Annotated in this window: 89 protein-coding genes and 2 pseudogenes; 46 read left to right on the plus strand and 45 right to left on the minus strand. The window is 73.6% G+C overall.

All coding sequences use genetic code 11. The annotated features are described in order from the left end of the window. Positions 1-133: 133 nt before the first annotated feature. The 8 genes from ABZ719_RS18910 to ABZ719_RS18945 form a co-directional block, all read right to left on the minus strand. Positions 134-511 (minus strand): peptidase inhibitor family I36 protein, encoded by a 378-nt coding sequence (locus tag ABZ719_RS18910; protein WP_366726314.1) that lies wholly within the window; start codon positions 509-511, stop codon positions 134-136. A gap of 142 nt (positions 512-653) precedes the next feature. Continuing rightward, on the minus strand, positions 654-1,388 hold the full coding sequence (locus ABZ719_RS18915; RefSeq protein WP_366726315.1) for a polysaccharide deacetylase family protein: 735 nt from the start codon (positions 1,386-1,388) through the stop codon (positions 654-656). Further along, positions 1,378-2,670: a lysylphosphatidylglycerol synthase domain-containing protein gene (locus tag ABZ719_RS18920; protein ID WP_366726316.1), complete on the minus strand. Its 1,293-nt coding sequence runs from the start codon at positions 2,668-2,670 to the stop codon at positions 1,378-1,380. Before ABZ719_RS18920 ends, ABZ719_RS18915 begins: the two co-directional genes overlap by 11 nt. Then, positions 2,667-3,794 carry a glycosyltransferase gene (locus ABZ719_RS18925; protein ID WP_366726317.1) on the minus strand — a complete coding sequence of 376 codons (1,128 nt, stop codon included), beginning with the start codon at positions 3,792-3,794 and terminating at the stop codon, positions 2,667-2,669. The genes ABZ719_RS18920 and ABZ719_RS18925 overlap by 4 nt, the downstream gene beginning before the upstream one ends. After that, entirely contained in the window at positions 3,791-5,320 is a 1,530-nt protein-coding gene (locus ABZ719_RS18930) for an endonuclease/exonuclease/phosphatase family protein (RefSeq protein ID WP_366726318.1), read from the minus strand. The genes ABZ719_RS18925 and ABZ719_RS18930 overlap by 4 nt, the downstream gene beginning before the upstream one ends. Continuing rightward, positions 5,317-6,345, minus strand: coding sequence for a glycosyltransferase family 2 protein (locus tag ABZ719_RS18935; protein WP_366726319.1), 1,029 nt, complete (start codon positions 6,343-6,345; stop codon positions 5,317-5,319). The genes ABZ719_RS18930 and ABZ719_RS18935 overlap by 4 nt, the downstream gene beginning before the upstream one ends. Positions 6,346-6,485: 140 nt before the next feature. Continuing rightward, positions 6,486-7,538, minus strand: a complete 1,053-nt coding sequence (locus tag ABZ719_RS18940) for a UbiA prenyltransferase family protein (RefSeq protein WP_366726320.1) — start codon at positions 7,536-7,538, stop codon at positions 6,486-6,488. A gap of 58 nt (positions 7,539-7,596) precedes the next feature. Then, positions 7,597-8,634: an NAD-dependent epimerase/dehydratase family protein gene (locus ABZ719_RS18945; protein WP_366726321.1), complete on the minus strand. Its 1,038-nt coding sequence runs from the start codon at positions 8,632-8,634 to the stop codon at positions 7,597-7,599. A 496-nt stretch (positions 8,635-9,130) separates the two neighbouring features. On the opposite strand from ABZ719_RS18945, the gene ABZ719_RS18950 reads away from it, so the two are divergent. From ABZ719_RS18950 to ABZ719_RS18965, 4 genes are all read left to right on the plus strand, one after another. Further along, complete coding sequence (locus ABZ719_RS18950) at positions 9,131-10,123, plus strand: aldo/keto reductase (protein WP_366726322.1); 993 nt, start codon at positions 9,131-9,133, stop codon at positions 10,121-10,123. 156 nt (positions 10,124-10,279) lie between these two features. Further along, a complete protein-coding gene (locus ABZ719_RS18955) occupies positions 10,280-11,077 on the plus strand; it encodes a phytanoyl-CoA dioxygenase family protein (RefSeq protein WP_366726323.1) in 798 nt (265 codons plus the stop codon). A gap of 5 nt (positions 11,078-11,082) precedes the next feature. Further along, the gene (locus ABZ719_RS18960) at positions 11,083-11,700 is read left to right on the plus strand and encodes a DUF6309 family protein (protein WP_366726324.1); all 618 of its coding nucleotides are present in this window, start codon (positions 11,083-11,085) and stop codon (positions 11,698-11,700) included. Next, positions 11,697-13,031, plus strand: a complete 1,335-nt coding sequence (locus ABZ719_RS18965; RefSeq protein WP_366726325.1) for a glutamate-1-semialdehyde 2,1-aminomutase — start codon at positions 11,697-11,699, stop codon at positions 13,029-13,031. Before ABZ719_RS18960 ends, ABZ719_RS18965 begins: the two co-directional genes overlap by 4 nt. A gap of 90 nt (positions 13,032-13,121) precedes the next feature. On the opposite strand, the gene ABZ719_RS18970 is transcribed toward ABZ719_RS18965, so the two are convergent. After that, positions 13,122-13,697, minus strand: coding sequence for a TetR/AcrR family transcriptional regulator (locus ABZ719_RS18970; RefSeq protein ID WP_366726326.1), 576 nt, complete (start codon positions 13,695-13,697; stop codon positions 13,122-13,124). Between the two features lie 419 nt (positions 13,698-14,116). On the opposite strand from ABZ719_RS18970, the gene ABZ719_RS18975 reads away from it, so the two are divergent. After that, entirely contained in the window at positions 14,117-14,551 is a 435-nt protein-coding gene (locus ABZ719_RS18975) for a hypothetical protein (RefSeq protein ID WP_366726327.1), read from the plus strand. A 162-nt stretch (positions 14,552-14,713) separates the two neighbouring features. Beyond that, a complete protein-coding gene (locus ABZ719_RS18980) occupies positions 14,714-17,440 on the plus strand; it encodes an AAA family ATPase (RefSeq protein WP_366726328.1) in 2,727 nt (908 codons plus the stop codon). Positions 17,441-17,814: 374 nt separating this feature from the next. Here the strand turns inward: ABZ719_RS18980 and ABZ719_RS18985 are convergent, their stop codons facing one another. Continuing rightward, positions 17,815-20,610, minus strand: a complete 2,796-nt coding sequence (locus ABZ719_RS18985) for an AAA family ATPase (RefSeq protein WP_366726329.1) — start codon at positions 20,608-20,610, stop codon at positions 17,815-17,817. 297 nt (positions 20,611-20,907) lie between these two features. Then, positions 20,908-23,163 (minus strand): tetratricopeptide repeat protein, encoded by a 2,256-nt coding sequence (locus ABZ719_RS18990; RefSeq protein WP_366726330.1) that lies wholly within the window; start codon positions 23,161-23,163, stop codon positions 20,908-20,910. Positions 23,164-23,388: 225 nt separating this feature from the next. Here ABZ719_RS18990 and ABZ719_RS18995 point away from each other — a divergent pair, with 225 nt between their 5' ends. Continuing rightward, positions 23,389-23,862 carry a DNA starvation/stationary phase protection protein gene (locus tag ABZ719_RS18995; RefSeq protein WP_366726331.1) on the plus strand — a complete coding sequence of 158 codons (474 nt, stop codon included), beginning with the start codon at positions 23,389-23,391 and terminating at the stop codon, positions 23,860-23,862. A gap of 81 nt (positions 23,863-23,943) precedes the next feature. Then, positions 23,944-25,677, plus strand: a complete 1,734-nt coding sequence (gene poxB / locus ABZ719_RS19000) for a ubiquinone-dependent pyruvate dehydrogenase (RefSeq protein WP_366726332.1) — start codon at positions 23,944-23,946, stop codon at positions 25,675-25,677. A gap of 122 nt (positions 25,678-25,799) precedes the next feature. Here poxB and ABZ719_RS19005 read toward each other — a convergent pair whose 3' ends face one another. The 3 genes from ABZ719_RS19005 to ABZ719_RS19015 form a co-directional block, all read right to left on the minus strand. Next, positions 25,800-26,186 carry a hypothetical protein gene (locus tag ABZ719_RS19005; protein ID WP_366726333.1) on the minus strand — a complete coding sequence of 129 codons (387 nt, stop codon included), beginning with the start codon at positions 26,184-26,186 and terminating at the stop codon, positions 25,800-25,802. Positions 26,187-26,289: 103 nt separating this feature from the next. Next, the gene (locus ABZ719_RS19010) at positions 26,290-26,658 is read right to left on the minus strand and encodes a DUF2255 family protein (protein WP_366726334.1); all 369 of its coding nucleotides are present in this window, start codon (positions 26,656-26,658) and stop codon (positions 26,290-26,292) included. Next, positions 26,655-27,527, minus strand: a complete 873-nt coding sequence (locus tag ABZ719_RS19015) for a helix-turn-helix domain-containing protein (RefSeq protein WP_366726335.1) — start codon at positions 27,525-27,527, stop codon at positions 26,655-26,657. Before ABZ719_RS19015 ends, ABZ719_RS19010 begins: the two co-directional genes overlap by 4 nt. Positions 27,528-27,815: 288 nt before the next feature. Here ABZ719_RS19015 and ABZ719_RS19020 point away from each other — a divergent pair, with 288 nt between their 5' ends. Then, on the plus strand, positions 27,816-28,742 hold the full coding sequence (locus ABZ719_RS19020) for an alpha/beta hydrolase (protein WP_366726336.1): 927 nt from the start codon (positions 27,816-27,818) through the stop codon (positions 28,740-28,742). A 122-nt stretch (positions 28,743-28,864) separates the two neighbouring features. Here ABZ719_RS19020 and ABZ719_RS19025 read toward each other — a convergent pair whose 3' ends face one another. From ABZ719_RS19025 to ABZ719_RS19035, 3 genes are all read right to left on the minus strand, one after another. After that, entirely contained in the window at positions 28,865-30,262 is a 1,398-nt protein-coding gene (locus ABZ719_RS19025; protein WP_366726337.1) for an FAD-binding oxidoreductase, read from the minus strand. Between the two features lie 428 nt (positions 30,263-30,690). Then, positions 30,691-32,943, minus strand: a complete 2,253-nt coding sequence (locus ABZ719_RS19030) for a tetratricopeptide repeat protein (RefSeq protein ID WP_366726338.1) — start codon at positions 32,941-32,943, stop codon at positions 30,691-30,693. A 276-nt stretch (positions 32,944-33,219) separates the two neighbouring features. Then, positions 33,220-33,654 (minus strand): acyl-CoA thioesterase, encoded by a 435-nt coding sequence (locus tag ABZ719_RS19035; RefSeq protein ID WP_366726339.1) that lies wholly within the window; start codon positions 33,652-33,654, stop codon positions 33,220-33,222. 332 nt (positions 33,655-33,986) lie between these two features. Here ABZ719_RS19035 and ABZ719_RS19040 point away from each other — a divergent pair, with 332 nt between their 5' ends. Further along, positions 33,987-34,373: a hypothetical protein gene (locus ABZ719_RS19040; RefSeq protein ID WP_366726340.1), complete on the plus strand. Its 387-nt coding sequence runs from the start codon at positions 33,987-33,989 to the stop codon at positions 34,371-34,373. A gap of 10 nt (positions 34,374-34,383) precedes the next feature. On the opposite strand, the gene ABZ719_RS19045 is transcribed toward ABZ719_RS19040, so the two are convergent. Next, positions 34,384-34,989 (minus strand): dihydrofolate reductase family protein, encoded by a 606-nt coding sequence (locus ABZ719_RS19045; RefSeq protein WP_366726341.1) that lies wholly within the window; start codon positions 34,987-34,989, stop codon positions 34,384-34,386. Between the two features lie 412 nt (positions 34,990-35,401). Here ABZ719_RS19045 and ABZ719_RS19050 point away from each other — a divergent pair, with 412 nt between their 5' ends. Together ABZ719_RS19050 and ABZ719_RS19055 are read left to right on the plus strand one after the other, a co-directional pair. Then, entirely contained in the window at positions 35,402-35,743 is a 342-nt protein-coding gene (locus ABZ719_RS19050; protein ID WP_366726342.1) for a hypothetical protein, read from the plus strand. 364 nt (positions 35,744-36,107) lie between these two features. After that, positions 36,108-36,686: a flavoprotein gene (locus ABZ719_RS19055; RefSeq protein WP_366726343.1), complete on the plus strand. Its 579-nt coding sequence runs from the start codon at positions 36,108-36,110 to the stop codon at positions 36,684-36,686. 81 nt (positions 36,687-36,767) lie between these two features. Here ABZ719_RS19055 and ABZ719_RS19060 read toward each other — a convergent pair whose 3' ends face one another. The 3 genes from ABZ719_RS19060 to ABZ719_RS19070 all read right to left on the minus strand — a co-directional run bounded on the left by ABZ719_RS19060 (position 36,768) and on the right by ABZ719_RS19070 (position 39,564). Beyond that, a complete protein-coding gene (locus ABZ719_RS19060; protein WP_366726344.1) occupies positions 36,768-37,286 on the minus strand; it encodes a hypothetical protein in 519 nt (172 codons plus the stop codon). Between the two features lie 13 nt (positions 37,287-37,299). Then, complete coding sequence (locus ABZ719_RS19065; RefSeq protein WP_366726346.1) at positions 37,300-37,473, minus strand: hypothetical protein; 174 nt, start codon at positions 37,471-37,473, stop codon at positions 37,300-37,302. A gap of 285 nt (positions 37,474-37,758) precedes the next feature. Next, a complete protein-coding gene (locus tag ABZ719_RS19070) occupies positions 37,759-39,564 on the minus strand; it encodes a 2-isopropylmalate synthase (protein ID WP_366726347.1) in 1,806 nt (601 codons plus the stop codon). A gap of 185 nt (positions 39,565-39,749) precedes the next feature. Between ABZ719_RS19070 and ABZ719_RS19075 the strand changes: the two genes are divergently transcribed. Continuing rightward, complete coding sequence (locus ABZ719_RS19075; protein ID WP_366726348.1) at positions 39,750-40,430, plus strand: FadR/GntR family transcriptional regulator; 681 nt, start codon at positions 39,750-39,752, stop codon at positions 40,428-40,430. A gap of 318 nt (positions 40,431-40,748) precedes the next feature. On the opposite strand, the gene ABZ719_RS19080 is transcribed toward ABZ719_RS19075, so the two are convergent. Continuing rightward, positions 40,749-41,666: an AraC family transcriptional regulator gene (locus ABZ719_RS19080; protein ID WP_366726349.1), complete on the minus strand. Its 918-nt coding sequence runs from the start codon at positions 41,664-41,666 to the stop codon at positions 40,749-40,751. Positions 41,667-41,762: 96 nt separating this feature from the next. On the opposite strand from ABZ719_RS19080, the gene ABZ719_RS19085 reads away from it, so the two are divergent. From ABZ719_RS19085 to ABZ719_RS19095, 3 genes are all read left to right on the plus strand, one after another. Then, positions 41,763-42,353, plus strand: a complete 591-nt coding sequence (locus ABZ719_RS19085) for a non-oxidative hydroxyarylic acid decarboxylases subunit B (RefSeq protein WP_037855359.1) — start codon at positions 41,763-41,765, stop codon at positions 42,351-42,353. Between the two features lie 193 nt (positions 42,354-42,546). Next, complete coding sequence (locus ABZ719_RS19090; RefSeq protein ID WP_366726350.1) at positions 42,547-43,974, plus strand: non-oxidative hydroxyarylic acid decarboxylases subunit C; 1,428 nt, start codon at positions 42,547-42,549, stop codon at positions 43,972-43,974. Between the two features lie 130 nt (positions 43,975-44,104). Beyond that, the gene (locus ABZ719_RS19095) at positions 44,105-44,338 is read left to right on the plus strand and encodes a non-oxidative hydroxyarylic acid decarboxylases subunit D (protein ID WP_366726351.1); all 234 of its coding nucleotides are present in this window, start codon (positions 44,105-44,107) and stop codon (positions 44,336-44,338) included. A 243-nt stretch (positions 44,339-44,581) separates the two neighbouring features. Here the strand turns inward: ABZ719_RS19095 and ABZ719_RS19100 are convergent, their stop codons facing one another. Together ABZ719_RS19100 and ABZ719_RS19105 are read right to left on the minus strand one after the other, a co-directional pair. Further along, positions 44,582-45,523 (minus strand): helix-turn-helix domain-containing protein, encoded by a 942-nt coding sequence (locus ABZ719_RS19100; RefSeq protein ID WP_366726352.1) that lies wholly within the window; start codon positions 45,521-45,523, stop codon positions 44,582-44,584. A gap of 342 nt (positions 45,524-45,865) precedes the next feature. Continuing rightward, positions 45,866-46,849 (minus strand): LuxR C-terminal-related transcriptional regulator, encoded by a 984-nt coding sequence (locus ABZ719_RS19105; protein ID WP_366726353.1) that lies wholly within the window; start codon positions 46,847-46,849, stop codon positions 45,866-45,868. A 232-nt stretch (positions 46,850-47,081) separates the two neighbouring features. On the opposite strand from ABZ719_RS19105, the gene ABZ719_RS19110 reads away from it, so the two are divergent. The 5 genes from ABZ719_RS19110 (at position 47,082) to ABZ719_RS19130 (ending at position 53,959) form a co-directional block, all read left to right on the plus strand. Next, complete coding sequence (locus ABZ719_RS19110; RefSeq protein WP_366726354.1) at positions 47,082-50,126, plus strand: S8 family peptidase; 3,045 nt, start codon at positions 47,082-47,084, stop codon at positions 50,124-50,126. 155 nt (positions 50,127-50,281) lie between these two features. Continuing rightward, positions 50,282-50,644 carry a DUF1304 domain-containing protein gene (locus tag ABZ719_RS19115; protein WP_366726355.1) on the plus strand — a complete coding sequence of 121 codons (363 nt, stop codon included), beginning with the start codon at positions 50,282-50,284 and terminating at the stop codon, positions 50,642-50,644. Between the two features lie 258 nt (positions 50,645-50,902). Next, a complete protein-coding gene (locus ABZ719_RS19120; protein WP_366726356.1) occupies positions 50,903-52,399 on the plus strand; it encodes a catalase in 1,497 nt (498 codons plus the stop codon). 139 nt (positions 52,400-52,538) lie between these two features. Continuing rightward, positions 52,539-52,871, plus strand: a complete 333-nt coding sequence (locus tag ABZ719_RS19125; protein ID WP_366726404.1) for an ankyrin repeat domain-containing protein — start codon at positions 52,539-52,541, stop codon at positions 52,869-52,871. Positions 52,872-53,179: 308 nt separating this feature from the next. After that, positions 53,180-53,959 (plus strand): SDR family NAD(P)-dependent oxidoreductase, encoded by a 780-nt coding sequence (locus tag ABZ719_RS19130; protein WP_366726357.1) that lies wholly within the window; start codon positions 53,180-53,182, stop codon positions 53,957-53,959. A gap of 196 nt (positions 53,960-54,155) precedes the next feature. On the opposite strand, the gene ABZ719_RS19135 is transcribed toward ABZ719_RS19130, so the two are convergent. Beyond that, a complete protein-coding gene (locus tag ABZ719_RS19135) occupies positions 54,156-54,920 on the minus strand; it encodes a hypothetical protein (RefSeq protein ID WP_366726358.1) in 765 nt (254 codons plus the stop codon). Between the two features lie 309 nt (positions 54,921-55,229). Here ABZ719_RS19135 and ABZ719_RS19140 point away from each other — a divergent pair, with 309 nt between their 5' ends. Both ABZ719_RS19140 and ABZ719_RS19145 read left to right on the plus strand, forming a co-directional pair. Then, positions 55,230-56,420: a GDSL-type esterase/lipase family protein gene (locus ABZ719_RS19140; RefSeq protein ID WP_366726359.1), complete on the plus strand. Its 1,191-nt coding sequence runs from the start codon at positions 55,230-55,232 to the stop codon at positions 56,418-56,420. Positions 56,421-56,569: 149 nt separating this feature from the next. Then, positions 56,570-57,553: an L-threonylcarbamoyladenylate synthase gene (locus tag ABZ719_RS19145; RefSeq protein WP_366726360.1), complete on the plus strand. Its 984-nt coding sequence runs from the start codon at positions 56,570-56,572 to the stop codon at positions 57,551-57,553. Between the two features lie 124 nt (positions 57,554-57,677). Here ABZ719_RS19145 and ABZ719_RS19150 read toward each other — a convergent pair whose 3' ends face one another. From ABZ719_RS19150 to ABZ719_RS19160, 3 genes are all read right to left on the minus strand, one after another. Beyond that, positions 57,678-58,700: a MerR family transcriptional regulator gene (locus ABZ719_RS19150; RefSeq protein WP_366726361.1), complete on the minus strand. Its 1,023-nt coding sequence runs from the start codon at positions 58,698-58,700 to the stop codon at positions 57,678-57,680. An 85-nt stretch (positions 58,701-58,785) separates the two neighbouring features. Further along, the gene (locus tag ABZ719_RS19155) at positions 58,786-59,433 is read right to left on the minus strand and encodes a HEAT repeat domain-containing protein (protein WP_366726405.1); all 648 of its coding nucleotides are present in this window, start codon (positions 59,431-59,433) and stop codon (positions 58,786-58,788) included. 212 nt (positions 59,434-59,645) lie between these two features. Further along, positions 59,646-61,361, minus strand: a complete 1,716-nt coding sequence (locus tag ABZ719_RS19160; protein WP_366726362.1) for an MFS transporter — start codon at positions 61,359-61,361, stop codon at positions 59,646-59,648. A gap of 285 nt (positions 61,362-61,646) precedes the next feature. Here ABZ719_RS19160 and ABZ719_RS19165 point away from each other — a divergent pair, with 285 nt between their 5' ends. Further along, positions 61,647-62,564: a TetR/AcrR family transcriptional regulator gene (locus ABZ719_RS19165; RefSeq protein ID WP_366726363.1), complete on the plus strand. Its 918-nt coding sequence runs from the start codon at positions 61,647-61,649 to the stop codon at positions 62,562-62,564. 1 nt (position 62,565) lies between these two features. Here ABZ719_RS19165 and ABZ719_RS19170 read toward each other — a convergent pair whose 3' ends face one another. The 5 genes from ABZ719_RS19170 to ABZ719_RS19190 all read right to left on the minus strand — a co-directional run bounded on the left by ABZ719_RS19170 (position 62,566) and on the right by ABZ719_RS19190 (position 71,602). Further along, positions 62,566-64,482 carry a DUF2264 domain-containing protein gene (locus ABZ719_RS19170; protein WP_366726364.1) on the minus strand — a complete coding sequence of 639 codons (1,917 nt, stop codon included), beginning with the start codon at positions 64,480-64,482 and terminating at the stop codon, positions 62,566-62,568. Between the two features lie 116 nt (positions 64,483-64,598). After that, positions 64,599-67,007: a polysaccharide lyase 8 family protein gene (locus ABZ719_RS19175; RefSeq protein ID WP_366726365.1), complete on the minus strand. Its 2,409-nt coding sequence runs from the start codon at positions 67,005-67,007 to the stop codon at positions 64,599-64,601. A 21-nt stretch (positions 67,008-67,028) separates the two neighbouring features. Continuing rightward, complete coding sequence (locus ABZ719_RS19180; protein WP_366726366.1) at positions 67,029-68,393, minus strand: M60 family metallopeptidase; 1,365 nt, start codon at positions 68,391-68,393, stop codon at positions 67,029-67,031. A 696-nt stretch (positions 68,394-69,089) separates the two neighbouring features. Beyond that, positions 69,090-70,346 (minus strand): LacI family DNA-binding transcriptional regulator, encoded by a 1,257-nt coding sequence (locus ABZ719_RS19185; protein WP_366726367.1) that lies wholly within the window; start codon positions 70,344-70,346, stop codon positions 69,090-69,092. A 269-nt stretch (positions 70,347-70,615) separates the two neighbouring features. Further along, on the minus strand, positions 70,616-71,602 hold the full coding sequence (locus ABZ719_RS19190) for a hydroxyacid dehydrogenase (protein ID WP_366726406.1): 987 nt from the start codon (positions 71,600-71,602) through the stop codon (positions 70,616-70,618). Positions 71,603-71,965: 363 nt separating this feature from the next. Here ABZ719_RS19190 and ABZ719_RS19195 point away from each other — a divergent pair, with 363 nt between their 5' ends. The 7 genes and pseudogenes from ABZ719_RS19195 (at position 71,966) to ABZ719_RS19225 (ending at position 81,171) form a co-directional block, all read left to right on the plus strand. Further along, a complete protein-coding gene (locus ABZ719_RS19195; protein WP_366726368.1) occupies positions 71,966-72,925 on the plus strand; it encodes an ABC transporter permease subunit in 960 nt (319 codons plus the stop codon). Positions 72,926-73,016: 91 nt separating this feature from the next. Continuing rightward, a complete protein-coding gene (locus ABZ719_RS19200; protein WP_366726407.1) occupies positions 73,017-73,877 on the plus strand; it encodes a carbohydrate ABC transporter permease in 861 nt (286 codons plus the stop codon). A gap of 143 nt (positions 73,878-74,020) precedes the next feature. Further along, positions 74,021-75,703 carry an extracellular solute-binding protein gene (locus ABZ719_RS19205; RefSeq protein ID WP_366726369.1) on the plus strand — a complete coding sequence of 561 codons (1,683 nt, stop codon included), beginning with the start codon at positions 74,021-74,023 and terminating at the stop codon, positions 75,701-75,703. Next, on the plus strand, positions 75,700-77,154 hold the full coding sequence (locus ABZ719_RS19210; RefSeq protein ID WP_366726370.1) for a M1 family metallopeptidase: 1,455 nt from the start codon (positions 75,700-75,702) through the stop codon (positions 77,152-77,154). Before ABZ719_RS19205 ends, ABZ719_RS19210 begins: the two co-directional genes overlap by 4 nt. 94 nt (positions 77,155-77,248) lie before the next feature. Then, complete coding sequence (locus tag ABZ719_RS19215; protein WP_366726371.1) at positions 77,249-79,570, plus strand: right-handed parallel beta-helix repeat-containing protein; 2,322 nt, start codon at positions 77,249-77,251, stop codon at positions 79,568-79,570. 126 nt (positions 79,571-79,696) lie between these two features. After that, positions 79,697-80,213, plus strand: a pseudogene (locus tag ABZ719_RS19220) (gfo/Idh/MocA family oxidoreductase); the annotation flags it as partial. A 199-nt stretch (positions 80,214-80,412) separates the two neighbouring features. Beyond that, positions 80,413-81,171, plus strand: coding sequence for a DUF4232 domain-containing protein (locus ABZ719_RS19225; RefSeq protein ID WP_366726372.1), 759 nt, complete (start codon positions 80,413-80,415; stop codon positions 81,169-81,171). A gap of 91 nt (positions 81,172-81,262) precedes the next feature. Here the strand turns inward: ABZ719_RS19225 and ABZ719_RS19230 are convergent, their stop codons facing one another. After that, positions 81,263-81,985 carry a TetR/AcrR family transcriptional regulator gene (locus ABZ719_RS19230; protein WP_366726373.1) on the minus strand — a complete coding sequence of 241 codons (723 nt, stop codon included), beginning with the start codon at positions 81,983-81,985 and terminating at the stop codon, positions 81,263-81,265. On the opposite strand from ABZ719_RS19230, the gene ABZ719_RS19235 reads away from it, so the two are divergent. Beyond that, positions 81,984-82,166 (plus strand): hypothetical protein, encoded by a 183-nt coding sequence (locus ABZ719_RS19235; protein WP_366726374.1) that lies wholly within the window; start codon positions 81,984-81,986, stop codon positions 82,164-82,166. The genes ABZ719_RS19230 and ABZ719_RS19235 overlap by 2 nt on opposite strands. After that, a complete protein-coding gene (locus tag ABZ719_RS19240; RefSeq protein ID WP_366726375.1) occupies positions 82,159-83,526 on the plus strand; it encodes an APC family permease in 1,368 nt (455 codons plus the stop codon). Before ABZ719_RS19235 ends, ABZ719_RS19240 begins: the two co-directional genes overlap by 8 nt. 258 nt (positions 83,527-83,784) lie before the next feature. Here ABZ719_RS19240 and ABZ719_RS19245 read toward each other — a convergent pair whose 3' ends face one another. From ABZ719_RS19245 to ABZ719_RS19255, 3 genes are all read right to left on the minus strand, one after another. Further along, positions 83,785-84,630: a copper homeostasis protein CutC gene (locus ABZ719_RS19245; protein ID WP_366726376.1), complete on the minus strand. Its 846-nt coding sequence runs from the start codon at positions 84,628-84,630 to the stop codon at positions 83,785-83,787. Continuing rightward, positions 84,627-86,150, minus strand: coding sequence for a M81 family metallopeptidase (locus tag ABZ719_RS19250; RefSeq protein ID WP_366726377.1), 1,524 nt, complete (start codon positions 86,148-86,150; stop codon positions 84,627-84,629). The genes ABZ719_RS19245 and ABZ719_RS19250 overlap by 4 nt, the downstream gene beginning before the upstream one ends. Before the next feature lie 140 nt (positions 86,151-86,290). Next, on the minus strand, positions 86,291-87,610 hold the full coding sequence (locus ABZ719_RS19255) for an ROK family protein (protein WP_366726378.1): 1,320 nt from the start codon (positions 87,608-87,610) through the stop codon (positions 86,291-86,293). A gap of 319 nt (positions 87,611-87,929) precedes the next feature. On the opposite strand from ABZ719_RS19255, the gene ABZ719_RS19260 reads away from it, so the two are divergent. Next, positions 87,930-89,744: a peptide ABC transporter substrate-binding protein gene (locus tag ABZ719_RS19260; RefSeq protein ID WP_366726379.1), complete on the plus strand. Its 1,815-nt coding sequence runs from the start codon at positions 87,930-87,932 to the stop codon at positions 89,742-89,744. A 200-nt stretch (positions 89,745-89,944) separates the two neighbouring features. After that, entirely contained in the window at positions 89,945-90,505 is a 561-nt protein-coding gene (gene fxsA / locus ABZ719_RS19265; protein WP_366726380.1) for an FxsA family membrane protein, read from the plus strand. Between the two features lie 154 nt (positions 90,506-90,659). Here fxsA and ABZ719_RS19270 read toward each other — a convergent pair whose 3' ends face one another. The 4 genes and pseudogenes from ABZ719_RS19270 to ABZ719_RS19285 all read right to left on the minus strand — a co-directional run bounded on the left by ABZ719_RS19270 (position 90,660) and on the right by ABZ719_RS19285 (position 92,969). Then, on the minus strand, positions 90,660-91,034 hold the full coding sequence (locus tag ABZ719_RS19270) for an RNA polymerase-binding protein RbpA (protein WP_003977404.1): 375 nt from the start codon (positions 91,032-91,034) through the stop codon (positions 90,660-90,662). Between the two features lie 173 nt (positions 91,035-91,207). Beyond that, positions 91,208-91,507: pseudogene (locus ABZ719_RS19275) on the minus strand (hypothetical protein); the annotation flags it as partial. 44 nt (positions 91,508-91,551) lie between these two features. Further along, positions 91,552-92,319 carry a glycerophosphodiester phosphodiesterase gene (locus ABZ719_RS19280; protein WP_366726381.1) on the minus strand — a complete coding sequence of 256 codons (768 nt, stop codon included), beginning with the start codon at positions 92,317-92,319 and terminating at the stop codon, positions 91,552-91,554. Further along, positions 92,316-92,969, minus strand: coding sequence for a hypothetical protein (locus tag ABZ719_RS19285; RefSeq protein WP_366726382.1), 654 nt, complete (start codon positions 92,967-92,969; stop codon positions 92,316-92,318). The genes ABZ719_RS19280 and ABZ719_RS19285 overlap by 4 nt, the downstream gene beginning before the upstream one ends. Positions 92,970-93,232: 263 nt before the next feature. On the opposite strand from ABZ719_RS19285, the gene ABZ719_RS19290 reads away from it, so the two are divergent. After that, positions 93,233-94,732: a PLP-dependent aminotransferase family protein gene (locus ABZ719_RS19290; RefSeq protein ID WP_366726383.1), complete on the plus strand. Its 1,500-nt coding sequence runs from the start codon at positions 93,233-93,235 to the stop codon at positions 94,730-94,732. A gap of 130 nt (positions 94,733-94,862) precedes the next feature. Here ABZ719_RS19290 and ABZ719_RS19295 read toward each other — a convergent pair whose 3' ends face one another. Both ABZ719_RS19295 and ABZ719_RS19300 read right to left on the minus strand, forming a co-directional pair. Beyond that, positions 94,863-96,662, minus strand: coding sequence for a hypothetical protein (locus tag ABZ719_RS19295; protein WP_366726384.1), 1,800 nt, complete (start codon positions 96,660-96,662; stop codon positions 94,863-94,865). Between the two features lie 79 nt (positions 96,663-96,741). Then, on the minus strand, positions 96,742-96,936 hold the full coding sequence (locus ABZ719_RS19300; RefSeq protein ID WP_019983932.1) for a hypothetical protein: 195 nt from the start codon (positions 96,934-96,936) through the stop codon (positions 96,742-96,744). Between the two features lie 380 nt (positions 96,937-97,316). Between ABZ719_RS19300 and ABZ719_RS19305 the strand changes: the two genes are divergently transcribed. The 6 genes from ABZ719_RS19305 to ABZ719_RS19330 all read left to right on the plus strand — a co-directional run bounded on the left by ABZ719_RS19305 (position 97,317) and on the right by ABZ719_RS19330 (position 107,902). Further along, positions 97,317-97,709, plus strand: a complete 393-nt coding sequence (locus ABZ719_RS19305; protein ID WP_037859898.1) for an ankyrin repeat domain-containing protein — start codon at positions 97,317-97,319, stop codon at positions 97,707-97,709. A gap of 323 nt (positions 97,710-98,032) precedes the next feature. Continuing rightward, positions 98,033-99,451 (plus strand): HEAT repeat domain-containing protein, encoded by a 1,419-nt coding sequence (locus ABZ719_RS19310; RefSeq protein WP_366726385.1) that lies wholly within the window; start codon positions 98,033-98,035, stop codon positions 99,449-99,451. Between the two features lie 196 nt (positions 99,452-99,647). Further along, positions 99,648-100,343, plus strand: coding sequence for a GntR family transcriptional regulator (locus tag ABZ719_RS19315; RefSeq protein WP_037859893.1), 696 nt, complete (start codon positions 99,648-99,650; stop codon positions 100,341-100,343). Positions 100,344-100,546: 203 nt separating this feature from the next. Continuing rightward, on the plus strand, positions 100,547-102,073 hold the full coding sequence (locus tag ABZ719_RS19320; RefSeq protein ID WP_366726386.1) for a hypothetical protein: 1,527 nt from the start codon (positions 100,547-100,549) through the stop codon (positions 102,071-102,073). A gap of 169 nt (positions 102,074-102,242) precedes the next feature. Continuing rightward, the gene (locus ABZ719_RS19325) at positions 102,243-103,133 is read left to right on the plus strand and encodes a hypothetical protein (RefSeq protein ID WP_366726387.1); all 891 of its coding nucleotides are present in this window, start codon (positions 102,243-102,245) and stop codon (positions 103,131-103,133) included. An 89-nt stretch (positions 103,134-103,222) separates the two neighbouring features. Next, on the plus strand, positions 103,223-107,902 hold the full coding sequence (locus tag ABZ719_RS19330; RefSeq protein ID WP_366726388.1) for a hypothetical protein: 4,680 nt from the start codon (positions 103,223-103,225) through the stop codon (positions 107,900-107,902). Positions 107,903-107,970: 68 nt separating this feature from the next. Here the strand turns inward: ABZ719_RS19330 and ABZ719_RS19335 are convergent, their stop codons facing one another. Beyond that, complete coding sequence (locus ABZ719_RS19335; RefSeq protein WP_366726389.1) at positions 107,971-108,549, minus strand: hypothetical protein; 579 nt, start codon at positions 108,547-108,549, stop codon at positions 107,971-107,973. 416 nt (positions 108,550-108,965) lie between these two features. On the opposite strand from ABZ719_RS19335, the gene ABZ719_RS19340 reads away from it, so the two are divergent. The 4 genes from ABZ719_RS19340 (at position 108,966) to ABZ719_RS19355 (ending at position 113,403) form a co-directional block, all read left to right on the plus strand. Beyond that, positions 108,966-111,869: a nitrate- and nitrite sensing domain-containing protein gene (locus ABZ719_RS19340; protein ID WP_366726390.1), complete on the plus strand. Its 2,904-nt coding sequence runs from the start codon at positions 108,966-108,968 to the stop codon at positions 111,867-111,869. Beyond that, a complete protein-coding gene (locus ABZ719_RS19345) occupies positions 111,866-112,300 on the plus strand; it encodes a roadblock/LC7 domain-containing protein (protein ID WP_366726391.1) in 435 nt (144 codons plus the stop codon). The genes ABZ719_RS19340 and ABZ719_RS19345 overlap by 4 nt, the downstream gene beginning before the upstream one ends. Positions 112,301-112,309: 9 nt before the next feature. Beyond that, positions 112,310-112,705: a DUF742 domain-containing protein gene (locus ABZ719_RS19350; protein ID WP_366726392.1), complete on the plus strand. Its 396-nt coding sequence runs from the start codon at positions 112,310-112,312 to the stop codon at positions 112,703-112,705. A gap of 92 nt (positions 112,706-112,797) precedes the next feature. Continuing rightward, positions 112,798-113,403: an ATP/GTP-binding protein gene (locus tag ABZ719_RS19355; RefSeq protein ID WP_366726393.1), complete on the plus strand. Its 606-nt coding sequence runs from the start codon at positions 112,798-112,800 to the stop codon at positions 113,401-113,403. Between the two features lie 91 nt (positions 113,404-113,494). On the opposite strand, the gene glpK is transcribed toward ABZ719_RS19355, so the two are convergent. Next, a complete protein-coding gene (gene glpK, locus ABZ719_RS19360; RefSeq protein ID WP_366726394.1) occupies positions 113,495-115,015 on the minus strand; it encodes a glycerol kinase GlpK in 1,521 nt (506 codons plus the stop codon). Positions 115,016-115,343: the final 328 nt, after the last annotated feature.

Consider the following 115,343-nt stretch of genomic DNA (forward strand, 5'->3'; position numbering starts at 1 on the left):
GGACCCGCAGGTGTCCTTCCCGTTCGCGGAACTGCCGGGCGGCGGCCAGGTTGACCGCGCGCATCAGGAGGCGGCCCGGCCGGCGACTACGGCTGGACCCGTCCGGTCACGGGCACTTGGACCCCGCAGGCCCTCAGCAGAAGTCGTAGGACGAGATCTGGTCGTCGATCCAGTCCGGGAGGGTGTACCACCACTCCCAGGCGTGGATCTGGAACACCTTGCCCTTGTTGTTCGCGTCGCTGTAGAAGCAGAGCGTGTTCGGGGTGCGGTTCTTCAGCGAGGAGATCGTGTCGTTGAAGCCCAGGTTCCGCAGATCCCCGACCTGGGGGTACGAGGAGGCCCGGCACTCCCCTCCGTAGTCGCGGTCGGCGAACGTGACGAGGACACCGTCGTGGTCGTGCGCGGCATCGCAGTGGTAGGCGGCGGGCGCCGCCTGGGACGGCCAGGCGGTGCCGCTGAACAGGGCCGCCGTCACCCCGAGGACGAGAAGCATGTTCCGGATTCTTCGCATGGGTTTTCCTCTCTGTGCTGTCCGTCGCCGCCACGGCCCTGTTGCCGGGGCGGGCGGACATGTCCGTGTCGGACCCGGACGGGGGAACCGGGCGCGCCGGCGGCCGTGCGCGTGACGCGGCCGGCGCGTCCGGGGCCGGGTCCTACAGGGGCGCGAATCGCGTCCCGCGGGCGCGCAGCGAAGCCAGCGCCGTGTCCAGCGCCGTGACGGTGTGCGAGCGGTCACCGCCGCCGTCGTGGCAGAGGACGATGTCGCCCGCCCGCGCGCGGGCCACCCGCTGCGCGATGCGTCCGGCGGGGGGCCGGCGCCAGTCCTTCGGATCCACCGTCCAGTCCACCGGCGTCAGGCCGTGGTGCCGTACGGCGGCGAGGACCGACCGCGACCAGCCGCCGGCCGGGGCCCGGAAGAGGACCGGGGTGACGCCGGTCTCGTCCGCCACCACGCGCTGGGTCTCCGCGATCTCGTGGTCGAGCGCGCCGGCGGTCAGCGCGGCGAACGGCTGGCGGTGGGTCAGGGAGTGGTTGCCGAGCCGGTGTCCGGCGGCCAGGACCCGGCGCAGCAGCGCGGGATGCGCTCTCGCCCGGGTGCCGACCACGAAGAAGGTGGCCCGCACCCCGTGGGAGTCGAGGACGTCGAGCAGGGCCGGCGTCCAGCGGGGGTCGGGGCCGTCGTCGACGGTGAGGGCCAGCGGCGGATCAGGGTCCCGCCCACCGGCAGGACCGGGCGGGACGCGGAAGACGGGACCCCGCCCGAGGGCGGGACCGGTTTCCGCGCCGCCGGTGAACCGGGCGCGCAGTGCCTCGGCCCGGCGCACCAGGCTCCAGGCCGCCTGTGCCCCCAGGGCCCGTACCGCCCGAGCGGACGTCTCAGGTGCCATGGGACGCCTCCCCCGCGAGGGCGAGGGCGCGCCCGCCACGGCGTCCGGTCGCCAGGCGGCCCGCCAGGACGGCCGTGCCGGCGCCCAGGACCTCGGTGACGGTGCAGCACAGGCGGCTGGCCAGGGCGGCGGCCCCCGCCTGCGCCCAGGGCAGGTCCGCCGTCAGGACCACCATCAGGACGACCTCGCGCACGCCCGCTCCGCCGGGCACGACCAGAGCGGCGGCGCCCGCCGCGGCGGCCAGGGCGAATCCGCCCACGCACAGACCGAGCGAGGCGGCGCCGGAGGCTCCGAGCACCACCGAGATCATCCACAGGTGCGCACCGCCGACGACCCAGGACAGCACCTCCCACACGACGGCCCGGCGCAGGTCGCCGTCCGCCACCCGCAGGTCGGGCGCGGGCCTGCGCAGGAGCTTGGCCGCGCCGCGTGCTGCCCGCAGGACGGCCCCCGGTCTCCAGAGCAGGCCCGCGAGGGCGAGGGCCACCGGCAGCAGCCACCACGCGCCGTCGCCCATCACCCGGGGGGCGGCGAGGACGCCCACGACGGCGGCCGTGAGCAGCACCACCACCGAGTTGAGGACGTACGCGGTGACCATGCGCTGCGCCGGGACGCCGTTGCGCCGTCCCAGGTGCACCCCGGCCAGGGCGCTCCAGAAGGGGCCGGGCAGGTACTTGCCGAGGACGGTCGCACCGAAGATCTCGGCGGTGGGCCCCCAGCGCAGGACGGTTCCCACGCCGGCCAGCGTGCTGCGCCAGGACGCCATGCTCAGCGCCAGTCCCGCGAGGTTGACCACGGCCGAGCCGGCAAGCCAGGGGGCCGCGCCCTCGCGGGTCAGCAGGTCGGCGATGACCGGGCCGCTGCCGTCCAGGGCCCGCCACATGCCGTACGCGGCACCCCCGACCAGCACCGCGGCCAGCGACCGCCGCACGGGCCGGGACCACTTTCGTCTCCCGGTCCGGGAGTCGGGGTCCGGGCCGGTCCCTGTCCGGGAGTCGGCGTGCGAGCCGGTCCCTGTACGGGAGTCGGCGTCCGGGCCGGTCCCCGAGCCGGACCCGGGTGCGGAGTCGGTGTCCGAGGGAAGGCCGGAGTCGGAGCCGGCGTCCGTGCCGAGGCCGGAGCCGCCGTCAGGACCTGAGCCCGGACCGGGCACCGCGACGCGTATCCCCGCCGGCTTCCGGCCGGCGCCACCGCCTGCCCCGGTGCGGCCGAGGCCGACGGTCACCGGCTGCTCGGGGCACTCGGCCCCGGCCGCGTTCTCGTCACGGCGGGCCACGGTCATCCGGTGCCCCCTTCCGCGTGCTCGGAGGCCGGGACGGGCACCGTGTCACGCGGCTCGCGGGGCGGACCGGCCGGCGCGGGACGGTGGCCGGCCGGAGCGCCGAAGCCGCGGTCGAGCTTGCTGCGCAGCCACCCGGTACCGGCCCCCAGCGCGATCTGGAGGTTCACCAGCAGGTGCAGGGCGACGAACAGGGGCACGAAACCGGTCCCGCGCCGCCGCCGGACGAACCGCAGCAGCGGCAGATCGGCGCAGGCGAAGGCCAGCAGCCCGAGAAGGGGCAGGGCAGCGAACCGGGGGACGGCGAGAGCGGGCAGCGTCGCCACGGTGAACAGCGCCGCCGCGACCCCCGCCATGCTGTTGGCCCGCAGCGCGCCCGGCCGGCGCCGGTGGGCGGCGGCGAACGGGAGCAGGTACTGGGCCCGGCGGAACTGCTCGCGCAGCATCGGCCCGAGCCGGTACTCCTCGTCGTGGGCGGCCTCCACCTGCGCGGTGAGCAGGATGCGGTAGCGGGCGGACAGCCGCTCGCTGTACTCCACGTCCTCGCTGTCGCGCAGCGCGGGGTGGAAGGGGCCGACATCCTCGAAAACCCGTCGGGGCACCGCCGCCGCCGCGAAGAACGCGGTGGGGGTGGGGCCCACACCCTTGAGCCGCCAGTGGTGGGCGTGCAGGGTGCGATACCACTCCACCGGGCCGTCGTCCACGAGGGGTTCGGGGGCGATGACGCCGTGCACGCACCCGAGTCCCGGGTCCTCGGCCAGGAGCCGTACGGCGTTCTCCAGGGAACGGGGCGAGAGGGCCTCGTCGGAGTCGAGGAAGAAGAGGATGTCACCGCGTGCGGCGGCGGCCCCCGCGTTCCGCGCGGCGGAGACCCCCTGGTTGGTGGTCGCGCGCAGCACCCGGCAGCCGAAGCGTTCGGCGATGTCGGCGGACCCGTCGGTGCTGGCGTCGTCCGACACGATGATCTCGAAGGGCGGGAGGGTCTGCCGGCGCAGCGATTCCAGGCACAGCGGCAGCGTCTTGGCGTAGTTGTAGTTCGGGATGACCACCGAGACGCGGGGCGGCGGGGCGCCGCCGGCGCCGTCGTCGCGTTCCGGTGGGGCGGGGTGCGGGCCGGATCCGGTCACAGGGACACCTCCAGGACCTGGGCTCGGTGATCGGACAGGTGGTGCATGTCGTCGAAGCGGTAGCGGTCGACGGTGACCGGGCCGGTGGAGAACGCCCAGTCAAGCCGCCACAGCCCGAGCACGGGGACCAGCTCGTTCCACGAATGGGGGTACAGGTCGGTGCCGCTGTCCGCGGCGTCCCGCATGGTGCTGCGCAGCTCCTGCATCTCGCCCATGGCGGGACTGCTGTTGAAGTCCCCCGCGACGAGGGCGGCCGCGCTCTTCGCGCGCTGCTCGCGCAGTTCCGCGTTCAGCCCCCGGAACTGCGCCGTCCTGGTGCGCTGACGGTCACGCAGCATGCCGAAGACGCTGGGGGAGATGAGCTGGGGGCCGGGGTCGATCTGCACGGGGATGTGGACGTTGTAGAGCGACAGGGGCCGCCCGTGCACCCGGATGTCGACGCGCAGCGTCTTGACCGCCCGGTACACCTCCAGCCAGGGCGCGTCGGGCCGGCCGGCGACCGACTGGCCCGTGCCGACGAGCTTCGAGCCGATGACCGGGTACCGCGAGAGGGTGATGAGTTCCCCGCGGGTCACGACGTGGTACCCGGGGAACTCGCGGTGGATACGGGCCAGGTCGTCGACGGGCCGGAGGTTCTCCTGCCGGTAGTCGACGCCGTGGAGGTACTCCTGGAGCAGGTAGACGTCGGCCCGCTGGGCCCGCAGGGTCCGCCAGAAGCTGTCCTTGTCGACGTCCTGTCCCCACCAGGTGGTGTTCCAGGAGACGATGCGCAGGTCCCCGGCGGTGGAGGACACGTGGTGGGTCAGTGCGGCGAGCCGGACCCCGTTGCGCGGCCAGCTGACGCAGGCGGAGACCAGCGCCAGGGCGCACACCAGGAGCAGCGCGGCACGGCGGGAGGCGAACTGCGGCACCCGGCGCCCGGCCACCCGGGAGCCACCGGACCCGCCGCCGCTCGCACCCGCCCGCGGACCTGGGCCGGCGGCCGGGTCACTCGAGCCGGCGGTGGCTCTCGCTCCGGGCCCTTGGACACCGGCGGTGGCTCTCGCTCCGGGCCCTTGGACACCGGCGGTGGCTCTCGCTCCGGGCCCTTGGACACCGGCGGTGGCTCTCGCTCCGGGCCCCTGGGCACCGGCGGTGGCTTGCGCAGCATGCCCCTCGGTACCGGCGGGGGCCTTCACTCCGTCCCCGGCTGCGTCCCCTTCGGCACCGGCGGTGGCGTTCCGCCCGTCCCGTCCCTTCCGCCGCAGCCCGCTGACGCCGGCCCACACCATCAGGAGCACCGGGACGAGCAGGAAGGCGATGGGCGGTACGAGGTCGGGGACGAGCATGACCCACCACCGGCCGCTGAGCAGCCGCTGCACGAGCGCGAAACAGGTCCAGAGCACGGCCAGGGCGGTCAGCAGCCGGGGGCGGCGGTGCCGCCGGACCCGGTCGGTGCGCGCCTTTTGCTGCCGGCCGCCGCCGGCCGCCGTCCCGGTCCGCGGGGCGGCGGTGGCCCGCGCCGCCGCCCCTTCGGCGGGCGTCACAGCGCCGGGGCGACGGACGGGACCGTCCGGTCGCGGTCGTACAGCCTGCGGAACGAGGGCGAGCAGAGCCAGTGCACCACGCCGAAGACCACGCCCACCGCCACGGTGAGGTTGAAGGCCAGCTGGACTCCGATGAAGCTGGGCATGAAGGCGAGGCCGCGGCGGGCGGCGACGAACCGGTACATGCCGAAGTCGAGGCCGATCACGGTGCACAGCAGCAGTACCGGCAGCAGCCAGGCGGCAGGTCCCAGCAGGGCGGGGGCCGCGAGGGAGACCGCAGCCAGCAGCGAGACCAGGCTGGCCCAGGAACGGGAGGCCGTCTCGAAGCCCTTGGCGAACCTCCTGCGCCGGGCGTAGAGGGGGATGCGGAGCCGGGCCCGGGTGAAGATCTTGCGTATCAGCGGCCACATCTCGTGGTCGTCGTCGTGGAAGCCCCGGATGACGGGGGTCAGGAGCAGGTCGTAGCGCCGGCTCAGCCGCTGCCCGTAGTCGACCTCCTCGGTCTGCCGCAGGTTCGGGTTGAACGGGCCGATCTCCTCGAAGACCTCCACCCGCAGGGCGCACATCGCGGAGATGAGGAAGCTGACCGTGCCCTCGGAGCTGGTGCGCCAGTAGTAGGCCTGCAGGCACCGGCACTCCTCGACGAGGCTGTCCCGGATCAGCGGCTCCGGCTCGTACATGCCGCAGACCGCGCCCGCCTCCGGGTGGGCGGCGAGCAGGTCGACCGCGGCCCGGACGGCACCGGGCCGCAGCGCGACGTCGGAGTCCAGGAAGAAGAGGATGCTGCCGCGGGCGTGCGCCGCCCCGGTGTTCCTGGCGGTGGCCACGCCGCTGTTGGTGCCGGTGCTCACCACCCGCACGCCGTGCGACCGGGCGATCTCCAAGGAGCCGTCGGTGCTGCAGTCGTCCACGACGATGATCTCGAGGTTCGGGTAGTCCTGGTCCTTGGCGGACTGGATGGACAGGCCCAGGGACCGCGCGTAGTTGTAGTTCGGGATGATCAGTGACACCAGTGGTTCTTCCACGGTGGTCCTTTCCGGGTTCTCGGGTCGTGTCGACGGGTTCTCGGGTCGTGTCCACGGGCTCTCGGGTCGTGTCCACGGGCTCTCGGGCCGGTGGCCCGGGAGCGGGCGCCCCGGGGCGGGCGCCGGAAGGCTCGGGTCCGTCAGGACAGGAACGCGAACAGGCCCGCCCATGCCACGCCGCAGCCGATGAGCAGCCGGTCCCTGAACAGGGTCCGCACGGGGTCGGCGCCGCCGCCGCCGACCAGCAGCACCTGGAGGTAGCGGAAGACCGCGAAGACCGACACGGTCAGGGTGAGGAAGGCGAACGCGGTGGCGGTGCCGCTCGGTTCGGGTGCGGCCGTCAGGTAGATGCCCACGGCGACCGCGGTCAGCGTGGCGCTGATCATGGTCAGGCAGTCGATGAACTGGACGGAGTACCCGGCGAGGGCCGGCCGGTGCTCGCCCGCCACGTCCAGCAGTTCCCTGCGCCGCTTGCCGAGGACCAGCAGCATGCAGCTGCTCAGCACCGTCAGCAGCAGCCAGCAGGAGGGCCGGGCACCGATGGCCAGGTAGCCCTGGACGGCACGCAGGACGAAGCCGAGTGCGACCACGAACGAGTCGACGAGCGCCACGTGTTTGAGGTGGTAGCTGTAGGCGAGGTTGAGTGCGAGGTACGCCAGGACCGGCCACGCCCTGGCCGGTGAGGCGAGGACGACGCCGGCGGCCAGCGCGGCGGCGACCCCGGCGAGGTACGTCCAGGCGGCACGGGGTGACAGGGCGCCCGAGGCGAGCGGCCGGTGGCTCTTGGCGGGGTTGAGCCGGTCACGCTCGCGGTCGGTGAGGTCGTTGAGCACGTAGACCGCGACCGAGGCGAGGGTGAACAGGGCGGTGGCCCACAGGACCGCGAGGCCCGCGTGCACCGCGCTGGGGTGGACGAGCACCGCGGGCACGACGATGACCAGGGGGTTCTTGGCCCACTGGTAGGGGCGGGACAGGCGCAGCAGGGCACGGGCTGTGCCCGGCGCGTGTTTCTCGCCGGCGGTTGCCTGCCCCGGGGCGGGGGAGGCGGTGGCCGGAGCGGCCGGCGGGCCGGCGAGGGCGGGTGAAGCGATGGGAGGTGGAGCGATGGGAGGTGAAGCGCTGGGGGGTGAAGCCGGGGGGACGGTGGGGGACGACGGACGGGCGGCGGGGGCCACCGGGTTGACACCGTGCATGGCTCTCCTCGAACCGGCGGGAGGGGGGAGTGGGTTGCTGACCCGTTCTCGCGACGGTTCAGAAGACCGCCTTGGCGAGCCGGAGGGCGCCCTGCTGCCAGGGGTCACGGCTGGTCCGGCCGCCCGGCCGGCCGTCGGCGCCGCGGTGTTCGGACCGCCACCACTCGAAGCTGCGGGAGATCGCCTCGCGGTTGGAGTAGCGGGGCTCGAAACCGAGCCGCTCGCGGATGCGGGAGATGTCCATGCAACTGTCGGCGCGGAGCTTGTGGATGAGCCGCATGTAGACCGGCGACAGACGGGCGTGCGCCAGCAGTTCGAGCACCGCGACGGCGGGCCGCATGGGCAGTCCGATGACCCGCTTGCCGTGTCCGGCGGCGTCCAGAACGGTCTGGAAGTCCTCGCGCAGGGTGCCGTACCGGGCCGCGCCGACGTTGAACTCCGTGTTGACCACGTCGGCCGGGGCCTCGGCGGCCAGCAGGACGGCGTCGACGAGGTCCTCGACGTCCAGCATCTGGCTGCGTACCCGGCCGGAGCCGAGCACGGGGAAGTGGTGGCCCTCGGCGGCCCATTCGAAGAGCATGGCGAAGATGCCCAGCCGGCCGGGGCCCAGGAAGGTCTTGGGACGCAGCACGGGCACCACCAGGCCGTCGGCCCGGGCCTTCTCCACGAGTTCCTCGGCCCGGGCCTTGGCCCTGCCGTAGGGGTCGATCGGGCTGCGGGGGTAGGTCTCCGGCGTCGGGACCTGCGAGGGCAGCCCGTAGACGGAGCCGGTGGAGAGGTGGACGACGCGGGGGACGTCCTGGCTCGCGGCGGCGGCCAGGACCGTACGGGTTCCCTCCACGACGATCGAGTCGATCTGCGTGGTGGCGTAGCTGGGCAGGGCCGAGGCGCTGTGCACCAGCAGGTCGGCGCCGCGTACGGCACGCCGGACGGCGGCACCGTCGCGGATGTCGCACGTCACCAGCCGGCCGGCCGTGGCGTCGGCGCGGTGGGTGAGGTCGAGGCCCACGACCTCGCAGCCGTTCTCGGCCAGCCGCCGGGCCAGCGCGGTGCCGAGCATGCCGCTGCTGCCGGTGATCACCACACGACGGAGCACAGGGTCACCTCCCGTACAGGAGCGGGCATGGAGATACGTGTGAACGCGGACTGTTTCATTGATGTTTCCGTTCAGTGAATCGGACGGAAAAGCCAGCTCAACACCGGGTGTGAGCCGTGCCGGAGTCGGTCGGACACGTGTCGGAACGATGGCATGGCACTCAGTGCCGAGTGAAGACACGTCATGATCTGATGAGGCGTCAGAAAAATCTTCCGGTCAGTCTGGCGAGCCGGAATTCGCCGCTCCGGTCCCCGGGTTCCTGTTCCGCAGCGCCGTCGTGCGGGGGAACAAGTGCGAAGAATGTTCTGACCTCCGCGGCCGCTCGCACTCAAAGGAGCGCGTGCACCGTGCAGGTGAGGCGGGGGAGTGTCCGAAAGGCGCTCCGCCGATCCCGGGCGGAAGTCATCCGAAGAGTGGCCGGATCGGAACCGCGTGATCACGGAACGTCATCTGCCACTTGCATATGTGTGTGTCTCCCGACGTAATGTGCCGGGCCATGGACACCTGGAGAGACAGACGGCTGGGCGGCAGCGACATCAGCACCGGGGCGCTCGGCCTGGGGTGCTGGGCCATCGGCGGCCCCTGGCAGGACCGGGACGGCAACCCGCTGGGCTGGGGAGCCGTCGACGACGACGAGTCCGTGGCCGCCGTCCGCCGCGCCCTGGACCTCGGCATCACCTTCTTCGACACCGCCGACACCTACGGCGCCGGTCACAGCGAGCGCGTCCTCGGCCGGGCGCTGCGGGGACGCAGGAGCGAGGCCGTGATCGCCACCAAGTGGGGGAACGTCTTCGACGAACGGACGAAGACCCTGACCGGCAGCGACGACTCACCCGGACACGTGCGCCGCGCGCTCCTCGCCTCGCTGGAGCGCCTGGGCACCGACTACGTCGACCTGTACCAGCTCCATCTGTCCGACACACCGCCCGAACGGGCCCTCGCACTGCGGGAGACCTGCGAGGACCTGGTCCAGGAGGGCCTGGTGCGGGGCTACGCCTGGAGCACCGACGACCCGCGGCGCGCGGCGCTCTTCGCCGACGGGACGAACTGTCTCGCCGTCCAGCATGCGGCCAACGTCCTCCAGGACGCTCCCGAGCTGTTCGCCCTCTGCGCGGCCCGGGGACTGACCAGCGTCAACCGCAGTCCCCTGGCGATGGGGCTGCTGGCGAAGGCGGCGGGGGCCGGGAGCGGGGCCGGCGCCGGTGACATCCGCGCGGTGCCGCCCGCCTGGCTGACGTGGTACGGCCCCGGCGGCGTGCCCGCACCCGACTGGGCCCGGCGCGTGGCGGCCGTCCGGGAGGTGCTGACGAGCGGGGGACGGACCCTGGCCCAGGGAGCCCTCGCCTGGCTGTGGGCGCGCAGCCCGCGGACGCTGCCGATCCCCGGGTTCCGCTCCGTCGCGCAGGTCGAGGAGAACGCCGGGGCGCTGGAGCACGGTCCGCTGGAGGAGAACCTGATGAAGGAGATCCAGGTCCTGCTGGGCGCGTGAGGGCCGGGGTGCGCGGCCGGCGGTCAGGTCGCGCACCCCGGAGCGGTGAAACACATGTGTCCAGCGCCCGGACCGCCGTACCGAGCCCTGAAGGGCGGCGCCGCGGACGGATTCCGGCGGCGCGAGGACAGCCGACTGAACCAGGGGTTCCCACCTATGACAGACGTTCGTGCCATCGATGCCCCGGTGGAGGAGTTCACCGAGGACGGCTTCCTCGTCCTCCCCGGCTTCCTGCCGTCCGGCCTCGTCGACCGCCTGGTGCCCGAGGTCGACCAGTGGGTGGACTCGGGCCGGCGGCAGCACTCCATCGACGCGTGCCGGCCCGGCGCACGGCCCCCGCTGACCGTCGAACTGGACCTGGAGGCACACGGGGAGCTGGCGGTGTACCCGCCGCTCATGGACCTGCTCGCCCACCCCGCCCTGCTGGGCGAGTCCTTCGTCTTCCACCACCTGCACAGCGACAGGCGGCCCGCCTGTGCCCCCGGCAAGAACTGGCACCACGACTACGAGCAGCGGCCCCAGCGGGACCGGCGCCTGCCGATGGTCCACGCCCTGCACTACATCCGCGGCCTCCGGCCGGAACAGGGGCCGCTCGCGGTCCTGCCCGGGTCGCACCGGCAGGTCGCGGAGAAGGGCGCCCTCGGTCACCGGGGCACGGATGTCCTTCCGGGGGAGACGGTCATCGACATGCTGCCACCGGGCTCCACGGTGATCCTGCACTCGGCGCTCTTCCACACGCGCCGGCCCGCCCGTCCCCCGCACTCCGGCGCGGAACCGCGCTACATGATCGACGGCTCCTACTGCCGCACGGGCACCCCGTGGCCGCCGGTCAAACCGTACTGGAGACAGGTGCTGGCCGTGGCGCGCTCGCGCGGACTGGACGCGGGGCGGCCCGAACTGTTCGCCGAACGGCACTTCGGCGAGTACCGGGGAGCGGAGGGCCGCGGGCGGTGAGGGTCATGCAGAGCCTGCCGTTCGAGGCCGTACTGCGCCGCTTCCTCCGGCACCACACCCACGATCCCGCAGACCCCACCGACTTCGACGACCGGGCCGAACGGCACATCCGCACCGCCCGGCAGGAGTTCCCCGGCCCCTGGCGGCGGCTTCTGCTGGAGGGGCCGGAGGTACGGGAGGTGGTGCTGCCCTGGCACCTGGGCGAGGACGGCGAGCGGGAACTCGTCCCCGCCACCGGCCTGACCGTGGCCGAGGCGGCGGGCCGGCTCACCGTCCTGGGCGCCTCCTACGAGCGGTCCAACCCCCTGTGCGCCGTGAAACTAGCCCGGCAGCGCCGGGCGGCTCACCTGCCGCTGTTCCTCAGCACCCGCCCGGTGAGCGGCCCCGACTACGACCGCCTGACGACCCGTCAGGGACTGATCCACCTGGACGGCCTGCACCGCATGCTCGCCTGGGCCACGACGGGCCGGCTGACCCGCGGCCGGTGGTTCGAGGAGTACGTGGCCGGACCGCCGCCGCACGGCGCGCGGCACGCCGCCGGAGCCCGCACCAGCGGACCGTCCCTCTCCAGCGGACCGCCCCTCCCCAGCGGACCGTCCCCCTCCAGAGCGGAGTCCTCATGAACACCCGTGTACCGGCGCTGCCCGGAACCGAAGGCAGCCGCGCCTGGTTCGAGCGCGCCCGGGCCTCGCTGGCCGGGGGTGTCAGTTCCTCCTCCCGGGCGACCTCGACCGGGCCGCACCCCTACCCGCTGTACATGGCCCGCGGATCCGGCAGCCGCATCTGGGACGTCGACGGCAACGAGTACATCGACTACCTGATCTCGTACGGCAGCGCGGTCCTCGGCCACGCCCCCGAGCACCTCACCGAGACGCTGACCGGCGTCCTGCGGAGCGGCACGATGTTCGGCACCTGCAACACCGTCGAGGTGGAGCTGGCCGAACTGATCCGCGACATGGTGCCCTGCGCGGAACTCGTCCGGTTCGCCAACTCGGGGAGCGAGGCGGTGCAGGGCGCCGTCCGCGCGGCCCGCGCGCACACGGGACGCTCGAAGATCCTCAAGTTCGAGGGGCACTACCACGGCTGGACCGACACGCTGGCCGTCTCCAACCGTCCGACGGCCGCCGAAGCCGGCCCCGGCACCGCTCCGTTCCCTGTGCCCCACTCCCCGGGGATCCCCCGAGGAGTGCTGGACGACGTCGTCGTCTGTCCGTGGAACGACCCGGCGGCCCTGCGCGCCGCCCTCGACGCCCACCGCGGCGAACTGGCCGCCGTCGTCTGCGAGCCGATCGTCGCCAACAACGCCTGCACCATGCCCGCACCCGGCTACCTGGACCTGCTCAGGGACGAATGCACGGCACGCGGGATCGTGCTCGTCTTCGACGAGGTGTGCACCGGTTTCCGCACCGGACCCGGCGGCGCCCAGGCCATGTTCGGGGTCGTCCCGGACCTCGCCGTCTTCTCCAAGGCACTCGGCGGCGGCCTGCCCGTCGCCGCCTTCGCCGGACGCGCGGACGTGATGGAAGCCCTCGCCGAGGGCCGGGTCAAGCACGGCGGCACCTACAACGCCTCGCCGCTGTGCGCGGCCTCCGCACTGCACACCCTGCGCCGGCTGAACCAGCCGGGGACCGTCGCACACATCGAGGAGAGCGGCACACGTGTCATGGAGGCGATCCGCCGCGCCGCGCACGACCGGCGCGTCCCGTGCGCGGTCCAGGGCGTGGGCGCCATGTTCCAGGCCGTCTTCACCCCCGACGGCACACCCACCCGCGGGTACCGCGACCTCTTCGCCGCCGACCGGGCCCGGCACGACGCCTTCCGCCACGCCCTCCTGGAACGCGGCATCCACACCAACGCCTTCGGCATGGCCTGCTGGTTCGTCCCGGCCTGCGTCACCGAAGCGGAACTGGAGGCGACGTGCGAGGCGGTCCACGCCGCGTTCGCCGCGCTGTGAAGCGGCGGCGGGCGGCGTGGGAAGAGGCCACGGGACGCGGACCGGGGGCCCGCAGGGGTGGAAGCCGGGCGCCCCTTTTGTCCGCAGCTCTCAGTCCAGCACCCTCAGCGCTCCTGACACCGCGTTCTCCAGGAAACCCCGGTCGGCGCGCGCGTTCCCCATCACGTGCAGGCCCTGGATGAACGTCAGGAGGAACCGGGCGAGTTCGACCGGGCTTCGGCCGGTGGCCAGCTCACCGCGCTCCCGGGCGTGCTCCAGCGCACCTGTCAGCACGGCCTCGACCGCGGCCATGGCGGCCCTCACCTGGGCCACCGTCCCCTCGTGCGCCGCGCGCTCCGTCGCGGCGCTGACCAGCAGGCAGCCGCGCTCGGGGTCCGTCAGGTCGTCGGTGACCACGGCGAGAAGTAACGTGCGCAGTGCCGTCCGGACGTCGGTCCCGCTCCCCATCCGCCGGGCGAGATCGGCGACCAGGCCGGCGCAGTAGTGCTCCAGGGCCCGCGCGTAGAGGCCGTCCTTGGAACCGAAGGCCGCGTACAGACTGCCGCTGCCGATGCCCAGCCGATCCGTGAGCAGGGGCAGCGGTGTGCCGTGGTAACCCTTCGACCGGAAGAGGCTCATGGCCCGTTCCACTGCCAGGTCGGTGTCGAACGCGCGGGGGCGTGCCATGGCTGAGTCCTTCCTTCGCCGGGGGCTGCGCAGACGGATTGATCCGGTGGTGTCCGGCCGGATCCGGACGAGCGCGGAGGGCCCTGGGCCCTGACGGCACACAGGGAAAACCCTCGGAGCCGGCGACGGAACACGGTCCGACTCTGGCAGCCGGACAACCGGAAGGCATGAGTCGATCGACTGTCCTCCTGGAGCCGGGCACGGCGATCACGGCACCTCTGCACCGCATATGTGCCGGTGTGTCCGCCCGGCGGGCGCCGGCGGGGCTCGACGTGCCCGGCGCCGCGGTGCACCATGTGCCGCCGGGACCCGCGGAACGGAACCCGGCTGAGGTTCGGACCGGCGGACACAGGGGCATGCTGCGCGGGTGTTATCAAGCTAGCCTCGAAGACAGTGACGGCATCAGCCCGAGGACGAACATGCAGCTGCACCTGACACACCCACTGGAGCCCGACAGCGCGCCCCGGCACGCAGCTGCCATCGTCGCGACCGCAGCCGACATCAGCGGCGCGGAACTCGACTACACCCCCGAGAGCCTCGATCTGGTGGAGGGCATCGTCGACGGCTTCCGCGCCGAAGGAGCCACGGGCGAGGAGATGTCCGAGTCGCTCGTCGCCTTCGGCTGCTACATCGGCGAGATCCTGACCCGCCGGGCCGGGGGAGTATGGCGTCACGCGCCCGCGTCCACCCCGACCGCCGCCCCCCTCGTCGTGGAACTTCCCGGCGCCCGCCGGTGCTGTCCCATCGACTGGGTCTTCCACCGCCTCGAATGCGGGGACGACGTCAGCATCCGCGGTCTCTACGCCGCCGCCGACCCCGGAGCGGGACCGGTCGGTGCGCCGACCGGGTGTTAGCATCTGGCCTGCCCTTTCGGCGTCGGACGGGAAGGCGGGCGCTGCCGCGCGGCGGCCTGTCCGGCCTCCGGACCGAGCACTGAGCCGGCCCCCGGGACGCGCGTCGCGTCGGGCGGGAACGCACAGCGACCTGGCTGGAGGGATGTTGGAGGAGGGAACCGGATGAGCGCGCGGTCCGGTTCTGACGACCCCCGCCTCCTCGGGCGCGCCCGCGAACAGGACCTGGTGGCCACCCTGCTGGCCGCCCTGCGCGGCGGCGGAGGTGTGCTGCACCTGAGCGGAGCCCCCGGCACGGGCAAGTCCGCCCTCCTGCGGTTCGCCGCCCGCACCGCGGCGGACCAGGGAGTACGCGTGCTCACCACGTCCTCGGCACCGGCCGAACGCGACGTCCCGCACGCCGCACTCCACAGCCTCCTGCGGCCCCGCCCGGCCCCGCTCGACGACCTGCCCGCCGCCGGCCACGAGACGCTGGACGCGGCGTTCGGCGGCGACAGCGCCCCGGCACCCGACCGGCTGGCGGCGGCCGTGCTCGACCTGCTCGCCCGGATCCCGCAGCCGGTCCTGGTCTGCGTGGACGACCTCGACCGCATCGACGCCGCGAGCCGGGACACCGTACGGGAGCTGGCCCGCCTGTGCGCCGGAACCCGGGTGGCCATGATCGTCACCGAACGGACCCTGCCCGCCGCCCCCGCCGCCACCCCGCTCACCCCCGACGCGCTCGCCGCCACCCTGGGACCGCTGCCCGAGCCCGAGGCCCGCGCCCTCGTCGAACACGCCGGACGGGCCACGGGATACGCCGAGACGGAACTCGTCCTCGCCGCCGCCGAGGGCAACCCCCTGGCCCTCACCGAACTGTCCTTGGGCGACGGCGCCCCCGGCGACGCCGCCGTGCTCGGCACGCTCCCCGCGACCCCGCGCATGGCCGAGGCGTACGCGCAGGAGCTGGCGGAACTGCCGGAGGCCGCGCGCCGCGCGCTGCTCACCGCCGCGCTCAGCACCTCGTCCCTCACCTGGGACGTACTGGGCGCCACCCGGTACGTCCTGGGCAGCGGCGACGCGGCACGCGACGGACTGACCGAGGCCGTCCGGCGGGGGCTGCTCGTCGAGGACGGCCGCCGTCTGCGGTTTCCCCGCCCCTTCTTGCGCACGGCCGTGCTGCACCTGGAGTCGGCGGCACGGCGCCTGGCCGCCCACGCGGCCCTCGGCCGCAGCGTCACCAGCCCGCCCCACGCGGCCTGGCACGCGGCCCAGTGCGCGGTGGGCACCGACGAGGACCTCGCCGTGCTGCTGGAGGACCTGGCCGGGCAGAGCCGTCCGGGAACCGGCGTCCTGACCGCCCTGGCCGCGCTCGAATGCGCGGCCCGCCTCTCCCCGGACCCGGCCCGCCGGGCGGCCCGGCTGCTGCGCGCCACCGAGCTGGCCTGCGACCACGGCCTGCGCGAACAGGCCCTGCGGCTGGCCCGCGGGATCGACCCGGCCGGACTGGGCGCCTACGGCCGCGCCCTGCTGCTGTGGGTGCACGAACTCCTGCCGGGCAACTTCGTGGTCGGCCGGGAGGGCATCGCGGGCCTGTGCGAGGCGGCGCGCGCGGTCGCCGGGCAGGACATGGCGCTCAGCCGGAAACTGCTGCACGCGGCGGCCCGCAGGTGCTGGTGGCACCAGGCCGGACCCGACGACCGGCGCCTGCTGGTCCGCACCGTGCAGGACCTGCGGCCCCGGCCGTGGGACGCCCGCGACATCGCCGTCATGGCGCTGGCGGAACCGCAGTCGGTGCCCGACGAGGACACGCACCGCGTGCTGCGCCGGCCCGGCGGTGAGGACCTCGGCCTGCTCGGTCAGCTCGCCCACCTCGTCGGCGACCTCGGCCGGGCCACGCTGCTGTTCCGGGAGGCGGAGCGGACGGCCCGCGCCGACGGGCGGTACGGGCGGCTGCCGCAGATCCTCGTGCCCAGGGCGCTGGAGGAGATCTGGCTGGGCACCCAGTGGCGTACCGCCGAGGAACTGGCCGACGAGGGCCGCAGGATCGCCGCCAGGACCGGCCAGACCGACTGGGTGGCGCGGGCCACCGGGACACTGGGCGTCGTCGAGGCCCTGCGCGGCCGCCATGAGCGGGCCCTGGAGTTCGCCGCGGAGGTCGAGGAGGCCTCCTTGCGCCTCGGCCAGAGCCGGCAGCTGAGCCTCGCCTCGCTCGCCCGCGCGCTGACGGCCTCGGGCACCGGCCGGTACGCCGAGGCCTACGCCCAGCTGCGTTCCATGGTCACCGAACCCTCGGCGCCCTACTCCTACGAGCAGTTCTGGGGCCTGGCCTTCCTCGCGGAGGCGGCGCCGCCGGCCGGTGAACCGGACGACGCCAGGGCCGTCGTCGCGCGGGTCGAGTCCCAGACCCGGACCGGCCGCACGCCCCTGCTCCGGCGGATCCTGGCGTACGCGGACGCGGTGCTCGCCCCCGACGAGGAGGCCGGGAGCCGCTACCGCGCGGCGCTCGGGCCCGGTGTCGAGACCTGGCCGCTGCTGCACGGCATGACCCTCTTCGGACACGGGGCCTGGCTCAGGCGCAGACGGCGCGTCACCGAATCACGCGAACCCCTCGCCGCCGCCGAGTCCCTCTTCCGCGCGCTCGGCGCCGGGCCGCGTGCGGACCTGGCGGAGACGGAGCTGCGGGCCGCGGGCCTGACGACGGCCGAGCCCGGCGGGAGTGACGTCTCCCGGCTGCTGTCGCCGCAGCAGCTCACCATCGCCCGGCTCGCCGCCCGCGGCCTGTCCAACCGGGCCATCGGGGAACAACTGCGGCTCTCCCCCCGCACGGTGGCCTCGCACCTGTACCAGATCTTCCCGAAACTGGGAGTCACCTCACGCGCCCAGCTCGCCGCACGCATCGGCACGGACTGAGCGTGCGCGGCGCGCCCGGCATGGAGTGAGTACGCGGCGCGCGGCAAGGAGCGGACCCTGTGCGCCGCGCGGGGCACGGAGGGACACGTGCGGCGTCCGGGAGGAGCTGGAACACCTGCGGCGCCCGGCACGGACTGGTCTCGTGCGGCGCGTCCGGCGCGGACTGAACACGTGGGGCGCGCCCGGCGCCGACCGGACACGTCCCGAGCGTACTGAACACATGCGGCGCCCGGCGCGGGCGGAGCAGGGGTGTCGCCGGTGTCGGCGGAGGACATGTGTCGCCCGGCGCCGGTGGAGCACGTGCGCCGCACCTCAGCCGATGGTGCGGCACCTCCGTCGCGCCCCAGCCCGGTGCACGGGCCGGGGCCGCCCGCTCAGCCGGCCAGGCCGTCCCTCAGCACCTCGGCGAGCTGGGCCCGCGCCGTCACACCCAGCCGGGGGAAGATGCGGTACAGGTAGGCGCCGATGGTACGGGGCGAGAGGTGGAGGAGTTCACCGATCTGCCGGTTGGACAGCCCGCGGGCCGCCAGTTCGGCGATCCGCAGCTCCTGGGCGTTGAGCAGTTCACGGACCGGGGTCCGCCGCTGAGCACCGGGCGCGGAGCCCTCCTGCCGCTCACCGGAGGCCCGCAGCTCGGCGGCGATCCGCGCGGCCCGTGCATCGGCGCCCATCATGGTGTAGAGGGCCGCCGCCTGCCGCAGACCGACCCGGGACTCGGCGAACTGGCGCCGCAGGCGCAGCCGGCGCCCGTGCGCCAGGCGCAGCGGCGCCTCCAGGAAGGGCAGCCGGGCCGCGTCCATGGCGAACGCCTGCTCGTACAGCGGCTCCGCGTCCCGGTCGTCGGCCAGGACGGCCCGTGCCACCGCGAGCCGGGCGGTGACGAGCGGGGCGCACTGCGCGCCCAGGTCGCGGGCGAGCTGGTCCAGCACCGCCCGCGCCTGTCCGGCCGCGTTCGCGGCGACGGCCGCCTCCGCGAAGGGCACCAGCGCGGACAGGGCCGCCGTACGCCGGCCGGGGGCGGCCACGAGGGAGGCGAGGGCCGCGAACCCGGCGCCGAAGTCGCCGCCCTCGACCTGGGCCCATCCGCTGCCGACGGCCAGTACCTCGTCGATCCCGGGCACCGAGCGCCGGGCCTCCTCCAGCCCCCGGGCATCGGGGCGGGGCACCGTTCCGGTCCGCAGGCCCCGCGTGAGTTCTCCCAGCAGGCGGGCCGCCGCCCGGTGGTGACGCAGGCCGTACTCCTCGGCGAGCCGCTCGGACTGCTCGAACGCCTGCCCGCCCTGACCCCAGTCACCCACGGCCAGGTGTGCCAGGCCCTGCCGCAGGATGACACGGGCCGGCGGTTCGGGCAGCTCGTGGAAGCGGTAGCGGCGCTCGGCCCGGCGGTGCAGGTCCAGCGCGCGCAGCGGGTCACCGGCGAGCAGGGCCGCCTCACCCAGCCGCTCCAGATCCCGTACGGAGGTGTCCGTCAGCCCCTGGAAGGCGGCCAGCCGGGAGACGACGGTGGCGGCCCGGCACACCGGGGCCACCGTGGCCAGGGCGTGCAGCAGGCGGGGATCGTCGGCCCGTTCCGGCAGGGTGTCCATGAAGGCGAGCAGTTCCTCGGCGCGTTCGGGGTCGCCCGCGACGGCGGGCGCCGTGAGCCGGATCAGTTCCAGCGCGCTCTCCTGCTCGGCGGCGGCGGCCGGCGCGGGCCAGGAACCGGAACCGGCCGGCAGCCGTACGGTGCCGCCGCCCGGCCACGTCAGGGCCTGCGCGCAGAGCGTGCCCAGGGGGCCCAGCGGGTGGCGCAGCGCACGGTGCGCCAGCGTCCGCGCCGCCCGTTGGAGACCGAGGTCGTGGGCGAGCTGCGCGGCCCGCAGGGTGCACCGGCCGCGCTCCTCGGGCGTGCGGTGCAGGTCGGCGGCCCGCCGCAGCAGACGTACGGCCATCGGCGGCTCGCACTGCTCCAGCGCGTGCCGGTGGGCGGCCTCCAGGCGACGGGCCAGCTCCGGGTCGGGCCCCTCCGCCGCCTGCGAGAGGTGCCACAGCATCCCCACCGAGTCCGGGGTCAGCACGGCGGCGAGGGCCGCGTGCGCGGCACGGCAGCGCGACGGCGCGACGTCGTGGACGACGGCTCCGGCCGTGGCGGGGTGGCTGAAGCGCAGACGCATGCCGTCGAACACCACGAGGCCGTCGCGTTCGGCGGGTTCCGCCGTGGCGAAGTCCAGCTCGGTGCCCGCGATCCGCGACGCGGCCGACAGCAGCAGCGGGAGTTCGCCCGCCGGGTGGAGCGCCGCCACGAGCAGCAGGTCCCGGGTGCCGGAGGGCAGCCGCGACACGCCCGGTGCCATGGCGGAGGCCAGCCGGTCGGAGGAGGCGGGCACGTAGGGGAAGTCGTCCTCGGAGCGGGTGGGCAGTTCCAGGAGTGCCAGCGGGTTGCCGGCGGCGGTGGCCAGCAGTTCGCGCACGGCCTGAGCGTCGTTGCCCGGCCTGCGCGAGACCAGCAGCGCGGCGGACTGCGCCGGTGTCAGCGGGCCGATCGGCAGTTCGGGAAGACCGGCCAGCGCCGTCAGACGCGTGCGGTGCGGACGGGCGGCCAGCAGGAAGCCCATCGCGTGGCCCTCGGTCCTGCGGGCCACGAAGGAGAGCACTTCCCGGCTGGGGCGGTCGAGTGCGTCCCAGTCGTCGACGGCCATCAGGAGCGGCTGGTCGGCGCTGACCGATTCCAGGACCCGCAGGACGGCGAACGGCAGTTGGGACCGGTTGCCCTGGTGCGAGGCGGCACCGTCGAGCAGCAGCATCTCCAGGGCGCGGAGCCGGCCGGCCGCCGACGACCAGCCCGGGCTCGCCAGGACCGGCCAGACGATCTGGAGCAGCCCGGACAGGTCGGACGGGTTGCCCCCGCGGATGCCGGTGCAGCGCAGGACGCGCATCCCGGTGGCCGCCGCCCGCTCGACACAGGCGTCGAGCAGCGCGGACTTCCCCGCACCCGCGTGCCCGCGCAGGACCCGGGCCGCGCCGTTCTCCAGGGCCTGGCGCAGGAAGGTGCCGAGGGCCCGCAGTTCGCGGTCCCGGCCGACGAGTCCCGCCTCCCCGGGCAGCGTGCCGGGCGGGGCCGGGACGGGCAGCGGTGCCTGACGTCCCTCCGTGCCGGCCGTGCGAGGGGAGATCTCGACCTGCGCGTTCATGGATGACCCCCGATCTGCGGCGAACGGTCCCACCGGATTCACGGGAGCGCTGCCTTGCCTGGTCCCATCCCACCCGAAGGGCCACCTGCGGAACCAGGCAGTTCGCATGCAGCTTGCTGCCTGCCGGGGCCCGCGGACCGCCTGCGGGAGCCTGCCCGACGCGCCTGCGGAGCTGCGTTCCGGGCCGGCTGCCGGGGTTCCCTCGGCGCCTGCGAGGGGTACCCACCGCGCCGGCAGCGGGCACGTTTGCCGCCGGCCGGGGCACGTCGGCCGCCTGCCCGGGCCTCCTCGCCGAGGCTACCCGGCGGCCGCCTCGCCCGGCTGGGAGACCGCGGACTCGGCCCGCTCGCGCATCCGGGCGGCGCGCGGACTGCCGATCTCCTGGAGCAGCTCGACCGCCCGCGTCCAGCTCGCCCGCGCCGCTTCCGCGTCCCCCAGTTCCAGCTGGGCCGACGCCAGGTGGTCGAGGACCTCGGCCTGGTTGTAGCCGTCCAGCACCTCTCCGTAGAGCTTGAGCGACTTGCGGTAGTTCTCGACCGCCGCGTCGAGATCGCCCAGGCGGTGCTGCGCGTAGCCGATGCTGTCCCAGGTCGCGGCCTCGTTGCGGAGGTTGCCGTTGCCCTGCAGGATGGGCAGCGCCTCCTCGCACATGGCGATGGCCTCCTCGTACCGGCCGAGCAGGGCCAGGTACCAGCCGACCGCGTTGAGTTCGCGCGCCACCTCGTTGCGTTCCGGCAGCGTACGGTAGAGCGCCAGCGCGCGCCGGGCGTGGTGGAGGGCTTCCTCGTGGCGCCCCTGCCGGCCGCGCACCCAGCCGACGCTCCGCTCGGTGGCGGCGCGCTCGGCTGGCCCCAGCCGGTGCAGCTGCCCGAGCATCAGGTCGACCTGTTCGTCGGCCTCGCCCGCCTGCCCCGTCTCCGCCAGCGCACGCGCCAGACTCGCGCAGTTCCCGGTGATGGCCGCCGGATCGTCCAGCGCGAGCGCGGCCTGAAGCGCGACGCGCTTGGTGGAGACCTCCTCGGCCCACCGGCCCGTGAACGAGAAGTAGCCCACCCAGTCGGCCGTCAGGTGCGTACGCTGCCGCAGCAGCCGGGGGTCGTCCAAGGCGGTCAGCGCGGCCATGACCGTCGTCTCCTCCTGGCGGTACCAGTCCAGTGCCTCGGTACGGTCGTCGATCGCGACCCGCACCACCCCCGGCACCGGCGGGCGGGCGGCCTTCCGCCCGGGCCGGGTGTCCAGCACCCGGGCGGCCGTGCGGGCGTTGTGGCTCAGGTAGTCCAGCAGGCGTGTCTCGGCACCGTGGCGGTCGTCCTCCTGCCGCGCGCACAGTTCGCCGCCGTAGGCCCGTACCAGGTCGTGCAGGATGTAGCGGCCGTCGGCGTCGCGGGACAGGAGGCTGGCCGCGGTCAGTTCGCGCAGGTGGCGGCGGGCCTCGGCCATCCCGACGGCGGCGAGGGAGGCGGCCGCCTCCGCGGACGCCGCAGGTCCGGGGTGCAGGGACAGCAGGCGGAAGAAGCGCGCCGCGCCCGGGGTGAGCGCCCGGTAGGACCAGGAGAAGACGGCGCGGACGTCGCCCCGCCGGTCGTCGGCCGACAGCGCGTCGAGCCGGGAGGCCTTCAGTTCGCGCACGGCGACCTGGAGCGGCATCCGCGGCGCGGCACTGAGCTGGGCGGCCATGACGGCCACCGCCAGCGGCAGGTACCCGCACAGCCCGACCAGACGCGCGGCGGCCCCCGGCTCCGCCGCGCACCGCTCCTCACCGATCCTGGCGGCCAGCCCGGCGACGGCCTCCTCCTGGCTCCACACGTCCAGACCGATCAGTGTGGCGCCGTCCGTCGCGGCCAGCCCGGACAGCTGGTTGCGCGAGGTGATGAGCGTCAGGCATCCCGCGGAGGCGGGGAGCAGCGGCCGTACCTGCTCGGCGTCGCGCGCGTTGTCCAGCAGCACGATCAGCCGCGCGGCGGCCGTCCGCTCCCGGAAGACGGTGCTGCGCTCGCGCGTGCCGGGCGGGATGTCACTGCTGGGCACGCCGAGCGCGCTCAGGAACCGGCCGAGCACCTCGCCGGGGTCCAGCGGGGACCCGGAATCCTCGAAGCCGCGCAGGTTCACGTACAGCTGGCCGTCGGGAAAACGGTCCGCCACCCGGTGCGCCCAGTGCACCGCCAGCGTGGTCTTGCCCACCCCGGCCATGCCGCCGATCGCCGAGATGACGACGTGTGAGCCCGCCGTGATCCGTGCGCCGAGGTCCTGGACGGCCGACAGGGTGTCCTGGCGGCCGCGGAACACCGCGAGGTCGGGCGGCAGTTGCTGCGGGACCTGCGCGGTCCGTCGGCCCGGAGCGGCCGCCTGCACCAGCCGCCGCCGCTCCTCCTCACCCAGCTCCAGCGCGTCCATCAGCTCGGCCAGCGTCGCCTGCCGCGGAAGGCTCCTGCCCCGCTCCATGTCACTGATGGCCCGGACACTCACCCCCGACGCGTCCGCGAGGCTCTCCAGCGTCAGCAGCGAACGCTGCCGCGCCTCCCGCAGCAACCGACCGAACACACCCTTGTCCATCCCACCCCCGCGGGGCCGCCCCCCGACGTGCCTGCCGTGCCCGCCGGCCCCGCCCCGCGACGTCGCGGAACCAGCCGTTGTGGATTGACCATTAAAGCAAACTCCGCCGACGGCAGGCCGAATGACCGGGGGCCGGCCCGGGATCGGCAGTCAAACGACTGATCCGCACCCGGCGGGCGGCTCGCAGAATGGGGCTCCTGGCAAGGAACGGAAAGGACCGCCCACATGTCTGTCATCACCAGCCCGCTGCCGGAGAAGGAACGCGAGATCGCCGGGAGCGCCCTCCAGGCCACCCTGGTCGACCTGCTCGACCTGTCCCTGGTGGCCAAACAGGCGCACTGGAACCTGTTCGGACCGCGCTTCCGCTCCATCCACGAGCAGCTCGACGAGGTGGTCACCACCGCGCGCGATTACGCCGACACGGTCGCCGAACGCGCCGCCGCCCTCGGCGTCGCGCCGGACGGCCGGGCCGCGACCATCGCGGCCACGAGCGGCGTACCCGCCTTCCCGCAGGGCTGGACGAGGGACACCACGGTCGTGGAGATCCTCGTGCGCACCTTCTCCACCGTCATCGAGCGGGTGCGGCAGCGGATCGAGGAGACCGGGCCCGCGGACGCCGTCACCCAGGACCTGCTGATCGGTCTGACCGCCGACCTGGAGAAGCAGAGCTGGATGTTCCAGGCGGAGAACCGCGGCTGAGGAACGTACGGGAACGTACAGGCACGTCGGACACACAGGCACGTCGGACCAGCACACGACGGACGGAAGGCAGTACCCCGCATGCACACGATCGCCGATCACCTCATCGCCTCGCTGAAGGCCAGTGGCGTACGCCGCCTCCACGGGCTGCCCGGCGACTCCCTCAACGGCCTCACCGACGCCCTGCGGCGCGACGGCGAGGTCGACTGGGTCCACGTACGGCACGAGGAGAGCGCCGCCTTCGCGGCGGCGGCCGAGGCCGCGCTCACCGGCGAACTCGCCGTCTGCGTCGGCAGTTGCGGACCGGGCAACCTGCACCTGGTCAACGGGCTCTTCGACGCGCAGCGCAGCCGGGTGCCGGTGCTCGCCATCGCCGCCCAGATCCCGGGCCCCGAGATCGGCTCCGGCTACTTCCAGGAGACCCGCCCGCAGGAGCTGTTCCGCGAGTGCAGCGTCTACGCGGAGGTGGTCAACAGCGCCGAGTCGGCGCCCCGGATCCTGGCGATGGCCATGCGGGCGGCCGTCGAACGCAACGGAGTGGCCGTGGTGGTGGTGCCCGGCGAGATCTTCCTCGCCAAGGCCCCCCAGGACACGCCGCCCACCGTGGTCCGCGCGGCCCGTACGGTCGCCCGGCCGCAGGAGGCGGACCTGCGGGAGGCCGCCGCGCTGCTGAACGCCGGCCGGCGGGTGACCGTCCTGGCGGGCGCGGGCGCGGCCGGCGCCCACGACGACCTGGTCAGGCTGGCCGAGGTCCTCAAGGCGCCCGTGGTGCACACCCTGCGCGGCAAGGAGCACGTCGAGTACGACAACCCCTACGACGTCGGACTCACCGGCCTGCTCGGCTTCGCCTCCGGCTACAAGGCGATCGAGGAGGCCGACACCCTGCTCATGCTCGGCACGGACTTCCCCTACCGGCAGTTCTACCCGAAGCACGCGAAGGTCGTGCAGCTCGACCTGCGCGGTGAGCAGATCGGCCGCCGCACCCACGTCGACGTGCCCCTGGTGGGCAGTGTGCGCGACACCCTGCCCGCGCTGCTGCCGCTGCTGACCGCCAAGTCCGACCGGGACCACCTGGACGGTGCCCTGGCCCACTACACGCGCACCCGCCGCTCACTGGACGCGCTCGCGGTCAACGACCACGACCGCACCCCCATCCACCCGCAGTTCGTGGCGAGCACCCTCGACCGCCTCGCCGACGACGACGCCGTCTTCACCACCGACGTGGGCTCGCCCGTGGTCTGGGCGGCCCGCTACCTGACGTTCAACGGGCGGCGGCGCCTGCTCGGTTCCTTCAACCACGGTTCGATGGCCTGCGCGCTGCCGCACGCGGTCGGCGCCCAGGCGGCGTACCCCGGGCGGCAGGTCGTGGCCCTCGCCGGTGACGGCGGTCTCACCATGCTGCTCGGCGAACTGTTCACGCTGCGGCAGAACGGGCTGCCCGCCAAGATCGTCGTCTTCAACAACGGCTCGCTCAACTTCGTCGAGCTGGAGATGAAGGCGGCGGGTGTCGTCAACTTCGGTACGGAGCTGGACAACCCCGACCTCGCGGCGGTCGCCTCCGCGATCGGGCTGTGGGCACGGCGGGTGGAACGCCCCAGTGACCTGGAGGGCGCCCTGAAGGACGCGTTCGCGCACGACGGCCCGGCCGTCGTCGAGGTGATGACGGCCCGGCAGGAACTGTCGGTGCCGCCCGCGATCACCATGGAGCAGGCCAAGGGCTTCACCCTCTACGCCATCCGTACGATCCTGTCCGGCCGCGGCGAGGAACTGCTGGACCTGGTCTCCACCAACGTGGCCCGGCGGATCCTGCGTTAGAGCTGCGGACAAAAGTGGGCGCCGCCCGCCGGGGCCCACACTTGTTCGCAGCTCTTGGCACCGCAGGAGACGCGCGCGGCCGGTCCGTCCCTGTCATGGGGGCGGGCCGGCCGCGCGCCCGGTCACTGCGCGCGGAAGCTGTGGACCGGACCGAAGGTCAGCCACGAGCTGAAGTCGCTCGTCGGCTCGGTCAGTGAGGCACCTGTGCAGTCGGCGTTCTTGTAGTAGGTCACCGGCCCGTTCGTCATGTTGAAGTCCGCCAGGACCCCGAACGGCGTGGTGACGCACTGGCTGTCGACGTTCTGGTAGAGGGCCGCCCTGCCGGTGAACCACTCCGTCTCGAAGACGCACACGTTTCCGCTGCCGACGGCGACACACCGATCGTCGGCCTTGTCCAGGAACGTCGGCCCGGAGGTCGCCGAGGCCGTGCCGGGGGCCAGCCCCAGCAGTGCGGCGGCGGCCGCGGAGGCGAGGGCTACGGTGACACGTCTGCGGGGAAACCTGCGCATGATCGACTCCTCATGAGGACGGGGACACGTGCACTGCGCACGTAGCCTGCCCGCACACCTCACTGCTGTCGACAGTTCAACTGTTTTTGGCTGAATATGTTTCTCAGGATGTCCACGGGGCCGGAGCGATGCGGATCGTCGCCGCGCGGGCCCCGGGAGAGGCGACCAGAGAGGCCGCGGCGGCTCCGTACGCCGCCTGGTAGGCGGCGTCGATCTCGGGGGCGGGTCCGGCGTCGCCGGTCTCCAGCAGCACCTCGCGGGTGACCCCTCCCACCCGGATCCGTCCGCGGCCGTGCTCCCGCGCCGCCTGGTACCAGCGGGAGCGGACCCCCCGGTAGGCGCGGACGTACAGGGCGCCGCGGACCAGCACCCTGCCGATCTCGACCCCCTCCCGGTCGTCGTCCCCTGCGGTGAGGACGAGGGAGTCGTGCGCGGTGAGCAGGGCGAGGTCCTCGGGACCGAAGGTGTTCATCGGGTCGGGTGCTCCGTTTCGTCGGTGGCCGGCTGCGGGGCGTGCCAGGAGGTGAGGATCCGCAGGGCGTCGTGCGAGGGTGTGCCGGGTTCGGCGGTCAGGACCATGAGGCGCTGCCCGGAGCCGTCGGGCGCGGCCCAGGTGTCGCAGTCGAGGGTGAGGTCGCCCACCAGGGGGTGGCGGTAGTGCTTGGTGCCGTGCCCGGCGCCGCTGACCTGGTGCTCGGCCCACCAGGTGCGGAAGTCGCGGTCCCGTACGGACAGTTCGCCCACGAGGCGGGCCAGGCCGGGGTCGTCGGGATCGGCCGCGGCCTGCGCGCGCAGGGCGGCGACGGCGTCGCGGGCGTCGTGGCTCCACCGCCGGTGCAGGTCCCGGACCGCCGGGTCGGTGAACAGCAGCCGCACGTAGTTGCGCCGGCCGGACGGCACCGACGCGAAGTCGGTGTAGAGGGCCGCGGCGGCGGCGTTCCAGGCCAGCACGTCCAGCCGCCTGCCGAGGACCATCGCCGGCACGTGCGTGAGCTGGGCCAGCAGGCGGCCGGGGGCGGGACGTACGTGCTGCACGGGCCGGCGGCGGGGCCGTGCGTCGCCCCGCCCGGCGAGTTCGTACAGGTATCTCGCCTCGGCCTCGTCGAGGCGCAGGGCGCGCACCAGGGTGGCGAGCACGGAGGCGGACGCCCGCACCCGGCCCTGTTCCAGCCGGGTGTAGTAGCCGACGCTGATGGCGGCGAGCTGGGCGACCTCCTCGCGGCGCAGTCCCGCGACCTTCCGGAAGGCGCCCGTCGCGGGCAGGCCGCACTCCTGCGGGGCGAGCTGTGCCCGGCGTGCTCTGAGGAAGGCCCCGAGAGCGGGGCCGGGTGTCGGATGCATGTCTCCCAGTGTCACGCCGTGGGCGGCGCTGTGGCACACGTGTGGGGGGAAGGTTTCTTCCCAGGCAGGAACCTGTCTCTTTTCCCCCCGTGGACGAGGGGCCATCGTGGAAACGTCCCTCCCCGGAACGGCGGGAACCGGACTCCTCCCGGGGTCGCCTGGCGACCGCACCGTCATGTGACTGATGTGCGGGCCGCGTTCGCCGTGAACAGTGGGGGCAAGGCACGAACCCGTCGTTCCGGGACCGTTGCCGCAAGTACGCCGTAATCAGTTGACAAGGAGATTTCCATGGCCAGGACCAGCGTCACCTTCGACAGCGCCGGCATCACGATCGCCGCCCACCTCTACACCCCCGACACCACCGTCCCCGGTCCGCGCCCCGCCCTGGTGGTCGGCCACCCCGGCACCGGCGTGAAGGAGCAGACCTCCGGCACCTACGCGCAGCTGATGGCCGAGCGCGGGTTCGTCACCCTCGCCTTCGACGCCGCCTACCAGGGCGAGTCCGGCGGCCTGCCGCGCGGTCTCGAGGACCCCGCCCAGCGGGTGGAGGACTTCAAGGCCGCCGTCTCCTTCCTCACCGCACGCGAGGAGGTCGACGCCGACCGGATCGGCCTGCTCGGCATCTGCGCCTCCGGCGGCTACTCGCTGGCCGCCACCGGCGGTGACCACCGGGTGAGGGCGGTGGCCACCGTCTCCACCGCCGAGCCCGCCCGCCAGTTCCGCCACGGCGCGGACGGCGCGCAGGACCCGGCGGTCTTCCAGACCCTCCTGGACGCCGCCGCCCAGGCCCGCACCCGGGCCGCCCGCGGCGAGGACCCCGGCGCGATGACCATGTTCCCCGAGACCGCCGAACAGGCCGCCGCGCTCGGCGGCGAGCACGGTGTCGAGGGCTTCGAGTACTACTGCACCTCCCGCGGCGAGCACGAGCGGTCCGCGAAGGTCCTCGCCTGGGAGAGCATCGACAAGATGGCCTCCAGCGACGCCTTCCACGCCGTCCCCCTGATCGGCCCCCGCCCGATCCTCCAGATCATCGGCGAGCGCGCCGTGACCGCATGGATGGCCGTGGAGGCCCACCGCCGCGCCACCGGCCCCGCCGAACTCCACCGCATCGAGGGCGCCAGCCACGTCGACCTCTACGACAAGAAGGAGTACATCGACCCCGCCGTCGACAAGCTGGCCGCCTTCTTCACCGACCACCTCGTCGTCGCCGGCTGAGGAACGCGCCGTCCGTGCCGGGGCGGGCGCCGTACGGGGCGCCCGCGGCCCGGCGCGCGTCACCGCCCGGGCGGGGGTCCGCCCCGGGGGCAGGGCGTCTGACCGCGCGTCAGGGGCCGGCCTCACGCGGCGGCGGGCGGGATGTTCTGGTTGGCGTGGAAGAAGTTGTCCGGATCGTAGGCGCGTTTGACCTCGGCCAGCCGGTCGTAGTGGCCGCGGTACGTCCCCCGGACCCGGTCGCCGCTCTCCTCCTGCCCCAGGAAGTTGATGTAGGCGCCGCCCATGGAGTGGGGGTGCAGCGCGGTCCAGTAGTCCACGCACCACCGGCGGATCAGCCCGGCGTTGGCGGGCTCGGGGTCGATGCCGGCGATCACACCCGACCACGTGGCGTCCCGGTAGGCCCAGGCGGTGTCGTCGGCACCGGTGCGGCGGGCCGCGCCGTCGACCGGGTACAGGTGCATCGTGGACAGTCCGGTGGGCAGGTCCTGGCCGTACTTCTCGTGGACGGCGACGGCGTCGTCGCTGAGGGCGTCGAAGAAGTCACCGCGCCAGTACCACTGCAGACCCCGGGGGAGCAGCCCGTCGAACATGGACTGCAGGGCGGGGTAGGGCATCGGGGTGGTGAAGTGGAAGGCGGGCGGCCCGGGTGTGTTCACTTCCCCGAGCGCTTCCTCCAGCCGGTCCTGTCCCGGATCACCGGTGTGGCACCACACCACGCCGCACATCTTCCTGCCGTGCAGGGGCTCGGGGAAGGGCGGGGCGGGCGGCACGGCCAGCAGGAGGAAGAAGCCGTTGAGGTCCTCGGGGGCGGCGGGCAGGAACTCCCGGTACCAGCGCAGCACTTCCCCGACGCGGTCGGCGGGCCAGACGGTCAGCCCGACGCCGACGGTGTCCACGGGGTGCAGCCGGAAGGTGAACGAGGTGACCACGCCGAAATTCCCGCCGCCGCCCCGCAGGGCCCAGAACAGGTCCGGGTGCTCCTCCGCGGAGGCGGTGAGGACCGTGCCGTCCGCGCGGACGACGTCGGCGGACAGCAGGTTGTCGATCGTCAGACCGTACCTGCGGGTCAGGTGCCCGTGGCCGCCGCCCAGCGTGAGACCGCCCACCCCGGTCGTCGACATGATCCCGGTCGGTGTGGCCAGTCCGAAGGTGTGCGCCGCGTGGTCGAGGTCCCCCAGCAGGCTTCCGCCGCCCACCCGCGCCGTCCCGGCCCGCGGGTCGACGTGCACCCAGCGCATCGGCGTCAGGTCGAGCGTCAGCGCGCCGTCGGCCAGGCACAGCCCCGGTCCGCTGTGTCCGCCGCCGCGCACCGCCAGTTCCACCCCCTCGTCCCGGGCGAAGGACAGCACGGTCCGCACGTCCGCCACGTCGACGCACCCCGTGATCGCGGCCGGCCGCCGGTCGATCATGGCGTTGTAGACGCCCCGGGCCTGGTCGTAGCCCGGGTCCCCCGGAGCGAGGACGGTTCCCCGCAGTGCCGTACGCAGACTCTCCAGAGCCTGCCCGTCGATCCCGTCCATGGCCGTCACTCCTGCCTGCGCGAGTCTTGCGCGGACGGACGGGGGCGCGACGTCCGGGCGGGCGGCGGGGGCGTGGACGCGGATCCGTACGCGCCGGTGACGATGACGTCGGCGGAGTGCGGGAACCACCCCGCCAGCAGCATTGTCCGTCCGCCGGCCGCGCCCCGCACGCCGGCGGCGGTCGCGCCCCGCGCACGCAGGCGGCTCTCCGGCCGCGCCGGACGGTCCCGCGACCACCGCGTCCCGCACGCCGACGGCCCTCCGGCCGTGTCCCGCGCACGCAGGCGGCTCTCCGGTCGCGCCGGACAGTCCCGCCGGACGGTCCAGCACCCCACCCCGTGTGCGGGCCTCCACCGCACCGCCGCGTCCCCCACCCGCGGCTCACCGCTCCGACGCGTCACGGGCACTGCCGCGCCCCCGCCCGCGGCTCACCGCACCGGCGCGTCCCCGCGGTGTTCCTCCGGAGCCCCGGCCTTGGCACGCATCTCGTCGGCCCGCGGGCTGCCGGTCGCGCTCAGCAGGTCGGCGGCCCGGCTCCAGTGCGCGCGGGCCCGGCCGGTGTCGCCCCGCTCCAGGTGGGCGGAGGCGAGCCGGTCCAGCACCTCCACCTGGCCGTAGGTGTCCAGCACCTCCTCGTAGAGTGCCAGGGCCCTGCCGTAGTCGGCGACGGCGGCGTCCAGGTCGCCCAGGTGCTGGCGGGCGTAGGCGATGCTGTCCCAGGTCGCCGCCTCGTTGCGGCGGTTCCCGTTGCGCCGGAGGATGGGCAGCGCCTCCTCGCACATCGCGATGGCCTCCCGGTACTCGCCGAGCAGGGCGAGGTACCAGCCCACGGCGTTCAGCTCGCGCGCCACATGGCTGGGCTGGTCCAGCGTGCGGTACAGGTCCAGCGCGCGGCGCGCGTGGTGCACGGCCTCGGGCAGGCGGCCCTGGCTCCCGCGCACCCAGGCGACGCACCGCTCGGTGCTGGCCCGCTCGGCCGGGGCGAGCCGGGGGAGCTGCGCGAGCATCAGAGCGACCGTCTCGTCGGCCGCCCGGACCTGGCCCGTCTCGGTCAGCGCACGCGCCAGCATCCCGCCGTTGCGCGCGATGGCCACCGGGTCCCGCAGCACCTGGGCCGCGTCGAGACAGACGCGCTGGACCGTGATCTCCTCGTCCCACCGCCCCATGGTCGCGAAATAGCCCTCCCAGTCCGCGGTGAGGCGGGCACGGGAGGCCAGCAGCCTCGGGTCGTCCAGGGCGGCCACGGCGGCCATGACGGCCGACTCCTCCTGGCGGAACCAGTCCAGCGCGTCCGCGTGCGTGTCGATCGCGGCCCGGACCACTCCCTCGGCCGCCTCCTCCCCGAGGACGGTGCCCAGCCGCGTGGAGAGGACGCCGCTGGCCGCGTGGGCGTTGTGACGCAGGTAGTCCAGCAGCCGCGTCTGCGCGGCGAGACGGTCGTCCCGCTCCTGGTCGACCAGTTCGGCGCCGTAGGCACGGATCAGGTCGTGCAGGACGTAGCGGCCCGTCGCGTCCCGCGAGAGCAGGCTGGCGGTGGTCAGTTCCCTGAGATGGCGGCGGGCCGGCAGCATCTCCACGCCCGCGAGGGAGGCGGCTGCCTCGGCCGACACGACCGGTCCCGGATGCAGCGCCAGGTGCCGGAAGAACCGCGCGGTCGGCGCGTCCAGCGCTTGGTACGACCAGGAGAAGACGGCGCGCACGTCCGTCCGCCGTTCGTCGGCCTCCAGGGCGTCCAGCCGGGCCTGACGCAGTTCACCGGCGGCCCGGCCCAGACGCATCCGGGGAACCGCGCTCAGCTGCGCGCCGACCACGGCGATCGCCAGCGGCAGACATCCGCACAGCCGGACCAGCTCGGCGGCGGCCTCCGGCTCCGCCCGGCACCGCTCCTCGCCGATCCTGGCGGCCAGCGCCGTGACGGCCTCCGCCTCGGTCCACACGTCGAGGCCGATGAGCGAGGCCGCGTCGGTCGCGGCGAGACCGGCGAGCCGGTTGCGCGAGGTGACGATGGTCAGGCAGCCCGCCGAGGCGGGCAGCAGCGGCCGTACCTGCTCGGCGTCGCGCGCGTTGTCCAGCAGCACGATCAGCCGCAGGGCGGCGACCCGCTCCCGGAACAGCACGGACCGCTGCTCGGTTCCCGTCGGTATCTCGTCGCTGGGCACGCCGAGCGCGCTCAGGAACCCGCCGAGGGCCTCGCCGGGGTCCAGCGGGGCCCCCGCGTCCTCGAAGCCGCGCAGGTTCACATACAGCTGGCCGTCGGGGAAACGGTCCGCCACCTGGTGCGCCCAGTGCACGGCCAGCGTGGTCTTGCCCACGCCGGCCAGGCCGCCCACCGCGGCGATGACGACGCACCCTCCGCGCTCGGCGACCTGCGCCGTGAGGGCGCGGGCGGTGGTCAGCGCCTCGTCGCGGCCCCGGAAGGCGGCGAGGTCGGGCGGCAGCTGGCGGGGTACGTCAGGGGTGTGCCGCGTGGACGCCCGGACCAGGCGCCGCCGTGTCTCCTCGTCCGGCTCCAGGGCGTCCATCAGCTCGCTGAGGGTGCCCTGCCGCGGAAGGCTCTTGCCCCGCTCCATGTCACTGATGGCCCGCACACTCACACCCGAGGCCGCGGCCAGCCCCTCCAGCGTCAGCAGCGCCCGCCGCCGCGCCGCGCGCAGCAGCCCACCGAACGTGTTCTCGTCCATCCCACCCCGCCGGGTACGCACTGGCGTGTGCAGCGAAGGCCGGCGTGCCGGGCCGGGGCACGGCACGGTCCGCACGACCGGTTGTGGAACGAACACTAAAGCAAGGGGCGGCCCCGCGGAACGCCGGGTGCGGACGCCACCGGTCTCCTGCCGTGCCGGGCGGGCGAACGGGAGGCAGCCCGGGGCCCGCGCCGACGGTCTCGCCCTTCGGTGATCCGCCTCCCCGGACTCCACGGCCGGCCACCTCGCCCGGGGTTTCCCAGGCCGGTTCCTCCTCTACAGGACCTCACACTCCTCGGAGCGGGCGGCCTCGAAGACGGCCCGCAGGCCGGCGGGCGGCGCCGTGATCCTCCGCGCCCGGACGTCGATCCACGCGCCGAGCGAGTGCACGACGGCGGCCTCCTCGCCGTCCTCCCGGAACACGGTCTGGCGCACCCGCCACCGCGCGCAGTCCTCGGTCAGCCCCACCACCTCGCAGGAGACCTCGACCTGTTCGGCGAGGAAGACCTCGCGGCGGTAGCGGACCTCCTCACCCAGCAGCACGGCGGCGAACCCCTCCTTCTGCAACGCGCGGACGTCCCATCCCGACGCCACGAGGAAGCCGAGCCTGGCCGTGCTCGCGTACTCGAGGTACCTGGTGTTGCGCAGGTGGCCGTTGAAGTCGACATCGTCCCAGCGGACTTCGAAAGATTTCCGGAAAGCTTCAGACATGTCATGGAGAGTACCGGCCGCCGAGGAGACACGTGTGAATGGTACGGCCCCACCCGGAGCAAACACCGGATGCCCGGAGATGAACCATCCGGCCTGGTGCGACCGTGTATCGGGCAGCGGCATATGTGTGTGGCCGCGGAGAGACTGAGGTGGAAACATGAGTACGAGGCGCCGGAGGCCGGCCTGACGGCCGGGCCGGCGCCGCGGCCGCCCCGCGGCCAGGGGGTCCGCCTCCGCGACGCCTCGTGGAGCACCCCGTCCGACACGATCAGGGGCAGCGCGCGGACGCACGCTGCCGTTCCGGGAAGTCAGGGCAGGAAATGATCAAAAACGTGCGAGTGAAGGCCGTACTGGTCGCCGCCGCGGCGGCCGGCAGCCTCCTCGGCTTCACCCCCAGCGCCAGCGCCGCCGGGAACTGCGACCACTACGGCCAGCCCGGCTACATCCAGATGTTCACCGGCGGGAACTTCACCGGGAACTGCTACGAGACGTACTACTGGAACACCGTCCCCGACTTCAGGAACGTCCCCAACGGCATGAACGACAGCATCTCCTCCGTGCGGAGCTGGTCCGGAGGGTCCTTCGGGGACGGGGGCTTCTCGGACGCGTCCCTGTGGACGGACCAGTACGGCAGGGGTCTAGCGTTCACCTTCCACTCCGGCGAGTCGTGGCCGAACCTCCCCTCCTGGATCAACGACAAGGCTTCCTCGCTCTACTGAACGAGGGGGCTCAGTAGCTGTCGTAGCGGGGCTTTCCGTTCGGCCGGTAGACGCCGACGACGGTGCCGCCCTTCGTCGTGGAGACGCTGACCGGCTCCAGCGCGGTGGGGACCGCTCCGTCGGCGAACAGCCGCTTGCCGGTGCCGATGATCACCGGATGGATGGTCAGCCGGTACTCGTCGACGAGGCCGTGCCGCATGAGGGTCTGGGCGAGGTCGCCGCTGCCGACGACCGTGATGTCACCGCCGTCGGACGCTTTCAGCTCGCGCACGGCATCGACGGTGTCGCCCTCCAGCAGCGTGGAGTTCTGCCACTCGACCGATGTCAGGGTCCGGGACGCCACGTACTTGCGCATGCTGTTCATCCGGTGGGTGAACGGGTTGCCGGGGTCGGCGGTCGGCCAGTACGACGCGAAGATCTCGTACGTCCTGCGGCCGAGCAGCATCGTGTCGGAGCGCTCGTACCAGCCGGAGACGGCCGCGCCGACCTCCTCGTCGTCCACCGGTTTCTGCCAGCCGCCGTGCTCGAAGCCGCTTCGGGCGTCCTCGTCCGGGCCGCCCGGGGCCTGCATGACGCCGTCCAGCGTCAGGAACGTGCAGACGATGATCTCGCGCATGGTGCGCTCCTTTCCTCGCAGGGTGGACCGCACCACCGCCGGAAACTCATCGGCGGCACTTCCGCGCCGCTCCACGACGCCCGGCCGGCACGTTCCCCGCCCGCCCACAAGGCGGTGAGGCGTGCGGGGAACGGGGGGCAGTCCCTGAGAGCTGCGGACAAAAGGGGCGCCCGGCTCGCGACGCCCGGCACGCACGCTCGCGGCGTTGCCGAAAGGCCCTGGTAGCTCCGCTACGTCGAGGAGCGCGAGCGCTTCTCGCAGTCGGCGACGGACGTGCCGGGGACGTGACCGCCGCGGGCCGGTGCGCGGCGGTCGCCTGGACCGCCGCGCGATACTGCGGTGGTGTCCCGTCGGCCGCCGCGCGGGCCGTGCGCCGCGGCCGGGTTCCGCCGTCTCGTCCCCTGGGGGTCCAGTGAAGTACAGAGCCGTTCTCCTCGCGTTCTTCCTCCTGCCCGCGCTGTGGGGGGTCGCGGATCTCGCGGGTGCTCTCACAGCCTCGACCGAGGTGGTGTGCCCGGGGGAGAACGTGCGTGACGGGGAGGAGCGGCCCGGCCCGATGCGACCGGGGGACGGCGAGTGCTCGGTGCTGGAGGGTTCCCTCGCGGTGGCGAGCCGGACGTACGAGGAACAGCGCAACCACCAGTCCGTGCAGCGCCGGCGGGACGCCAGGAACGGGGCCCTGCTCATGGCGTACGGCGCCGTGGGGGCGCTCGTGGCCTGGCGTGCCACCCGGCGGACCACGGACGACACCTGAACCCCGCCCCCGGTGACGGACGCACCGCGAGGAACCACCGGCGGCCACCGCGTCGTCCCGCCCCGGCCGCGCAGACGGCCGCGCAGACGGCCGCGCGCGGCAGGCGGGGGCGGTGAATGGTCGAAGACGCGGGTTCAGCGGCAGGCGGTGCGGTGAGTCGTCGAACGCACGGGTTCATCCGACTCGGGCCGACTCGGATCGGGTCGGGTCGGCGCGGCCCGACCCGGCCGCCGTCCGGCGTTCCGAAGGCGGCCCGCGACCAGCGGCCTCGCGGTCCGGCCCCGGCCACGCGGTTGGCACGGACGGTCAGACTCCGTGGCACATCCGGTCACACCCGGGGCGCCCCGGGGAAGACCATGGAGACATGACCAGCAACAACCCGGGCGTCTTCGGCGGACGCCTGCTCATCGGCGCCACCGGCTCCGCCGCCGTCGCCACGCTTCCGGTGTACATCAACGCGCTGCGCGCCGGCTTCACCGGGACGATCACCGTCCTGATGACGCACACCGCCGCCACGTTCCTCCCGCCGCACACCGTCGGTCTGTTCGCCGACCGTGTGGTCACCGGCACGAGGCCGGACGACTGGGGCCGGGAGAACCAGGCCACCCTCGCGGCCGGGCACGACATGATGACCGTCCTGCCGGCCACCGCCAACATGCTCTCCGCCGTCGCCACGGGCGCCGTCCCGAACCTGCTGACCGCGACGATCGCCGCCGCCGGCTTCCCCGTGGTGTTCTTCCCGGTGATGACCGACGGCATGTGGGGCAAGCCGGCGGTCCGGCGCAACGTGGAACAGCTCCGCCTCGACGGCTACCACGTCGTCGACCCGCAGCAGGGACAGCGTTACGACGTCGGCCTCGGCGAGTTCGTCGAGGGGCCCATGCCGCCCGCCCCGCCACGGTTCGTCGACGTGGTCCGGGAGTTCATGCCCGGCAACGGCTGACCGTGTGAGGCGAGTCGCCGCCGGCTGATCGGACGACGGCCGGGTCCGGCGGTGCTCCCGCCGGACCCGGCCTGTTCCGCCTCAGCGTGATTCGCTCCCGAGAGCGGCACTCATGGTGCGCAGGCGACGCGTCTGCACTCTGCTGTTGTAGAGCATCGAGCCGAGGAAGAGGACGGTGATCACGGCCATCCCGACGGTCTGCCGCGGCCCCGCGGTGAAGGCCGTCAGTACGGTGATCGTGCCGAAGAGCACGCCGAGGAAGACGAGCGCGGCCACCCGGTGCCTGCCGCGGTGCAGCCGCTGCCCGACCAGTTCGCGCATCGCCCGGCGTTCCCGCGGGTCCGAGGGGACCTCACCGGTGCGCAGTTTGCGGTCCAGCGACACGAGGCCGTCCGTCGTACCGCCCGCGGCCCGCTTCTCCCTGCGGCGTGCGCTCAGCGCCACGCCGACACCGCCGAGGGAGATCACCGCCGTGCGCACCACCACGGACAGGAACGAACGGCCCGGGTACAGGAGGGTGATCACCACGGCGGCGACGAGCACCGACAGGGCGATCTGCACCCACAGGTGCCGGGCGAGGAAGACGTTGACGCGTTCCATGACCCGCCCCCTCTCAGCTCCGGCTCATGCGCCGCACGGCGCACGCGGTCGCCAGGAGGACCCAGGCCACCGCGCAGTACGCCCAGGCCGTCACCCCACGGACGGCACCGACCGAACTCGCGAGCGCCCACAGGGTGAGGACGACACACAGCGCGGTCCACGCGATGTCGGAGATCCGTGCGCGCAACTGCGTACGCTGCGGGGCACCGAGCCGTAACGCTCCGGACGGTGGTTCCTCGATCCTTCGCCGCGGCTCCACAGCCGTCACTCCCTTCAGGTGTACGGATCCTCCGGTTACCCGGCCTGTCTTGGCGCACGCCTCAAGCAGGGTGAGCCGTAAAGGAGTTGACCGGGCCGAGCGGGTGCGGGGAACGCGCTGGGGAGTACAACGGCGGAGCGCGCGGATTCGGCAGGCGCGGGGCGCGAACGAGGGGGACGCGAACGGGCGCGCCCCCCTGCGGGGCCCTGCCGCCTACCGGACCCCGGCGGCGACGGGCACCGTGTTCGCGGCACGCGTCACCGCGGCCAGGCTGGCGGCGAGGACGGAACGGTCCCGGCCCGCCGCCCACCGGACCCCCTCCCCGGCCCGGAACTCCAGGAGGGTGAGGGCCTCGCCGTCGTTCCCGGCGTCGACGCTGGTCTGGTGCAGGCTCACCACGTCGACGCGGATGCCCCGCGAGTCCAGGGCTTCGGTGAGCGCTTCGACCGGGCCGACGTCGGCGTGCGTACTGGTGTGAGCGGTCCCGTCGATCCGGAGCGTGACCGTGGTGCTGTTCCGGCCGCCGGTGTCGCTCGTCTCGTACCCGGCCAGTTCGACGGCCGGGCCGGGGCTCGCCGCAGCCCTCGGGGAGGGAGCGAGGTAGGCGTCCTCGAAGACGTCCCACAGGCCCGCCGCGGTGACCTCGTGGCCGGTGGTCTCGGTGCGCCGCTGGACGTGGCGGGCGAAGTCGATCTGGAGCCGGCGCGGCAGTTCGATGCCGTACTCCGTCTCCAGCAGGTAGGCGATGCCGCCCTTGCCGGACTGGGAGTTGACCCGGATGACCGCCTCGTAGCTGCGCCCGAGATCGGCGGGGTCGACCGGCAGGTACGGGACCGACCACTCCAGCTCGTGCTCCGCGACGCCCCGGGCCGCGGCGCGGGCGCGGTGCTCGGCGAAGCCCTTCCTGATCGCGTCCTGATGGGTGCCGCTGAAAGCGGTGTGCACCAGGTCGCCCACGTAGGGGTGCCGGGGATGGACCTCGATGCGGTTGCAGTACTCGACGGTGCGCCGCACCTCGTCGATGTCGGAGAAGTCGATCATCGGGTCGACGCCCTGGGCGTGGAGGTTCAGGGCGAGGGTGGCGATGTCCACGTTGCCGGTGCGCTCGCCGTTGCCGAAGATGCATCCCTCGACGCGCTGCGCCCCGGCGAGGACGGCCAGTTCGGCGCAGGCGATGCCGGTTCCCCGGTCGTTGTGCGGGTGCACGGAGAGGATCACCGAGGAGCGGCGGGCGAGGTTCTTGTGCATGTACTCGATCTGGTCGGCGTACACGTTCGGCGTGGCGACCTCGACGGTGGCCGGCAGGTTCAGCACGACGGGGCGGTCGGGACTGGCGTCCCACAGCCCGGTCATGGCGTCGCAGACCTCCAGCGCGTAGTCCGGTTCGGTGAGGTTGAACACCTCGGGGGAGAACTCGAACCGCACATGGGGCAGGTGCCCGGCCAGCGCGAGAACGTCGCGGCCGCCGGCGAGGATCAGCTCCTTCAGCGTGTGGCGGTCGTGGCCGAGGACGACATCCCGCCAGACGGGCGCGGTGGCGGTGTACAGGTGGATCACGACGGGGTTGGTGATGCCCCGGATCGAGTCGACCGTGCGCTCGATCAACTCGCGGCGCGCCGGGGTGAAGACGACGATCGTCACGTCCTCGGGCGCGAGGTCCGACTCGGCGATGAGCCGGACGAAGTCGTAGTCGGTCTGCGAGGCGGACGGGTAGCCGACCTCGATCTCCTTGTAGCCCATGGCGACCATCAGCTCGAAGAAGCGCCGTTTGCGCGCCGGATCCATCGGCTCGGCCAGAGCCTGGTTGCCGTCGCGCAGGTCGACGGGCACCCACAGCGGCGCCGTCGTCAACTGCCGCGTCGGCCAGTCGCGTTCGGTGAGCGGGACCTCGACACGGGAGCGGACGTCGCGGTAGCGGTGTGACGGCATCGGTGAGTGCCGCTGCCGGTTCCAGGCCGGTGCGCCCGCGGGGACGGGGCCCGCCGGGGCGGAGGTTCGGGGGGTGGGTGCGTGAGTCATAGGGTGGAATCCTGCTTCGCTGTCACGTAGGGGAGACCGGCGCGGACGAGCGCTCCACGTCGGGGCGCCGGCCTGGCTAGGCCCCGACGTGGCGGAGAAGGAGGAGGATCCCGGAGTTCAGCACGGGTGCACCGTAGCACAACTCCTCAGACAAGTAGAGAAGTTACGGAGACGGGAGGGCCGAGATGGCTCAGGTCCGGCGTGCGCCCCTGGCCGATCAGGCGGCGCAGGCGCTGATGGAGCGCATCCGGGCCGGGGAGTGGCGGCTGGGCGAGAAACTGCCTGGCGAGACCACCCTCGCCCCCCAGCTCGGCGTGGGCCGCTCGACGGTCCGCGAGGCGATCCGGCAGCTCGCCGGCCGCGGCGTGCTCGCCTCCCGGCAGGGAGCCGGTGTCTTCGTCACCGCCCTCGACGCCCCCGAGGACTGGGACCACGTGGTACGCCGTGCCGACATCGTCTCCGTGATCGAGGCGCGCGTCGCCATCGAGACCGAGGCCGCCGCCCTCGCGGCCGGACGCCGGACCCCGGCGGAACTGCGGGCGATGCGCCGCGCCCTGGCGGATCGCCGCGCACGGCGTTCCGGCATCGAGGAGCACGTGGACGCGGACACGGCGTTCCACCGCAGCATCGTCGTGGCGGCGCACAATCCGATCCTGACCGAGCTGTTCGACGGGTTCACCCCGCGCAGCCGGCAGGCCATGATCGAGATGCTGCGCATCCGCGGCGGTCTCGGCGACGGCGCCGACCACGACCCCGACCACGACGCCCACGCCCGTCTGCTGGAGGCCGTCGCCCAGGGAGACCCCCAGGCGGCGGCGGAGTCCAGCCGCGCCCATCTCCTCACCATCAAGGCACAACTGAGCTGACCATCCGCGCGGCCGGGCAAGGACCGCCGCCCGCCACTTCTCGTGGACCGTGCCGGTCGGCCGGGTGACCCGGCATCCTCCGGCCGCGCGGCGACTCGGCACCCCCGGGTGGCGCCGCGTCCCCCGGGCCGGCGCGGGCCCGGCCCGGGCACCCCGACACTCGGCACCCCCTGGTACCCGGCGCCCCAGGCACTCGGCACCCCCTGATACCCGGCACCCCCGGCACTGGCACCACCCGGTACCGGCACCGCCCGGTACCCGGCACCGCCCGGTACCCGGCACCGCCCGGTACCCGGCACCGCCCGCCCTCCCCGGTCGCTACGCGCCCCGTGCCGTCCGGCGGAAGGCCGTCGGTGTCGTGCCGGTGCGCTGCCGGAAGAACTTGGTGAAGTCGCCGGCCCCGGCGAACCCGAGCAGCTCGGCCACCGCGCCGACGGACAGCCCGCCGTGGGCCAGCTCCCGCTTGGCCTCCAGGACCACCCGCTCGTCGACATAGCGCTTGGCCGACATCCCGGTGGCCGCCTCCGCGGCCCGGGTGAGCGTGCGCCGGCTGTAGCCGAGGGCGGCGGCGTAGTCCTCCACCCGCCGGGTGACGGCGAAGTCCCGCTCCACGGCCGCGTGGAAACGGCGGAACGTTTCGCTCGGCACCGGCCTGCCGGGTTCGGCCCCGTAGGCCGCCGTCAGCCGTTCCACGAGCACCGCCAGCAGGTGCCGCAGCACCCTCAGATGGGCCTCCAGCGGCAGTTGGGCCGCGGCGTCGTACTCGTGGCGCAGATGGTCCAGAGCCTTGTGCAGCCCGTCGGCCACCGGACCGGCCGGGGCGAGCGGGCCCCGCGCGAAGGGCGGATCGGCGACGGTGGCCGCGGTGGTCGCCGCGTCCGGGAAGCCCGGCGGGAAGGCGACCACCACACCGTCCGCCTCCGGCAGGTCCGGACTCCAGCGCTGCACCTGTCCCGGCCGGATCCACAGCCATTGGCCGGCCGCCGGCTCGTACGTGGTGAAGTCCACGGAGACGGTGACGCGGCCGGAGCGCACCGCGACGATCTGGTGGAAGGCCGGCCGCAGCGGCGCGTACGGATCGTTGCCGTGCCGCAGCGCGCGTTCGGCCAGCCCCGCCAGCTCCACCAGTTCCAGACCGGGCGGCGACCCGGCCGTGTGCCGGAAGACCAGCTCCCGGATCGGAGGGGGCGGCGTCGGCGTCGGTCCCGCCGTCGAAGACTGTCCGTTTTTGCCCATCGTGAGTCCCGAGCTTACCGCCGCGTGCCCCGGCCGCGCTCCTAGGGTGAAGGTGTCGGCGCAGGTCAGCGCCGCAGGGACGAAAGGTGCCGCGGTATGAGACTGATCGTGGGAATGACGGGAGCCACGGGCGCCGTCCTCGGTGTCCGTTTCCTTCGGACCCTGGCCGAGCTGCCGGAGGTGGAGACGCATCTGGTCCTCAGCCGGTGGGCGCGCACCACGATCGAACTGGAGACCGGCCTGTCCGCGGACGAGGTCGGTGACCTGGCCGACGTCGTGCACCGCCCGGAGGACCAGGGAGCCGTCATCTCCTCCGGCTCCTTCCGCACCGACGGCATGGTGGTGGTGCCGTGCTCGATGAAGACCCTGGCCGGCATCCGCGCCGGCTACGCCGACGGGCTGGTGGGCCGGGCCGCGGACGTCGTCCTCAAGGAGCGCCGGCGGCTCGTGCTGGTGCCCCGGGAGACACCGCTGAGCGAGATCCACCTGGAGAACATGCTCGCGCTCTCCCGGATGGGCGTCCGGATGGTCCCCCCGATGCCCGCCTTCTACAACCATCCGCAGACCGTGGACGACATCGTCGACCACGTCGTCGCGCGCCTGCTCGACCAGTTCGACCTGCCCGCCCCGGCCGCCAAGCGCTGGGAGGGCATGCGAGCCGCCCGCTCCCTGCGGCCGGCGTCCTGACGGCGGCGCCCCGGCCGCCCGCCGCCCCCTTCAGCGGCCCCCCACGGAACCCCACCCGCCATCCCCCACGGAACCCACCCGCCATCCTCCGACGGACCCACCGGCCATCCCCCGACGGACCCCGCCGGCCATCCCCGACGGAATTCCTCAACGGACCGCGCCAAGGCCTCCCACCAACCCCCACGGAGTACCCATGCCCTACGACGATCTGCGCTCCTTCCTCGACACCCTCGACAAGGAGGGGCAACTGCTGCGGGTCGCGGAGGAAGTCCTCCCCGAGCCCGATCTGGCCGCCGCCGCCAACGCCACCGGCCGGATAGGAGAAGGCGCACCCGCCCTCTGGTTCGACAACGTCAAGGGCTTCACCGACGCCCGCATCGCCCTCAACGTGCACGGTTCCTGGGCCAACCACGCGCTCGCCCTCGGCCTGCCCAAGCACACCCCGGTCAAGGAGCAGGTGGCCGAGTTCGCCCGGCGCTGGGACGCCTTCCCCGTCCCGCCCGAACGGCGCGAGGACGCCCCCTGGCGCGCCAACACGCAGGAGGGCGCCGATGTCGACCTCTTCTCCGTGCTGCCCCTGTTCCGTCTCAACGACGGCGACGGAGGCTTCTACCTCGACAAGGCCGCCGTGGTCTCCCGCGACCCCGACGACCCCGGCAGCTTCGACAAGCAGAACGTCGGCACGTACCGCCTCGAGGTCATCGGCCGCGACCGGCTGGCCATCCAGCCCGTCCCCGTCCACGACGTCGCGCTGCACCTGCGCAAGGCCGAGGAGCGGGGCGAGGACCTGCCCATCGCCATCACCCTCGGCAACGACCCGGTGATGGCCATCGTGGCCGGCATGCCGATGCGCTACGACCAGAGCGAGTACGAGATGGCGGGTGCCCTGCGCGGCGCGCCCGCGCCCATCGCCACCGCCCCGCTCACCGGCTTCGACGTGCCCTGGGGATCGGAGGTCGTGATCGAGGGTGTCGTGGAGAGCCGCAAGCGCCAGATCGAGGGACCCTTCGGCGAGTTCACCGGGCACTACTCCGGTGGCCGCCGGATGCCCGTGATCCGCGTCGACCGGGTCTCGTACCGCACCCGCCCGGTCTTCGAGTCGCTGTACCTGGGCATGCCGTGGACCGAGTGCGACTACCTCGTCGGACCCAACACGTGTGTCCCGCTGCTGAAGCAGCTGCGCGCCGAGTTCCCCGAGGTGCAGGCCGTCAACGCCATGTACACGCACGGCCTGCTGGCGATCATCTCCACGCGCAAGCGTTACGGAGGTTTCGCCAAGGCGGTCGCGATGCGCGCCATGACCACCCCGCACGGGCTGGGGTACATCACCACGGTCATCGTGGTCGACGAGGACGTCGACCCCTTCAACCTCCCCCAGGTCATGTGGGCGGTGTCCGCGAAGGTCAACCCGTCCGGCGACGTGCTGATCATGCCGAACCTGCCGGTCGTCGAACTGGCGCCCGCCGCGCAGCCCGCCGGCATCACCAGCAAGATGATCATCGACGCGACCACCCCCGTCGCCCCCGACGTGCGGGGCAACTTCTCGACGCCCGCCAAGGACCTGCCCGAGACGCGCGACTGGGTGACCAGGATCCAGGACCTCATGGCCGCGCGCGGCTGAGCCGTCCGGTGCCACCTGCCCCCTCACCCCGGCACTTCCTCCGCCACCCCGGCAGTTCCCCACCATCCCCACACCTGCCCCGCCGACCCCGACCTCCCGACGTTTGTCGCCCCCGAGAAGGAGAGACCGCATGACCGAGTGCCCCCGCTGCGCCTTCGGGACCATCGAGACGCTGCACACCTCGCCCGTCCCCGGCGTGTGGGACGTCCTGCAGTGCCGGCGCTGCCTGTACACCTGGCGCACCACCGAACCCGCCCGCCGCACCCGGCGCGAGGCCTATCCGGAGCAGTTCCGGCTGACTCCGGAGGACATCGAGGCCGCCCCGGAGGTCCCGGCCGTACCGCCGCTGCGCGCTTCGGCCTGACAGGCGTACGGCGCCCATCCGCCGGGCCGGTGCGGCGCAGAGAGGCGTACGGCGCCCATCCGCCGCCCGGGCCGCCCGGGTGCGGCAGGCGCGGCCCGGGGCCGGCGCTCGCTCGCAGGGCGGCCTTCGGGCCCCGACCGGGGGCGCCCCGCGTTCGCCGGCCGTGACGGGCGCGGGCGCTGGTGCCGGTGATCCGCCGACCGCCGTAGCGGGAGCCGCGCCGGGACCGTCCGGCCGCGGCCGTCACCGTCGTCCGGAGCGGTAGGCGCCCGGTGTCAGGCCCGTGACGTGCTTGAACGCCCGGTAGAGCTGTGCCTCGCTCCCGAACCCGCACTCGTGGGCCACGGCGGCCAGCGTGCGGTCGGGGTGTGCCGACACCAGCCGCTGGGCGAGCGACACCCGCAGTGCGCGGATCAGCTCCGTGAGCGGTTCGCCGTCCTCGGCCAGGGCGCGGTACATCGTGCGCCGCGAGACACCGCAGCCCGCGGCCACCCCGGCGGCGTCCAGAGCGGGGTCGGTGAGGTGGCGGCGGACGAAGCGGTGGACACGTTCCCGCGTCAGCGCCGCCGCCGACGCCCGCGGCGGTGCGGTGCCCGCCGCCCAGGACACGGCCGTGCCCAGCAGGTCGACGGCGTGCGGCACCAGCGCCCGGGCCGCCGCCGGGTCCGCGCCCTGCAGGCGGTTGAGCCCGACCAGGAAGTCGGCGACCACCCGGCCGGGGCCTCGGGCGCCCAGTTCCACGGCGGTCACCCCGTTGAGGGATCGGTGCGGCAGCCGAGCCCTGGGCACCTTGACCACCAGTTGGGAGAACTCGTCCGCGAAGTCCAGCGTGTAGGGGCGGGAGCTGTCGACGAAGGCCATCGCGCCGGGGGCGAGTTCGACCGCCTGTCCGTCCTGCTCCAGCCCGGCCCGGCCGCGCAGCTGGATGTTGGCGAGCAGGACGTCCTCGTCGTCCCGGGCGATCAGCCGTCGCGTCCGCGCCACCCGCTGGCCGCCGGCGGCCAGCTCGGCGAACCCGATCCCGTCCAGGACGGACGTCTCGATCCGGCCCTCGAAGACACCCTCCGTCCCGGGGCGCACCGCCACCCCGACAAACGTGTCGCAGACCACGTCCGCCCAGTAGGCGAACGCGTCGGCTTCCGCGACGTCGGTGCTGGTCCACCGGGTGTGCGCTCGGTCGTTCATACGTTCAATGATGCCGCGCTGTCCGCACACGCACCGGACCCCCGGGGCGGCCGGTGACCGGACCCCGCCGGGGAGTGCCGCCCCCGCGCTCTCCGGGTGGGTACGGATCGAGCCTCCCCCGGGGCACGGAGCGGGTCCGGGCTCTCCGAGTGGGTACGGATCGGGCCTCCGTCGTGGGCACGAGGGCGGGCACGGATCGAGCCTCCCTCGTGGGCACGGATCGGGCCCTCCGCGCGGGGTCCGAACGGGTTCCCCCGTGGGCGCAGGGCGGGCCCTCCGCACGGGCTCGGAACGGGCCGCCGCGGTGGGCGCGGACCGTGCGGCCGGCGGCCTCGCGCGGGCTCAGACCAGCCCGCGGGCCGAGGCCCTGATCCCCGCCTGGAACCGGGTGTCGGCCCCCAGCTTGGTCAGGACGGCGGCGACACGCCGGGTGGCGGTCCGGGTGCTGCACCCCAACTGGCGGGCGATGGCCTGGTCCTTGAGCCCGGCCTTGAGCATGTTCAGCAGGAGGAGGTCGTCAGGGCCGAAGGTGTCGTCCGGGGCCGGAGCCGTCGCCGCGATCGGCTCGGCACGGGCCCAGTAGGCCTCGTACAGCTCCATCAGGGCGTCGAGCATGCCCGACGGATGGATGACGACGAGGTCGTCGTAGACCGGACCGGACAGCGGGACCAGGGCGACCCGCTTGTCGATGATGTGCAGTTTGAACGGCAGGTCCGGCAGCATCCTGGACCGCTCGCCCAGTTCGGCGAGTCTGAGCAGCGTGGCGAACCGTCCGGGGCGCTCCATGGACTGCGGGCAGTAGATGGAGCGCACGTCGATGCCCCGGCGCAGCCAGGCCGCCGTGATGGCGAACTCCTCCTCGTTGCTGTGCAGGCCGCCGTCCGGGCGGCCCACGTAGGGCGGCCGGTCCAGGGCCCACATGTGGCTGGTCGCGGAGTTGCTCAGCTGCTCGACCCGTTCCAGGATCAGCTCCCGGTCCGAGAGGACCTCCACCAGGTTGCGCGGGTCCGAGCGCAGCCGCCCCTCCCGGTAGCGCTCGGCGATCCGGTCGATCTCCGTGCGGGCCGAGGCCAGCGCGGTCTCCGTCTCGAACCGCCGCCTGGCCAGCAGGGGCAGCAGCGCGGCCTGGGGGTTCGTCGCCTGGAAGCGGCCGTGACCGGCGTCGTGGAGGAGCCCGAGATCCCGCAGCCGGGCAGCGGACGCGCGCACCTCGTCCTCCGGTGTCCCCAGGGACGCGGCGACGTCCGCGACGGTCACCCGGCCGTGGTCCAGGAAACACCGGTACACCGGTTCGTCGGACTCGGCTATGCCCAGGACCGTGAGCACGTATGCATACCTCCGTCGGTCGGTGTGTGACATCCGTGGCGAGATCGGTCAACCGTCCAAACCGGCCATCAGAGTATCTGGACACCTGTCGGAGGTACAGCGTTCACTTTCCTCGCCGCGACACTCGTCCGCCCGGTCCGGCTCCCTTGCCACCAGCACGCGCAGCGCCGTCCGAAGGCGCGGAGGCACCCTCCGGCCGGGCCCACTCCTCATGGAGGAACGTGTGAGTTCCGTGTTCCGAAGAAAGACACTCGCCTGGGGTGCGGCAGCTCTGGCCGTCTCGCTGGCGGCCGTCTGCACCGGCGCGCCGGCCCAGGCGGCCGGTGATACGCGGGCCCGCCCGGCCGGTGACGTGCGGGCCGGGTCGGCCGGTGGCCCGCAGGCCCCCGTCGCCGTCACCGGGCGCTCCCCCTCCGGCCGTTACATCGTGACCCTCGAGGACGCACCGGTCGCCCTCTACAAGGGCGGCGTGGACGGCCTGGCCGCCACGGCCCCCTCGGCGGGCGCCAAGGTCGACGCCTCCAGTACCGCCGCGCACCGCTACGGCGACTACCTGCGCAGGCGGCAGAGCGAGGCGGCCGCGTCGGTCGGCGCCACGGTCCGCGGCCGCTACACGGTCGCGGTCAACGGCTTCGTGGCGGACCTGACCCCTCTTCAGGCCGTCCGCCTCAGCAGCCGCCCGGGGGTCCTAGCCGTCAGCCCGGACGCCCGGGTCAAGGCGACGGACGACTCCCGGTCGACCGACTTCCTGGGCCTGTCCGGGCGCCAGGGGGTGTGGTCGAAGCTCGGGGGCACCGCCAAGTCCGGCAGGGGCGTGGTGGTCGGGGTCATCGACAGCGGCGTCTGGCCGGAGAGCGCGTCGTTCGCCGCCCCGCCCCTGGGCACCGCCCCGCCCACCGCCAAGGACCCGTACCGCCCCTACCGCGAGGGCGGCGTGATCAAGATGAAGAAGGCCGACGGCGGCACGTTCACCGGCGTCTGCCAGAGCGGTGAGAAGTTCACCGCGAGCGCCTGCAACACCAAACTCGTCGGCGCCCGGTACTTCAACGACGGCTGGCTGGCCACGACACCGCCCGAGGAGCGGGGCGACTACCTCTCGGCGCGGGACAGCAGCGGCCACGGCACCCACACCGCGTCCACCGCCGCGGGCGACGCGGATGTTCCGGTGAGCGTTCAGGGGCACGACTTCGGGAAGATCTCCGGGGTGGCGCCGGGCGCGGCGCTCGCCGTGTACAAGGCGCTCTGGACGCAGAAGGGCACGACGGACGCCGGCGGTGACGCCTCCGACATCGTCGCCGCCATCGACCAGGCGGTGGCGGACGGCGTCGACGTCATCAACTACTCGGCGGGCCGGGTGGTGGAGTCCTGGCTCGACGAGCCCATCGTGCAGGCGTTCCGGGCGGCGGCGCAGGCAGGTGTCTTCGTGTCGGCCGCCGCGGGCAACGAAGGACCCTCCAAGAGCATCATCGACAACACCGCGCCCTGGATGACGACGGTCGCCGCGAGCACGCTGCGGCCCACGGAGGCCACGGTGAAACTGGGCGACGGCCGGACCTTCGTCGGCGGCAGCCTCACCGTGCGGACGGCCGTCGGCCCGAAGCCTCTGGTCCTCGCCGGCGACGTCAGATCGGCCGGGACGACGGACGAGGACGCGCGGCTGTGCCGGGAGGGCTCCCTCGACCCGGCGAAGACGGCCGGCAAGGCGGTGGTGTGCGACCGCGGGATCACCACCCGGGTGAGCAAGTCGGCCGAGGTGGCGCGCGCCGGCGGCGTCGCCATGGTGCTGGTGAACACCACCGACCAGGAGACCGACAGTGACATCCACGTCGTGCCGACCGTGCACCTGAACGGTCCGGGAGCCGCGGACGTCCGCGCCTACGCGGCCACACCGGGCGCCACGGTGACGTTGCAGCCGGGCGGCTCGACCGGGACGCCGTACCCGCAGATCGCCCCGTTCTCCTCCCGGGGTCCGTCGGCCGTCAACGAGGGCGCGCTGATCAAGCCGGACATCGCCGCGCCGGGCGTCGGTGTCCTCGCGGCCGTCGCGCCGCCGGGCAACTTCGGCCACGACTTCGACTTCATGACCGGTACGTCGATGGCGGCGCCCCAGATCGCCGGCCTCGCCGCCCTCTACTTCGGTGTGCATCCCAAGTGGTCCCCGATGGCGGTCAAGTCCGCCATGATGACGACCGCCGTGGACACCAGGACCGCCTCGGGCGGCACCGGCACGGACGTGTACGCGCAGGGTTCGGGGGAGGTCGATCCCGCCGCGATGTTCGACCCGGGCCTGGTCTACGACTCGTCGAACCGCGACTGGCTCGCGTACGAGGAGGGCCTCGGCATCCGCACCGGAACCGGCACGGCCCCCGTCGCGCCCAGCGATCTGAACTACCCGTCCCTCTCCGTGGACCGGCTGCTGGGATCGCGCACCCTCACCCGCACCCTGACCGCGACCCGGCCGGGTGTGTACCGGGCCGAGGTGGACCGGCCCGGCTTCCGCGCCGAGGTGAAGCCCTCCACGCTGCGCTTCACCCGCGCGGGACAGACCGCCGCGGTCACCATCAGGCTGACCCGGACCACCGCGCCCTCCGGCATCCCCGTCACCGGGCACCTGACCTGGAGGGGCAGCGGACACGTCTTTGTGCGCAGCCCCATCGCCGTCACCCCGCAGATGGTGGAGGCGCCCGACCGGGTCGAGGCGGGCCCGGGGAGCGAGGGGAGCGTCTCCTACTCCCTGACCCCCGGAACCGAGAAGCTGACGCTCACCGCCCACGCCCCGGTCACGGGCCCCGCTGTGCGGGGCGAGGTCGACATGGCGACGGGCGGCGCGCAGGAGTACGCCATCACCGTCCCCGAGGGGACCAAGGCGGGTGAGGTCCTCGCCACCACGGACACCCCGGACTCGGGCGTGGCCCTGTACGTCCTGAACACCCCGGCCGACGGGCGGCCCTGGACGATCGTGGCCGAGAGCGCGGGATCGCAGCACCGGCAGCACGTCACCTTGAAGGGCCTGGAACCGGGCCGGTACACCGTCTTCGTCCTGGCCGGGGACTACCACGCCGGTACGACGGCCACACCGTTCACTCTCCAGACCGATCTGGTGACAGCCGGCTCGCCCACGACCGGCACGTTCACCGTGTCACCGGCGAGGCCCGCCACGACACCGCTGCGGCCGATCACGGTCACCGGCCACTGGAGCGGCGTGACGAGGACCCCGGCCACCGCGTACGTGGAGTACCCGGACGGCACCGGCACACTCGTCGGCATCGACGGCTGACCGGCCCCCGGCAGGTCCCCGGTCCTCAGCCCCTGCGGCTGCCGTGCGGGGCAGCCGCAGGGGCGACCGGGCGGGAGCGGCCGTGTCTCCCGGTACCCGTGTCTCCCGGTACCCGTGTGTTCCGGATACGTGTGTCATGTGTGACGCTGACGCCCATGTCGATCATCGCAAACGCCGTGGTCCTGCTCATCGCCGCGCTCCACTGCTGCATCCTGGTCCTCGAGATGTTCCTGTGGACCGGGCCAAGGGCCCGCGCCGCCTTCGGGACCACCGCCGCTTTCGCCTCCGAGACGAAGGCGCTCGCGGCCAACCAGGGGCTGTACAACGGATTCCTCGCCGCGGGGCTGGTGTGGGGCGCGGTGGCGTCCGGACCGGTGGGGTTCCAGGCGAAGGTGTTCTTCCTGACGTGCGTGGCCGTGGCCGGCGTGTACGGCGCCGCCACGGCCGCCCGGAAGATCCTCTTCGTGCAGACCGTTCCCGCCCTGACCGGACTGGCGCTGGTGCTGGCCGCCCGCTGACCGGGTCCGCGGCAGCCGGCAGCGTCACCCGCCCCCGGCCGGGGCCCGGTCACGCCCGCCCGACCCCGGACCCTTCACGCCGCCGCGGGCCCCCGGTCACGTCACGACCGCACATGTCCGTAAGGGCCCGGAACACACATATGTGTTCCAGGTCCCCGGCTCGTCGGGCATGATGTCCGCATACAAGGTGTGTGCCGGGTGTGCGCCGGCCGCGGCGCGCGCACACCCGGCAGGCCGGCACCGCCGGGGCTTCGAGACATGCCGAGGACCACTTCTACCGAGGAGCGAACTGTGCCCGAGAACAACCAGAGGCCGCTGACCACGGTCGCCGGTGCGCCGGTTCCCGACAACCAGAACTCCCTGACGGCCGGCCCGCGGGGCCCGATGCTCCTCCAGGACGTGTGGTTCCTGGAGAAGCTCGCCCACTTCGACCGCGAGGTCATCCCGGAGCGCAGGATGCATGCCAAGGGGTCCGGTGCGTTCGGCACCTTCACGGTCACCCACGACATCACCCGGTACACCAGCGCGAGGATCTTCTCCGAAGTCGGCAAGAAGACCGAGATGTTCGCCCGGTTCTCCACCGTGGCGGGGGAGCGCGGCGCGGCCGACGCCGAGCGCGACATCCGCGGCTTCGCCCTGAAGTTCTACACGGAGGAGGGCAACTGGGACCTGGTGGGGAACAACACCCCGGTGTTCTTCTTCCGGGACCCGCTGAAGTTCCCGGACCTCAACCACGCGGTCAAGCGCGACCCGCGCACCAACCTCCGCGACCCCGAGAACAACTGGGACTTCTGGACCAGCCTCCCCGAGGCCCTGCACCAGGTCACCATCGTGATGTCCGACCGCGGCATCCCGGCGTCGTACCGGCACATGCACGGCTTCGGCTCGCACACCTACAGCCTGGTCAACGCCGAGGGCGAACGGTTCTGGGTGAAGTTCCACCACCGTACGCAGCAGGGCGTCAAGAACCTCACGGACGCCGAGGCCGAGGCCCTGATCGGCAAGGACCGCGAGTCCCACCAGCGCGACCTCTTCGACGCGATCGACAGGGGCGACTTCCCGAAGTGGAAGCTCTTCGTGCAGGTCATGCCGGAGGCCGACGCCGAGCACTACCGCTTCCACCCCTTCGACCTCACCAAGGTCTGGTCGAAGAAGGACTACCCGCTCATCGAGGTCGGTGAATGGGAGCTGAACCGCAACCCCGCCAACTACTTCGCGGACGTCGAACAGGCCGCTTTCACCCCGGCCAACGTCGTCCCGGGTATCGGCTTCTCCCCGGACCGGATGCTCCAGGGCCGCCTCTTCTCCTACGGCGACGCCCAGCGCTACCGCCTCGGCGTGAACCACCACCAGATCCCCGTGAACACTCCGAAGAACCCCGTCAACTCCTACCACCGCGACGGCGGCATGCGCGTGGACGGCAACCAGGGCGCCACCCCCGGTATCGAGCCCAACTCCTACGGCCGCTGGCAGGAGCAGCCCGCCTACCGCGAGCCGAGCGGCCGGGCGGGCGCCGTCGCCGACCGGTTCGACTTCCGGGAGGACGACGACAACTACTTCGAGCAGCCCGGCGACCTGTTCCGTCTGATGAGCCCCGAGGAGCGGCGCAGGCTCTTCGAGAACACCGCCCGCGCGATCGACGGCGCCTCGCGGCGGACCGTCGAGCGTCACATCGCCCACTGCACCCGGGCCGACCCCGCCTACGGCGAAGGCGTCCGCAAGGCGGTCGAGGCCCTGGCCGCCGGCGACCTGTGACCCCCGCCCGGTCCGGCGGGGGCACCGCTCCCCACGCCGGACCGGCCCGTACCCCGTCCCCCTACGAGCAGGAGGAGCCGCTCATGACCGGAGGCGGACCGTGACCCCCGAGCAGACGCGGCGCGTCGTGGCGCTCGCCATGGACCTGGCCCGGGAGGGCCACACCGCGCCCCTGGCCGAGTTCGTGCAGCACGGCCTGCCGGTCGACGTCGCCGACCAGGCCGGCAACACCCTCCTGATGCTCGCCGCCTACCACGGTCACGCCGAGACGGTACGCACCCTCATCGGCCTCGGCGCCGACCCCGACCTGCGCAACGCCCGCGACCAGACGCCCCTCGCCGGCGCCCTGTTCAAAGGCGCCGACGACGTGGTGGCGGTACTCCGCCAGGCCGGTGCGGACCTGGACTCCGGCACGCCGACCGCCCGGAGCGCCGCCGCCCTGTTCGGCCGCACCCACCTGCTCACCGGCTGATCCCGGCACACCGGCGCGTCGCCGCAGGTGTCCGGGCCACGGGGCGGACCGCCGCAGGACAGGGGAAGGTCCGGTCGCGCGCGGCCGGGCCCGGCCATGAGCTGGGTCACTTCCCGCCGGTGGTCTGAACCGTTCGGACGGCGTGCCTCGTGAGCAGGATGACAGGCGTTCGCGTGCACGTCCGGGAGGCCCCGGAGAACCGGCGGCCGTGCGGCAGCGCGGTGAGACCGCTCACCGGGTGAGGTGCGGTCCAAGCGGTCCGTCTCGAGCAGGCGCACGCCGCACGAACGAAAGAAGGGCACAAGGCCATGGATCTCCAACTCGCGGGCAAGCGGGCCGTCGTCACCGGCGGAAGCCGGGGCATCGGGTACGCCGTCGGACGGGCCCTCGCGGCCGAAGGCGCGTCCGTCGTCCTCGTCTCCAGAACCGCCGCTGACGCCGAGGAGCGGGCGGACGCCCTTCGGGCGGAGACCGGCGCCGAGGTCATCGGGATCGCGGCCGACACCGGGGAGGACGCGTCGGTGACGGACATGGCGAGCAGGGTGCTGGACCGGCTCGGCGGCGTGGACATCCTGGTCAACAACGCCGCCACGACCAACCCCGGAGCCTTCCCCGACGACGCCCTCGAGACGGAGATCAACGTCAAGGTCCGCGGATACCTGCGATGCGTCCGCGCCTTCGCGCCGGGGATGACGGAACGCGGGTGGGGCAGGGTCGTCAACATCGGCGGACTGGCGTACCGGCAGAGCGGATCGGTGACCGGGTCGGTCCGCAACGCCGCCGTGGTCGCCCTGACGAAGAACCTGGCGGACGAACTCGGGCCGTCCGGTGTCAACGTCGTCTCCGTGCACCCCGCCGCCACCCGGACCCGCACGTTCCTGGACAACCTGGAACAGCGGGCCGCCGCCCTGGGGTGCAGCGCGGCGGAGCTGGAGCGGCAGTACGCCCGGTCCGTCTCCATCGAGCGGATCGTGGAGCCGGAGGAGGTGGCGGCCGTCGTCGCCTTCCTGGCGAGTCCGCTCAGCGTCTCCCTCAACGGCGACCCCGTCATCACGAGCGGCGGGATCAAGGGCGCCATCTCCTACTGACGGCCCGGCGCGCGCCGGCGGGACGCCCGCCCGGACCGCCGGCCGCCGCAGACGCCGACCGCCGTGGGGCGGTGGCCCGCACGGAAGTGACGCAGGCCGGGCACACACGGCCCGGGTCGGGCGGACACGGCCCGGGTCAGGCGGACACGGCCCGGGTCAGGCGGACACGGCCCGGGTCAGGCGGACACGGTCCGGATCAGGGGGCGACGGCGCCGTCGGTCGCGTCGGTGGAGCGCAGCAGGCGCAGGAACGCCTTCACACCCGCGATGATCTCCTGGTTGTCGGTGAGGCGGTTCACCGTGGACTCGAACTCCCTGCCCAGCGCGGCGAACCGGCGCTCGCTCTCCTCGGCGCGTTCGTGCGTGCTCAGGGCGAGCGCGTCCAGGGCGCGGCGCAGTTCGGCCAGGGCCCGGTACTGTTCCTCCGCCTTCTCCTCCAGGGCACGTGTCCCGGCCTCGGCGCGGTTCAGCCGGGCGTGCAGCTCGACGACGTCGTCCCGGGGATGAGTGACGTCCTTCAGGAGGGCGCCCAGGCGCCGCCGGAGCTGGCGGAAGTAGGCGCCGGCCGGCCGGAAGAAGGTGCTCAGCAGGAAGAAGGCGGCGAACCAGTAACCGGTGAAGCCGCCGGTCGCCCAGGTCACCGCGCACGCCACCGCCGCGCTCAGCACGTGACCGGCGATGGCGGCCCGGAGCATGACGCGGGCGATGCGCGCGGCCTCGGCGTCCCGGGCCGGGGAGACGTCGATGCCCTTCTCCCGGCTGACCGTGATCTCGGCGAGCACCGTCTGCGCGCGGAAGTACAGGTTCCAGGGAAGTGTGAGCAGGAGCAGCAGCCACAGCAGGCTCAGCAGGCCCGCTCCGACGGTCAGTACCGCCGTGAGCGGAACCCCCGCCGCATGGGCGAGGACCAGCGCCGCGACGACGGCCACGGCGGCTGCCGCGGCCCCGAGGAATCTTCCCATGCCCCTGCCCCCACCGCCGTCCGTACCCCGCCACCGGCCATGGTCCCCGGCGCGGCGCGGGCGGTCATGAGTAGGCGTACTCAGAGACCGGACGTGTGCACGGGCCCGTGCGCGGAAGCGACCTCTGGGACGGTCGCTCACCCCCGCTCTCGAGGACGCCGCCGCCGTCGCTCCAGCTCCACCTATGAGCTAGTATCCTAAAAGTATTAGGCAAATGCTTAATGGTTGATGCTCGATGGTCGGCGGCCGGGGAGCCCTGAGCCCCGGCCGTCGGCCATCGACAGCACATCGCGATCAAGAGGCTGGAACATGACCCCCACCGGACCCGACCGGATCACCACCCCGGTCACCGCGGACCTGCTGCGCGGCCACCTCGACCTGGAACGGACCGCGCACGGCCTGCTGCCGCACCGCCTGCCCGCCCGCGCGCGCCGGCAGATCCCCGACGACCAGCTCGCCGTCGCCGAGGCCCAGCCCTCCGGAGTGCGCCTGGTCTTCCGCACCCGGGCCACCGTCGTCGAACTCGACACCCTGCCCACCAAGCGGGTCTACCGGGGCTTCCCCGCCCCGCCGGACGGCGTGTACGACCTGCTGGTCGACGGTGCCCTCGCCGCCCAGGCCACGGTGGCCGGCGGCAACGTCCGCACGATCACCGACATGTTCACGCAGGCCGCCGAAGTGACCGAGGGACCGGCCGGCACCGCCCGCTTCACCGGCCTGCCCGCGCGGGACAAGGAGGTCCAGATCTGGCTTCCGCACGCGGAGATCACCGAGCTGATCGCCCTGCGCACCGACGCCCCCGTCGAGCCCGTGCCGGCCGGCGGGCGCAGGGTGTGGCTGCACCACGGCAGTTCCATCAGCCACGGCTCGAACGCCGCCCACCCGACGGCGATCTGGCCCGCCCTGGCCGCGGCCCGCGGCGGAGTGGAACTGGTCAACCTGGGCTTCAGCGGCAGCGCGCTGCTCGACCCGTTCACCGCACGGGCGATGCGGGACACGCCCGCCGACCTGATCAGCCTCAAGATCGGCATCAACGTCGTCAACGCCGACGTGATGCGCCTGCGCGCCTTCGGGCCCGCGGTCCACGGCTTCCTCGACACCATCCGCGAGGGGCACCCGGCCACGCCGCTGCTGGTGGTCTCGCCGCTGCTGTGCCCGGTGCAGGAGGACACCCCCGGCCCCCTCGCCCCCGACTTCTCCGCGGGCACCCTGCGGTTCAAGGCCACGGGCGACCCGGCCGAGCGCGCCGCCGGACGCCTCACGCTCAACGTCATCCGCGACGAACTCGCCCGGATCGTGGAAGCGCGGGCGGCCGACGACCCGCACCTTTACCACCTCGACGGCCGCGACCTCTACGGTGAGGAGGACCACGCCGAGTTCCCCCTGCCCGACGGCGTCCACCCCGACCCGGCGGGGCACCGCCGCATCGGTGAGAACTTCGCGCGGCGCGTGTTCGGCGCCGGCGGACCCTTCGCCGGCGGTCCGGGCGGTGCCGTCTGAGGGAGATCACCCGTCAAGGTGCGAAGGGACGGGTTTGAAACCCCGCGGGGTGACTGGAGTACGGTTCCGTCGGTCCCGGTTCGCGTCAGTCGTCCTGCGTGTCCCCGGGACCACGGTACGGAACGCGGATCAGTGAGAGGATCGCGAGGGTGACGGCAAGCAGCAGTGACATCGAGAAGGCGGCCGAGGTGCTGCGCGCCGGAGGCCTGGTGGCCCTCCCGACCGAGACCGTCTACGGGCTGGGCGCCAACGCCGAGGACCCCGTCGCCGTCGCACGCATCTTCCAGGCGAAGGGACGTCCGCCCTCCCACCCGCTGATCGTCCACATCGGCGGCGCGGAGCAGCTGGACGACTGGGTCGAGGACGTCCCCGCGACGGCCCGTCTGCTGGCCGCGCACTTCTGGCCCGGACCGCTCACCCTGGTCCTGCGACGCAGTCGCCGGGTGCCCCTGGAGGCGACCGGCGGCCTGGAGACGGTGGCCGTGCGCGTCCCCGACCACCCGGTCGCGGGCGCGCTGCTGGCGGCCTTCGGCGGCGGCATCACGGCCCCTTCCGCCAACCGTTTCGGTTCCGTCAGCCCGACGACGGCGGACGACGTCCGCACCGAACTCGGCGACGCCGTCGACTTCGTCCTGGACGGCGGCCCCTGCGAGGTCGGCGTCGAGTCGACCATCGTGGACGTCACGGGTGACACCCCGAGCGTTCTCCGGCCCGGCGGGGTGACCCGCGAGGACCTCGAAGCGGTGCTGGGAGGGCCGGTCGCGGTCCCCTCGACGAGCCGCGTCCGGGTGCCCGGCCAGCACCCCTCCCACTACGCGCCGCGCGCCCGGGTCGTGCTCGTCGAGCCTGGGAAGGTGCTCGACGAGGTGGAGTCGGCGCGCGAGCTGGGGCACCAGGTGGGCGTCTTCCTGCCGCCCTCCCTCGCCGGCACGCCGGTGAAGGCGCACGCCACGGTGGCGGTGCCCGCCTCGCCGGCCGCCTACGCCCGCGGGCTCTACGGTTTCCTGCGCGACTTCGACCAGCGGGGGTGCGACCTCATCGTCGCGTCCCTGCCGGCGGAGGAGGGGCTGGGCCTCGCCATCGCCAACCGGCTCCGCCGCGCCGCGGGCCCCCGCTCGGCGCAGCACGCCTGACCTGGCGCGTGAGGGGTTCCCGGCGGCGCCGGGCCGAGCGGCGGGGGCGTGCGGCGGGTGCCTCTCTCCTGGGGGGCGCCGGTTCGGGTGTTCGCTCCGCGGTGTTCGCTCCGGGCGGCTTCCTTCAGGAGTCCCGCGCGGCCCGGCGCAGGGTGAGGACGTGGGCCGCGGTGAGGGCGACGGCGCGGTCCTCGTCGTGCGACAGCTCTGCCAGGGCACGGGAGGACGTGGGCCCCGGGACCTCCGCGAGGGCGTGGACCAGGCTCAGCCGCGCGGACGGTGCGAGCGTGCCCTGGGCGAGGCGGTCGGCGAGACCCGCGGCGATCCGTTCCGCCGGCGCCGGGCCGGACGCCGCCAGCGCGCTCAGCACGTCGGCCGCGTCGGCGTCGTTCGTCTCCCGGACGACCATGTCGATGAGCACCGGGACCGCGTCGGCCACCCCACGCGTCCCGAGCGCCAGGGCCGCACACCGGCGGACCGCGCCGCCGGGGTCGGTGAGGGCGGTCCGCAGCACAGCGGTCGCCTCGCCGCCCTCCATCTCGGCGACGGCCCGGACGGCACGTTCGCGCACCTCGGCCGCCGGCGAGGCGAGGCCCTGCGCGAGCAGTGCCAGTGCCTCCCCGCTCCCGCCCGCGTGCGCCAGAGCCCACCGCAGGGCTCCGGCGACGTTCGGGTCCGTCTCGCCCAGCGCCGCCTCGACCAGCGCTTCCACCGGTACCGGACACCGCTCCACCGAGGACAGGGCGGCGCGCTGGCGCTGTGCTGCGTCCCGCGACCCGAGGGCGCGCAGCAGGGCGACGGTCCGGAGCACGTCGTCCCAGCCGGCGGGCTCGGCCGCACCGATCCGGCTCAGCCGCGTGAGCAGTTCCGTCTCCTCCGCGAGGCGCTGCCGGCTCTGGCGGATGAGGTCGTCCACGAGCGCCGACGGCTGGAAACCGGGATCGTCCAGGGCACGCCCCACGTCGCGCAGCGACAGCCCCAGCGAGCGCAGGCTCTCGATGTGGAAGATCCGCTCGATGTCCTCCCCGGAGTACTCCCGGTAGCCGCCCCCGGTGCGCACCGAGGGCCGCACCAGGCCGAGCGAGTCGTAATGCCGCAGCATGCGGGCGCTGACCCCGGAGCGCCGCGCCACTTCACCGATCAACACGTAGGTCACTCCTCCTGGCCGGTCACGTACGTCACTCCTGCGGGGCCGGTCACGTATTCCACTCCTGCGGGGCCGGTCACGCGGGTCACTCCTCCTGGCCGGCCGGACCGAGGGCGACCACGCGCCTCGCCTCCCCGATCGCGAACTCGTGTGCGGCGTCCGGGTCGCGCAGCAGCCGTTCCGTGTCCGCCGCATGCTCCCGCGCACGAGGGTCGGCGTCCCGAGCCGCCGTGCGCAGGACCGGTACGACGACCTCCTCACCGAGTGCGATCAGCGCCCGGCTGAGGCTCAGCCGCATCTCCCGTCCGCCGCGCCCCAGCTGGGTGGCCAGGACGTCCGCCAACCCCGGCGCCTCTTCGCCGGGCACGAGGACGACCGCCGCCCGCCAGGCGCACCGGGCCACCTCGTCGTCGCCGTCGGTCAGCAGCGTCCGCGTGATCGCCGGCCACGCCCGCCGGTCCCCGATCTTGGACAGGGTGTGCAGCGCCTGGCTGCGTGCCCGCGCCCGTTCCGAGCGGAGTTCGCCGATGAGCCGGGGGAGCGTCATGGCGGGCGCGTGGCGGGTCAGCGCCCACGTCAGCGTTTCCCGTACGTACGGTTCGGGCTCGACCGCGCAGCGCTCGACGAGTCCGTCGACGTAACCCGGATCCGGCGTCGTGCCGGCCGCCAGCGCCGCCCGCAGCCGTACCGACGCGGCGCCGTGCTCCAGCCCCCGCAGCACCCGCGCCACCATCGTGTCCTCTTCCGTCCCGGTCACCGCGACCACCTCCTGGGCCGCAGTCAAGACCTTGTCACTGTGTCAAGGTCAAGGCGGGGGCGGGGCCGGGGCCGGGACCGGTCCTCGCCCCCCTCGGGACGAGGGACCGGCCCTCGTCCATCGCGGGACGGGGACCGGCCGTCGTCCACCCGGCGGACAGCCGCCGCACAGACCTGGCCGGGCCGGGCTCAGTGGCCGCCCGCGCCCTCGGGACGGGCGTGACGCGGCAGCAGGAAGGCGAGCAGGAAGGTCAGGGCGAGCATGCCGTCGACGATCCACAGCACCGTCTGCATGACGGCGCCGAAACCGCTGCGGAAGGCCGACGACGCCGTGTCCCGGAGCGCCGCCGGTATCCGGGCGGCGTCCTGGGGCGACGTCACGGCCGACCGGGTGTCCTTCTCCAGGCGGGCGCAGGAGGCCAAGGTCGCCTCCGGGTCCTTGGCAACGGCCCGGTCCGAGGAGCAGGTGCGCAGGTCCGCCACGATCCGCTCCTGAGCGGCGGGCGTGACGTGCGCGGCGGTCAACTGCCCGCGCAGGCCGTCGGAGTGGTGGTCGACGGCGGTGGCCATCCCGCCGCCCAGCAGGCCGAAGAAGACGGTGCCGAGCAGCGCCACGCCGAAGGCGCCGCCGAGCTGCTGGACCGCCGTCATCGTGCCGGACGCCGAGCCCGTCTCGTGCTGGTCGACGCCGGCGAGCACGATGTCGAAGAAGGGCGCCATCAGCAGGCCCATGCCGATACCGGTGACGAGCAGCGCGGGCAGGAGCTGCCAGGGGCCGACGCCGCTGCCCGCCATGTCGAGGGTCAGCCACACGCCGAACACACCGGCCGCCATGACCAGCGTGCCCGCCTGGAGTACGGCCCGTCCGAACCGGGCGACGCCCTGGGCGACACCGAAGCCGACGATCATGCCGCCCGACCAGGGCACCATCACGAGCCCCGCCTTGAGGGGCGAGTAGCCGAGACCGATCTGGGTGTAGAGGTTGAAGACCAGCATGAAGCCCTGCATGGTCGAGAAGAAGACCAGTCCGAGGGTCATGCCGCCGCTGAACCCGCGCTTGCGGAAGAGGCTCGGTATGACCAGCGGGTCCCGGCCGGCCCTGCTGCGCCGCGACTCGTACACCCCGAAGACGACGAAGACGGCCACCGAGGCGCCCATCATCAGGAACGTCCACACGGGCCAGTCGTACTCACGGCCCTGGACCAGCGGGAAGATGACGAGCAGCGCCGCCAGGGAGACCAGCACCATGCCGGGGATGTCCAGGCGAGGCTTGTCGTCCGAGACGGTCCTCGGCAGGTAGCGCAGCGCGCCGAGGAGGGCGGCGGCCCCCAGCGGCAGGTTGATCAGGAAGATCATCCGCCAGCCGGTGCCGAAGTAGTCGGCGTCCACGAGCCAGCCCGCCAGGACCGGCCCGCAGACCGCCGAGAGCCCCATGACCGGGCCGAACATGCCGAACGCCTTCTGCGACTCCTTCGGCGGGAACATCTCCTTGATCATGCCGAGGCCCTGCGGCAGCATCACCGCGCCGAACACGCCCTGCACGACACGTGCGGCGATCAGCATCTGCGGCGACATGGAGACGGCGCACAGCAGCGATCCCGCGGTGAAGCCGGCGGCGCCCACCAGGAACATCCGCCGGCGTCCGTGGATGTCTCCGAGCCGTCCGCCGGTGACGAGCCCGACGGCCATCGCCAGGGTGTACGCGGCGGCGAGCCACTGCAGGGTGGAGGCGCCGCCGCCGACGTCGGCTCGGATGGAGGGGCCGGCGATGTTCGTGACGACGGCGTCGAGGAGATCCATCACCTCGGCCGCGAGGATCACGAAGAGCGCGGCCCAGCGCCAGCGGTAGGGCGGCGCCGGTGACTCGGTGTGCGTCTCGGGGGACGCCACGCCCGTGGTGGACATCGGTAGTACTCCTCGCGGACGGGTCGCGCCGCCGTGGGACCGGCGGGCGCGAGAGGGCGGATGCGGGTGCGGCGACCGGTGGAGAACAGCGGCAGCCGGAAAGAACAGTGTTCACCGTAACAGAACACTGCTCTCCGAGAGAACAACGTTCATTAAGATATAACGCAAGCCGCGGCTCGCGGTCAAGATATATCGCGTCCATCGCGTACGGGTGCCAGGACAGCCGGACCGAGAACGCCGCTCATCGGCGGAGAACACTGTTCTCCAGGCGCCTAGACTGGTCTCATGAACGACGAGGCCGCCGGTACCCCCGCACTTCCTCCGCCGCCCCCGTGGGAGCGCGGGCGCCCGGCGCGCGCCCGTGTCGCGCCCGCGCGCACCCCCCTGTCGCGGGAACGCATCGTGGACGCCGCCTTCACCGTGCTGGACCGCCAGGGGCTCGACGGACTGTCGATGCGCCAGGTCGCGGCCGAACTGGGCGTCACGGTCTCCGCCCTGTACGCCCACGTCAGCAACAAGGACGACCTGCTGCAGCTGATGTACAACCGGGTCTTCCAGGGCGCCGAGATGCCCGAGCCCGACCCCGAGCGGTGGCAGGAGCGACTGCGGGACTACGCCCGCGCCGGGCGGCGGCGGCTGCTGGCCCACCGGGACATGGCCCGGATCTCCATGGCCCACGTCCCCTTCACCGCCGAACTGCTGCCGCACGTCGAGGCGTTCCTCGGCCTGCTGCGGACGGCCGGGCTCCCCGACCGCATCGCGGCGGAGGCCGGTGACCTCATCTCCACCTACATCGACGGGTTCGTCCTGGGCGAGGACCTGTGGCGGGCGCGGACCGCCGCTCCCGCGGACGGCGGCCCGGACCCGGCCGGCCCCGACCTGAGCGAGCTGGCCGAGGAGATGCGCGACTACTTCGCGTCCCTGCCCGAGGGCGACTTCCCCCACCTGCGCGCCCTGGCCGGTCTGATGGTGACGGGCTCCTCCGACGAGAGGTTCGACATCGGCCTGGAGATCATCCTGCGCGGCCTGGCGAGCTACCTGCCCGGCACGTCGGCGGGCGGGCAGACGGGGGCGGGCGCGGGCGCGGGCGCGGACGGAGGCGGGCAGGAGCGTGCGGCGACCGGCGGCGGCCCGGGCACCGGCGAGGCCGCGGCCCCGGAGCAGGTTGCGGCCCCGGGCCGGGCTCCGGCCGCCGACGTGTGAGTCAGACGGTCACACTCTCCCCGTCCGGGAACGTGACCCGCACCCGCCCGTCGTCCTCGCGCGTGCACGTGACCGACTCCCGCAGGGCCCACGGGTGGACGACGTCGCGGGTGAGCACCACCAGGCCGACGTGCACGCTCTCCCCGCCGGGGTGGCGCACGGCGTTCAGGTACGGCGTCGCCGAGTGCGGACCGTACGCGTTCGCCTCGACCTCGCGCGCGACGCCCGTCTCCTCGTCCCACCCGTACAGCGCGACCACGGCGCTGCTCAGCCCCGACTCCGTGCGGGTCAGCGCCCAGCCGGGCCCCCGCTCCGTCCGCGGGCGCGTCGCGTCGGCGACGGCGTAGCCGCCCTCGCGCACCGTCACGCCCTCGGGGGCCCGCACGCGGTGCACGCGCAGCTCCCACGGCCCGTGCAGCACGCTCGTCGACTCGATGGGGAACTCCTCCTCCAGCCCCCCGAGCCGGACCGTGTGACGGGACGACGCACGGCGTCCTTCGCAGGTGAGGGGGTGGATGCGGCGGCGCCGCGACGGGGTGCCGTCGGCGGTGAGCAGGGCGATGTGGTTGTCGACGGCGCGCTGCCAGGCGTGCGGCGCGGACTCCGGGGCGGTGGCCGTGGAGTAGGCGAACTTGGCGTAGTGCGGGTCGTCGCTGCCGGGGCCGTCCGGCGGGTTGTGGTCGCTGCCGTGGTTGACCAGGCGCACGACACCGTCGTGCGGGGTGCCGTGCAGCAGCCAGCCGGGTGCGGGCAGCGCCGTGTACTGCGTGGACTGCTCGACGGGCAGCGGTAGTTCACGGTCCGTCCACACCGGGTGGTCGGCGGGCAGCAGCAGCCCGAGGAACCCCTTGCTCGCCCAGTACGGCGACGCCGGCCCCGAGTACGGCTGGGTCGTGGGCAGGAACGTGCCGTACCAGCCCAGCGGCAGCAGTCCCCGCTCGTCCGGCACCCCGCGCTCGGCGAAGTGCCGGGCGGCGCCCGAGGCGAGGCGCCGGGTCAGGCCCGGGGCGAGCGGGGTGCAGCCGGTGAGCGCGCCCAGCCACACCGGCGCCGTCGCCGCGATGCGGTACGTCAGCGACCGGCCCTGGTGGACCGGCGCGCCGTCCGCGCCGAAGAACTGCGGGTACGTGGTGAGGAACCGGGCCAGCCGCTCCCGGTAGACGGCGCCGCGCCCGCCGTCCCCGTCCGGCCCCGCCATGCGCGCCCACAGCAGCGGGTACAGGTGCATGGCCCAGCCGATGTAGTAGTCGAAGTTGCGGCCGTCCCCGTCCGTGTACCAGCCGTCGCCGACGTACCAGTCCTCGATCCGGTCGAGGCCGGCGTCGATGTCGCCCTGGCTGAACGGCGCGCCCACCGAGGCGAGGAACTGCTCCGCCACCACCTGGAACAGGCGCCAGTTGTTGTCCCAGGTCTTCGCGCCGACGAACCCGGAGAACCAGTCGACGACCCGTTCCTGCACCCGGGTGTCGAGCCGGTCCCAGATCCACGGGCGGGTCTCGTGCAGGCCGAGCGCGATCGAGGCGGCCTCCACCATCTGCTGGGAGCAGTCGGTGAGCGCGGGCCAGGCCTCACCGCTGTCACGGTCCGTGCCCGTTGTCAGACCCCGCGTGTACCTTTCGACGAGGTGGGGGACGGCTGCGGAATCCGGCCCCTGACCGCCGACGTCGTCGCCGCCCGCGCCCGCGATCCGGAAGGAGGCCAGCAGAAATGACCGAGCGAACCCTTCGAGGCCGTCCGAGACGACCCCGGACCAGCTGGCCCGCCCCGGCAGCCGGTACTGCGCCATGCCCGGGGTGGCGTAGGGCAGCAGGGCCGCCAGCTGCCGGTCGGCCAGGGCCTCCCAGTGGGCCCGGGTCCAGCCGGTCAGGGGGGAGCGGACACGGTCGGTGGGCGGCAGGGGGAAGTGCGGGGCGGCCATGGCGGTTCGCTGGCTCCTTCGTCGGGCGGCGGACGATACGGACGGCAGGGACGGTACGGGCGCGGCGGACGAGGTGAGACGGGCCCTGCGGGTGCGACGGATCCGGCGCGACGGTCCTAACGCAGCAGGGCCGTGTGCGTATGACCCCGTGAACCGCCCACGCGGACGGTGAGCACCGGGCGGCGGCCCGGTGTGACGGACACGGTGTCGTCGCCGCTGACCACCCGGCGCACCGGGAAGGGCAGCCGGACGGTCAGGGTCGTCGCCGTACGGCCCGGGTCCGCGACCGCCACCGACACGCCCTGGCCGCGACGGCACACCAGGACGGTGCCGGGGCCGTCCGATGCGAGTCCGTCCACCGAACCCGCCGCCCAGAAGTGCGCCGCGAGCAGGCCGTGACGGGGTGCGGCGACGGCCTGCACGGTGGCGTCGTTGGCCAGGACGCGCGCCGGGCGGGAGCGTGACCAGGCCAGGGTCGCGGCGGCGGTCGCGCCCGGCAGCAGGACGTAGGAGCAGGACGCGGACGTGGGGGAGGGGCCGTGGTCGAACCAGAGAGTGGCGTAACGCCGGGTGACCGGGGTGGTGCTGCCGCCGGTGTCCGCCCCGGTGTTGACGGCGCGCCACGTGCCGGTGCGCTCCTCGCGCAGTGCGCGCAGCGGACCGCCGGAGGGGAAGACGTACCCGCCGGTGCCCTCCAGGTGGGCCCAGCGCGCGTCCTCGAGCGAGGCCGACCAGCCCTGCTCCGTCGGCTGCCGGTGCCCGTCGACGACGAGCCGGGGCGCCCCGTCGGCGTGCAGGTTCCGGTTCTCCACGACGGTCTCGATCGTCCTGCCGTCGCTCGCCGTGATCGCGGCACCGAGCGCGACGACCGCGTTGTCCAGGAAGAACCAGGCCTTCTTGGCCCGCAGCGTCGACCCGTCCGCGATCAGCTCCATCGCGGCGGCGCCGAGCCGGGCGTCGAGCACCGCCCCGCCCGCCACCGTGTTCTGCGGACGGAACGTGCCGGTCCCGGAGCCGGTCGCGAGATCGGCCCGGCGGCGGGTGTCCACCGTCGTGCCCGGCAGCCGGTAGGGGTCGACGGTCGGCCAGAAGGCGTCACCGAAGACGTCGGTGTCGTCGCCGTCGTACAGGTAGGTCATGCCGTCGCCGGTGTACCAGCCGTGCAGGTTCTCGCCGTTGCCCGCCTCGTAGGCGGCGATGCGCTTCGACGACAGGGACAGCGCGCACGCCCACGACGGGCGCCGGTGCACCACGCGGTCCATGTCGGCGAGGACGAAGTGCCCGCTGAGGCGGTCGGCGGGACGCACGGAGGCATCGGCGAGCAGGGCCTTCGCGCGGGCCAGGTCCGGGATCCGGACGAGATCCTTGTACGGCGTGCGCGTGTTGCGCAGAATCCAGCCCTTGGCCGCCGCGCGCCAGCGGTCCGCGTACGCCCGCGGTGCGGCCTCGGCGAGTTGCAGGATGTGCGCGACCGCACTCGCCCCGTCGTCGTGGTCGCGGGCGGCCTCGCGGGAGACGGCGCGGCCGCGCACCGCGTCCATCATCAGCCCGTCGAACAGGAACGGGGCGAAGCTCCGCTCGACCGCCTCGTACAGCACTTCGACCGAAGGGTCGGTGAGCGCCCAGTCGGAACCGGCGAGCAGCGCCATCAGCTGCCCGGCGCCGCCCAGCAGGACACTGCCGTACGTGCCCGTGTACGCGACGTTCGAGTGCTGCACGAACGAGCCGTCCCGGTAGAAGCCGTCGCCCGAGGTGACGTACTGGAACAGACTGTTCCGTCCGTTGCCGCGGACGTCGGACAGCCCGTCGCGGGCCAGCACCAGCGCCGCGGGATCTCCCGCGAGCAGCCCGCGCAGCGCGACGATGACAGCCTTGTCGGCGCGGTTGGCACCCGTCTCGGCGAGAGCGGGGGAGTTGGTGCGGCGGTCCGGGTCGGGGACGAACGCGGCCACCGTCCGCACGTAGGCGTCGCGGTCCTCCTGGGGGAGGTCCGCGCGCAGCAGCACGCAGACGTCCATCAGGTCGCGCGGCGCGCCGATCTCCCAGAACCACCAGTTGCCGGTCTCGCGGCGGGAGGCGTTGTAGCCGGCGGTGTGCAGGAAGCGGAGCGCGTCGAGGATCCCGTCGCGCACGGCCGGCTGTCCGCTGAGCGAGGTGCCGGGGGTGGCCCAGGCGGTGGCGAGCGTGCGCAGCCGCGGGTAGCTCTGGCCGAACATGCCGGGGTCGGCGGCCGGCGACAGGTCGGCCCAGAGCGCCTGCCGCCCTGCGGAGGTGTCGATCCGCTGCCACCAGGCCGAGGCCTCGGCGTCCAGGGCGGCGAGCGCGGCGGCGAAGTCCGGGTCCCGCGGGTCGAACGCACCGCCGGTCAACTGCTGTGCGGCGCGGGCCAGCAGCGGCTCGTACGGATCGCCGCCCTCCTGCCCGGCACCGCCGCCGGCGGCGCTCGCGCCGCCCGCGCGGGCGACGAGGGAGGTGACCGCGCCCGCTCCGGCGAGCGCGAGGGTCTGGCGTCTGCTCAGGTCCATGGCGTGCTCCGTTCTCCGGGATCAGTCGCTCAGCGTGGCCGGGTCGGTAGAGGGCTTCGGCAGGTTCAGTGCGGCCAGTTCGGCCCGCCCCTCGGCGTCGACGGGGAACGCCCAGGTGGTGACGAGGAAATCGGTGAGGTCACGCCCCGCGACGCGGCTGGCGTACGTGGCGAGCGCCCGGTAGCGCTCGGCCGTCTGGGTGGAGTCCGACCGCGGGTTCTCCTCCCGCACCAGCTTGTGCAGCCGGGGCCAGAAGTCGTCCCCGAAGGCGAGTTCCAGTTGCCGCAGCGGCACCAGCTTCTCGTACGCGCCGAAGGACTTCTCGTACGCCAGCCCCGGCGTGCCGAACTTGGCCCGGGCGGACTGGAAGTAGTTCAGGCCCGTCTTCGGGTCGACGGTGAGCAGGTTGGACGCCTGGCCGAGGGCGCGCTGCACGGCCAGCGAGTAGATGTTCACCGTCACCTCGGTCAGCCCCGACGGCTTGTACGCGAACTGCTGGTGCAGGTGCCCGAGTTCGTGGTACAGCCCCCAGCCGCGGGTGCGCAGTCCCGTCACCGTGGTGGCCCGGTCGAGATAGGCGCGCGGGAAGCCGTTGTAGCCGTGGGTCGCGTACGCCCCGACGCCGGACGGCACCACCGACACCTCGGTGAAGTGGTACCCGCCGGCCTTGGGCCGGTGCACCGGCGCGGAGCTGTCCAGGCCGCTGATGGCGGACTCGGCGTCGATGATCTGCTCCAGCAGGCCGAGCAGCGCCGCGTGGTCCTCGTCCCGGTACAGCAGCGCGCCGTCCCGGGTGAGTGTCACGATGGAGCGCGGCCCGTGCAGTTCGACGACCGGGACACCGGTGCAGGTGTCCAACTGGCTCTGGTAGACGGCCTCGGTGGTGCGTCCGAGCGTGAAGACCGGCATGGGCACGGAGCCGCTCATGAACCGGACGGCGGCGCGCTGCCCGCTGCCCTCCAGGGTGAGGTAGACGGGTCCGCCGTGCGGGTCGGTCACGGTGTTCGCGCCGGGCTTCAGCGGGTAGGGGCGCGGTTCGGTGACGGTGCCGTAGTAGTCCCACTGCCCGATCCACAGTGTCGGCACCAGACCGTCGTAGGGCAGGACGGCGAGGCGGAGGGGGGTGCCCGGCGGGACGTAGCGGCCGGTCGCCTGGAACTCGCTGGCCCGCAGGGCCTGGCCGAGGCGCAGCCGCTCCGCCTCCGCGGAGGGCCGGGCGACGAGCGGCACCGTGAGGTCGGCGGCGGCGGCGGAGCGAGCGGTGCCGGGCGCGGGAGCGGAACCGGCGGCCTGGGCGGTGCCGGTGCCGAGGCCGCCGACGGCGAGCGCGGCGCCCGTGGCCGCGGCGAGGACGGAACGGCGGGACGGGGATGCGGGGGTGCGCATGAGGCGTCGTCTCCTTGGGGCGATCCGTGCGGTGCGGGGGAGTGGTGTCAGGGCGTCCTGGGCGCGCCGGCCTGCCTGTGTGCCCCGGCCTGCCTGTGCGTCCCGGCCGGCCCGTGGGGCCCGGCGGGCCCGCGTGTCCCGGTCGGCTCGCGGGGCCCGGGCGGTCCGGCCGGCCGATGCGGCGTGACGGCCGCGCTGTCAGGTGGTGAGCGGGCTCGGGCAGGTGAGCGGGCCAGGGCAGGTGAGGGTGGCAGGGCCGGTGAGCGCGGGCGGGGCGGAGTCCGGTCCGGGGAGGCGCGGGGCGGTCGTCCCGGTGCCGTCCCGCGCCTCGACAGGCGTCGCCCGCCTTCCGCCGGAGAAGTCCGTCCGCGCGCGGCCCGCCGTGTGCGACTCGCGGCCGGCGGGGACGCCGCCCCGGACGCGGGAGGACGCTTCGGCGTGCCCGGGGAGAGGGGCGGGGAGCGGCGTGTGGGCAGGGCGCATCCAGGAACTCCCATGGGACGAACGACGTCAGGGCGAGGGGCGGGACGAGCGGATGGGGCTGCGCGCCAGCATGTAAGCGGTTGCTATCCACCCGCAAGGGGGTGGGCCGAGTTTCTGTTCGTTACTATCCGAACCGGCGCCCCTGCGAGCAGAATCGAGCACGCCAGGGCTCCGTCGTCAGCTCCGGTGCCGGATCGGGCCCCGGTTCCCGTCTCAGTTCCAGCGCCGCCCGCCGCTTGCCGGGGCGCCGTTCCCGGACGTCCCGTGCCCCGAGGAGCCGTTCCCCGAGGTGCCGCCTGTCGGCGTCCCGCTCCCCGAGGCTCCGCCGCCCGGCGCCGTACGCCGCGGTGGCGCCACCGACTCCCGGACGACGATGTGCGTGCCCAGGCGCAGCGTGCCGGTGGTCGGGGCGCGCCAGTCGTCCTCGTCCCCGCCGTAGAGCGCGACGCGCACCGCCTGCCGGCCCATCTCCTCCAGCGGGATCCGGACGGTCGTCAGCCGTGGCCGCAGCTCCTGGGCCACCGGGATGTCGTCGTAGCCGACCAGCGACATGTCCTGCGGGATGCGTACGCCGGCCTCCTCCAGGGCCTGCGCCGCACCGGCCGCCACGATGTCGTTCGCGGCGAACACCGCGGTGAACTCCGGGCCCGCGCGCAGCAGTTCGGACATGCGCCGGTAGCCGAAGGCCCGGCTGAAGGCGCCGGGCTGCTCCAGCTCCGGATCCCGCGCGATGCCGCGCAGCTCGAGCGCGCGCCGGTGCCCGGCGAGCCGGTCCCGTGCCGTGGAGAGGCCGGGCGGCCCGCCCAGGTAGAGGATCCGCTCATGGCCCTGGGTGATCAGGTGGTCGGTGATCGCGAAGGCGCCGCCCTCGTTGTCGTACTCGACGCCGACCGTCGGTACGCCCTCACCGAGCGAGGGCCGTCCGCACAGCACCAGTTTCGCACCGCCCGCGTCCAGCTCCCGGGCCCGGCGCGCCAGCTCCGCCTTGTAGGCGCGGTCCTCGACGCTCCCGCCGACGAGCACCACGGCGTCCGCGCGCCGTTCGTGCATCAGCTCGATGAAGGCGAGTTCGCGCTGCGGGTCGCCCTGGGTGCAGCACACCAGGCAGAGCCGGTCGCCGTCGGTGGCCTCGCGTTCCACGCCGCGCGCGATGTACGCGTAGAACGGGTCGATCAGCTCGCCGACGATGATGCCGACGGTGCGGCCGGAGGCGCCGGCCAGCGCCCGGGCATGGGCGTTGACCACATACCCCAGCTCACGCATGGCCGCCTCGACGCGTTCGCGGGTGGCGGCGGCCACCGGATAGTTGCGGTTCAGCACGCGGGAGACGGTCGCCGTGGACACCCCGGCGCGCCGCGCGACGTCGACGACCGTGGCGCGGCGCTGCCCGCCGCGCTCGCCCTGTCCCTCGCCCGGCTGCGCGCCGTCCGGTCCGGGTGCCGTGGAACTCTGCCGGGACATCCGGCCCACCCCCTGATGGTCGTGCTGGTCTGTCTGCGGTCCGCCCGCCCCAGAGACTAGGGCCTCTCGTCCTGATGCCGCCGTGCTCGCGGGGACCGGCACCGCACCTCGCGCCGGCGCCGCCGTGGTGCGCCGTGGCTCCGCCGCGCCGCCCTCCTCCGGCCTGCGGTGTTCCTCCCCTGCCCGGACGGCGTGGGAGACGCCCCCGTCACCGGCCTCCGCTCCCTGATCCGGCCGGTCGCGGACGGAAGACGCCGGGGCGTGCGGTGCGGGCCCGCTCACGCGATCCGTTCCAGGTCCGCCAGGAGCACCGCGTGGGCCAGCGGCAGCCCGCGCGCGTACCGGGCCAGTTCGTCGACGGCGAGCGCACCGAGCCGGCCCACCTCGTTGCCCTGGGCGCCCGCCAGGTGCGGGGTGATGAAGACGTTGGGCAGGTCCCACAGGGGGTGCCCGGCGGGCAGCGGTTCCGGATCGGTGACATCGAGCACGGCGTCGATCCGCCCGCTGACCAGGTGTTCGGTCAGGGCCTGCGTGTCCACGAGCGGGCCGCGCGCGGTGTTCACGAGGAGGGTGCCCGGACGCATCAGACCGAGCCGGCGGGCGTCGAGCAGATGCCGGGTCTGCGGGGTGTCCGGCGCGTGCAGGGTCACCACGTCGCTGGTCGCCACCAGCGTGTCCAGGTCGGTGCGGGTGGCACCGAGCGACCGGGCCTCGGTGTCGCCGGCGTACGGGTCGTACAGGAGGACCTCGGCGTCCAGGGTGCGCAGCAGTTGCGCGACACGGCGGCCGATGCGCGAGGCGCCGACCACGCCGACGGTGATGCCACGGGTGCCGAGCCAGTGCTGGCGGTCCAGGTCGGCGTCGGTGCGGTGGGTGCGCCGGTCCCGGAAGAGATGGGCGAGCGGGAAGGCCCGCTTGGCCCCCAGGATGATCGCGGCGAGCGTGAACTCGGCGACCGGCACGGCGTTGGCCGCGGCCGCCGAGGAGACCACGATCCCGCGCTCGTAGGTCTCCCGGCTCAGGAACGTCTTCACGGTGCCGGCCGCGTGGATCACCGCGCGCAGCCGGGGCGCCCGGTCGAGCGCGGCCCGGTCGACCGCCGGGCAGCCCCAGCCGGTGAGCAGCACCTCGCACTCGGCGAGGGCCGCCCGCGCCTCCGGGCCGGTGAACTCCCCGACGACACGCGGGGGCCGGATGTCCGCGGTCTCCTCCAGCCGCGCCCGTACGGACGGCGGGAAGACGTCGTCCACGACCGCGGAGTCCATCGCGAGAACCGTGCGGGGCCGCCGCGGGGGCGGTGTGGCGTCGGCGGCCGCGGCCTCGACCGGCGCCTCGTCAGTGGTACGCACCCTGCCTCCGGACAGTAAACGTGTTCTATGGCGGTACCGCACGCTAGGGAGCCCGTCGCTCGACCGTCAAGGTCGGGAGGCAGGCACGGCCGATGAGTTGCCCTGGTTAGTCTGAAATGCCGTACAGAAGTGGCCTGTTCGCAGTGCCAGAGGCGACGCGTTCGCCGCCGTTTCACGGACCGTCAGGTCGGCGGACCTATTGACGATGAGGTTAACCGCTTACTAACTTGCCGCCGCAGAAACCAGTTCCTGCGCCAACCGGCCGAACAGGACCGCGCCATGACTGTCTCCGTCCCACCGACCGCCGTCGACCGCGTTCCCCGCAAGACCCTCTGGCAGCGCCTCAAGCGTGACAAGGTGATGCTGCTGCTGTGCCTGCCCGGCTTCCTGTACTTCGTGGTCTTCCACTACGTACCGCTGCTCGGCTACCTGGTGGCCTTCCAGGACTACCAGCCCTACCTGGGCTACCTGCACAGCGCCTGGAACGGCTTCACCAACTTCACGACGGCCTTCGCCGACCCCGACTTCTGGTCGGCGACCGGCAACACGCTGGAGATCGCGCTGGTCCAGCTCGTCCTGTTCTTCCCCGTGCCCATCGCGCTCGCCCTGCTGCTCAACAGCATCGCCAGCGACAGACTGCGCCGCTTCGTGCAGAGCGTCGTCTACCTGCCGCACTTCATCGGCTGGGTCATCATCGTCTCGATCTTCCAGCAGATCCTGGGCGGCGCGGGCGTCGTGCCCGACCTGCTCGGCTCCCTCGGACTGCCGCGCTACGACATGACGACCGACCCGCACGCCTTCCCCTGGCTGCTCGCGCTCCAGGTCATGTGGAAGGACGCCGGCTGGGGCACCATCATCATCCTCGCCGCGCTGCTCTCCATCGACCGCGGCCTGTACGAGGCCGCGGCCATGGACGGCGCGGCCCGGTGGCGCCGGTTCTGGCACGTCACCCTGCCCGGCCTGTCCCCGGTGCTGGTCCTGCTGCTCATCCTGAACCTCGGCAACATCCTCACCGTCGGCTTCGAGCAGATCCTCCTCCAGCGCGACGCCGTCGGCCCCGACGCCGGCGAGGTCCTCGACACCTACGTCTACTTCCACGGCATCCGGGACAACCAGTGGGGCACGGCCGCCGCCGTCGGTCTGGTGAAGGCCGCGATCGGCACGGTCCTCGTCGTCGGCGCCAACAAGTTCGCCCACCGGCTCGGTCATGAAGGGGTGTACCGCGGTGCTGACCGTTGAGACGACCACGGTGAGGACGCGCCGCGTGCGCGCCGGCCGGCCCGCCCCCGCGGCGGGCGAACCGCGCCCCTGCGGCGCCCGGCCCCCGTGGATGGAGAAACCCACCAGGCTCGGTCTCGTCCTCAAGGGCCTCGCCCTGGTGATCGTCGTGGGCCTGGTGGCCTACCCGCTGCTCGGTGTGATCGGCACGAGTCTCGCCTCGCAGAGCGACATCATCAAGTCCGGCGGGCTCGTCCTGTGGCCCGGCCACCCCAGCCTCGACGCCTACCGCACCGCGTTCACCGGCGGGCGGGTGACCCGTGCCCTGCTCGTGAGCACCGGTGTCACCGTGACCGGCACCGCGTGCAGCCTGCTCGCCACCATCGGCATGGCCTACGGGCTGTCGCGGCGCGGCATCGTCGGCGGCCGGTTCATCCTCATGACCGCCCTGTTCACGATGCTCTTCAACGCGGGCGTCATCCCCAACTTCCTGCTCGTGAAGGAGCTGGGCCTCTACAACACCTTCGCCGCGCTGGTCCTGCCCACCATGGTCAGCGCCTTCAACCTCGTCGTGATGCGGGCCTTCTTCATGAACCTGCCCGAGGAACTGTACGACGCGGCGAAGGTGGACGGCGCGGGCGACTTCCGGACCCTGATCCGGGTCGTCCTGCCGCTGTCCAAGGCGGTCATCGCCGTCGTCGGACTGTTCTACGCCGTCGCGTACTGGAACGCGTACTTCAACGCCCTGCTCTACCTCGGTGACAACGACAAGTGGCCGCTGCCCATGGTGCTGCGCACCTTCGTCCTCCAGGGGCAGAGCCTCGACACCGCGGCGGCCGGCGAGGTGGTCGCCCCGCAGCAGGCCGTCCAGATGGCCGTGCTGGTCATCGCCGTCGTGCCGATCCTGCTCGTCTACCCCTTCCTCCAGCGGTTCTTCACCAAGGGCGTCCTCACCGGCGCCGTCAAGGGCTGACCGCGCGCCGGGCCCGCGCGCCCGGACCACCGCCTGCGGACCGCCGCCCCGAACCCCCGCGCCCCGCGTCACCCGCCCCCGCGCCTGTCCGCGGCCGTCCCGCTCAATCCCCCCGTGCCCCCCTCGTGTTGAGGAGTCCCGCCATGTCCGGCACCACATCCGTCGACCGCCGCACCCTGTTCCGCTGGGGTGCGGGCGCCGGTCTCGCCGTCGCCGCGGCGCCGCTGCTCGCCGCGTGCGGCGACGGCGGCAGCGCCGCCAAGGCCGAGGCCAAGAGCACCAAGCTGCTGCCGGCCACCACCGTGCGCAACATCGGCATCAGGGCCGACCTGCCCGGCACCGCGGCGGGCGTGCCCGACGCCTTCCTCACGTACCCCGCCCGGTTGGTCCGCGCGACCTCGGGGACCCCGCTCGAGGGCGCCGAGAAGATCACCGCCGTCACCGAGACGTTCGCGCCGCTGCCGCCCGGGCGCGGCAGGAACGCGGCCTGGCGGGAGATCGAGAAGCTGCTCGGCACCCAGGTCGACTTCACCGCCGTGCCCGCGGACGACTACCCCGCGAAGTTCTCCACGATGGTCGCCGGTGACCAGCTGCCCGACATCTTCATGTACCCGGAGACCGGCGGCGTCGACAACGTGGGCGCCTTCCTCGCCGCCAAGTGCGCCGACCTGGGCCCCCACCTGTCCGGGGACAAGGTCAAGGCCTACCCGAACCTGGCCGCCATCCCCCAGTACGCCTGGCGCGACGCCATCAAGGGCGGCAAGCTCTACGGCATCCCGATCGCCCGCTCGGGCAGCGGCGGCACCGGCTTCTACCGGGCCGACCTGTTCCGGCGGGCCGGCGTCACCGGACTCGACCAGATCGACAGCATCGAACGGCTCGTCGAGCTGGCCAAGGACCTCACCGACGCCAGGAAGAAGCAGTACTTCTTCACCGGCGGCAGCACCAACCTGCTCGCCATGTCCGCCGGCGCCCAGCACTTCTGGCGCTTCGACCGCACCACCGGCAAGTGGACCTACCAGCTGGAGGACGACAAGTACCGGTACGCGGTCGAGACCGCCGCCGGGCTCTACCGCGCGGGCTGCTACTACCCGGGCACCGTGCAGATGTCCGGGGCCCAGAAGGCCCAGTACACGGACCTGTTCAAGAACGGCAGGGCCGCCTACGTCTACGACGGCATGCCGGCGTACCTGACCACGGCCACCGGATACGTCGACGCCATGGCGGCCATCGACCGGTCCTTCGACGTACGGCCCATGGTCCCGGTCGGCAAGGACGCGGTGACCTGGACCGACAACGTCTCCCTGCAGAACTGCTACATCAGCAGGGCGAGCGAGAAGCGGGTCGGGGAACTGCTGCGGCTCGCCGACTTCGCCGCCTCGCCCTTCGGGTCGCTCGAATACACCCTCATCAACTACGGCGTCGAGCACGTCGACCACGAGCGGGACGCGCACGGCACCCCCGTCCTCACCAAGCAGGGCACCCAGGACGTGACCGTGCCGTGGGGCAAACTCGCCTCCGCGACACCCTCGTTCTTCAGCGCCACCCACCCGCAGGCCGCGCGGTACGTGCACGAGGCGTACGCGGTGCTCATCCCGAAGCTCGTCGAGGACCCGACCCTCAGCTACTCCTCGCCGACCTGGGACTCCAAGGGGCTGGGCAGCCTGTACACCATCCACCTCGACGGCATCAAGGACCTGATCACCGGACGCAAACCGCTGTCGGCGTACGACGCGCTGGTCAAGAAGTGGCGCCGCGCCGGCGGCGACACGTGCCGCGCCGAGTTCGAGCAGGCCGCGCAGCAGGAGCGGAAGGAGAAGAAGTGACCACCAGCAGACGCGCGTTCCTCACCGGGGCGGCGGCCGCCGCGGCGCTCACCGTACCGGTGCTGGGCTCGCCCGCCGACGCCGCAGGCATCGACCCGCGCCCCGGCTCCGACGGGGTCGGCGACCCGCTGTTCCCGACCCTCGGCAACGGCGGCTACCAGGTCCTCCACTACGACCTGACCTTCGACTTCACCCCCGTGACCTACGACTTCACGGCGGTGGTGACACTGAGCGCGCGGGCCACGCAGGACCTGTCGTCGTTCAACCTGGACACCGACGGCCACACCGTCGAATCGGTCACGGTGAACGGCCGCCCCGCCTCCCACGCCCTGTCCGCCGGCCGGTCGGGCCAGGAGCTGACCGTCACCCCGGCCGCGCCGCTGCGCGAGGACGCGCCCTTCGAGGCCACCGTCGCCTACCGCGGCAACGGCAAGGCGCCGCGCGCCGGACTGACCGGCTGGCGGTTCGGCTCCGACGGCGGCTTCGCCTGCGCCGCCCAGTCGTCGCGGGCCGACACGTTCCTGCCGTGCAACGACACACCCTCCGACAAGGCCACCTGGACCTTCCACATCCACGCGCCGCAGGGGTACGTCGCCGCCGCCAACGGAGTGCTGACCGGCAAGGACGAGCGCGCCGACGGATCGGCCGTGTGGCACTTCGCGCTGCGCGAGCGCATGCCGACGGAACTGCTCGGCATCGCCGTCGTCAAGGGCACCTACCTGTACGGCACCTCGCACACCGGGCTGCCGCTGCGGCACGTCGTCCCGCGGGGCCAGGAGGACGTCTACGCCCCGGTCGTGGCCCGCACGGCCGACCATCTCGCCTGGCTGGAGGCGAAGTTCGGCCGCTACCCGTTCTCCGTGTACGGCCTCCACATCTACGACGGGTACACCGACGCCCTGGAGAACACGACCCTCACCCTGATGGGCACCAACTGGTTCAGGACCGCCGGCGGCGACCCGACGTACGAGAACACCATGGTGCACGAGCTGACCCACCAGTGGTTCGGCGACAGCGTCACCCCGCACGACTGGCAGCAGGCCTGGCTCAACGAGGGGCCGGCCGTCTACTACGCCGCCCTCTACAGCGAGGAGCGCGGCTGGTCCGTCATGGCCGACAGGATGAAGGCGACGTACGCCAAGCTCGACGCGGTCCGCGCCAGTGACGGGCCGCCCGGACTGCCCAAGGCCCTCGGCGGCACCAACATCTACGACGGGGGCGCGCTGGTGCTCTACGCACTGCGGCGCGAGGTGGGCGTGCGGCGGTTCGACCGGATCATGGGCCTGTGGCCGCGCCGCTTCAAGGACCGCACGGTCACCAGCGAGGACTTCATCGCCCACGCCGTCACCGTGACGGGCGACCGCTCGCTGGACCGGTTCCTGCGGGACTGGCTGTTCGGCGCGGAGAACCCCCCGATGCCGGGGCACCCGGACTGGACGGCCGCGGCGTGAGCGCCGGGCGGCCCCGCCCGTAGAGCCCCCACCGGCCCCGCACCACACTCCCCGAGCGGAAGGTCATCGCATGAGGCATCGCACGAGACATCGCATGGGACCACTCACCCGCACCACGCGCCCCACCGGACCGGCCGCCACCGTCCCGGCAGCCACCCGCGGCCCGGCCGCCCCCACGGGCCCGGCCGGCACCCCCCGCACGGTCCGCACCCTCGGTGCCGCCCTCCTCGCCGGTGCGGCGCTGCTCCTCGCCCCGCTGCCCGCCGCCCAGGCCGCCCCCGGCAAGGCTCCCGCACCCAAGGTCCTGTACGCCGCGCCGCACGGCTCGGGGTCCCACTGCACCCCCGGGCGTCCCTGCTCGGTGGAGGGCGCGCGGGACGCCGCCCGCGCCGTCGCCGGCCGTGCCGTGCGCGTCGAACTCGCGGGCGGCACCTACCCGTTGAGCGCACCTTTGAAGCTCGGCGCGCGGGACTCGGGGGTCACCTGGGCCGCGGCTCCCGGTGCGCGGCCCGTGCTCTCCGGCGGGCGGACCCTGACCGGCTGGTCGGTGAACGGCGACGGCACCTGGACCGCGAAGGTGCCCGCGGGCATCACACCCCGCCAGCTGTTCGTCGACGGGCGGCGAGCCGTGCGCGCCCGGGGCGAGTCCTGTCCCGCCGCCGTCTGCGACGCCACCCGGACCGGCATGAGCGGCGCCGAGAAGACCGGCATCGCGCACTGGGCCCGGCCCACCGACGCCGAGGCCGTCATCAGCGTCCGCTGGCGCAACTACCACTGCCGCATCGCCGCCGTCACCGGCGACGTGCTGACCTTCGCACAGCCCTGCTGGACCAACTCGGCCTCCGGGACCGGCCGCACCGGACCCGCCTGGGACTCGACGACCGTCGACTCCTCCCGCTACTCCGGGGTCGCCTACTTCGACAACGCCCGCGAACTCCTGGACAAGCCGGGCGAGTTCGTTTGGGACTCGGCCGCGCGCACCGTCACGTACCTGCCCCGCGAGGGCGAGGACCCGCGCCGCTCCCAGGCCGTCACCCCGGTCACCGAAGGGCTCCTCGTGCTCGACGGCGCGCACGACGTGCGCGTCAGCGGCATCGGCTTCGCCTACGCCGCCTACCGGCAGCCGGACACGGACGAGGGCTACGCGGGCACGCAGGCCGGTCTCACCCTGACCGGTGCCACCGGCCCCGTCGACCACGCGGGCCGCTACTACACCAAGCCCGCCGCCGCGCTCACCGTCCGCGGCGGCCGCCACGTGGTGATCGACCACGCCGCCTTCACCCACCTCGGCGGCGCGGGCGTGACCTTCGAACAGGGGACCCAGGACTCCACGCTCACCCGTTCCCGCTTCACCGACCTCTCCTCCGGCGCCGCGTACATCGGTGACACCGACCCAGCGCCCGCCCCCGAACTCGCCGGGGCCCGCAACACGGTCTCGTACAACACCGTCCGCCGCACCGGCGTGGAGTACACGGACGCCGTCGGCATCTGGGCGGGCTACGAGGCCGGCACCGTCATCGACCACAACACCCTCGACGACCTCCCGTACTCCGGCATCTCCGTGGGATGGGGCTGGAACCAGCCCGAGGCCCGGCAGTCCGTGCTGCGGGACAACCGCGTCACGGACAACCGGATCACCGACGTCATGCGGGTCGCCGACGCGCAGCACGACGGCGCGGCCATCTACACGCAGGGCGCCCAGCCCGGCACCGTGATCTCCGGCAACTACATCGACCGCAGCGCGTACGGGAACACCGAACGCGACGGCAACGGCATCTACCTCGACGAACAGTCCAGCCACATCGCCGTCACCCGCAACGTCGTCACCCGCGTCGGCTACAAGTGGGTCTCCAACTGGGCCGACTACGGCATCGACAACCACGTCACCGGCAACTGGACCGACACCGACGCCCCGGCCCTCGCCGGCACCGGTTCGACCATGACCGGCAACCACACGAAGCTGGACCGGCTGCCGGCCGAGGCCGTCGAGGTCGCCGAGGCGGCGGGGGCAGACGGCCGGGGCCGTGTCGCCCGGCTCCGCCCCGATCTGGCCCGCACCGGCACCGCCGGCCAGTCCTCCACCGACGGCACGGCCACGGCCGCCCACGCCATCGACGGCGACACCACCACCGACACCCGCACCCTCTCCGAGCCGGGCGCCTGGTGGCAGGTGGACCTCGGCGCTGTCCACCACGTCGGACAGGTCGAGGTCTGGAACGACGCCTCCATGACCACCGCCGGCTTCGACGTGCAGCTCGCCGCCGCGGCCGACTTCTCCGACGCCACCACCGTGCACGTCACCGGCAAGGCGCTGCGCCCCACCCTCCTCGACACCGACACCACGGCCCGCTACGTCCGGGTCCGGCTCACCGGCACCGGGCGGGTGGCGCTCGCCCACGTACTCGTGCACCCCTGACCCGCGGCAGGGCGGCATCCGCGCAGGGCAGCGGGGCAGCGGGCGCCACGGACCGGTCGGCGGTCCGCGGCGCCCGCGCGCCGCGCACGCCACCGGCACCCGCCTCTACGTGGGCCACAACATGCGCAGCGCGGCCTCAACCCGGTCATCGACGTCGAGGACGTGTCCCTGGTCGACATGCGCCTGGACAACGGGGTGCTCGCGGCCTACCAGCAGTGCCACTTCACCCCCGACCACTGGCGCAACGACACCGTCATCGGGGACGCGGGCCGCCTGGAGAACTTCGGGGACGGCCCCGGGGCCGTGGTCAGGGTGTGGAACTCCCGCCGCTCCGTCCACCGCCCCGAGTACACCGACCGTCCCGGCCGCCGAGGACGACGCCGGGCACGGTGGCGCAGACCCGCTCCTGATCGACGAGTTCGTGCGGTTCGCGCGGGAGGGCGGCGTCACCGACACCTCGCCGGTCGCCGCGCGCATGGCCGTCGCGGCCGGGGCAGGGGCAGGGGCCACCGAGTCACTGCGCGCGGGCGGCACGCCTCGCGAGATCGAGCCGCCCGACCCCGAGCCGGCCGCGTACTTCGAGCGCGGCCGGACCCGCCCGGGACGGACCTCCGGCCACCCCCGGGACCGTACCGTCCGCTGAACCGGACCGGATTGTCGTGTGTGCGCCGTCTGCGTGGACTGCGCCGTCTTCTCGTCACGGCCGTTCGACTCGTCTGTCACAGGGGCGTCCTGATCCACCTCCCACCGCAGCGGATCACCGGGCCGCGGGTGTCCCATGAGGTGACAGCGCCCCGTTCGGTCCGTACGAGCGGGACGACACCGCTTCCCAGGAGTTACCGATGCGCGTCAAGAAGCTTTCCGCCCTCGCCCTCGTCGTCACCGCCGCAAGCCTCTCGCTGACCGCGTGCGGCGGCGGTGCCGGATCCGGTGCGGCTTCGGGTACGAACGCGTCCGCCGCCGCGCAGGGCTCCGCCGGCGACGGGTCCTCGGCCCCGGACGCCGCCTCGGGTGCGGCCGACGGCTCCGGCTCGGCGTCCGGCCCGGCCTCCGGTTCCGGTACGGGTTCGCGCTCGGGCTCGGGCTCGTCCGGCTCCGCTTCCGGGTCTTCCGGTTCCTCCTCCGGTTCCCGCACGGGCGGCGGCGCCACCACCGCCCGGGCCGGGGCCCAGGGGTCGGGTGCCCGCTGCAAGACCGACCACCTCGGCTTCAGCGCCGCCTCCGCCATGGTCAAGAACGAGATCGTCGTCAGCCTGAAGAACAACGGCTCCGGCACGTGCACCATGCACGGCTTCCCCGGCGTGCAGCTGGTGGGCCCCGACGGCCTGGGCGACACCGGCCCCGATGCCGCCCGCACCGACACGACGGCCTCCACCGTCACCATCGCGCCCGGTGAGGAGACCCGCTTCCTGCTCCACTACATCCCGGCCACCGGCGGCTCCGGCAAGACCTACACCAGGCTCGCCGTCACCCCGCCCAACGAGACCGTCTCCTCCATCGTGAACCTCGGCGGACTGGACATCACCGTCGCCGCCCCCGACGGAGAGGCGCCCGACGTCTACGTCGACCCGGTCGGCTACCACGTCGGCTCCGGCAAGTGACCCCGCTCGCAGAGCCGCGCCCCCGACCGGCCGGCCCGGCCCGGCCCGCCGGTCGGTCACACGCCACCGGCCGGCCCGGTCCGCCGGTCCCTCACGCGCCGGCCGCGGTGCGTGCGGCGGCGGCGAGCACCGCTTCGACGGCCGTGTCGTAGATCGTTCTGTGGTCGATGACGCTCAGCTCGGTGACGTGGGCGTGGGTGACCGGGTAGTCGCCCTCGGGGAGGCGGGCGTAGACGCGGGTCCACGTGGTGTCGTCCTTCTCGCGGGCCTCCGGGTCGAGGGAGCTGAGCGAGGCGGCGCTCGCGCAGTGGCCGAGGGCCGTGTCCACGAAGGTCCGGTAGTACAGCACGGCCTCGGCGGGCGGCAGCCCCGAGCGCGTGAAGCAGGAGAGCAGCAGCTCGATCATGCGGCGCTCGGCGGGGCCTCCGGTGGTGCGCGCGAAGGTCAGTACGGTCACCGCGGGGAAGCGGCTCTGGCTCTGCCACATGACCGCGGCGATCCGGCGCAGCGTGTCCGTCCAGGGCTCGTCCTCGGGGACCTCCCCGACGGCGTCGAGTTCGGTCTCGATGATGCGCTCGCACAGGGCGAGCAGGAGTTCGTCCTTGTCACGGAAGAGCCGGTAGAGCGCCGTCACGTCGACGTCCAGTTCCTGCGCCAGCCTGCGCATGGAAAGACCGGTGACTCCTTCGCGTGCGGCGAGCCGGAACGCCGCGTCGACCGCGGCCTCCTGCCGCACGGTCCTGCGTTCCCGGCTGCGGGGCCGCACGGCGCCCTTCGGCTCCTGCGAGGCGGCGGTCGCCGTCTTCTTCGCCATGGATCTCCTCGGTCCGGGGAACGGGTACGGCGGCTGCCGGGGCCGGCTCGGGGCCCCGTACTGCTGCCACGACCCGGCGACCTGGCGGCCCGCGATCTCCCCCGAGACCCCGGCCGGCCTGCGCCCCGCCGCCCCCGTCGTCTTCGAGCGCCCGTCGACCGAGGGCGCCGGACATGAGTGACACCACCGCGCGTCTCAGCCCGAAGCTGTCGCTGGTGTCGGTGGTCACCTTCGGACTCGCCTACATGGCGCCCAGCCTGGTCATGGTGATCTTCGGCGTCATCGCCGCCGCCAGCGCCGGGACCGCGCCCACCGCGTTCCTCGTCGCCACCGGGGCGATGTGCCTCACCGCGCTGAGCTACGCGAAGATGGCCCGCCACCATCCGCTCTCCGGCTCGGCGTACTCCTACGCCCGCAAGCTGATCGGCTCCCCGGCCGGCTTCCTCGTCGGCTGGGCCGTGCTGCTCGACTACCTCTTCCTGCCGATGGTGGCCTGGCTGGTGCAGGCGGTGTACCTCAACGCCCAGTTCCCGGTCCTCCCGGTGTGGGCGTGGCTGCTGCTCAACGCCGTCCTCACCACCCTGGTCAACGTCGTCGGGCTCACGCTCACCGACCGTGTCAACAAGCTCCTGACCGGCCTGGCCGTCTTCCTGGTGCTGCTGTTCGTCGCCTACTGCCTGGTCCACCTCGGCGGCCACCCGCCGCACTCCTACACCGCGCCGCTGTGGCACAGCGGGAGGAGCCTCGGCGGCGTCTCGGCCGCCTCCGCCATCGCCGCCTACTCCTACCTCGGCTTCGACGCGGTGACCACCCTCTCCGAGGAGACCCGCGACGCCCGGCGGACCATCCCCAGGGCCGTCGTCCTCGTGGTCGCGATCGGCGGCGCCCTCTTCGCCGTCGTCGCCTACATCATGCAGCTCGTCCACCCCGGCGGGGTGTTCGACGCCCCCGAGATCGCGGGCTACACGCTGTCCGTCGAGGTCGGCGGCCGTACCTTCGCCGACTGGACCAACGCGGCAGGCATCGTCGGCGGCTTCGCCTCGGGCCTGGCGGTCCAGCTCAGTTCCAGCAGGCTGCTCTACATCATGGGCCGGGACGGCGTACTGCCGAAACGAATCTTCGGAGTGCTCCACCCGCGCACGCGGACCCCCGTCCTTCCCCTGCTGGTGACCGGCGCCGTGTGTCTGGCAGGCCTGAACATCTCCCTGGCCACCGCGACGTCCTTCATCAACTTCGGCGCGTTCCTCGGCTTCACCGTCGTCAACCTGTGTGTCATCGTCCACTTCGTCCGCAACCGCGGCACCGAGGGCACCAAGGTGTTCGGTCACGTGGTCGTCCCGGCGCTCGGCGCCTGCGTCACCGTCTACCTGATGACGCGGCTCAGCGCCGCCGCCCTCGTCATCGGCGGGTGCTGGCTCACCGCCGGGTTCGCCCATCTCCTCTGGCTCACCCGCGGTTTCCGCCGTGCCACACCCGAGATGAGCCTCGGTGACCTTGCAGCGGACGCCGGCGGCGGCGCGAAGGCCACGACGGGTTCCTGACCCTCCGCCGGCCCGTCCCGAGGAGCCCGCGGTCCGACGGGGACTGCGGGCTCCCGGCGACAGGGACCGGCCGGGTCCTGCCGTCGTACGAAGACCCGTCGTTCGAAGGTCCCGCCGCAGGAACCCACCGCCGACGGCACCCACCACCGACGGGACCCGTCGCCGGCGGACCCCATCGCCGGCAGGACCCGTCGCCGACAGGACCCGTCCTACGAAGGTCCCGTCGCCCGGCAGGACCCGGCAACCGCCGGGCGGGGGTCAGCCGGTGGAGCGCGGCTCCAGCATGTGCCGTGCCTCGGCGACCACCGCCGGGTCGGTGACGAAGTGCGTGTCCTGCTCGGCGGAGGCGCCGGCGGCGCCGAGCGGGATCCACGCGCCCCCGCGCCGGGGTGCGGCGCGGCGCTTGGCGGAGAGGTGGACGGCCGCCACACCGGCGGCGGTCAGCGCCGGGATGTCGGCGGGGCACACCCCGCCGCCCGCCATCACCTGCACGCCGGGCGCGGCCTCCACCATGGCGGCGAGGCGAGCGAGCCCCTGCGCGGCGGCCGGGGCGCCGCCGGAGGTGAGCACCCGGGTGAGCCCGAGGCCGGGCAGCAGCGCGGCGGTGGCGACCGGGTCCGCCGAGACGTCGATCGCGCGGTGCAGGGTCACCTCGACCGGACGGCCCGCGTCGTGGGCCGCCGCGGCGAGGCGGGCGACGGCGTCCGTGTCGAGGCCGCCGTCCGCGGTGAGCGCGCCGACGACCACACCGGCGGCTCCGGACGCGATCACGGACCGTACCTCGGCGGCCATCAGGGCGGTCTCCTCGGCGTCGTGGACGAAGTCGCCCGGACGGCACCGGACCAGCACGTGCACCGGCAGACCCACGGCGGCGACCGCCTCGACGAGGGCGGCCGAAGGGGTCAGACCGCCCAGCTCGAGACCGGTGCACAGTTCGACGCGGTCCGCTCCGTGTGCGAGGGCGACCCGGGCGCCCGCCGGTGAGGTGACGGCGATCTCCAGCGCGGGCCGCGGGAGTCCGGTGAGGTGGGTTTCCCGAGCTGGTACCGGGCCCGTGCCGTCGGCCCCCGACGGGGTGGGCTGCCGGGTGGTGCGCTCGCTCATTCGTCGTCCCCGGTGAGCGGCTGGTCGGAGGCCGGGATGACACGGGCCGTCAGGTCCGGGTCGGCCATGTCGCGGTCGAAGGGGAACATGGGGCGCCGGATGCGGCGGTGGCCCAGGCGCACCAGGTCCTGGTCGACACCGCCCGGGGTGAGGGCCATCTTCCAGCCCACCGACATGTCGAACAGCTCCGGCTCCAGATAACCGATCTTCACGATCACGATGTCGGCGGAGCGCGGGTCGAGGCCGAGGCCGGTGAAGTCGTGCTCGTGGTGGTACGGCTTGCGCAGCCTGGTGAGGATCGCGTACACGCTGCCGACGCGGACGACGACCTCGGTCCCGGCGTCCCGGTCGCCGTGCCGGATCGAGTGGACCACACCGGTGAGGGTGACGGGGCCCGCGTGCCGGTCGTCGACCTCCGCGCCGGCGGTGACGGTGACGGTGGCGCCGACCCCGGCGGCCACCGCGGTCTCGATCGCGGCGGGGCCGGGCACCGAGGCGTACAGGACGGTCGGCCCGTCCTCCTTCTGGAACTCCGGACGCTCCAGCAGCCGGGTCAGGCCCCAGGTGACGTCGCCGGCGCCGCCCGCGGTGGGGTTGTCGCCGGTGTCGCTGATGAAGTACGGCCGCTGGTCGGAGGCGAGGGCCTCGTCGAGGAGTTCGTCGTAGGTGCCGGTCGGGGCGACGAAGCCGAAGTCGTGGCGGGCCTCCCAGAAGCCCCGGGCGAGGCGTTCGGCCCCGGCCGCGACGGCCGCCGTGTCCTCGCCGGTGACGACCACGGCGGCGCGGTTGCGGGGCTCGTCCGCCCAGGCGTAGCCGACCCAGATCGCGGCGTCCGTGACGCCGTCGGCGGCCTCGACCTCGTCGACGGCCGCGTACACGCTCTTCGCGGGTTCGATCCGGGTGGAGGTCTGCTCGCCGGCCAGCAGCACCGGCACCGGCACCCACGCCTTGACCGGGCGGGGAGCGCCGGAGACCAGCAGTTCGACCAGGTTGCGCACGGCACGCTCCTTGGTCTCCATGTGGTCCTCGTGCGGGGCCATCCGGTAGCAGGTGATCAGGTCGCTGCGGTGGACGAGGTCACGGGAGACGTTGCCGTGCAGGTCCATCGAGGTGGAGACGATCACGTCCGGGCCGACGGTGGCGCGGATGCGTTCCAGCAGCACGGCCTCGGCGTCGTCGATCCCCTCCACGGTCATGGCGCCGTGGATGTCGTACCACAGGCCGTCCAGCCGGGGCAGCGCGGCGAGGCGCTCGATCAGCTCGTCGGTGAGGGCGGTCCAGGCGGCGGCGGTGACGGTGCCGCCGGGCAGCGACTTGCCGACCAGGGCGCCGTGCCATTCGGCGGCCTCGCGCAGGTCCCGGCCGGGGGCGAGGAAGGGGTACCGGTCGAATATCGCGGCACCGCGCGCGGGGTGGAAGGCGGGGGCCTCGGTACGGGCCGGGGAGAAGGTGGAGGACTCGATGCCGAGGCCGGCGACGGCGATGACCGGGCGGGCGACGGCGGTGCGGGTGTGCGACATGGCTCCTCGTGCGGGTGGACGGCGTGGGGCGTGGAGTCGGCCTGGGGCCTGCGGTCAGGGAGGCGGGGGAGGGGGGCGTGGGCCGGCCGGGGCGTGGGCCGGGCGCGGATCCGTCCGGCCCACGCCGGGTCGGGCGGGCGTCAGCTCCTCGGGAGAGGCGTGACGGCGGGGAACCGGTCGGGTCCGCCGGTGCGGGCGACGGTGCCGCCGGCGTCGCTGAGCGCGCGGGCCAGGGCGCGCTGCAGGGCGAACAGCCCGGCCCCGACCAGTCCGGCGTCGGCGCCCAGGACGGCCCGCTCGATGGTGAGGTGCTCGGTCACCAGCGGGTGGCAGCTCTCGTAGAGCTGGCTGCGCACCGCGGCGACGAACGGTTCCAGGGTGGAGAGGATGCCGCCGAGGTAGACGGCGTCCGGGTTGAAGAAGTTGACGTTGGCGGCGAGCACCTGGCCGAGGTGGTCGCCCGCCCGGCGGACGGCGCGGGTGGCCTCCGGGTCGGCGTCGCCGGCGAGCCGGACCACGTCCTCGGGGCTGGTGACGTCCAGACCGCGTTCGCGCAGGATCCGCACGAGCGCGGCACCGGAGGCCACGGTCTCCAGGCAGCCCGTGTTCCCGCAGGAGCAGGGGACGTCGGCGCCGCCGCCGTCGATGCGGATGTGGGTGATGTCGCCCGCGGCACCCGTGGCGCCCCGGTAGAGGTGCCCGTCGGCGATGACACCGGCGCCGATCGCCGAGCCGATCTTCACCGTGATCGACTGCCGGTGCTCGGCGGGCCGCACGCTCTGCTCGCCGACGGCCATGCAGTTGGCGTCGTTGTCGACGACGGCCGGGACCCCGAAGCGCTCCTCCAGCCAGGCGGCGACCGGGAAGCGGTTCCAGCCGGGCATCCGGGACGGCAGGACGACCGCGCCGGCGGTGACGTCCACCGGGCCGGGCAGGGAGAGCCCGACGCCCCGCAGCCGGTCGCGGCCCCGCTGCTGGGCGAGGCTCTCCAGGTGCTCGGCGAGCCGTGGCAGCGCGGCCTCCGGACCGTCGGCGATCTCGAAGGGCACGGTGGCTACGTCACCGACCCCGCCGCCCGGGAGCACCACACCGATCCGGGCGTGCCGGCCGCCGACGTCGGCGGCGAGGGCGTACTCGTCGGTGCTGCCCGCCCTGAGCACCCTGCGGGGGCGGCCTCCGGTGGAGGACTGGGTGCCCTCCTCGGCGAGGAGTCCGCGCTCGACCAGCTCGGCCACGGTGAGGGAGATGGTGGAGGCGGCCGCGCCGAGGAGCTGCGCGAGTTCGGCGCGGGACGAGGCCTGTCCGGAGGCGACGAGTTCGAGGACCCGCGTGGCGAGGGTCGCACCCTTCGGCGCGGCGCCCCTCGGCGCGGGGCTCTTCGACGGGGCGCCCTTCGACGCGGTGCCTTTCGCGGACACGCCCTTGGTGCTCTTGCGGTCCCGTGCACTTATTTCAGTCATGTACGAAGTAACTTCCGCGGTGTTGGGTGTGACGGAGACAGTACGCCCGTCCTGACGGGTGGGGAACAGCTCCGTGAAGAAAGTGGACCGTGCTGGTGCAACGTGAATTCGCCTCAAAAGGGTGCATAGACACCGTCAGAGGCGTCCGGAGTGGGTGGAAGGGACTTTCATCGAGATCGGAGTAACTTACTTGTTACTAATTCTTGTTTGTTTGTTCGGCGCGTCCGTCGTTGACTGTCGCCATGCACAGCGCCGATCCCGCGGCGCCGGTCCGGGTCCTCCCGGGACGTTTGCGGGTCCTTTCACTCTGAGGAGAGTCATGTTCCTTGCTCACACGGCGGCCGGCCGCCGCTGGGCCCTCGTCGCGGGTGCCGCCGTCATCACCGGCGCGCTGGTCACGGGCTGTTCCGGAGGCGGTACCTCGTCCTCCGGTCCGTCGTCGTCGGACACCGTCAACTACGCCCTCCCCGCGAACTTCACACCGAACTGGATCCTCCCGGTCGGCACCGCCGCACATCTGAACACGAACAACTCCTCCATATCCCAGGCCGTGTGGGAGCCGCTGATCGCGTACGACGGCTCCACCGGAAAGGTCGGCTGGAACAAGGCCAACTCGCTGGCCACCGACGCCCGGTTCGCCGCGGACAGCAAGAGCGTGACGATCACCCTCGGCAACCGCCACTGGAGCGACGGCAAGCCGATCACTTCCCGTGACGTGGAATTCTGGTTCAACCTCGTCAAGGCGAACAAGGCGGACTGGGCCAGCTACAGCCCGGGCAAGGCACCGGACAACTGGACCTCGTTCAAGACGATCGACGCCACGCACTTCACCCTCACCTTCGACAAGGCGTACAACCAGGAGTGGATGCTCGCCAACGAGCTGAGCATGATCCGCACCATGCCGCAGCACGTCTGGGACAAGACCGGCGACTCCGGCACCGTCTCCGACCTGGACCGCACCCCTGCCGGGGCCAAGCAGGTCTGGACGTACCTCAACAACGCGGCCAAGAAGATCTCCGGTTACGCGACCGACCCGCTGTGGAAGACGGTCAGTGGCCCGTACACCATCAAGTCGTTCTCGACCGCGGGCAAGGTCCAGCTGACCGCCAACGCGAAGTACGACGGCGGCGGCAAGGCCAACATCAAGAACGTCAACCTGCTGCCGTTCACCACCACGGACGCCGAGGAGAACGCGCTGCGCGCGGGCACCGTGGACTACGGCTACATCAACGCCACGGACCTGGGCCAGGAGGCGTCCTTCAAGGCCAGGGGCTACTCGGTCAAGCCGTGGAGCGGCTGGGCGATCACCTACATGCCGTACAACTTCAACAACCCTGCCATGGGCCCGGTGTTCAAGCAGCTGTACGCCCGCCAGGCGATCCAGATGTCGGTGGACCAGACCACCCTGGCCAAGGTGGTCTTCAACGGCAGCGCCGTCCCCACCTACGGCCCGATCCCGCAGGGCCAGGAGTCGTCCTTCGTCTCCGCCGAGCAGAAGAACAACCCGTACCCGTTCGACACCGCCAAGGCCAGGAAGCTGCTCACCGACCACGGCTGGACCGAGCAGGGCGGCACCATGGTGTGCACCAGGCCCGGCACCGGCGGCGACCAGTGCGGCGCGGGCGTCGACAAGGGCACCAAGTTCGAGATGCAGGTGCTGTCCCAGTCCGGCTCGACCGTGACCGACAACATGATGAGCGCGCTGCAGTCCTCGTTCGCCAAGACCGGCATCAAGTTCGGCATCAAGACCGCCCCGGTCAACTCCGTGCTGTCGCAGGCCGGGCAGTGCACCGCCGGCGACTCGGGCTGCAAGTGGCAGCTGTCCTTCTTCGGCACCGCGGGCAGCTGGTACTTCCCCGCCTACCCGAGCGGTGACTCGCTCTTCGCCACCGGCGGCGGCTCCAACTTCGGCAGCTACTCCAACGCCGACGTCGACAAGCTGATCACCGCGACCACCACCTCGTCCTCGAACGAGGCGGTGCAGAAGTACAGCGCCGCACTCGCCAAGGACCTCCCCGTGGTCTGGCTGCCCGAGCCCGACTACCAGATCTCCGTGGTCAGGAACGGCCTCGGCGGCTTCGCCCAGGACTCCCTCGCCAACTTCCACCCCGCCATGTGGAAGTGGAACAAGTAAGAGCTGCGAACAAAAGAGGCGCCCGGCTCGCGACGCCCGGCACGCACGCTCGCGGCGTTGCCGAAAGGCCCTGGTAGCTCCGCTACAAGGACCTTCCGGCGCCTTGCGATCGCACGCACCGGACGCCGCGAGCTGATCGGACTCCCCTTTTGTTCGCAGCTCTTATCCCGACCTGAGCCGCACCCAGGCACACTGGGAGTATGACGACAGGCGCTCCGACCTCTCCGTACTCCACCAGCCCCCGGCGCTCGCGGCTGCGCAGGTTTCTGCCGGCGGCCGTCGCCGTGTGGCTGGTACTGGAGATCTGGCTGCTGACGCTGGTGGCCGGCGCGGCCGGAGGCTTCACCGTGTTCCTGCTGCTGGTCGCCGCTCTCGTGCTCGGCGCGGTGGTGATCAAGCGGGCGGGCCGCCGCGCCTTCCAGAACCTCAACGAGGCCTTCCAGCGCGGTGCCACCCCCTCCGACCGGCGCGGCGGCAACGGCCTGATGATGCTCGGCGGTCTGCTCCTGATGATCCCCGGCATGATCTCCGACGCGGTGGGTCTGCTCCTGCTGGTCCCGCCGGTTCAGCGGGCCGTCGGCCGGTTCGCGCAGCGCACGGTCGACCGCAGGCTGCGCGCGGCCGCCCCGGGCACCCTGGGGGACGCCTTCCAGCAGGCCCGCATGCACCGCCCCGACGGCAAGGTCGTCGCGGGCGAGGTGATCAGGGACGACGAGCCGGGCGACGCCCCGCGCGCACAGCACCCGCCGCTGACCCGGTGAGCCCGACGCCCGGAGCTGGGGGCCGCGGGCGTCGGGCACCGCGCAGGGGCGAGCACCGGCCGCGGACACACGAAACGGGCGCCGCACGTGAATCCACGTACGGCGCCCGTTTCCTGTTGAGGTGCGCTGGTGACCGGCCCGAGCCCCGCGGGGACTACGCGCTCTTGCGGCTGTCCCGGGGATGAACGGCGATGTTCATCGCCCCGGACCGCAGTACGGCGAGACGCTCCTCGAGGACCTCTTCGAGTTCCTCACGGGTGCGCCGCTCCATCAGCATGTCCCAGTGCGTGCGCGCAGGCTTGGCCTTCTTCTCCTCCGGGCCGTCGCCGTCCACCAGGAGTGCCTGGGCCCCGCAGACCTTGCACTCCCACTCCGGCGGGATCTCCGCCTCGACCGAGAAGGGCATCTCGAAGCGGTGCCCCTTCTCGCATGCGTACTCCACGGCCTGGCGCGGGGCCAGGTCGATGCCGCGGTCCGTCTCGTAGCTGGTCACCACGAGGCGCGTGCCGCGAAGAGCTCGCTCACTCATGAATCGTGCCTCCCGGGCTTGTCGCCCACAGGACAGGTGTCGCTGTCGTCGTCATCCGGTCAACGTCCGGTCGGCGGTAAAGATTCCCGTTCCGATGTCCCGTTCCGGGTCATGTGTCGCCGTCGTAGCCGCAGCCTTGTCAACCAGTGCAGTACCCACCGGCGCCCGGTTTGTCACATCTGAAAGGAGATGTCACCCAGCGTTTCGGCATCTTTGACGCGCAGTAACGGTACGCCTGGCAGGCCAAACGCGTACACTACAGCCCTTTCGCCTCCAGCGCTAAATCCGGCGCTCTCGGCCAGGTCCGGCCGGACCTGGATCCGGCCGGGCGCCGCGTTGCCCGCGCCGTGGATCGCCCGCGCCACCGGGACCCGCGCGAGCAGCGCGAACCCGATCACGAAGAACGCCACCAGGGAGACGCTCGCGTCCCGGTAGCTCCCGGTCAGCTGGTAGGTGAACAGGCCCCACCACAGCCCCGCCGACGCCGCACGGACCTCGCGGGCGGTCGCGGCCGGGCTCAGGCCCACACGTCCCGCTCCTCCATGACCTTGCGCAGCGTGTCGATGTGGTCGGTCATGATGCCATCGACACCGAGGTCCAGGAGCCGGTGCATCTCCCCGGGCTCGTTGACGGTCCACACGTGCACGTGCAGCCCCCGCGCATGGGCCGCGCGGAGGAACAGGCGGTCGACCACCGGGACACCCGACTGCGCCACCGGCACCTGCACGGCCACGGCGGACCGGCGCAGCACGGCCGGCACGCCCCAGGAGCGCAGCCGCAACCCCAGCACCCCGCGCGTGCCGTACGACGTCGCCAGGCGCGGCCCCGCCAGGCGCTGCGCCCGCGCGACGCGTGCCTCGGAGAACGACCCGACGCACACCCGCCCCCAGGCGTCGGCCCGGTCGAGCACGTCCAGCAGGGGCAGCAGGGCGGGCTCCGCCTTGACGTCGACGTTCCACCGCACCCCGGGAAACGCCGCGAGCAGCTCTTCGAAGAGCGGCACCGGTTCGCGGCCGGCCACCCGCGCGCGGCGCACCTCGGCCCACGGCAGGTCGGCGATGCGTCCCGCGCCGTCGGTCACACGGTCGAGCGTCGCGTCGTGGAAGGCGACCAGGCGTCCGTCGGCCGTGGCGTGCACATCGGTCTCGATGTACCGGTAGCCGAGTTCGACCGCCCTGCGGAACTGGGCCGCCGTGTTCTCCAGCCCGTCGGCGGCGCCGCCGCGGTGCGCGAAGGCGAGGGGCCCCGGGTGATCGAGATAGGGGTGGCGTACGAGCGTGGTCACGGACGCAGTATCGCCCCTTCGGGTGTACCGCCGGACACGGCCGGAGTGCCGCCCGCGGTTCCGGACACGGCGAACACCCGCAGGAAGAGCTGGGCCAGCGGCCCGATCGAGACGGCGTAGAGCAGGGTGCCCACACCGATGGTGCCGCCGAGGAGGAAGCCGGTGACCACCACCGCCACCTCGACGGCCGTGCGCATCAGGCGGATCGAGCGGCCGGTACGCCGGTGCAGCCCCGTCATCAGCCCGTCCCGGGGGCCGGGGCCGAATCGGGCGCAGATGTACAGGCCGGTCGCCGCGCCGTTGAGCAGGATGCCCGCCACCAGCACCGGGATCCGCACCGCGAGAGCGCGGGCGTCGGGGACCAGGGCGAGGGTGCCGTCCATGGCGAGTCCGACCACGAAGACGTTGGAGACGGTGCCTAGGCCCGGCCGCTGGCGCAGCGGGATCCACAGCAGTAGCACCACCGCTCCCACGATGATCGACACGACACCGATCGTCAGACCGGACCGTTCGGCCAGGCCCTGGTGCAGGACGCCCCAGGGCTCCAGCCCGAGTCCGGCCTCGACGAGGAGCGCGGAACTGGCGCCGTACAGCGCGAGGCCGGCGTACAGCTGGACGAGTCGCCGCCCGAGGCGGTCCGGTATGGACAAGGTGCTCCCCCTGGTGGTGGGCCGGGTGGTGGCCACGGTGGCGGGCCGGTGGTGGCCATGGTGCGGGCCGGTCGTGCAGCGGTCGCGCGCGTGGCGGACCGTCCGGTGGCTCCGGGCGCGGACCGGCCGTGGCCACGGTGGTGGGTCGGGCCGGTGGCGGCCACGTGGAGACCCGGATGGTGGAAGTGGCCTGACCCGTGCCACTCTGTGGCGTGGGGAAGCGTCCTCTCCATGGCCAATTCGGGGAAGGTGGACTGATCATCATGGCGCAGTGGACCTCGGCAGTGGGTGCCACGCAGCTCGCCCGGCTGCTCACCTCCCAGCAGGGGCGCTCGGCGGGCCCCGGTTCCCGCCGCCCGCCCGCCTACCGTGCGCTCGCCGACGGGGTCCGGCTGCTGGTCCTGGAGGGCAGGGTCCCGGTGGCCGCGCGGCTGCCCGCCGAACGCGAACTGGCCCTCGCCCTGTCCGTCAGCCGCACCACCGTCGCCGCCGCCTACGAGGCGCTGCGCACCGAGGGCTTCCTGGAGTCGCGGCGCGGAGCGGGCAGCTGGACCGCGGTCCCGGCCGGCAACCCGCTGCCCGCGCGAGGGCTCGAACCCCTGCCGCCGGAGGCCCTGGGTTCGATGATCGACCTGGGCACCGCCGCCCTGCCGGCCCCGGAGCCGTGGCTCACCCGCGCGGTCCAGGGCGCGCTGGACGAGTTGCCGCCCTACGCCCACACGCACGGGGACTACCCGGCGGGCCTGCCCGCGCTGCGCTCGATGATCGCCGACCGGTACACCGCCAGGGGCATCCCGACCATGCCGGAGCAGATCATGGTGACCACGGGTGCCATGGGCGCCATCGACGCCATCTGCCACCTCTTCGGCGGCCGGGGCGAGCGCATCGCCGTGGAGTCGCCGTCCTACGCCAACATCCTCCAGCTGATGCGCGAGGCGGGGGCCCGCCTGGTGCCCGTCGCGATGGCCGAGGGGCTCACCGGCTGGGACGTGGACCGCTGGCGCCAGGTCCTGCGGGAGGCGGCCCCCCGGATCGCCTACGTCGTCGCCGACTTCCACAATCCGACCGGAGCCCTCGCGGACGAGGACCAGCGCCGCCGTCTGGTGGAGGCGGCCCGGTCCGCCGGGACGGTGCTCGTGGTCGACGAGACGATGAGCGAGCTGCACCTGGACCCGGACGTGGAGATGCCCCGGCGGGTGTGCGGCTTCGACCCGGCGGGCTCCACCGTGATCACCGTGGGATCCGCCAGCAAGGCCTTCTGGGCGGGGATGCGGATCGGCTGGGTGCGGGCGGCCCCCGACGTGATCCGCAGCCTGGTCGCGGCCCGCGCCTACGCCGACCTGGGCACCCCCGTGCTGGAACAGCTGGCCGTCAACTGGCTGTTCAGCACCGGCGGCTGGGAGCGGGCCGTCGAGGTCCGCCGGGGCCAGGCCCGCGACAACCGCGACGCGCTGGTCGCGGCGGTCCGCCGGGAACTGCCCGACTGGGAGTTCGAGGTGCCCCGGGGCGGCCTCACCCTGTGGGTGCGCACCGGCGGCCTGTCGGGATCCCGCCTGGCCGAGGCGGGGGAGCGGGTCGGCGTCCGGGTGCCCTCGGGGCCCCGCTTCGGGGTCGACGGCGCCTTCGAGGGGTACGTCCGGCTGCCGTTCACCGTGACCGGAGCGGTGGCGGACGAAGCGGCGACGCGCCTGGCGGCCGCGGCCCGGATGGTGGAGTCGGGCGCGACGGGGGGCGGCGAGTCGCCCAGGACGTTCGTGGCGTAGCCACGGGAGGCGGGCGGCCCCGACGAGGGCGACTCCGGCGCGGTCCGCCGTACCTCCCCGGCGGCGGGCGCCCTGGAGCGGGGGCGGCCACGGCCCCCGTCTCCCGCCGCCGGGGAGGTACGGCCGCCGGTCAGGACGGTTCGGCCACGGCCGCCTCCGTCACGGCGGCCTCCACGGCCTCCACGGCCTCCAAGGGTTCCAGGGGCTCCGCCGCCTTCGAGGAGACCGTCTTCGAGGACTTCACCGTCCTCAAGGGCCCGTCCGCCTCCAAAGGCTCGTCCGTCCCCAGGACCTCGTCCGTCCCCAGAACCTCCTCCGCCCCCAGGACGTCCTCCCCATCCGCCGCCATCGCGGACTTCGTCACGTTCACCGCCGTCTTCCCGGCCGGTGCCGGGTCCGGGACCGTCTCACCGTCCGCCGGTGTCGTCTTCGGCGGCAGCAGTTCCTGCACCGCCCGGCGCAGCACGTCGTTCGTGGAGTCGTCATAGGGATCGGGGGTGGCCGGCACCTGGAGCCGGTGCACCGGCCCCGTGCCCAGCCGCGCGTACCCGCGGCCCGGCGGGACGACGGGAAGCGGCGTGGTGTGCGGCGGGGCGCCGAGCACGGCCTTCACCTGCTCCGCCGTGGCGGGCCCGAGCACCACGCGCGCGCGGGTGTGCTGCCGCAGGGCGTCGCTCAGCGCCTCCGCGCAGTCGAACTGCTCGGCGACCACGACGGTGACGTTGACCGCCCGGCCGTGCCGCAACGGCACCTGGAGCAGCGCCTGCGGGTCCTCGCGGCCGTCCGCGGCGGCCAGGTGCGTGAACGCGGTCGGCCGGTCGAGCAGCAGCCACAGCGGACGCCTGGTGTCCTCCGGCGGCGGGTGGCCCACCTGGCGTGCCCGGTTGACGGCGATGAGCCGGCGCTCGGTCTCGGTGGCCGCCCACTCAAGGCTCGTGCGCACCCCGGCCAGCCCGCACTCGACCGCGAGGACACCGTCCCGGCCGGTCAGGCAGGCGTACTCGCCGGTGCCGCCGCCGTCGACGATCACGACGTCACCGTGCTGGAGCGCCTGGAGGGCGAGCGAGCGCAGCAGGGTGGAGGTGCCGCTGCCCGGCTGCCCCAGGGCGAGCAGGTGGGGCTCGGTGGAGCGCAGTCCGGTGCGCCAGACGACCGGCGGCACGTCGTGCTGCTCCTCGCCGTAGGTGAGCGGCAGGGTGCGCTGGACCTCGCTCGGGTCGGTGAAGCCGAGCACCGTCTCGCCCGGTGCGGTGACGAACCGCTGGGCGGCGATGCCGGTGGGCAGCGGGGCCAGTGCGGTGAGGGCGAGTTCGTTGCCCTCCTCGTCCCAGACGAAGAGGTACTCCCGGCCGCGGCCGGCCTTGGCGGTCAGCAGGTGCTCGATCCGCGCGCGGGCCTCCGGCTCGCCGTCGGTGAAGTACGCCGGGTAGCGGATCAGCAGATGGCAGACGCGCCCGGAGTCGTCGAAGGCGTAGGAGGGGAAGGCCTTCTCCCACTCGCCGCCGTGCGCGTACAGCGGAGAGGGGTCCTCGGCGGCGGAGAAGTACGGGACCAGGGCCTCGTAGAGCGCGTTCAGGCGCTGGTTGCGCGGCTCGTCGCTGTCCACGGGCTCGGGCGGGGTGCGGTCCCGGCCGTGCCAGGCGGCCGCCCCCGTCACCACCACGGCGGCCAGCAGCGGACCGTAGGGCACCAGCGCCACCACCAGGATCACCGAGGCCACCAGGAACAGCAGCGGTCCCCGCCGGTCCTTGGGGGTCTGGGCCCATCTGCGCCGGCCGGCGGCGGCGAGCCGGCGCAGACCGCGGGCGATGGTGATGAGCGGGTGCAGGACGTCCGTGGCGCTGTCGGCCGCGGTCCGGGCCAGCTCCCGGCTCCGGGCCAGCTGAGCGCCGCCTGTGCTCAGGATGCGGGGGAGGGGGCGCCGGGCCACTGCTGCCTCCTGGGAGTGCTCAGGGGCGGCGGGGGCGCCCCCTGGACGGAGCTTGTCGGAGTCCTCGGGGAGGGGGACGTCAGAACCTCATGCCGCCGAGCAGGCTGGCCAGGCTCTCGCCGCCGGCTCTGATGCTCGGCGCGATCGCGGTGCTCGCGAGATAGAAGCCGAACAGAGTCGACACGCACGCGTGGGAGGGCTTCAGTCCGTCCTTGCGGAAGAAGATGAAGCCGATGACGCCGAACAGGACGACGCCTGAGATGGAGAGGATCATGTGAGATCTCCTGGTGTCGAAGGGGGACGGTCACCCTGAGTCCTTCCAGGATCACAGCATGTATCTGTATGACAAAAGGTGCAACTGGGTGAAATGCCACGTAACGCTCTCCGGGGACGGGGTCCGCGGCGACGGCGGCCCGGCGGCCCTGTCGCATACGGCCCGGTCCGTGCTGATCTTCACCTCCGGTGCGTCGGGTTCCGCCCCGGCCGAGCCAGTACCCTGGCGATTCACCCGTACGGCCGACCCACGCTCACGGCCGTACGCTTGCTCCCCGCAGTCCCCGGCAGAGCCGCGCGGTTTCCGGCGGTGCCTGCGCGGGCTCCAGCAGTACCCACAGTCCCCGAAGTCGCAGTGAGCAGTGAGAGGCGGTCCGGCCGATGAGTGATGCCCCCGACCCCGAGGTCGTGGAGCTGGCGACCAAGATCTTCGATCTGGCCCGGCAGGGGCGGACCGAGGCGCTCGTGGCGTACGTCGACGCGGGCGTGCCCGCCGACCTCACCAACGACCGTGGCGACTCCCTCGTGATGCTCGCCGCCTACCACGGCCACGCCGACGCGGTCCGCGCCCTGCTGGCCCGCGGCGCCCAGGCCGACCGCGTCAACGACCGCGGCCAGACACCCCTCGCGGGAGCGGTTTTCAAGGGCGAGCAGCAGGTGATCGAAGCGCTCCTCGAGGGCGGCGCCGACCCCACCGCGGGCACGCCCTCGGCCCTGGACACGGCCAGGATGTTCGGCCGTACGGAGCTGCTGCGCCTGTTCGGCGAGCAGTGAACGCACGGGCCGTGAGCATCTGAGACGGCCCGTTGACCAGTCATGACACGGAATACGGGGGAGGCGGTACGGGGCCGCCGGAAATTTCGGTCGCGGCAGCGCAGGCGCCGGGTCATCATGACGTCGTGATTCACGGACGCGATGGCTGGGCAGGTGTTGCCGCACCGCGCGGGCCGTGATGCGGTCCGCATGGGCCACCGACGAGAGGCAGAGGAAGATGGTCTACAGCAAGCAAGAGACGGCGGGCGCCCCGACGTGTTGTCACGCGGCCAGGTAGTGCGCGTTCCCCGGTTGCGTCGACGCTTGATGTGAGGCTGTTTCCCATGTTCGATCCGGTCATAGCGCCCAGCGGCACGCTGCTCGGCCTGCTCCAGCGGGGCCGCGGCGACGGCACTCTGCACGCGCTCACCGCCCCCCGCGCCGAGGCGCTCGCGGCACTGAACCACTGTGTGCTGCACGACCCCCGCCACGACTGGCAGGTGGAGAACCGCTCCCTTTACTACGCCCGCCTCCTGCTCGACCTGCACGCCGAGCTGGACGCGATCGAGGCTCACCTCTTCGACCCCGAGGACGCCGTCGACACCGACGAGTCCCGCACCGGACTCGCCCTCGCCGTCCTCGGGCACCTGGCCTCCTACGGACGCCGCGACGCGCTCGCCCTGCTGCGCCGGTACGCCGCCACCGGCGCCAACTGGAGCTGGGCCCTGGACGAGCTGGCGCTGCGCGACGACGACGCCGGCCTGCGCGCCCTGGCCGCGCCCGTCCTCGCCCGCTTCGCCACCGACGCCGAGGGCGCGGCCGAGCTGGCCGCCACCGTCCGCGACGCCTTCGAGCCCCGGCCCTGGCGGCTGTGGGCCGAGGATCCGCGGCCGTCGATCGCCTCCCGGGTGCGCGCCGCGCACGAGACGGGCTGCTTCGACCGCTGGCAGCGGCAGATGCGCCCGGCCGGGCCCCGGCCGGGCTGGAGCGTGCGGGCCGTGTTCGAGTGGGCCCAGCAGGGCATCGAACGCGGCGCGGCCCTCCATGTCCCGGCCGCCCGCTGTCTGGCCGCCGTGGCGGGGCCCGAGGACCGTCCGGAGATCCTGACGGCCGCCCGCCAGGGCACCGACGGCGCCCGGTGCACCGCTCTGCGCTACCTCGCCGACGGCAACGACCCGCACACGCTGGATTTGATCGAGTCGGCCGTCTCCGACGGCTCGGCCGCCGTGGTCGAGGCGGCCGTCGACGCCTTCGAACGCATGCGCAGCGTCGCCGCCGTCGACCGGGCGCGGGCCTGGGCCGGCCGCCCCGATCCGCTGGGCGCCGCCGCCGGACGCATGCTCGCCTGCCGCGGCGGGGCCGGCGACCGCGACCTGGTCCTGTCCGCCCTCCGGGAGACGGTCCGGGGTGAAGGCCCCGACGCGCCCACCCTGTGGACCCTCGTGGACGGCGCCGGACGACTGGGCATCGCCTGTGCCGCACCCGTGCTGCGGCACATCTACCGCGAGACCGCCTCCTCCCATCTGCGCGGTCGCGCCGCCCGCGCCCTGGCCGCGACCGACCCCTCCTTCCCCGCCGGGTTCGCCGTCGAATGCCTGTGGGACTGCGAGGAGAGCACCCGCGAAGTGGCCGCCCGGCACGCCGAGACCGCCGACCAGCGCGTCGTGGAGCAACTGCGCCGGCTCGCCGCCGACCCGGCCGAGGAGGACGAGGTGCAGACGGCCGTGCGCAGCCGGATCGAGCCCGACATCTCCACGGGGTGAGCGACGGGGCGGCCCTGCGCCGCCCGTCCCGGCCGTGCCGCCGGCCCGCGCGCTGTGGATGACGCTGCCTGCCCGGGGCCCCGCCGACCCGCTCGTCCACCGAGCCGTGCGAGGCGGGGAGGAAGGCCGAGGATCGTTGAACGATCCCGCGATACCTCTATTGTCTTGTCCTCTTGTCTGCGGTTGAATTCCGGGCATGGCAGAGCAGTTGACGTCGCTGGCAGACGACCGCGTCCTGCTGGGGCGCACCAGCACCGCCGAGCGCGTCTCGGACATCCTCAGAAGCCGGATCGCCGAGGGCTACTTCCCGCCTGGCACCCGGCTGTCGGAGGACAGCATCGGCGGCGCGCTCGGCGTCTCCCGCAACACCCTGCGCGAGGCGTTCCGGCTGCTCACGCACGAGCGGCTGCTCGTCCACGAACTGAACCGCGGCGTCTTCGTGCGCGTCCTGGCCGTCGAGGACGTCGAGGACATCTACCGCACCCGCCGCCTCGTCGAATGCGCCGTCGTACGCGGCCTGGGGGAGCCGCCGTACGCGCTCGACGGTGTTGCCGCGGCCGTCGAGGAGGGCCGGCGGGCCGCGCTCGAAGCCGACTGGAAGACGCTGGGCACCGCCAACATCCACTTCCACCGGGAACTGGTGGCGCTCGCCGGCAGCGAGCGCACCGACGAGCTGATGCGCAGTGTCTTCGCCGAACTGCGCCTGGCCTTCCACGTCGTGGACGACCCGCGGCGGCTGCACGAGCCCTACCTCACCCGCAACCAGGAACTCCTGCGGATCCTCCGCAGCGGCGACCGGCACCAGGCGGAGAAGCAGCTCGCCGTCTACCTCGACGACTCGCTGGAGAAGGTGGTCGAGGTGTACCGGCGGCGGGTCGGCGAGGGCGTGTAGCGGCCCGACCGCACCGGCTCCACGGCGGCGGCTTGCACGGGCACGGTCCCGTGCACCGACGGCGGACCGGGACGCGCGCCCCGGTCCGCCGACGGGGAGCGGGCCTCCGGTCCCGACACCGACGAGCGGCCGCCCGGCCCCGGCGCGGGGGTGCGTCTGCGCCGTTTGGGTCGTTGTCGGACCGAGGACCTAGTCTGTGCACCGTGACTTCGCCTGCATCGACGGACAGCGTTCCGCCCCAGTTCAGCGCGGGGCCGCGCCCCGCGCCGGGCCCGGCCGCCGACGAGGGACTGGCGCGGCGGCTGCGCGCGCTCGCGTGCACCGCCCCGCTGCACGACCTGGACGCGCGCAAGGCGAACCTCGCCGGCGAGTATTCGGTGTACGGCATGGCGGAGGTCGCGCTCGCCGCCATCGACCTGGTCACGCTCAACATGGACTTCGACACCGGCGCCGACCACGACCAGATCGTGGCCCGGCTCGTCCCGCGCGTCGCCGCCCAGGCCCCCCGGCGTACCGCCGCCGAGCACGAGCGCGTCGCCCGCTGGGTCCTGGAGAACCTGATCAACGTGGGCAGTGCCGACCGCGGCTTCCGCGCGGTGTACGGCACGTTCGCGCCCGACGGCACGTATGTGCGCCGCGACTACGACTTCAAGCTGATCGAGGAGGTGCCCGGCCCCGGCGGCAGCGTCTACCTGCGCACCACCGACGAGGCGGTCAACGTCCTCGTGGGCGCCCTGGACACCGACGTCACCAGCGCCCAGATCGCCGCCGAGGTCAAGCTGGAGGTGCTCATCAGCCGCGGCCGGCTCGCCGACGCGCAGCTCGCCGCCGAGCAGGCCCGCTACCGGACCGTGCAGTACTCGGAGACCCTGCGCAGGGCGCTGGACGCCACCCGGCGCAACGTCCGCGCGGTGGACTGGCTCAGCGCCGTACCCGACATGATCGCCGAGGCACTGGACCACGTCGCCGACCGTTACCGGCACGAGAACGCGATCCTGACCAACATCCGCAAGGCCCGCGACGAGACCGAGGAACCCGAGCACAAGCGGCGCGCCGCCGAGCTGGTCGACATCGTCAAGGACTGCATCCGCCGGCACACCCAGCTCCAGTCCCGGCTGCTGGAGGCCGGCCCCCTCTTCCGCGCCGAACAGGACCGGCAGGCCTTCGCCACCCCCACCACCACCTCCGGGACCGACCTCTACGGCCACCTGCTCGCCCCCACCCTGCCGCTGCCGCTGGAGAGCGCGATCCGGGTCACCGACGCCTTCTTCGCCCACGGCACCGGGCTGCGCACCCCCGTCTCCGTCCGGGTCTGCGACCTCGTCGACATCCTGCTCACACCGCCCGTGGAGCGGGAGCACCTGGGCGCCGAGATGCCCGAACCCGACCTGATCGCCACACCGGACGACAGCCGGTTCAGCGAGGAGCAGCTGGCGGCCGCCATGGAGCTGCTCGACCTGCCCGCCGACGCCCCGCGCCGGCTGTCCGGGCTGCTCGCCGAGGCCCGCCGCACGGACGCGGACCTCCCGTACCTGGTGGCGCTCCTTGCCGTGCACGCGGCCAGCCCGCCGGTCGGCACCGCCTACCGGCAGGGCGAGGAGAAGCTGCTCTTCGCCGTGGACGACGGCACGGAGCTGGACGACCCGGAGTTCGGCGGCGCCGACCTGATCGTCGGCACCGCGTTGCTGGACGCGGCCGGGATGGCGGCGGACCGGACGGAAGCGGCATGAGCCGCCGACCGGGCGTGAGCGGCACGACCGCTGAGCCGGGAGTGAGCGGCGGCGCGAGACGCGAGCCGGGCGTCAGCGGCATGAGACGCGAGCCGGGCGTCAGCCGCACGAGCCCCGGGCCGGACGGAAGCAGCACGAGTGAGCGAGAGCGCGACAAGGAGCCCCAGCAGTGAGTGAGCACGTCGAGTGGAGCGAGGCGGAGACCCCGGCCCCGTCCGCGACCGGCGCCGTCACCCCCGCCGACGCCGCCGACGCGGCCCGGCTCGTCGCCTTCGGACTGCAGCCCAGACTGCAGCCCGCGCGGGACCAGGAGTACACCGACCTGCTGCGCCGCCACCGCGAGGACCCGGCGTTCGCCCGCCTCGCCGACGCCGTGGCCGCCGGCCTCGGACTGGTCGTCCTGGAGGTGTCCCCGCGCGCGGGCATGGCGGTGACCGCCGCCGAGGACTCCGTGTTCGCCGTCCGCATGGGCGACTACGCCCGGCGCACCGCCGCCGACTCCGGCGACCGCTTCCTGCACGGCCTGGCCCACCTCGCCGTGGCCGCCCTCGCCTTCCCGCGCCCCGAGGACCTGGCGGACGACGGCTACATCGGCCGCGTCACGGTCAACGGCGTCGACGCCTTCGTCCGCCAGGCCTGCCGCCGCCTGGAGGAACGCGCCGAGGAACAGGGCGAGAACACCGACCCGGCCACGGACGCCCCCGGCCTGGAGGCCGCCTGGCGGATCTGGGCCCGGCGCAGCGCGACCGGCGCCACCAAGGACGCCCGCCGTCCGGCCGCCTCCACCACCGGCATCGTCGCCAAGGCCCTGGCGTTCCTCACCGACTCCGGGTTCCTGCAGCGCACCGGCGACGAGAGCGGCGGCACCTACCGCACCACGGCCCGCTACCAGCTCCAGGTGCGCGACCTGGCGGGTGGCGCCGCCATGGCCGAACTGCTCGACCTGGGCGTCGTCCCCGTCACCGACGGCACGGCGAGCCTGCTGCCCGCCGAGGACACCGACGACCTGGAACTCGTGGCCGACGCCGGACTGCCCTTCCACAGCCCCGCCGAGCGCTGAACGTCCGCGCCGAGCGACCGCGCCGGCCCTCCGCGCCCAACCCCTGCACCGCATCCCCCGAACCGCCAGAAAACTGACGAGAGTCCGCCATGTACGAGCTGTCCCGGGTCCGCCTCTACTCCATCGGTCCTGCCGGTGCGCGCTACGCCGACACCGTGCTCGACCTCCGGGGTGTGGGCGAGCCGGTGCCCGACCCCGCGCCCACCCAGGCGGAGTTCTTCGAGGAGGAGCCGGCCGGCCCGCCGCGCCGCCCCGCGCCCGCGGGCGTGCTGTTCCTGGAGAACGGCGGCGGCAAGTCGGTCCTGCTCAAGCTGATCTTCTCCGTGATGCTGCCGGGCCACCGCAACACCCTGGGCGGCGCCAGCTCCGGCGTGCTGCGCAAGTTCCTGCTCGCCGACGACTGCGGGCACGTGGCCCTGGAGTGGCAGCACGTGCAGACCGGCGAGTGCGTCGTCGTCGGCAAGGTCAGCGAGTGGCGCGGGCGGCAGGTCTCCAACGACCCGCGCAAGTTCGCCGAGGCCTGGTACTCCTTCCGGCCCGGCCCCGGACTCACCCTGGACAACCTCCCCGTCGCCGAGGCCACCTCCGTGCGCCCGGCCGCCGAGGGCACCTCCGGCGCGCAGGGCCGGCGCCGCACCATGAAGGGCTTCCGGGACGCCCTCACCGAGGCGGGCAAGGCCTACCCGCACCTGGAGGTGCACTGGGAGGAGATCCACGACCGGTGGATCGAACACCTCGGCGACCTCGGACTCGACCCCGAACTCTTCCGCTACCAGCGGGAGATGAACGCCGACGAGGGCGAGGCCGCCGGTCTCTTCGCGGTGAAGAAGGACTCCGACTTCACCGATCTGCTGCTGCGCGCCGTCACCGACACCCGCGACACCGACGGACTCGCCGACCTGGTCAGCGGCTTCGGCAGCAAACTGGGCCGGCGCGCCGAACTGATCGCCGAACGGGACTTCACCGCCGGCTCGGTGGACCTGCTCGGCCGGATCGTCGAGGCCGCCGAGGCCCGCACCCGCGCGCGCGACATCCACGCCGGAGCCGAACGCCGCACCCGCACCCTCGCGCGGCGGCTGTCCGCACGGGCGGCGCGGGAGCGGGTACGGGCCGCCGACCTCGCCCAGCGCGTCACCGCCGCCGCCTACGCCGTGACCCACTCCGAGGGCGCCCGCGAGCGCAGCGCCCTGATTGCCGCCGAACTCGCCTACCGGCACGCGTCGCTGGCCCTGGCCGCCGCCGAGAAGTCCGCCGCCGCGCAGAAACGGGAACTGGCCGACGCCCGCACCCTGTACTCCGCCTGGCAGGCCGCCGAGTCCGTACTGCGCCACCGCGCCGCCGCCGACCGCGTCTCCCGCGTCGCCGCCGCCATCCAGGAGGCCGAACGGGACGCGGCCCCCGCGCTCGCCGCCCGCGCCCGGGCCGCCGTGGACCTCGTACGGGCCCTGCACGCGGCGGCGAGCAGCGCCGAAGCCCTCGCCAACGAGGGCGAGGAGCGCTCCGCACAGCTCCAGGAGGCGGGCGAGACGGCCCACCGGGACGCGACCGCCGCCGCCACCGAGGCGCAGCGCGCCCGCAGCGAGGCCGGCCACCTGCGCCAGCGGCTCGCCGAGGTCGAGCAGGAGACCGCCGAGGCCGTCCGCGCCGGCTGGCTCGACGACAGCGCCCCCGACGCCGACCCCGCCCGCGCCGCCCTGGCCGCCAGCGACGCCGAGAAGACGGCCGTCGCCGCCTGGGACGAAGCCCGCGAGGCCTCCCGCCGGGCCGCGGAACACGCACGCGAGACCGCCTCGGCGGAGTCCCGCGCCGAACTCACCGCGGCCCGCGCGGCCGACGCGGCGACGGCGGCGGAGCGGGCCCACGAGGCCGAACGGCGCACCGCCGAGGCGCTGGCCGGGGAGCAGCGGCTCGCGGAGCTGCTGAGCCTGCCGGCCGCCCCCGCCGCCGGCCGGCCCGGCGTGCCGGGCCCGCGCACGGGCTCGGAGGACCCGGTGGGCCCAGGGCGCACGCCGGCGTCCGCGCCGGGCGCATCCGCCGACGGCCCGCGCCGCCCCGCCGGCACACCCCTGACCGCGGAAGACCTGGACCGCTTCGCCGACGAACTGCGCGCGCTCCTGGACGACGCGGTCTCCTCCGCCGAACGTCACCTGTTCGACCTGCGCACGGCCGCGGCCGACGACTCCCGGATCCTCGGCGCCCTCGGCGACGGCGGTCTGCTGCCGCCCGGTCCCGACGTGCTGGCCACCGTCGAGTTCCTCGGCGAGCACGGCATCCCCGCCCTGCCCGGCTGGCGCTACCTCGCCCAGGCCGTCGACCCCGCCGACCACGCGCGCGTACTGGCCGCCCGGCCCGAACTCGTCGACGGCGTGATCATCACCGACCCGGACACGCACGCCCGCGCCCGGGACGCCCTGGCCGACGCGGCGCTGCTGCCCCGCTCCGCCGTTGCCGTCGGCACCGCGGCGGCCCTGCTCGCCCCCACCGCGGCCGCGGACGCCACGGACACCGGCGTCTTCCTGGTCCCGCCGAACCCGGCCATGCACGACGAGCACGCCGCCGACGAGGAACGGCAGGCGCTGCGCGCGCGGGCGACCGAACGCGACGAGGAGATCCGCCGCCTCGCCGCCCGGCTCGGCAAGGACCGCGAGCTGAGCGCCCGGCTCGCCTCCTGGCGCACCGGCTGCCCCGCCGGACGGCTCGCCGAACTGGCCCGGAGCGCCCAGGACACCCGCGCGTTCGCCGAGGAGGCCGAGGCCGAACTCGCCGAGGCGCGGGCCGCCCGCGCCCAGGCGGAGGAAGCCGCCGCCGAGGCCGCCCAGGCACGCGACGAACGGCAGGAGAGCGCGCAGAAGGCCCGGCGCGCCGCCGACGCCCTGGCCGGACTCGCCTTCCGGCTGCGCGAGCGCGCCGGCTGGCAGGCCCGGCTGCGCGAACTGGCCGACGAGGCCGCCGAGTCGGAGGCCCGCGCCCAGACCTGCCTGGAGCGCGCCCGGGCCGCCGACGAGGACCGGCGCGCCGCCCAGCGCGCCGCCGACGACGCCCGCCGCACCGCCCGCGCGCTGCGCGCCGAGCGCTCCGAGATCGCCGGCGCCCCCGACGACGTGCCCGAGACCGAGGGGGAGGAGCCCAAGGCGTCCCTGCCCGCCCTCCGCGAGGCCTACCGGGCGGCCTCCCAGGTCTACGAGAAGGTCGGCGTGGGTGCCGACCTGCGCGCCGAACAGGCCCGCGCGGAGAGCGACGAGAGCGCCGCCCGCGCCGAACTGGACCGCCTCAGCAACAAGGTCCGCACCCGCGCGGAGCAGCTCCTCGCCTCACCCGACGGCTCCGACGGCCCGTCCCGGCAGGCCGCAGCGGCCCGCGCCGAAGAGCTGGTGCAGCTCCTGGAGACCCGGATGTCCACCGCGAGCGAGCAGCTCGGCCGGCTGCGCGGCGAGGCCGAACGGCTCGCCCCCGAGGACGCCGAGGCCCACACCGAACTGCCCGGCGAACTGCTCCCGCGCGACGCCGAGCACGCTCAGGCCCTGCTGCGCACCGCCACCGCCGAACTCACCTCGCGCACCGAGGAGCTGGCCCGGGCACGCGAAGCCCACGGCGAGCTGCTGGACGCCCACCGCGCCGCCGAGGACGCGGCGGGCGGCTTCGACGAGATCGCCGCCATGCTCCGCGACCTGCTGCGCGAACACAGCGGTGAGGAGGAGCAGGAGGAGACCGAGCCGTACCCCGGCAGCCCGGAGGCCGCCCGGCAGGCGGCGGCCGAGGCCCGCCGGTCGCTGCGCGGCTGCGCCGCCGACCTGTCCGCCGCCGAGTCCGCCGTGCGCGAGGCGAGCGACGTCCTCGTCCGGCACGCCAACTCCACCCGCTACGAGCAGGTGCGCACCCCCGCCCGGCAGCAGATCCGCGAACTGCCCGCCTCCGCCCTGCCCGAGCACGCCCGCAAGTGGGCCGAGGCCTTCGCGCCCCGGCTCCGCGTCCTCACCGACGAGCTGGCCCAGCTGGAGCGCAACCGCGACTCGATCGTGGACCGCCTGCGCGGCCTGGTGGAGTCCGCGCTCGCCACCCTCCGCTCCGCCCAGCGCCTGTCCCGCCTGCCCGAAGGGCTCGGCGAGTGGTCCGGGCAGGAGTTCCTGCGCATCCGCTTCGAGGAACCCGACCAGGCCACCCTCACCGAACGCCTCGGCGAGGTCATCGACGAGGCCACCCGTGCCGCCGTGAAGAAGAACTCCGACCTGCGCCGTGACGGCATGTCCCTGCTGCTGCGCGGGGTGGCGGCCGCGCTCCAGCCCAAGGGCGTCGCCGTGGAGATCCTCAAGCCGGACGCCGTGCTGCGCGCCGAGCGCGTGCCCGTCGGACAGATGGGCGACGTCTTCTCGGGCGGCCAGCTGCTCACCGCCGCCATCGCCCTGTACTGCACGATGGCGGCCCTGCGCTCCAACGACCGGGGCCGGGACAAGCACCGCCACGCGGGCACCCTGTTCCTGGACAACCCCATCGGCCGCGCCAACGCCACCTACCTGCTGGAGCTGCAGCGCGCCGTCTCCGACGCGCTCGGCGTCCAGCTCCTCTACACCACCGGCCTGTTCGACACGACCGCACTGGCGGAGTTCCCGCTGGTCATCCGGCTGCGCAACGACGCCGACCTGCGGGCCGGGCTGAAGTACATCAGCGTGGAGGAACACCTGCGGCCCGGCCTGCCGCAGCAGGCGGCCCCGGCCGGGGAGACCGTGCACAGCGAGATCACGGCCACCCGGATGTTCCGCCGCCCGGCCTGACGGAAGCCGTTCGCCGGGCGGACGGCGGGAACCCAGGGGCGCGACGGTTCACGAGCGCAGGGCGGAACCTAGGGGTGCGACAACCGCCCCGCGCCGCCCTGCCGGCGTATTCGCTCCTGCGTGCGCTCCGCCGTCCGCTGCTCCCGCCGGGCCCGGCGCCGCTCGCGGCGCAGGGCGCGCGCCGTGCTGCTCGGCGCGGAGACGACACCATGGCGCTGGTTCCAGACCTGGCGGGTCACCCAGACGTCGAGCACCGCCCAGGTGGCGACGACCGTGCTCCCCACACTGCTGAGGACCATGGGGAAGGCCAGCCAGGACCCGGCCAGGGTGCACAGGAACGCCACCACGGCCTGCATGAGCGTCACGGCGATGATCAGCACCGCCCGCACCGCCGCCTCGCGCACCGGATCCGGCATTCTGCGCCGCCGCGCGGGCTCCTCGACCCACAGCGGCTTGTAGACGGGCTGTCCGGCCGCTTCGCCCCCTTCCGCCGGGTACGCCCGCCCGCCCGCGCCCGGCCGGTCGCTCCCGGTCCCCGGAATGTCGTGATCCCGTGCCCCGTGATCCCGTGCCCCGGGTACGGTCCGCCCCGCCACCCGCGCCGCACCGCTGCCGACGGCCCTCTCGCGCCGCCCCGTCGTGTCCATCAACCCGTCACTCCCCACCGCCGGCAGGCCGCTCGCCCCGGTGTCCGTAGAACCGGCTCCCCATTGGCTGCCCGGCTTGCGCTGTCTTACGCCGCCCGGGTGCGGGACGCGGCTCCCGTGGCCGATTCCGCTTCCTGCCCCATGGAAGAGGACGAACGGCACCTTGTGAAGATTCCCGGCAGACGCATGTTCTCGGCCAACCGGCCGGCGTGCCCGGCCCGTTCCGGCCCGGTCCGCCGCCGCGGTGTCGCGGGCGCCATCTCCCGCCATGGCCGGACAACTCCCCATCTCCCGGCACCGGTGCGGACGTTCGCCCTCCGGCCGCCCCTTCGAGTTACCTGTGTGTCGGTAGTAGGCTCGCGCCGTTTGTTGACGTACACGTGTACCCCCTGACGGGGGGCGAGCTGGGGGAGGCCATGCGCTTTCGCGGGAAGTCCATCCGCAGGAAGATCGTGGCGCTCCTTCTCGTGCCGCTGCTGTCCCTGACGGCCGTGTGGGCCTTCGCCACCGTGATCACGGGACGGCAGGCCGGCCGGCTGTTCAACTCGTCCTCCGTGGTGGAGAAGATCGCCTACCCCACCGAGGACACGGTCCGCGTCCTGCAGCAGGAGCGCCGTCAGACGCTCGTCCACCTCGCCGACCCCCGCGCCTCGGACGCCCTGGCCGCCCTGCGGCGCAGCCGGTCCGCCACCGACCGGGCCGTCCTGAACCTCCGCCGCAACGCGAGCGACGGCGACGTCCGCCACGCGCTGGGCACCGGCGGCGAGGGGCGGCTGACCGCCGTACTGGACGCCCTGGACGGGCTCGACTCCCTGCGCCGCAGCGTCGAGGACGGCACCGTCCGCCGCGCCCAGGCACTCGACCTCTACAACCGCCTGGTCGACCCCTGTTACGGCCTGCTCGCCGGCCTCCGTGTCATCGACGACGTCGAACTCGACAAGCAGTACCGCGCCCTCGTCAACCTCTCCCGGGCCCGTGAACTCCTCTCCCGGGAGGACGCGCTGCTCGGCTCCTCCCTGGTCGTCGGCACGCTCACCCGCGACGAGAGCCGCGCCGTCTCCGCACTCGTGGCCCAGCGGTCCCTGCTGTACGACGTGAACCTGCCGCTGCTGCCCGCCGCCGAACGCAGCCGCTACCAGCGTTTCTGGGTGAACGCGGCGTCCGCTCCGCTGCGGGTGGCCGAGCAGGCCGCCGTCTCCGCCGCGCCCGGCACACCGCGCGGCGTCACCGCGAAGAGCTGGGACAGCGCCGCCGCCAACGGGCTCAAGGACCTCGCCACCCTCCAGGACCGTGCCGAGGACCGCTTCCAGGACCGGACCGACCCGGTCGCCCTGCACGTCATCCTGCGGGCCGCCGTCGTCGGCATCCTCGGGCTGCTGGCCCTGCTGGTCTCCCTCTTCCTGTCCGTGCGCATCGGGCGCGGGCTCGTGCGCGACCTCCGGCAGCTCCGCCTGGAGGCCCACGAGGCGTCCGGGGTCCGCCTGCCCGGCGTGATGCGCCGCCTGTCGGCCGGCGAGCAGGTCGACGTGGAGACCGAGGCGCCGCGCCTGGAGTACGACAAGAACGAGATCGGCGAGGTCGGCCAGGCCCTCAACACCCTGCAACGGGCCGCCGTCGAGGCAGCCGTGAAACAGGCCGAACTCCGCGCCGGTGTCTCGGAGGTGTTCGTCAACCTCGCCCGCCGCAGCCAGGTCCTGCTGCACAAGCAGCTCACCCTCCTCGACGCCATGGAGCGCCGGACGGAGGACACCGAGGAACTAGCCGACCTGTTCCGCCTGGACCACCTCACCACGCGGATGCGCCGGCACGCCGAGGGACTGGTGATCCTCTCCGGTGCGGCTCCGTCCCGGCAGTGGCGCAGACCCGTCCAGCTGATGGACGTCGTGCGCGCCGCGGTCGCGGAGGTCGAGGACTACGAACGCATCGAGGTCCGCAGGCTTCCCCGGGTCGCCCTCACCGGGCCCGCCGTCGCCGACCTGACCCACCTCGTCGCCGAACTCCTGGAGAACGCCACGGTGTTCTCGCCGCCGCACACCGCGGTGCAGGTGGTCGGCGAACGGGTCGCCAACGGGTTCACCCTGGAGATCCACGACCGCGGCCTGGGCATGGCCGCCGAGACCCTGCTGGACGCCAACCTGCGGCTCGCCGAGACCCCCGAGTTCGAACTGTCGGACACCGACCGGCTCGGCCTGTTCGTGATCAGCCGGCTGGCCCAGCGGCAGAACGTCCGTGTCTCGCTCCAGCCGTCCCCGTACGGCGGCACCACCGCGGTGGTCTTCATCCCGGACGCGCTGCTGACCGAGGACGTCCCCGACACCAACGGAGTGGGGTTCCGCCTGGACAGGCCCGCTGCGAAGGCCGAACGCGAGGAGGGCCGCAGGAACGCCCTCTCCCAGACGCCCGTACAGCTTCCCGGCCTGCCGGTCTCGCTGCTGGACGGGCCGGTGGAGCTGGAGGCGCCGGTCGCCCTGGACGCCGTCGGGGAGTTCGAGGAGTTCCCCGGCGCCCTCGGCGAGGAGGACAGCGAACGCGGTGGCCTGTTCCGGTCGCGCCCGCCGTCCCGGCCGCAGACGAACGAGGCGGCCCCGCGCCACCCCGGCGGGTCCCGGCCGCGCGGCGCCCCCGACCGCCCCGGCGGCGACGAGGACCCGGACGGCCCGGTCCCGCTCACCCGGCGCAGGACGCCCAAGCTGGTCAGCTCCCACGGACGTCCGGTCACCGAAACGCGGTCGCGGCGCGAGGGCGCGGACCGGCAGGACGGCGGGCGGGCCGCCCGCCCCGCGTCCGAGTCCGCGCCGCAGCTGCTGGCCCGCCGGCGCGGTGGCACGCCGGCGGAGCAGCCCCCGGCCGCCCTCCCGCAGCGCACCCGCAAGCCCGTCACCGCGCGCGACACCCCCGGCGCCCCGACCGCCGGGAAGCCCGCCGCGGCACCCCACGACCCGGCCACGGCCGCCGAGGCCCCTGGCGCCGGCGGGCCGGGCGGGCCCGGTGCCGCGCCCGGCCCCGAGGGACCGGCGTCCGCCCACGAGGGGCCCGCGACCGCACCCGAGGGGCTCGCCCCCGCACCCGGCGGGCCCGCCGCCGACGCCGGGGCGCTGCCCCGCCGCGTCCGGCAGGCGAGCCTCGCCCCACAGCTCAAGCGCACTCCCCGGCGGCGCCCCGGGGCCGGGGACGACCCGGACGAACGGGACGCCGACGAGGTACGCAGCCGTATGGCCTCGCTCCAGCGCGGCTGGCGGCGCGGGCGCGAGGAGAACGCCGTGGGCGACGACGCCGACGGCAGCACAGCACAAGGAACGACTAAGGGGGACGGTCGATGACCGCACCGAGGACGACCGGCCACACCACCACCGGCAAGAAGGAGCTGAACTGGCTCCTCGACGACCTCGTGGACCGGGTGGCGACCATCCGCAAGGCCGTCGTGCTCTCCGGGGACGGCCTGCCGACCGGCGTGTCCAAGGAGCTGACCCGGGAGGACGGCGAACACCTGGCCGCCGTGGCCTCCGGCTTCCACAGCCTCGCCAAGGGCGTGGGCCGGCACTTCGAGGCGGGCAGCGTCCGGCAGACGGTCGTCGAACTGGACGACGCCTTCCTGTTCGTGACCGCCGCCGGTGACGGCAGCTGTCTCGCCGTCCTCGCCGACGCCGAGTCCGACATCGGGCAGGTCGCCTACGAGATGACGCTGCTGGTCAAGCGGGTCGGAGTGCACCTGGGCGCCGCACCCCGCACCGACCTGCCCGCCGGCGGGTAGTGGGATGGCATGAACGGAGACGGTCAGACAGCAAGCCACTGGTTCGACGACGAGGCCGGACCGGTGGTCCGCCCGTACGCCATGACCCGGGGCCGTACCAGCCACGCGGCCCAGCATCGGCTCGATCTGATCGCGGTGGTCGTCACCGAACCGCACGTGGACGATCCGGAGGCGGACCACTCGCTCTCCCCGGAGCACGTGGACATCGTCGAGCTGTGCCGCGAGACCCCTCAGTCGGTCGCCGAACTGGCCGCGGAGCTCGATCTGCCCATCGGCGTGGTGCGCGTCCTCATCGGGGATCTCGTGGACGAGGAGTACGTCCACGTGAGCCGCCCGGTACCCCCGGCCGAACTGCCGGACGAGAGCGTTCTGCGGGACGTGATCAGCGGACTGCGGGCGCTGTGAGCACCGTCAGCACCCGGCATGGCGAAGCCGCGGTCGGCCGCCGTCGCGGCCGCCGCCGCTGACCGGCCCTCACCCAGCAGGAGAAGGAAAAGATGATCTTCGGGCGTACCCAGCGCGGCAAGCCCCCGGTCGAGCCCCTCACGCTCAAGATCCTGGTGGCCGGCGGCTTCGGCGTGGGCAAGACGACGCTCGTCGGCGCGGTCAGCGAGATCAGGCCGCTGCGCACCGAGGAACTGCTCACCGAGGCGGGCCGCCCGGTCGACGACCTGAGCGGTGTGGAGGGCAAGCACACCACGACCGTCGCCATGGACTTCGGCCGCATCACCCTGCGTGAGGACCTGGTGCTGTACCTGTTCGGGACACCCGGTCAGGAGCGGTTCTGGTTCATGTGGGACGAGCTGTCGGAGGGCGCTCTCGGCGCGGTCGTCCTGGCCGACACGCGCCGCCTGGAGGACTGCTTCGCCGCGGTCGACTACTTCGAACGGCGCTCGATCCCCTTCCTGGTCGGCGTCAACTGCTTCGAGGGGGCCGCCCGCCACCCGGCCGAGGCCGTCCGCCGGGCCCTCGACCTCGACGACGGCGTTCCCGTGCTGCTGTGCGACGCCCGGGACCGCGAATCGGTCAAGGAGGTCCTCGTCGGGGTGGTCCAGCACGCGAGGGCGTACGGCGCGGCCCACCGCCGGGCCGTCACCGGCTGACCGGGCCCGGCACCGACCGCCCTCCCGGCCGCGCCCCGCCGGGTCGTGCCCGCCCGGCCCCGGCGAGGCGCGTCACCGGGCCCGGAGCCGGCTACGCCTCGCCGTCCTCCAGCCAGCCGAAGCTCTTCTCCACCGCCTTGCGCCAGTTGTGGTACTCGCGGTCACGGACCGAGTCCTCCATGGCGGGCGTCCACTCGGCGTCCTTGCGCCAGTGCGACTTGAGTTCGTCCAGGTCGTTCCACACACCGGTGGCGAGCCCGGCCGCGTAGGCGGCGCCCAGGCAGGTCGTCTCGGAGACCTCGGGCCGGATCACCGGCACACCGAGCACGTCCGCCTGGTGCTGCATCAGGAGGTTGTTCTTCGTCATCCCGCCGTCGACCTTGAGGGTGGTGAGCCGGACCCCGGAGTCCTGGTACATCGCGTCCACCACCTCGCGCGTCTGCCAGCTGGTCGCCTCCAGGACGGCGCGGGCCAGATGGGCCTTGGTGACGTACCGGGTCAGCCCGGTGACCACACCGCGCGCGTCCGAACGCCAGTACGGGGCGAAGAGGCCGGAGAACGCAGGGACGATGTACGCGCCGCCGTTGTCCTCCACGGAGCGGGCCAGCGGTTCGATCTCGTCCGCCGTGCGGATGATGCCCAGCTGGTCACGGAACCACTGCACCAGCGCACCCGTGATCGCGATGGCTCCCTCCAGGCAGTACACCGGTGCCTCGTCGCCGATCTTGTAGCCCATGGTGGTGAGCAGGCCGCTCCTGGACGGTACGGGCCGGTTGCCCGTGTTGAGCAGCAGGAAGCTGCCGGTGCCGTACGTGTTCTTGGCGTCGCCCACGTCGTAGCACGCCTGTCCGAACACGGCGGCCTGCTGGTCGCCCAGGGCCGAGGCCACCGGTACTCCGGCGAGCTGGCCCACGGCGGTGCCGTAGACCTCGGAGGAGGACCGGATCTCGGGCAGGATCGCCTCGGGGACGTTCATGGCCGCCAGGATGGACGGCTCCCACTGGAGGGTCTCCAGGTTCATCAGCATCGTCCGCCCCGCGTTGGTGACGTCCGTGACGTGCCGCCCGCCCTCCGTACCGCCGGTGAGGTTCCAGATGAGCCAGGAGTCGATGGTGCCGAAGGCGATCTCCCCGCGCTCGGCGCGGTCGCGCAGGCCGGGGACGTTGTCCAGCAGCCAGGCGGCCTTCGGGCCGGAGAAGTAGCTGGCGAGCGGCAGGCCGGTCTGCTCGCGGAACCGGTCCTGCCCCTGCTCGCCGCCCAGCTCGTTGCAGAGCGCCGCGGTGCGGGTGTCCTGCCACACGATCGCGTTGTGCACGGGCTTGCCGGTGGCGCGGTCCCACAGGACGGTCGTCTCGCGCTGGTTGGTGATGCCGAGCGCGCTGAGCTGCCCGGCGCGCAGCCCGGCCTTGGCCAGCGCGCCCGCGACCACCGCCTGCACCTTCGACCAGATCTCGGTGGCGTCGTGCTCCACCCAGCCCGGCTTGGGGAAGATCTGGCGGTGCTCGCGCTGATCGACGGCGACGATGCCGCCGCCCCGGTCGAAGACGATGCAGCGGCTCGAGGTGGTGCCCTGGTCGATTGCGGCCACGTACTTCTCGGCGTTGTCCGTCATGGCTACCCCTTGGTGGCGAGGGTCGGACGGCCGCGCCGTGTCCGGCGCCCGCGCAGGCCCCTGGCTCGGCCGAACCGTGCGCGGGCCCGCGCCGCGGGTCCGGTGGATCGCGTGGCCGCCTCCCCGGGGCGGAGAGGCGGTCGGGACCGGGACCTCTGTGGCCCCTGTGTTCTCACTGGTATCAGTTTGTCCCAGAAGCTGCGCAAACGGCTCGGGATGGACACCCGGCCGCCGGGCACGGGAAGTGTTCACCGGTGCACGGAGAGCGTCAAGGTGCCCGCGGGGGAGGTCCCGGCCGCTGCCCTGCCCCGGCCGCCTCCGTCGCAGG

Source organism: Streptomyces sp. NPDC006743 (assembly GCF_040703815.1).
GTDB lineage: Bacteria > Actinomycetota > Actinomycetes > Streptomycetales > Streptomycetaceae > Streptomyces.

Coding starts and splice junctions, on each gene's coding strand:
- ABZ719_RS18970 (WP_366726326.1), bottom strand. CDS start 13,697: ATGGCACGCCCCCGCGCGTTCGACACCGACCTGGCAGTGGAACGGGCC.
- fxsA (WP_366726380.1), top strand. CDS start 89,945: ATGACGACAGGCGCTCCGACCTCTCCGTACTCCACCAGCCCCCGGCGC.
- ABZ719_RS19090 (WP_366726350.1), top strand. CDS start 42,547: ATGCCCTACGACGATCTGCGCTCCTTCCTCGACACCCTCGACAAGGAG.
- ABZ719_RS18915 (WP_366726315.1), bottom strand. CDS start 1,388: ATGGCACCTGAGACGTCCGCTCGGGCGGTACGGGCCCTGGGGGCACAG.
- ABZ719_RS19005 (WP_366726333.1), bottom strand. CDS start 26,186: ATGCGCAGGTTTCCCCGCAGACGTGTCACCGTAGCCCTCGCCTCCGCG.
- poxB (WP_366726332.1), top strand. CDS start 23,944: ATGCACACGATCGCCGATCACCTCATCGCCTCGCTGAAGGCCAGTGGC.
- ABZ719_RS19025 (WP_366726337.1), bottom strand. CDS start 30,262: ATGGACGGGATCGACGGGCAGGCTCTGGAGAGTCTGCGTACGGCACTG.
- ABZ719_RS19075 (WP_366726348.1), top strand. CDS start 39,750: ATGGCTCAGGTCCGGCGTGCGCCCCTGGCCGATCAGGCGGCGCAGGCG.
- ABZ719_RS19130 (WP_366726357.1), top strand. CDS start 53,180: ATGGATCTCCAACTCGCGGGCAAGCGGGCCGTCGTCACCGGCGGAAGC.
- ABZ719_RS19195 (WP_366726368.1), top strand. CDS start 71,966: ATGACTGTCTCCGTCCCACCGACCGCCGTCGACCGCGTTCCCCGCAAG.
- ABZ719_RS19180 (WP_366726366.1), bottom strand. CDS start 68,393: ATGCGCACCCCCGCATCCCCGTCCCGCCGTTCCGTCCTCGCCGCGGCC.
- ABZ719_RS19315 (WP_037859893.1), top strand. CDS start 99,648: ATGGCAGAGCAGTTGACGTCGCTGGCAGACGACCGCGTCCTGCTGGGG.
- ABZ719_RS19250 (WP_366726377.1), bottom strand. CDS start 86,150: ATGTCGCACACCCGCACCGCCGTCGCCCGCCCGGTCATCGCCGTCGCC.
- ABZ719_RS19055 (WP_366726343.1), top strand. CDS start 36,108: ATGACCAGCAACAACCCGGGCGTCTTCGGCGGACGCCTGCTCATCGGC.
- ABZ719_RS19175 (WP_366726365.1), bottom strand. CDS start 67,007: ATGGACCTGAGCAGACGCCAGACCCTCGCGCTCGCCGGAGCGGGCGCG.
- ABZ719_RS19215 (WP_366726371.1), top strand. CDS start 77,249: ATGGGACCACTCACCCGCACCACGCGCCCCACCGGACCGGCCGCCACC.
- ABZ719_RS19165 (WP_366726363.1), top strand. CDS start 61,647: ATGAACGACGAGGCCGCCGGTACCCCCGCACTTCCTCCGCCGCCCCCG.
- ABZ719_RS19290 (WP_366726383.1), top strand. CDS start 93,233: ATGGCGCAGTGGACCTCGGCAGTGGGTGCCACGCAGCTCGCCCGGCTG.
- ABZ719_RS18920 (WP_366726316.1), bottom strand. CDS start 2,670: ATGACCGTGGCCCGCCGTGACGAGAACGCGGCCGGGGCCGAGTGCCCC.
- ABZ719_RS19240 (WP_366726375.1), top strand. CDS start 82,159: ATGAGTGACACCACCGCGCGTCTCAGCCCGAAGCTGTCGCTGGTGTCG.
- ABZ719_RS18980 (WP_366726328.1), top strand. CDS start 14,714: ATGAGCGCGCGGTCCGGTTCTGACGACCCCCGCCTCCTCGGGCGCGCC.
- ABZ719_RS19355 (WP_366726393.1), top strand. CDS start 112,798: ATGATCTTCGGGCGTACCCAGCGCGGCAAGCCCCCGGTCGAGCCCCTC.
- ABZ719_RS18950 (WP_366726322.1), top strand. CDS start 9,131: ATGGACACCTGGAGAGACAGACGGCTGGGCGGCAGCGACATCAGCACC.
- ABZ719_RS18960 (WP_366726324.1), top strand. CDS start 11,083: ATGCAGAGCCTGCCGTTCGAGGCCGTACTGCGCCGCTTCCTCCGGCAC.
- ABZ719_RS19335 (WP_366726389.1), bottom strand. CDS start 108,549: ATGGACACGACGGGGCGGCGCGAGAGGGCCGTCGGCAGCGGTGCGGCG.
- ABZ719_RS19170 (WP_366726364.1), bottom strand. CDS start 64,482: ATGGCCGCCCCGCACTTCCCCCTGCCGCCCACCGACCGTGTCCGCTCC.
- ABZ719_RS19060 (WP_366726344.1), bottom strand. CDS start 37,286: ATGGAACGCGTCAACGTCTTCCTCGCCCGGCACCTGTGGGTGCAGATC.
- ABZ719_RS19035 (WP_366726339.1), bottom strand. CDS start 33,654: ATGTCTGAAGCTTTCCGGAAATCTTTCGAAGTCCGCTGGGACGATGTC.
- ABZ719_RS19115 (WP_366726355.1), top strand. CDS start 50,282: ATGTCGATCATCGCAAACGCCGTGGTCCTGCTCATCGCCGCGCTCCAC.
- ABZ719_RS19100 (WP_366726352.1), bottom strand. CDS start 45,523: ATGAACGACCGAGCGCACACCCGGTGGACCAGCACCGACGTCGCGGAA.
- ABZ719_RS19045 (WP_366726341.1), bottom strand. CDS start 34,989: ATGCGCGAGATCATCGTCTGCACGTTCCTGACGCTGGACGGCGTCATG.
- ABZ719_RS19330 (WP_366726388.1), top strand. CDS start 103,223: ATGTACGAGCTGTCCCGGGTCCGCCTCTACTCCATCGGTCCTGCCGGT.
- ABZ719_RS19235 (WP_366726374.1), top strand. CDS start 81,984: ATGGATCTCCTCGGTCCGGGGAACGGGTACGGCGGCTGCCGGGGCCGG.
- ABZ719_RS19300 (WP_019983932.1), bottom strand. CDS start 96,936: ATGATCCTCTCCATCTCAGGCGTCGTCCTGTTCGGCGTCATCGGCTTC.
- ABZ719_RS18955 (WP_366726323.1), top strand. CDS start 10,280: ATGACAGACGTTCGTGCCATCGATGCCCCGGTGGAGGAGTTCACCGAG.
- ABZ719_RS19020 (WP_366726336.1), top strand. CDS start 27,816: ATGGCCAGGACCAGCGTCACCTTCGACAGCGCCGGCATCACGATCGCC.
- ABZ719_RS19340 (WP_366726390.1), top strand. CDS start 108,966: ATGCGCTTTCGCGGGAAGTCCATCCGCAGGAAGATCGTGGCGCTCCTT.
- ABZ719_RS19010 (WP_366726334.1), bottom strand. CDS start 26,658: ATGAACACCTTCGGTCCCGAGGACCTCGCCCTGCTCACCGCGCACGAC.
- ABZ719_RS19310 (WP_366726385.1), top strand. CDS start 98,033: ATGTTCGATCCGGTCATAGCGCCCAGCGGCACGCTGCTCGGCCTGCTC.
- ABZ719_RS19155 (WP_366726405.1), bottom strand. CDS start 59,433: ATGGTGGCGCGGGTGCTGCGGGGGCTGGAGCACGGCGCCGCGTCGGTA.
- ABZ719_RS18975 (WP_366726327.1), top strand. CDS start 14,117: ATGCAGCTGCACCTGACACACCCACTGGAGCCCGACAGCGCGCCCCGG.
- ABZ719_RS19070 (WP_366726347.1), bottom strand. CDS start 39,564: ATGACTCACGCACCCACCCCCCGAACCTCCGCCCCGGCGGGCCCCGTC.
- ABZ719_RS18965 (WP_366726325.1), top strand. CDS start 11,697: ATGAACACCCGTGTACCGGCGCTGCCCGGAACCGAAGGCAGCCGCGCC.
- ABZ719_RS19305 (WP_037859898.1), top strand. CDS start 97,317: ATGAGTGATGCCCCCGACCCCGAGGTCGTGGAGCTGGCGACCAAGATC.
- ABZ719_RS19095 (WP_366726351.1), top strand. CDS start 44,105: ATGACCGAGTGCCCCCGCTGCGCCTTCGGGACCATCGAGACGCTGCAC.
- ABZ719_RS19140 (WP_366726359.1), top strand. CDS start 55,230: ATGACCCCCACCGGACCCGACCGGATCACCACCCCGGTCACCGCGGAC.
- ABZ719_RS19230 (WP_366726373.1), bottom strand. CDS start 81,985: ATGGCGAAGAAGACGGCGACCGCCGCCTCGCAGGAGCCGAAGGGCGCC.
- ABZ719_RS19260 (WP_366726379.1), top strand. CDS start 87,930: ATGTTCCTTGCTCACACGGCGGCCGGCCGCCGCTGGGCCCTCGTCGCG.
- ABZ719_RS18940 (WP_366726320.1), bottom strand. CDS start 7,538: ATGCACGGTGTCAACCCGGTGGCCCCCGCCGCCCGTCCGTCGTCCCCC.
- ABZ719_RS19120 (WP_366726356.1), top strand. CDS start 50,903: ATGCCGAGGACCACTTCTACCGAGGAGCGAACTGTGCCCGAGAACAAC.
- ABZ719_RS19080 (WP_366726349.1), bottom strand. CDS start 41,666: ATGGGCAAAAACGGACAGTCTTCGACGGCGGGACCGACGCCGACGCCG.
- ABZ719_RS19225 (WP_366726372.1), top strand. CDS start 80,413: ATGCGCGTCAAGAAGCTTTCCGCCCTCGCCCTCGTCGTCACCGCCGCA.
- ABZ719_RS19160 (WP_366726362.1), bottom strand. CDS start 61,361: ATGTCCACCACGGGCGTGGCGTCCCCCGAGACGCACACCGAGTCACCG.
- glpK (WP_366726394.1), bottom strand. CDS start 115,015: ATGACGGACAACGCCGAGAAGTACGTGGCCGCAATCGACCAGGGCACC.
- ABZ719_RS18910 (WP_366726314.1), bottom strand. CDS start 511: ATGCGAAGAATCCGGAACATGCTTCTCGTCCTCGGGGTGACGGCGGCC.
- ABZ719_RS19190 (WP_366726406.1), bottom strand. CDS start 71,602: ATGGACTCCGCGGTCGTGGACGACGTCTTCCCGCCGTCCGTACGGGCG.
- ABZ719_RS19255 (WP_366726378.1), bottom strand. CDS start 87,610: ATGACTGAAATAAGTGCACGGGACCGCAAGAGCACCAAGGGCGTGTCC.
- ABZ719_RS19125 (WP_366726404.1), top strand. CDS start 52,539: ATGGACCTGGCCCGGGAGGGCCACACCGCGCCCCTGGCCGAGTTCGTG.
- ABZ719_RS19085 (WP_037855359.1), top strand. CDS start 41,763: ATGAGACTGATCGTGGGAATGACGGGAGCCACGGGCGCCGTCCTCGGT.
- ABZ719_RS19015 (WP_366726335.1), bottom strand. CDS start 27,527: ATGCATCCGACACCCGGCCCCGCTCTCGGGGCCTTCCTCAGAGCACGC.
- ABZ719_RS18985 (WP_366726329.1), bottom strand. CDS start 20,610: ATGAACGCGCAGGTCGAGATCTCCCCTCGCACGGCCGGCACGGAGGGA.
- ABZ719_RS19245 (WP_366726376.1), bottom strand. CDS start 84,630: ATGAGCGAGCGCACCACCCGGCAGCCCACCCCGTCGGGGGCCGACGGC.
- ABZ719_RS19030 (WP_366726338.1), bottom strand. CDS start 32,943: ATGGACGAGAACACGTTCGGTGGGCTGCTGCGCGCGGCGCGGCGGCGG.
- ABZ719_RS18990 (WP_366726330.1), bottom strand. CDS start 23,163: ATGGACAAGGGTGTGTTCGGTCGGTTGCTGCGGGAGGCGCGGCAGCGT.
- ABZ719_RS19270 (WP_003977404.1), bottom strand. CDS start 91,034: ATGAGTGAGCGAGCTCTTCGCGGCACGCGCCTCGTGGTGACCAGCTAC.
- ABZ719_RS19205 (WP_366726369.1), top strand. CDS start 74,021: ATGTCCGGCACCACATCCGTCGACCGCCGCACCCTGTTCCGCTGGGGT.
- ABZ719_RS18995 (WP_366726331.1), top strand. CDS start 23,389: ATGTCTGTCATCACCAGCCCGCTGCCGGAGAAGGAACGCGAGATCGCC.
- ABZ719_RS19135 (WP_366726358.1), bottom strand. CDS start 54,920: ATGGGAAGATTCCTCGGGGCCGCGGCAGCCGCCGTGGCCGTCGTCGCG.
- ABZ719_RS19200 (WP_366726407.1), top strand. CDS start 73,017: ATGGAGAAACCCACCAGGCTCGGTCTCGTCCTCAAGGGCCTCGCCCTG.
- ABZ719_RS19350 (WP_366726392.1), top strand. CDS start 112,310: ATGAACGGAGACGGTCAGACAGCAAGCCACTGGTTCGACGACGAGGCC.
- ABZ719_RS19345 (WP_366726391.1), top strand. CDS start 111,866: ATGACCGCACCGAGGACGACCGGCCACACCACCACCGGCAAGAAGGAG.